We start from the raw sequence: 114205 nt of genomic DNA, 5'->3' as shown, positions 1-114205 counted from the left end.
GTGCGCAAGCAGCGGCCCAAATTCCTGGCCCTGCACGAGATCCGGCTGCCGTTGCCGGGTATCGTATCCATTCTTCATCGGGTCAGCGGGGCGGGGCTGTTCCTGATGATGCCGTTCCTCCTGTACCTGTTCGATCGCAGCCTCGCTTCGCCCGAGTCGTTCGCAGCGTACAAGAGCGTGGTTGGCAACCCGCTCGTCAAGCTCCTTCTGCTGGGCCTGCTCTGGGCCTACCTGCATCACTTCTGTGCGGGCATCCGCTTCCTGCTGCTCGACCTCCACAAGGGCATCGACCTTCAGTCGGCCCGCAACAGCTCGCGCATCGTGCTGGTCGTCAGCATCGCACTGACCGTGATCATCGGAGTGAAGCTATGGTAAATCGTATTGTCGTCGGTGCTCACTACGGCCTGCGCGACTGGATCGCGCAGCGCGCAACCGCGCTGTTCATGGTGATCTTCACCATCCTTTTCGCCGCGGCTGCCCTCGGTCTTCCCGAGATGACCTACCAGACCTGGTCCGGCCTGTTCCGCAACGGCATCGTGCGTTTCTTCGCATTCCTGTTCTTCCTGGCGCTCTTCTATCACGCCTGGATCGGGGTGCGTGACATCTGGATGGATTACATCAAGCCGGTCGGCGTGCGTCTGACCCTGCATCTCGTAACGATTTTCCTGCTCGTCGGCTACGCCGGCTGGGCTGCGCAGATTCTTTGGAGGCTGTGAGCGTGACTGTCGCTAAGCGTACTTTTGACGCAGTTATCGTCGGCGCCGGTGGTGCCGGTCTGCGTGCGGCCCTGCAACTTTCCGAGGCCGGCCTGAAGACCGCCGTGCTCACCAAGGTCTTCCCGACCCGCTCGCACACCGTGGCGGCACAGGGTGGCGTTGCCGCCTCGCTCGGCAACTCGACGGAAGACAACTGGCACTGGCACATGTACGACACCGTTAAGGGGTCGGACTGGCTGGGCGACCAGGACGCCATCGAATTCATGTGCCGCAAGGCCAACGAGGTGGTCGTCGAGCTCGAACACTACGGCATGCCCTTCGACCGTACCGACAACGGCAAGATCTATCAGCGTCCGTTCGGCGGTCATTCGCAGAACTACGGCCAGTCGCCGGTGTCCCGTTCCTGTGCAGCTGCTGACCGTACCGGTCACGCGATGCTGCACGCGCTCTACCAGCGCAACGTGCGTGCGAACACCCAATTCTTCGTGGAATGGATCGCGCTCGACCTGATCCGCGATCAGGATGGCGATGTCGTCGGTGTCACCGCGCTCGAACTCGAAACCGGTGAAGTGTCGATCTTCCACTCGAAGGCGACGATTTTCGCCACCGGTGGTGCCGGCCGCATTTTCTACAGCTCGACCAACGCCTTCATCAATACCGGCGACGGCGTCGGCATGGCCGCACGTGCGGGCATCCCGCTCGAGGACATGGAATTCTGGCAGTTCCACCCGACCGGCGTGGCCGGCGCGGGCGTGCTGATCACCGAGGGCGTGCGCGGCGAAGGCGGCATCCTGCGCAATGCCTCCGGCGAGCGCTTCATGGAGCGCTATGCGCCGAACCTGAAGGATCTGGCTTCGCGCGACGTCGTGTCCCGCTCCATGGTCACCGAGATCAACGAAGGTCGCGGTTGCGGTCCCGACAAGGATCACGTGCTCCTCGACATCACGCACCTGTCGCCCGAGACGATCATGAAGCGTCTCCCGGGCATTCGCGAGATCTCGATCCAGTTCGCCGGCGTCGATCCGATCAAGGCGCCGATTCCGGTCGTCCCGACCTGCCACTACCAGATGGGCGGCATCCCGACGAACTACAAGGGCCAGGTCGTCGTGCCGAAGGACGGCGAACCGAACTCCCCCGTCGTCGGCTTCTATGCTGCCGGCGAATGTGCCTGCGCCTCGGTGCATGGCGCGAACCGTCTTGGCACGAACTCGCTGCTCGACCTTCTCGTCTTCGGCAAGTCGGCCGGCGAATCTGTGGTCGAGGACATCCAGAGCGGCAACCTGTCGCTGAAGCCGCTGCCGGCCGACGCCGCCGATGCTTCGCTGGCGCGGATTTCCCGGCTGGAAAACCAGACCGGTGGCGAGAGCGTTGCGGAAGTGGGGCAGGCGATGCGCCGCACCATGCAGAAGCACGCCGGCGTGTTCCGTTTCGACAAGCTGCTGAAGGAAGGTGTGACCGCCATCCTGGACGTTGCAGAGCGTTCGAAGCGTACCGAGATCAAGGACAAGTCCAAGGTCTGGAACACCGCGCGCATGGAAGCGCTGGAACTCGACAACCTGATCGAAGTCGCGAAGGCGACGATGATTTCGGCCGAGGCCCGCAAGGAGTCGCGTGGCGCTCACGTGCGCGACGACGCGCCGGATACCGCGGAATTCCCGAACGGCCGCAACGACAATGAGTGGCTCAAGCACACGCTGTGGTATCGCGAAGGCAATCGCCTCGAATACAAGCCTGTCACCATGAAGCCGCTGTCGCACGACGTCGAGCCGATCGCGCTCGCCAAGCGCACCTACTAAGTGCGGGAGAGATAGTTAAATGAGCAAGCGTACTGTTCAATTCAAGATGTACCGTTACGATCCGGATCGTGACGAGAAGCCCTACATGCAGGACATCAGCGTCGAACTCGAGGAGTCGGACAAGAAGCTCCTCGACGCGCTGGTACGCCTCAAGGCGAAGGACGATTCGCTGTCGTTCCGCCGCTCGTGCCGCGAAGGCGTGTGCGGTTCGGACGCCATGAACATCAACGGCAAGAACGGCCTGGCCTGCCTGACGGACATCGACAACCTGGCCCAGCCGATCGTGCTGCGTCCGCTGCCGGGCCTGCCGGTCATCCGCGACCTGATCGTGGACATGACCCAGTTCTTCAAGCAGTACCACTCGATCAAGCCCTATCTGGTGAACAACACGCCTGCGCCGGAGCGCGAGCGCCTGCAGTCGCCGGAAGAGCGCGAAGAGCTCAACGGACTGTACGAGTGCATCCTGTGCGCGTGCTGCTCGACGTCCTGCCCGTCGTTCTGGTGGAACCCGGACAAGTTCGTTGGGCCGGCTGGCCTGCTCGCGGCTTACCGCTTCATCGCCGATACGCGCGACGAGGCAACGAGCGAGCGTCTCGACAACCTCGAGGATCCGTATCGGCTGTTCCGCTGCCACACCATCATGAACTGTGTCGACGTGTGTCCGAAGAGCCTGAATCCGACGCGCGCGATCGGCAAGATCAAGGACATGATGGTCAGCCGGGCAGTATGAACATCAACCGGGGACGCGTGCGCTGGCAGTGTCGTCGGGCTCTTCTGGAGCTCGACCTCGTCTTCGCACGCTTTCTGGAAAGGGACTTCGACCGTCTTACGGACGGTCAGTTGGCGGACCTCGAGGATCTGCTCCGCTGCGAGGACCATGAGCTGTGGGCCATGGTCAACGGGAGCAGCCCCTGCGAGGTCGACCGCTGGAAGGAGATGATCGGACTGCTGAGTCAGCGCTGACTCGGCAGGACGGTCGTTACAGGGAGCTAGTAGTTAATACGGGCACGCATAAGGGATGACCTATGAGCACTGAACGCACCGCAACGCTTACCGTCGATGGCAAGACCGTCGAATTCCCGGTGATGACCGGCACCCACGGCAACGATGTCATCGACATCCGCACCCTGGGTGCCAAGACCGGTCTCTTCACCTATGACTCCGGGTTCCTTTCGACCGCGAGCTGCAAGTCCACGATTACCTTCATCGACGGTGACAAGGGCGAGCTGCTGTATCGGGGCTATCCCATCGAGCAACTCGCCGAGAAGTGCAACTTCCTGGAAGTTGCCTATCTGCTCAAGAACGGCGAGCTGCCGAACGCGGCACAAAAGGGTGAGTTCGAGACGACGATCAAGAACCACACGATGCTGCACGACCAGATGACGAAGTTCTATTCGGGCTTCCGTCGTGACGCGCACCCGATGGCGGTCATGGTCGGTGTGGTCGGCGCCCTATCGGCGTTCTACCACGAGGCGATGGATTTCTCGGATGCAGCTCACCGCAACATCTCGATCAACCGTCTGATCGCCAAGCTGCCGACGATCGTCGCGATGGCCTACAAGTACAACATGGGCCAGCCCTTCATGTACCCGCGCAACGACCTCGACTACACGGCGAACTTCATGCACATGATGTTCGGTACGCCGTGCGAGACGTACGAGCCGAACCCGGTGCTGGTGCGCGCACTGGACGTCATCTTTACGCTGCACGCCGACCACGAGCAGAATGCCTCGACCTCGACCGTCCGCCTGGCCGGCTCGTCGGGCGCCAACCCGTTCGCCTGCATCTCGGCCGGTATCGCCTGCCTGTGGGGCCCGGCACACGGCGGCGCGAACGAAGCCTGCCTGAACATGCTGGAAGAGATCGGCGACGTATCGCGCGTCGGCGAGTACATCAAGCGCGCGAAGGACAAGAACGACAGCTTCAAGCTGATGGGCTTCGGTCACCGCGTGTACAAGAACTTCGACCCGCGCGCGAAGCTCATGGGCAAGGTCTGCGCCGACGTCCTGGGCGAACTCGGCCTCGAGAACGACCGCCTGTTCAAGCTGGCGAAGGAACTCGAGCGGATCGCGCTGGAAGACGAGTACTTCGTCGAGAAGAAGCTGTACCCGAACGTCGACTTCTACTCGGGTATCGTGCAGAAGGCGCTGGGCATCCCCACGTCGATGTTCACCTGCATCTTCGCGCTGGCACGTACTGTCGGCTGGATCACCCAGTGGGAAGAGATGATCACCGACCCCGAGTACAAGATCGGTCGTCCGCGCCAGCTCTACATCGGTGCGGCACGCCGGACTGTTCCGGACCTGGCCCAGCGTCCGTAACTGATGATCAAGGGCGGGAGAGAATCCCGGCGATGATCTCCGCGGGATGGTCGTTCGACGCGGCCATCCCGTTTTTGTTGGAGATGCCGGGCATGCAGCGTCGAGTAGCCCAAGCAACGCAATAAGACTACAGGTGGCATAACAAATGACCATTCAGCAACGATCCACTTCTCATTTGTTCGGCAGCAATGCGCCGTTCATCGAGGAGCTTTACGAGAATTACCTGTCCGATCCGGCGTCGGTGCCGGAATCGTGGCGCGCCTATTTCGACAACCTCCAGTCGCAAAGCGGCGCTGCGCTGCGCGACGTGGCACACGGGCCCGTGATCGCGGCGTTCACCGAGATGGCGAAGCGCGGCGCTGTCCGTACCGTCGTCTCCGAAGGTGACGACAAGCGTCAGGTGAGCACGCTGCAGCTCATCAATGCCTACCGCTTCCTCGGCAACCGTTGGGCGAATCTCGACCCGCTGCGTCGCACCGAGCGGCCGCACATCGCCGAGCTCGAACCGTCGTACTACGGCTTTACCGAGGCGGACCTGTCGCGCAGCTTCAATACCGGTTCGTTCCACGGCTTCTCGACCGACCACGCGACGCTGCGCGAGATCCTCGAAGCGGTGCGTCAGACCTACTGCGGCTCGGTCGGCTCCGAATACATGTACATCTCCGACATCTCGCAGAAGCGCTGGATTCAGGCGCGCCTCGAGAGCGTGCGCGCAACGCCGCGCTACGATGCGGCGAAGAAGAAGCGCATCCTCGAGCGCACGACCGCTGCGGAGACGCTCGAGCGCTACCTGCACACGCGATACGTCGGCCAGAAGCGCTTCTCGCTCGAAGGCGGCGAATCCGCTATCGTCGCGATGGACGAGCTGATCAGCGTTGCCGGGTCGCTCGGAGCGCAGGAAGTGGTGATCGGCATGGCCCACCGCGGTCGCCTGAACGTGCTGGTGAATACGCTGGGCAAGTCGCCGTCGATGCTGTTCTCGGAATTCGAGGGCAAGGCTGCTGCGGACCTCACCGCGGGCGACGTGAAATACCACATGGGCTTCTCCAGCGACGTCATGACGTCGGGCGGGCCGATGCACCTCACGCTGGCGTTCAACCCGTCGCACCTCGAGATCATCAACCCGGTGGTCGAAGGTTCGGTGTTCGCACGGCAGGTGCGTCGCAACGACGAGGCCAAGACCCAGGTCATTCCCGTCCTGATCCACGGTGATGCAGCCGTGGCGGGGCAGGGCGTGAACCAGGAGATGCTGAACTTCTCGCAGACCCGCGGTTACGGCACGGGCGGCACGATCCACATCGTCATCAACAACCAGATCGGCTTCACGACCTCCGATCCGCGCGACTACCGCAGCTCGCTGTATTGCACGGACATCTTCAAGATGGTCGAGGCACCGATCTTCCACGTGAATGGCGACGATCCGGAAGCGGTTGCGTTTGCCACCAAGCTCGCCGTCGAATTCCGCCAGGAGTTCAAGAAGGACGTGGTGCTCGACATCATCTGCTTCCGCAAGCTCGGCCACAACGAGCAGGACGAGCCGATGGTGACCCAGCCGCTGATGTATCGCACCATCCAGAAGCACGCCGGTACCCGCAAGCTGTATGCCGACCGCCTCGTCGCCGAGGGAACCTGCGAGGCGGACGAGCCCGATCGCATGATCGCCGAGTACCGCGAACATCTCGATCGCGGCGAACTGTTGTCGAATCCGGTTCTGCCCGGCCACAACCGTCAGTTCTCGGTGGATTGGACCCCGTTCCTCAAGCAACCATATACCGACGCCTGCGACACGGCGATCCCGGTCAGCGAGATCAAGCGCCTGGGCGAGCGGTTGTCGACCGTCCCCGAGACCTTCGCGCTGCACTCGCGCGTGAAGAAGATCATCGATGACCGCGCCGGGATGGCACGGGGCGATCTGCCGCTCGACTGGGGCATGGGCGAAAACCTCGCCTACGCCAGCCTGCTGGCACAGGGCTACCGCGTGCGGATCTCGGGCGAAGACGTCGGGCGCGGAACCTTCTTCCACCGCCATGCCGTGCTGCACGACCAGAAACGCGAGCGCTGGGACGAAGGCATCTACAAGCCGCTGGATCACATCCAGGACGGGCAGGCCGGCTTCCAATGCCACGATTCCGTGCTTTCCGAAGAGGCGGTGCTGGCGTTCGAATACGGCTACTCCACGACCGAACCGAACGAACTGGTGGTCTGGGAAGCCCAGTTCGGCGACTTCGTGAACGGCGCGCAGGTCGTCATCGATCAGTTCATCAGCTCCGGCGAAGCGAAGTGGGGACGCCTGAGCGGCCTCGTGATGATGCTGCCGCACGGCTATGAAGGGCAGGGTCCCGAGCATTCGTCGTGCCGCCCCGAGCGCTTCATGAGCCTCGCAGCCGAGAACAACTGGCAGATCTGCGTCCCGACGACGCCGGCCCAGGTGTTCCATCTGCTGCGCCGCCAGATGCTGCGCAAGGTGCGCAAGCCGCTCATCATCGTCACGCCGAAGTCGCTGCTGCGTCACAAGGAAGCGATCTCGACGATGGACGAACTCGCCACCGGCAGCTTCCAGACCGTGATCCCCGAGGTCGAGAAGCTGGATCCGAAGAAGGTCAAGCGCGTGGTCCTGTGCCAGGGCAAGATCTACTACGAGCTGCTGGCCCATCGTCGCGAGAACAAGATCACCGACACGGCATTGGTTCGTATCGAGCAGATCTATCCGTTCCCGACGGACGCCTTCGCCGCCGCGATCAACCAGTTCCCGAACGCGAAGGAAGTGGTGTGGTGCCAGGAAGAGCCCCGCAACCAGGGTGCGTGGTACTGGCTCGCTTCGCGTCAGCATCTCATCAACGTGCTGGGCACCAAGCGCAAGCTGCTGCTCGTCAGCCGCCCGGCATCGGCTTCGCCTGCCGTGGGCTACTACGCCAAGCACAACGCGCAGCAGAAGGCTGTTCTGGAAAACGCATTCGGTCCCATTCAGGACACGACGCAACAATCGCCCAACTAATAAGCAAGAGCTCGAACTTCGGGAGAAGACTACATGCTGATTGAAGTGAAAGTTCCGCAACTGTCGGAATCGGTTTCGGAAGCCACCCTGGTTTCGTGGCACAAGAAGGAAGGCGACGCGGTGTCGCGTGACGAGAACCTGATCGACATCGAGACCGACAAGGTCGTTCTCGAGACCCCGGCTCCCGCCGATGGCGTGCTGGTCAAGATCATCAAGGCGAACGGCGACAACGTGACCTCGGGCGAGCTGATCGCCCAGATCGACACCGAGGCGAAGGCTTCCGCCGGTGCCGCTGCGCCCGCGGCGGCAGCTGCTCCTGCGGCGGCGCCCGCTGCTGCAGCCCCCTCGGCCGCTGCATCCGGCGCCGCCAGCCCGGCCGCGCGCAAGATTCTCGAGGAGAAGGGAATCGCCGCCGCCGACGTCGCCGGGTCCGGTCGTGGCGGACGCGTCACCAAGGAAGATGCGGTTGCCGCCCAGCCGCGTCCGGCCGCAGCACCCGCCGCAGCACCTGCCTCGCTCACGCTGACCGGCGATCGTCCGGAAGAGCGCGTGCCGATGACCCGCCTGCGTGCACGCATCGCCGAACGCCTGATCCAGTCGAAGAACGAAAACGCGATCCTGACGACGTTCAACGAAGTGAACATGGCCCCGGTCATGGCGCTGCGCAAGCAGTACGGCGACAAGTTCGAGAAGGCGCACGGCGTCCGTCTCGGCTTCATGGGCTTCTTCGTGAAGGCCGCAGTCGCCGCACTGAAGAAATTCCCCATCCTGAACGCGTCGGTCGATGGTACGGACATCATCTACCACGGCTACATCGACATCGGCATCGCGGTCGGTTCGCCGCGCGGCCTGGTGGTGCCCATCCTGCGTGATGCGGACCAGATGTCGATCGCCGACATCGAGAAGAAGATCGCCGAGTTCGGCCAGAAGGCCAAGGACGGCAAGCTGTCGCTCGAGGAACTCTCCGGCGGCACGTTCTCGATCTCCAACGGCGGCGTGTTCGGCTCGATGCTGTCGACGCCGATCATCAACCCGCCGCAGTCGGCCATCCTCGGCATCCATGCGACCAAGGATCGTCCGGTCGTCGAGAACGGCCAGATCGTGATCCGTCCGATCAACTACCTGGCCATGTCGTACGATCACCGCATCATCGACGGCCGCGAAGCGGTCCTCGGCCTGGTGACGATGAAGGAAGCGCTGGAAGATCCGGCTCGCCTGATCCTCGACGTGTAATCGACATGCTGCGTGGCGCTTCGCCGGACCTTTCCGTCCGGCGAAGCGCCACGCTTTTCCTTTTTCGGGAGTGAATGATGGCTGACAAGCAATTCGACGTACTCGTCATCGGCGGCGGCCCTGGCGGGTATGTGGCGGCGATTCGTGCCGCACAACTGGGTTTCAAGACGGCGTGCGCGGAGTCCAACCCGTATGCCGATCCGAAGGGCGAACCGCGTCTTGGCGGCACCTGCCTCAACGTTGGGTGCATCCCGTCGAAGGCACTGCTGCACACCTCGCACCTCTTCGAGGAGGCCGAGCACTCGTTCGAGGGCCAGGGCATCAAGGTGAGCGGTGGCGTGAGCATTGACGTGCCGACGATGATCGGTCGCAAGAACAAGGTCGTCGACCAGCTGACGCAGGGCATCAAGGGCCTGTTCAAGAAGAACAAGGTGACCTTCCTGGCCGGCCATGGCAGCTTCGAAAGCGCTGGTGCGGGCGGTTACGTGGTCAAGGTCGGCAACGAGACGGTCGAAGCCAAGCACGTCATCATTGCGACCGGCTCCAAGCCCCGTCATCTGCCCGGCATTCCGGTCGACAACAAGATCGTCTGCGACAACGTCGGCGCGCTGGACTTCGATTCGGTGCCGAAGAAGCTCGGCGTCATCGGTGCCGGCGTGATCGGCCTGGAAATGGGTTCGGTATGGCGTCGTCTGGGCTCCGAAGTGACCGTGCTGGAAGCGCTGCCCGATTTCATGGGCTTTGCCGACCTCGACGTTGCCAAGGAAGCACTCAAGGTCTTCAAGAAGCAGGGTCTTGCGATCGAGACGGGTGTGACCATCGGCGACACGAAGGTCACCAAGAAGGGCGTGTCCGTCGCCTACACCGACAAGGACGGCAAGGAGGCCAAGCTGGAGTGCGATCGCCTGATCGTTTCCGTCGGCCGCGTCCCGAATACGGACGGTTTGAATGCCGCGGCAATCGGCCTGAACGTGAATGAACGCGGCCAGATCGTCGTCGACGGGCACTGCAAGTCGAATCTGCCGAATGTCTACGCGGTCGGCGACGTCGTCCGCGGTCCGATGCTCGCGCACAAGGCGATGGAAGAGGCCGTCATGGTCGCAGAAATCATCGCGGGGCAGGCCGGGCACTGCAACCTCGACATGGTTCCGGGCGTGATCTACACCTCGCCCGAGATCGCCTGGGTGGGCAAGACGGAACAGCAGCTCAAGGCCGAAGGCGTCGCCTACCGGGCCGGCAAGATCCCGTTCATGGCCAACGGCCGCGCGCTCGGCTCCGGCGACCCCACGGGTTTCGTCAAGATGCTGGCCTGCGCCACGACCGACCGCATCCTCGGCGTGCACATCATCGGCGCCAACGCATCCGAGCTGATCTCGGAAGCCGTCGTCGCGATGGAGTTCGGCGCCGCATCGGAAGACCTGGCTCGCATCTGCCACGCCCACCCGACCCTCTCGGAAGTGGTGCACGAGGCTGCCCTCGCGGTGGATAAGCGTCCGCTGCACTTCTGATCGGCCTTCCGGCTGGTCGCTCGCGGGGTGGTGCGGGATAATCCCGGACCACCCTCGTTTTTTCGCTTTACGGTTTCAAGAAGATTCCATGCCCCATCGCGTCCTGAATGTCCCGCAGTACGGGATGCTCGAGGCCTACGAGGCCCAACTCGCCGCTCGTGGCTACAAGTCGGACCCGGAGCAGCGCTCGGCTGCACAGCGCCTGCAGGCGCTCTATTCGGATCTTCTGGATTTCAAGGCGGCGCGGCGCGGTACCCTGCGCAAGCTCTTCACCCGGCCACAGATGCCCCGCAGCGTGTATTTCTGGGGAGGCGTGGGACGCGGCAAGAGCTTCCTGATGGATTGCTTCTACGACTCGGTTCCGTACCAGCGCAAGCGGCGGGTGCATTTCCATGCCTTCATGCAGGAAGTGCAGAACGATCTGAGGAAGTTCAACAACGAGCCGGATCCCCTGCAACGGGTGGCGGACCGCGTGGCCAAGGAAACGCGGCTGTTGTGCTTCGACGAATTTCACGTGTCCGACATCGCCGATGCGATGATTCTTGGGCGCCTGCTCGAAGCGCTATTCGCACGCGGCGTCATCTTCGTGATGACCTCGAATTACCCGCCCGACGGCTTGTATCCGAACGGGCTGCAGCGTATCAACTTCCTGCCGACGATCGAGATGATCAAGCAGCGCTTTGACGTCTTCGAGGTGGACCACGGCACCGATTACCGCCTGCGGACCTTGGAGCAGATGGAGATCTACCTCGTCCCGGCAGACGGCGCGGCGGAGCGCAAGATGCGCGAGGACTTCTATCACCTGGCAGCAAGCGAACCCGTTGCCGGAGAGATCGACCTGTTCGAACGCAAGCTGCCGGTGCTTGGGCGTGCGACCGGCGTGATCTGGTTCGACTTTGCGACGCTTTGCGGCGGCCCGCGCTCGCAGAACGATTACCTGGAGATCGCGCGGGAGCACCATACCCTGATCCTGTCGGGTATCCCGCGAATGAGCGCGGGTAGCGCCTCTGAGGCGCGCCGGTTCACCTGGCTTGTCGACGTGTTGTACGACCACCGGGTGAAACTCATCGCCAGCGCCGAGGTGGACGCCGCCGAGCTCTACACGCAGGGGCATAACGCACACGAATTCGTCCGCACGGTAAGCCGGCTGATCGAGATGCGCAGCCGGGAATACCTAGCGCAGGGCCACCGCGTAGATTGAGCCCGAGATTGGCCAAGCTGGGAGCCTCGGGTCTGCGATGATCGATCTCGAACAAGCCTTTTCGCCCGAGGGGCCGCTCGCCGAGGCGATACCATCGTTTCGTCCGCGACCGCAGCAACTCGAGATGGCCAGCCTCATTGCCGATGCGCTGCGGGAGAATCGCGTCCTGGTGGCCGAAGCCGGCACGGGTACGGGGAAGACATTTGCCTATCTCGTGCCGGCCCTCCTGTCCGGCGGAAAGGTGATCCTCTCCACGGGGACGAAGACGCTGCAGGACCAGCTGTTCAATCGCGACCTTCCGACCATCCGGGCTGCGCTGAAGATCCCCGTCACGATCGCGCTGCTCAAGGGGCGTGCGAACTACGTGTGTCCCTACCACTTGGCGCGTAACGAGCGCGACGGGCGATTTCTCACTGCGCAGGACGCAGCGGACCTGCGCACCATCGCGCGCTTCGCCAAGATCACGCAAAGCGGCGACAAGGCCGAATGCAGCGAAGTGCGCGAGGATTCGCCCGCCTGGTTTGCCGCCACTTCCACGCGGGACAACTGTCTGGGGCAGGAATGCCCCGATGTGAAGGAATGCTTCGTGCTGGCAGCGCGGCGCGCGGCGATGGATGCCGACGTGGTGGTCGTGAATCACCACCTTTTCTTCGCCGATGTGATGTTGCGCGACGAAGGGATGGGAGAGCTGCTGCCGTCCTGCAACGCAGTGATTTTCGACGAGGCCCACCAGCTTCCCGAAACGGCCAGCCTGTTCTTCGGCGAGAGCGTGTCGACGGCGCAGATACTCGAACTCGCGCGCGACACTCGCTCAGAGACGCTCGCCGGCGCGCGCGACTGCCGGGAACTCATTGACGCCACGCGCGCGCTCGAAAAGGCGGCGCGCGATTTCCGGCTGGCGTTCGGAAGCGAACCCGCACGGCTGTCTGCGGCACAGGCGGCTGCACTGCCGGATTTCGACAAGAGCCTTGACGCGCTTGATGCCGAGATCGATGCCTTCGCGGCAGTGCTCGAAACCCAGGCAGAGCGCAGCGAAGGGCTCGCGAACTGCCTGCGCCGCACGGCCGAGGTCGGCGAGCGGCTGGTCCGCTGGCGCTCGCCGGACGCGGGTGAATTCGTCCGCTGGGTCGAGGTGTTCCAGCAGTCCGCTGCGCTCAATGCGACCCCGCTGCATGTCTCGGGCGTCTTCCGGCGCCAGCTCGAGAGCCATCCGCGGGCGTGGATCTTCACCTCGGCGACGCTGGCTGTGGGGCAGAACTTCACCCACTACTGCAACGAGATGGGCTTGAGCTGGATCGACCCGCCGCCTGTCACGGCCGTTTGGGGGAGCCCCTTCGACTACGCCAAGCAGGCGCTGCTCTATGCGCCGGCCGCGATGCCCGATCCGAACCACCCCGACTATGCCGAGGCCGTCGCGCGCGTCGCATTGCCCCTGATTCGCGCCGCGCGCGGGCGTACTTTCGTGCTTTGCACCTCACTGCGCGCCATGAAACGCATCCACGCGCTGATCTCGGAGGGGCTCCAGCGCGCGGGGGAGGAATTGCCGCTGTTGCTACAGGGGGAAGGATCGCGCTCCGAGCTCCTCGATCGCTTCAGGCGCATGGGGAACGCGGTGCTCGTGGCAAGCCAGAGCTTCTGGGAGGGCGTCGATGTGCCCGGTGACGCCTTGTCGGTGGTGGTCATCGACAAGCTGCCCTTTGCTCCGCCTGACGACCCCGTGCTTGCAGCGAGGGTGGAGCATCTGCAGAAGAGCGGGCACAATCCGTTCATGCACTACCAGTTGCCGCGTGCCGTGATCAACATGAAACAGGGGGCAGGGCGCCTGATCCGCAGCGAGCGCGATCTCGGCGTGCTGTGCATCTGCGATCCGCGGATGATCGAAAAGCAGTACGGCAAGATCGTCTGGCGGAGTTTGCCGCCGATGCGACGCACGCGCGCCGAAGCGGAGGCCATTGCATTCCTGGAGCAACTCCCGCCTCCTCGCGGGGCCTGATTTGCCACTCATCACGGAGCGCCAATGACCGCGCCATCGGCACTTGCAACAGATCCGCTGATCCGGGCGATCGCAGAGGGCGACTGCGAGGACATCGTCGAACGCATGAATCGCGGTTGCCAATGCGTTTCGCTGGATCATGCACGTTTGAAGGCGGAACTCGAACGCGATCCGCGCGACGGCGCATTGCTCGCGACGATCAACGCAACGCGGCCCCACCTGTTCGCGGATTCGGTCGCATTCGTCGCCGAGCGGCACCTCGACGCCGCGGCTGCACTCGTCGAAGCAGTGGATCACGTAGTCAACTCCGCAGGCTGGCAGTCCGCCGCGCTGGCGCACGCACCCGCCAGCGCGCGCATTCCCTGTGCCGCCAGCGGGGTGTTTCTCGGCTTCGATTTCCACCTCGGCACAGACGGCCCGCGCCTCATCGAAATCAACACCAATGCCGGCGGCGGATTGCTCAACGTCGCGCTCGCGCGCGCCCAGCGCGCGTGCTGCGCGGAAGTAGCGCCCCTCGCGGTGCGCAGCCCGGGGGATCCCGAACGAGCCTTTTTCGAGATGTTCGTCTCCGAGTGGAGGTCCGTCCGCGGCGACGCGCCCCTGCGAACCGTCGCGATCGTCGATCGCGAGCCGCAGAGCCAGTATCTCCTGCCCGAGTTCCTGCTCTTCCAGCGATTGTTCGAGCGCCATGGATTGAAGGCGTGGATCTGCGATCCGGCCGCACTGCAGTTCGTCGACGGGCGACTCCTGCTCGACGGCGAAGAAGTGGACCTCGTGTACAACCGACTCACCGACTTCAGCCTCGACGAACCCGAGTCGGCCGCCCTCGCAGCGGCCTGGAAGTCGCAGGCAGCGTTGATCACGCCGCACCCGCGTGCGCACGCCCTGTATGCCGACAAGGGCAATCTGGCGCTGCTGTGCGACGACCAGTTCCTGCAGACGCTGGGTGTCGACGCCGCCACGCGTGGCGTCCTCGTGCAAGGAATCCCGCGCACCGTGCGGGTACGGGCGGAGGATGGCGACTCCTTGTGGAAGAACCGGCGTGACCTGTTCTTCAAGCCGGCAACGGGATACGGGAGCAGGGCCGCATACCGCGGCGACAAGCTGACCCGCAGCGTTTTCGCGAACATCCTCGCAGGCGATTACATCGCCCAGGCGCTGGTTCCCCCGAGCGCACGTCGCCTCTCCGTCGAGGGCGTGGCCACTGACCTCAAGATGGACCTTCGGGTCTATGCCTATCGTGGCGCGGTCCAGTTGGCCGCAGCACGCCTGTACCGAGGGCAGACCACCAACTTCCGTACGCCCGGGGGCGGTTTTGCAACGGTCGTTGCCTTGCCGTGCGTTCAGCGCGGCGCTTGAGTTATTCTTCCCGTTCCCCCATCGAAGACACCAACACGATGATCGTATTCGGTATCGCCGGCTGGTCCGGCTCCGGCAAGACCACCCTGATCGAAAAGCTGATTCCCGGCTTCAACGCACGGGGGCTGTCCGTGTCGGTGATCAAGCACGCCCATCACGGGTTCGATCTCGACAAGCCCGGCAAGGACTCGTATCGTCACCGGGAGGCAGGGGCGAGCCAGGTCCTGATGCTGTCGAACGACCGTTGGGTGTTGATGCATGAGCTCAGAGGGGCGCCAGAGCCGACGCTGGAAGAGCAGCTGCGCGTCTTGTCGCCGTGCGACGTAGTCCTGATAGAGGGCTTCAAGGCTGCGCCGGTGCCGAAGGTCGAGGTCCATCGTCCGGCGCATGGCAAGCCCCCCCTGTGGCAAGAGAATCCACACGTCGTCGCGGTCGCGGCAGACGTCCCGCTGGATAGCCCCTTGCCCCTCCTGCCGCTCAACGAGCCGGACAAGATCGTCCAATTCATCCTCGACTACTCGTCCCGTCATGAATCCTGACATGCTGCCGTTCGACGAAGCGCGTTCGAGCCTGCTGGCCAAAGCCCGGCCAATCCGCGACCTGGAGATGGTCGACACGTTGGTGGCCCACGGGCGCGTGCTTGCGGCCGACGTTCGTTCACCGATCGCGGTGCCCGCGCTCGACACTTCGATGATGGACGGCTACGCGATGCGCACCTGCGACGTGACCGCCGCGGGAACGCGCCTTCCGATATCTCAACGCATACCCGCGGGCAGCGTAGGCACCACGCTGCAGCCCGGCACCGCCGCACGCATCTTTACCGGCGCGCCCTTGCCGCCCGGCGCGGACGCCGTGGTGATGCAGGAGCTGTGCGAGCATGCCGGCGACGAGGTGATCATCAACCATGTCCCGCGCGCCGCAGAGGCCATGCGCGCCGCGGGCAGCGAAATCGCGGCGGGTGACGTGGTCCTGCCTGCGGCGACCCGCATGCGCGCCCAGGAGATCGGACTTGCCGCATCGGTCGGCATCGCCCAGCTGGCCGTCTTGCGCCGGATGCGGGTTGCGCTGTTTTCCACCGGCGACGAGCTCGTCATGCCCGGCGAAGCCTTGCCCCCCGGCGGCGTATACAACTCAAACCGCTTTCAGCTGCGGGTGCTGCTCGAACAGCTGGGTTGCGCCGTGACCGATTTCGGCATCGTTCCCGACCAGCTGGATGCAACGCGTGCCGTGCTGCGCCAGGCTGCGCAAGGGCACGACCTGATCCTCACCAGCGGCGGCGTATCGGTCGGCGAGGAGGATCACGTAAAACCTGCAGTCCAGGCCGAGGGGGCGCTGGAGCTTTGGAAGATAGCGATGAAGCCGGGCAAGCCGCTTGCCTACGGCCACGTGGGCGCCGCGGCCTTCATCGGCCTGCCGGGCAATCCCGTGTCCAGCTTCGTCACCTTCCTGTTGATGGTGCGCCCCTTCGTCCTCGCGACGCAGGGGGCTGCGTCGGTACTTCCCAAGGCACTCACACTGCGCGCCGACTTCGATTGGCCGCGCCCCGACCGGAGACGCGAATTCCTGCGCGCGCGCATCAACGATTCGGGGGGCGTGGAGATCCACGGCAACCAGGGCGCAGCAGCCTTGTCATCCATCGTGTGGGCCGAGGGGCTCGCAGACGTGCCTGCCGAAACGCCCGTCCGAAAAGGTGAGATGATCCGCTTCCTGCCCTACGGCGAACTCCTTTGCTGACACCATGACCGTCAAGATCCTGTATTTCGCATCGCTCAAGGAAGCACTCGGCTGCACCGAGGAGAGCTTCGTCCTCCCGTCCGGCGTATCGACCGTCGGCGAACTGCGCTCCTTTCTCGCCGAGCGCGGCGAAAAGTGGAAGGCCCTGGGCGAAGGGCGCAACGTCCGCGCCGCGCGCAATCAGCGCATGGCGGCACCGGCCGATCCCGTCTTGCCGGGCGACGAGATCGCCTTCTTTCCCCCGGTCACCGGAGGCTGAGTCATGACGGTGAGCGTGCAAGCGGAAGACTTCGACGTCGCGGCGGAGATCGCGGCCCTGTCGGCGGGGCGCAACGAGGTCGGTGCGGTAGCGACCTTCCTTGGCCTGGTGCGTGACGTGAGCGGTGGTTCCAACGTCGCCGCGATGACGCTCGAGCATTATCCGGGAATGACCGAGAAATCCCTGGAGGAGATCGTCGAGCAGGCGTCTGCGCGCTGGTCGCTGTACGGTGTCAGGGTGATCCATCGTTTCGGGCGACTGGAACCCGGCGACCGCATCGTCTTCGTCGGCGTCGCCGGCGCCCACCGCGGCGAGGCCTTCGCAGCATGCGAATTCATCATGGACTACCTGAAGACGCGCGCGCCGTTCTGGAAGCTCGAAGAGACTCCAGAAGGGGCGCGCTGGGTCGACGCCCGTGACAGCGACGACTCCGCCGCCGCGCGCTGGGAGCAGGGCGGCCGCTAGGCGGCCGGCCTCGCCACCCTGAAATGAAAACGGCGCCCTCGGGCGCCGTTCTGCATCAAGCAGGCCGGATTACTTCTTGCCCTTGCCTTGCTGGGTGAACATCTGGAAGGCCTCGGCCGAGGCGCGGCTCATCTGTTCGAAGGCAGCGCGCGTCGTGTCCATCGCATTCTGGATCGCGGACATGGCGTTCTGGTCGGTGATCGGCATGCCCGTGAACATCTTCTGCATCGATTCGAACACATCCTTGCTGCCGGTCGACAGCTGCTCGCCCACCAGTTTGCCGACCTCGGCCTGGGTACGGCTGGCCAGTTCCGCCATTTCGCGGGCGCAGGCGAGCATCTTCTCGGTGGCGCTCTGGGTGTAGTGCGAACGCAGCTCCAGAACTTCCTTGGGATCCTTGGCGGAGGAGAGCGCCTTCGCGTTCTGCACGCCCTCTTCGAAGAGGCTCTTGGCGGTCGCAACCTGCAGCTCCATGATGCGCTGCGAGTTCTCGATCGACATCTGCGCGAGGCGCATGGCCGCTTCGAAGTTCTTCTTTTGGATTTCGTTGAACTGATCCTGCTTGGTCGCCATGTTCTTCCTCCACGTGCGCTGAAAAATTTTCGAGGCTTCGATGCCCCTCATGAATTCTTTCAACATAGCACGTTGGCGAGAGGCCGCTGTACCAGTGAAAGTTTATCGAAGCTATTTGAACATGGATGCTGCAATGCAGCAAGTACAAGGTGCCGAATTTGGGTTCAGGCTCAGCGCCATCGCCCATAATGGGAACGTATCCCGATGGCTTGAAGGTTGAATTGCGTGGTGCGACCCCCATATCACAGGTCAACCCCAATCGGACAAAGGATGGTCGACATGCGCTTCGAAAAGCTCACCACAAAATTCCAGCAGGCCCTCTCCGACGCCCAGAGTATCGCGGTCGGAGGTGACCAGCAGTTCATCGAGCCCGTGCACCTGCTCCTCGCAATGCTGGGTCAGGACGATGGAAGCACCATTTCGCTCCTGCAGCGTGCAGGGGTGAATGTCCCGCCGCTCAAGACGGCGCTGGACAAGTTGCTGAGCCGCCTTCCGAAGGTCGAAGGACATGGAGGCGAGGTACAGATCGGCCGCGATCTTTCCAACCTGCTGAACGTCGCCGACCGCGAGGCGCAGAAGCGCGGCGATCAGTTCATCGCGAGCGAGATGTTCCTCCTCGCCCTGACCGAGGACAAGGGTGAAACGGGGCGCCTGCTCAAGGAGCACGGACTTTCGCGCAAGCCGCTGGAAGCTGCGATCGAGGCGGTACGCGGCGGCGCGTCCGTGGGCAGCCAGGATGCCGAAGGCCAGCGCGAGTCGCTGAAGAAATATTGCCTCGACCTTACCGAACGTGCGCGCGCCGGCAAGCTGGACCCGGTCATCGGCCGCGACGACGAGATCCGGCGCGCGATACAGATCCTGCAGCGGCGCACCAAGAACAACCCCGTGCTGATCGGCGAGCCGGGCGTGGGCAAGACTGCGATCGTCGAGGGGCTCGCCCAGCGCATCGTCAACGATGAGGTGCCGGAAACGCTCAAAGGCAAGCGCGTGCTCTCGCTCGACATGGCCGCACTGCTCGCGGGAGCGAAGTACCGGGGCGAATTCGAAGAGCGCCTCAAGGCGGTACTCAAGGAGATCGCCCAGGAAGAGGGGCGCATCATCGTCTTTATCGACGAAATCCACACCATGGTGGGCGCGGGGAAGGCCGAGGGCGCCATCGATGCTGGCAATATGCTGAAACCGGCCCTCGCACGCGGCGAGCTGCACTGCATCGGCGCCACCACACTCGACGAGTACCGCAAGTACATCGAGAAGGATGCCGCACTCGAGCGCCGCTTCCAGAAGGTGCTCGTCGACGAACCGTCGGTCGAATCCACGATCGCCATCCTGCGCGGACTGCAGGAAAAGTATGAGCTCCACCACGGCGTCGACATCACCGACCCCGCGATCGTCGCGGCGGCCGAACTGTCGCATCGTTACATCACCGACCGCTTCCTGCCCGACAAGGCAATCGACCTTATCGACGAGGCTGCAGCGCGGATCAAGATGGAGATCGACTCCAAGCCGGAAGCGATGGACAAGCTCGAACGCCGTCTCATCCAGCTCAAGATCGAGCAGGAGGCGGTCAAGAAAGAAACCGACGAGGCCTCGCAGAAGCGCCTCCTTCTCATCCGCGACGAGATCGAGAAACTCGAGCGAGAATTCGCCAGCCTCGACGAGATCTGGCGCGCGGAGAAGGCCAGCGTGCAGGGTAGCCAGCACATCAAGGAAGAGATCGAGAAGCTGCGTGCCCAGATGGCCGAGATGCAGCGCAAGGGCCAGTACGACAAGCTCGCCGAACTGCAGTACGGCAAGCTGCCGCAACTGGAGGCACAACTCAAGGCCGCCGAGACGGCAGGCAGCGGAGAGCGCAAGTTCAAGCTGCTGAGGACTCAGGTTGGATCCGAAGAGATCGCCGAAGTCGTATCGCGCGCAACCGGCATTCCGGTGAGCAAGATGATGCAGGGCGAACGCGAAAAGCTGCTGCAAATGGAATCGCGCCTGCACTCGCGGGTGGTCGGCCAGGACGAGGCCGTGCGGCTCGTGTCGGACGCGATCCGCCGTTCGCGTGCCGGCCTGTCGGACGAGAACCGCCCGTACGGCTCCTTCCTCTTCCTCGGCCCCACGGGCGTCGGCAAGACCGAACTCTGCAAAACGCTTGCCGAATTCCTGTTCGACTCGGAGGAGCACCTGATCCGCATCGACATGAGCGAATTCATGGAGAAGCATTCGGTTGCCCGCCTGATCGGCGCGCCTCCGGGCTACGTGGGTTACGAAGAAGGCGGCTACCTGACCGAGCAGGTGCGTCGCAAGCCCTACAGCGTCATTCTCTTCGACGAGGTCGAGAAGGCCCATCCGGACGTCTTCAACGTACTGCTGCAGGTGCTCGACGACGGGCGGATGACCGACGGGCAGGGACGCACGGTAGACTTCAAGAACACCGTGATCGTGATGACCTCCAATCTCGGCAGCCAGATGATCCAGCAGATGTCGGGGGATGACTACCAGGTCATCAAGCTCGCCGTCATGGCCGAGGTCAAGACCTTCTTCCGCCCCGAGTTCGTCAATCGCATTGACGAGGTGGTCGTCTTCCACGCGCTCGACGAAAAGCACATCGCGAGCATCGCCCGCATCCAGCTGCAGTACCTCGAAAAGCGCCTCGCGCGCCTGGATATGGCACTCGAGGTCAGCGACGACGCCCTCGAGGAACTGGCAACGGCCGGGTTCGATCCGATATTCGGAGCGCGACCGCTCAAGCGCGCCATTCAGGAGCGGATCGAGAACCCGCTGGCGCGAGCGATACTGGAAGGGCAGTTTGCCGCGAAGGACAAGATCAAGGTCGAGGGGTACGGCGGGAGCATCACTTTCGCGAAGGCCTGACTCCCTTCTGCATCATCGCTGCGGAAGGGGGACCTCCTTCCGCAGCAACCCCGAACGCACGGCCTCAATACGCGTTGCGGTCACGCACCACCAGCAGCACCGTCTTCACGATGATCCACAGGTCGAGCGACAGCGACCAGGTGCGCAAGTACTCGAGATCGTACTCGATGCGTCCTTCCATCTTTTCTATCGTGTCCGTCTCGCCGCGGTAGCCGCACACCTGCGCCCACCCGGTGATCCCGGGCTTCACCTTGTGGCGCACCATGTAGCCCTTGATGAGCTTGCGGTAAGTCTCGTTGTGCGCCACTGCATGGGGCCGCGGCCCGACGATGCTCATCCGTCCCTGCAGCACATTGATGAATTGCGGCAGTTCATCGAGCGACGTCTTGCGCAGGATCGCGCCAACGCGCGTGATCCGCTGGTCACCGCGCGTGGCCTGCTTCACCTCACTGCCGTCGTCGCAGCTCGTCATCGAGCGAAACTTGTAAACGACAATCTCCTTGCCATCGAGTCCGTAACGCCGTTGCCTGAAGATGATCGGCCCGGGCGAGCTCAGTTTCACCGCGATGGCGACGGCTATCATCACCGGAGCGATCAACGCGAGGATCAGTAGTGACAGGAAAATGTCGGACACGCGCTTCGCGAAGCCGTCGAATCCCGTGAAAGGCGTCTCGCATACGGCCACCACTGGCATGCCGCAAACGTGATCCACACGCCCCTGGATCAGATCCGTCAGGAAGATGTCAGGCGCAAAGTAGATGGACGCTGTGGTGTCCTTCAGGTCATCCAGCAACCGCAGGATGCGCGGCTGGCTCGCCATTGGCAGTGCCACGTAGATATGGTCTACCGCATGCTGCTTCACGAACTGGGCCAGCTCACCGATCCGGCCAAGCAGCGGGCTATCGCCGATTCCATCGAGGCGTTCGCGGCCCCGGTCATCGAAGAAGCCCGCAAATGAAATTCCGTTGAACGGATCGTGCGCAAGCTCCCCTGCCAGACGTAAGCCAGTTTCGTTGCAACCGACAACCACCGCGCGCCGTTGGCGGAGCTCGCTCGACATCATCTGCGACAGCAACAGGCGTGCAGCGCAGCGAGTCACCAGCCACGCCAGCGGGAGGCTGGCCAGCCACACAAAGACGACCTCCTCGGCGAAGTAATGCACGTATCCGCTCGCGTGGCCGAATGCCAACAATACGGCAGCGATCAACAGCCATGAAGTCAAGGTTTTTCGGACCATCCTCCGTGTGGTATCGCGAAGGCAGAAATCGCCTGGGAAGGTCAGCGAGAAGGAAATAAGTCCCACGATCACGTAGGGGGGGCCGAATCGCTCTCCACACACGGTCGCGACGGCAAACAGCAGGGCTGTTGCTGCAACCGGATCGAGAAAGGACTCGATGGCGCGTGCTGCCGATAAACTGCCCCGCCAGAAGGTGCCCTGTTTGTAGCTTGATGCAAACATGATAAAAGGAGCGGCTAAAAGTTTCGACAAGCATACCGCATTGACATTCAACAACCATGCATAACACATCGCGTAGCAGACGTACATGTCGCAACATACCGTCACAAACATGTCTTCAGCATGTTTATGCACCGGCACAATCGAATGCTTATGCGAGGATTTTGTTCAGCTTTCTGGTGATCGCGGGAACAGGAACACTTCCCGTTGCTGCGTCTGAAAATGACCCGCTAACGATCTCCGTCAGCCAGGATCTCGTCTGGGAGGACAACCTCTTCCGCGTGGCGGATGGTGCGCGCCCGGAGATCGAAGGATCGCGTCGTCCACGGGACGACCGGCTCAGCGTCACCACACTCGCTGCACAGCTGGGTCGCACCTACAGCCGGCAACGGCTGACAGCAGACTTTGCCCTGACCCGGAGCGACTATCTCGAGTTCGACCACCTCGATTTCACTGCACACAATTTCGGCGCCGCCTGGCAGTGGATTCTCGGCAACCAGTGGAGCGGCACAATTTCCGCCCGGCAGGACGAACGCTTGCGCAGCTTCTCCGATCGCATCGGCACCGTACGTAGCATCAACACCTTCCGCCAGTACCGCGCCGATGCGCGCTACCTGATGCATCCACAGTGGTCGTTCGGAGCCGGGTGGGCTCGGATGGACAGCCGATTCGACGACCGGGAATCCGCCGGATCCGAGTACATCGAAGATGCCGTCGAAGCCCTCGTGCAGTATCGATCCTTGGCCGGTAGCACGCTGGCGCTGGTAGGCCGCGATGCGGAGGGCCGCTATCCCGAACGCAATGAAACACTCACAACGGTCACAGGCTACACGCAGCGCGACCTGCTCCTGCGCGCCGACTGGGGCGTGACCGGCCATAGTCGGGTGAGCGGTCAAGTCGGCTACACCGCGCGCCAATACCCTCATGCGGGCGACAAGGACTTCAACGGCTTGACCGGTCGCGTCACTTTCGACTGGAACCCGACGGGAAAGCTCGCGCTGGGCATGACCGCGCGCCGCGAGATGGGCGCACGCGAGGATGTGGCCGACAACTTCGTCATCACGCGTGCGGTATCGGTCGACCCCGTATGGCAGATCGGCAACAAGCTACGTCTGCGTGGGCGGCTCGAATGGCTCAAGCGCGATTACGGCGGTGATCCCTTCGGTATTGTCGCGCCGGATCGCGATGACCGCACGCAGGCACGCGCCCTCGCACTGGAATGGTCGCCGGCCAGGAACCTCTCGCTCCAGCTGGGGGCGCGCAACGAACGTCGTTCGTCATCCGATGCGTATCCCGGATACCGTGCTGCCAGTCTATTCATGTCGGCGAAGCTCGCATTCTGAAAACCTATCACTTATGCCAGATGGCCGTTTGTATGCAATATGCAAAAATGCCGAATGGGATGCTGAAGCGTGCGGAACGGTCGCAACAAGCGGGCTCAATCAGTGCCCGCCGGTGCGAGCGCCGCTAGCACCGTCTTCCCATGGATGAGGTTTCACCACGATCAATTCACGCTCATCGAGGCACTCTGCATGACATTGAAACTCAAACTGCTCGCCGCGGCCATCGCGGGAGCCGTTGTATCAGCCAGCGCCGGCGCAGCCACAGTCAGTCTCGTCGGAAACGGCTTTTCTGTTTCGTACGACGACACACTCAACTCGCTCTTCGGCACGCCGACTCTTATCGGCAACCTGTTGTCCTTCAGCCCTTCGGGGTTCTCCGTTGGATCGGGCGGAGGCCGGCCAGCCTTGCTTGACGCTGTCCTGGATTTTCAGGTCGTCGCCGCTGACGGCTACCGGCTCGACTCGGTAAGCCTTTTCGAAGGCGGCAGCTACACCATCGCTGGTTCCGACGCATCCTTTGGCATCGCATCGGTGTTGAACGTTGCCGCGCTCGACAACGGAGGCCTCACAACCCTTGGCGGGGCAGGGAGCTTTGCCGGATCGCCGTTTCTTTCGGCCGGATCCTGGCGCTCCAGCGGCGACGGATTCACTGCCGCGGGCCTGTCGAGCAGTCTCCTTGACATCACCCTGGACTCAACCCTGTTCGCCAACGCGGCGGGCTCCTCGTTCGTGAAGGCCAGTCTCGACACGGCACAGATCACATTCGGCGTCGCGCAAGTCCCGTCGGTACCTGAACCGGAAGCCTATCTCATGCTTCTGACGGGCCTTGGCATGGTAGGGATGGCGGCACGTCGCCGTGCCGCATCCCGCTGATCATGTTCCGCAAGGTCAGGGTCGGACAGGGCGTAGTCCGCTTCGTCCCAGCTGCGTCGAAACTCGCGCGTTTGATCTATGTCATTTCAAAGCATGAAAGTTGCGTAGCGTAAATACATACGCCTAACAAATATGTAAAATCATGTTATCCGGACGGCATCCTTTACGGTGCTGTCCGGATAGCGACGTGGGGGCTTGTCGCATCTCTCGGATGTACGTGATCAGAATGGGGGCATGAATGAAGTTGAAATTCCTGGGAACAGGTCTCGTCGGAATTTGTATGGCCGGAGCGGCCCTGGCGGGGCAGAGCGGAAATCCCAGTGATGCGGGCACATCGTTCAATGCCGTCCTGAATCAAAATGGCGGAGGCATCGTTTCCACCTTTCGTGCTGGCGATGTGGAAGCCCGCGGAGTAGGCGGTCTTGTGAGCGAGCTCGCGCTCGCGAGTGGCGGACAGTTCGTCGCGATAGCGGCCGGCGGAAACCCTCAGTTCGTACCTAGCGTCCCCGAACCCGATGCCGCACTGATGCTTCTAGTCGGCCTTGGCATGGTCGGCGTGGTTGCGCGGCGACGCCTGCGCCGCTAGGCGACCCCGAACGCACCCCTGCGATGTTCCTCGGCGCCTGCCCCCGGTCTCGGGTTGCAGGCGTGTCTTGCTGTTTGTGGAGAGAGTCGGATGCATCGCAAAGACGTGCTGCTGCCGGCCATGCAAGTAACACATTGGCATTGTAGATTTGACTTGTAGTCCTGCAGGATGGATTTTTCATGATGAAACAATTTCGTACATCGCTTGGCATGCCGCTACTCGCCCTCGCTCTGGCAGGCTGCGGCGCCAAGTCCGACACTCCGATCGCGTCACAGGTCGCTGCCCGGGTTGGTTCGTATGAAATCACCGTGCATCAGGTCAACGCGGAGCTCGCACGGCTCGGGGGGATAGCTGGCGAGCAAGTGAAGCAAGCCAGCGGCGCGATCCTCGAACGGCTCATAGATCAGGAACTGCTCGTCGCTCAAGCCGAAGAGCAGAAAATCGATCGTGATCCCACGGTGATGGCCGCACTCGATGCCGCGCGGCGCGAAGTCGTTGCGCGCGCCTACGTCGAGCGCATCGCTGCACAGGTCGCCGAACCGCAGACAAGCGAGGTCGAAGCCTTCTACCGGGACAATCCGGTGCTATTCAGCAAACGTCGCATCTATGCGCTGCGCGAGTTGCGTGTCGCAGTGCCCGCCGGACGCGAAGCGGACCTGCGAGCCGCGGCCGACAAGGCGGCGAGCCTGGACGATATCGTTGCCTGGCTTCGGCGCGAGAATCTGAGCTTCAAGGCCGACTCCGCACTCAAACCGGCCGAGGAACTGCCGCTCGATCTGGTCAAGCAGCTGGCAAAGATGAAAGACGGTGAGATCGGGCTGCTGGCCTCAGCCGGCGTCGTGGCAGTCATCCAGATCGCCGCCTCCCGCGAACAGCCGATCGACGCGGTTGGTGCTGCGCCGTTCATCGAGCGTTACCTCACCAATCTCAAAAAGCAGGCGCTTGCGCGGGAGGAACTCGGTCGTCTGCGGGACCGCACCAGCATCCAGTACGTAGGCGATTTCGCCTCCCCGCTAGCCAATGGCGCAACGGCCGTGGCTGGGCCCGCGATTGCATCGGGCGCCGCCCTCAGCCAGGCCACGCTCGACAAAGGGGCCGGCGGCCTGAAGTGATCCAGCACGCCACATACGCTTTCCCTGCAACACCGAACCGGAATATCCGCAAACGCATGAGCCACCGTTCCTTTACAGCCATTCTCCTGATCATCCTGTCGCTGCTGTTCGCGTTCGGCATTGTTTCGCCGGCGCGGGCCGATGTTGCCGACATCAGCCGCCCGGGGGCGGCGGATTATGTTCTGGGGCCGGGGGATGTGGTCCGCATCACCGTCTATCAGAATCCGGATCTCACGACCGAAGCGCGAATCTCGGAAGGCGGACAAATTACTTTCCCGCTGCTCGGCGGTGTCCCCGTCGGCAGCCAGACCGCGGGCACTGCCGAACGGCTCATCGAACGCCTCCTGCGCGATGGGGGCTTCGTACTGCAACCCCAGGTCAGCATCCTGCCCGTCCAGATGCGCGGCAACCAGGTCTCCGTAATCGGCCTCGTCGGGCGCCCCGGCCGCTATCCGTTGGAAACCTCCAACCTGCGCCTCTCCGACATGCTCGCAAGCGCCGGTGGGATCGCCCCCAACGGCGCGGACACCGTTGTGCTCATCGGCCTACGCGACGGCAAGTCGATACGTCGCGAAATCGATATTCCCGCGCTGTTCCTGAAGGGCACCGAGAACGATATCCCGTTGGCCGGCGGCGACATCCTCTATGTGCATCGTGCGCCCACGTTCTACATCTACGGCGAAGTGCAGCGTCCCGGAGCATTCCGGCTGGAGCGGAACATGAGTGTCATGCAGGCACTCGCCACCGGCGGCGGCATCAATCAGCGCGGCACCGTTCGCGGCCTCCAGATTCAACGGCGCGACACCGAAGGACGGCTGTCCGTCATCGAGCCGGCACTGGAAGATCTCCTTCGCGCCGACGACGTGATTTTTGTGCGCGAAAGCCTTTTCTGACGGGACATCGTCGCTCCCTGACCCCGTTCGCATCACCCCCGCAATTTCCGGAACGCGATGTAATGACCTTCCACCAGTTTCTCCTCATCCTGCGCGCCCGCTGGCTGGTCGTGGCCAGCGTGCTTGGCACGGTGGTCGCAACCACGCTGCTGGTCAGCGTGCTGCTTCCGCACCAATACACCGCCGAGACAGTCCTGGTCATAGATGCCAAGTCGGCCGACCCTATTGCCGGCGCCATCCTGCCCCCGCAAATGATGGCGGGCTATATGGCCACCCAGGTCGACATCATCAATTCCAACCGCGTCGCCGAGCGTGTCGTTGCGCTACTCAAGCTCGATGAAGAGCCCGCCGTGCGCGAGCAATGGCAGGCCGAAGCCGACGGAAAGGGCGAATTGCGCGTCTGGCTGGCCGAGGCTCTGCAAAAGAAGCTCGTCGTCAAGCCCTCACGCGAGAGCAATGTCATCACCATCGCCTTCACGGGCTCCGACCCCCAGTTCGCCGCAGCGGTCGCCAACGCCTTTGCGCAGGCCTACATCGAAGTGAACCTCGAACTCAAGGTCGAACCGGCTCGCCAGTACGCACGCTGGTTCGACGAACAAAGCGTGCCCCTGCGCGAGAAGGTCGAAGCGGCCCAGAAACGTCTTTCCGACTACCAGCTCCAGCACGGCATCGTCCCGAGCGACGGTCGCCTCGACGTGGAAACCACCCGCCTGGCCGAACTCTCCACTCAGCTCGTCGCAGCCGAGGGTCAGCGCATGGAAACGCGCTCCCGCCAGGGGCAGGCCGGTGCGGCCGACACCATGCCGGAAGTCCTACAAAGCGGGCTCATCCAGGGCCTGAAAGCCGAACTCGCGCGCCAGGAAGCCACGCGTGAGCAACTCGCCTCGCGCGTCGGCAAGAACCACCCCGACTACACCCGCATCGAGGCCGAAATCCGCTCCCTGCGGGAGAGGATCGGCGCCGAAACGCAACGCATCGCCAGCTCGATCGGCAGTGCCACCCGCTCCAACCTCGCGCGCGAAGCCGATCTGCGCGCAGCGCTCGATGCCCAAAAGAAACGCGTGCTGCAACTGCGCGAACGGCGTGACCAGATCGCCGTTCTCCAGCGCGACGTCGAATCTGCACAGCGCGCATACGACCTCGTTGCCCAGCGCCTGACGCAGACCAGCCTGGAGAGCCGCACCCAGCAGACCAACATCGCCGTGCTCGCCCCGGCGACGTCGCCCCTGCAGCACTCCAGCCCGCGCACAGCCCTCAATCTTGCTCTCGCCGTCTTCCTTGGCACCTTGCTCGGCCTCGGCTCGGCGCTGCTGCTCGAACTCGTCGACCAGCGCGTACGCGGCGTCGAAGACATCGAACAATGCTCCGCCGCGCCGCTGCTGGGCATCATCCCCTCCCGCGCCTGAGGACATCGCCCATGAACGCCCCCACCAGCACGAAGGAACTCGCCCATGGCGAACGCTCCATCGGCGCCATTCTCATCGACGCCGGACGCCTGAAACCCGAAGACGCAGAGAAGATCCTTCGCCTGCAGCGCGAAGGCAGCCTGCGTTTCGGCGACGCTGCACGCAAGCTCGGTCTCGTCAATGAGGGTGACATCCAGTACGCGCTTTCGCGGCAGTTCGACTATCCGTACCTGCAGCGCGGCCAAAGTGGCGTAGCCGAAGAGGTCGTCGCCGCCTACAATCCTTTCGATCCGCAGGTCGAGGCGCTGCGCGCGCTGCGCAGCCAGCTCATGCTGCGCTGGTTCGACCCCGAAGCCGGTCGGCGTTGCCTCACGGTGGCGAGCCCGGCGCGGGGGGAAGGGCGCTCGTGGGTCGTCGCCAACCTGGGCGTGGTGTTCTCCCAGCTCGGGGAACGCACCCTCATCATCGACGCCAACATGCGCAACCCGCGCCAGCACCTGCTCTTCGGCGTCGACAACCGCATGGGCCTGTCCGCGGCGCTGTCGGGCCGCGGCGGCCCGGACATCGTGCGTCGCGTCTCCGCGCTGGTCGACCTCTCCGTGCTGCCCGCCGGCGCCGTACCGCCCAACCCGCAGGAACTCATCTCCCGCCCGGCCTTCTCGACGCTGCTTAAGGAGTACGCCGAAATCTACGACGTCATCCTCATCGACACCCCCGCCGCAGGCAGCACTGCAGACACATTCACCGTCGCCGCACGTGCGGGCGGCACGCTTCTCGTCGCGCGCCCACACCTCACGCGCACGGCCGCGCTGCGCAAGCTCGCGGGCGAGTTCCACCAGGCCGGCATCACGGTAGTCGGCAGCGTCCTCAACGACGCGGGCTGAGGGCACGCCGATGGCACCGCCGGCGCGCGCCGCAACCATGGAACAACTCGCGCCGGCGCAGGCGGGCGCGCAGGGCGCGGAACCGCTCGCGCCGTGGCTCATCGTGCTGGCGGGCCTGTGCTTCCTCTACGTCCCAAGCTTCATCGACCTCTTCCGCACGATCTGGAGCACCTCCGAACAGGCGCACGGCCCCATCGTGCTCGGCCTGTCGCTGTGGCTGCTGTACCGCCAGTGGCCCGTCATGCTTGCCCGCAGCGCCGGCCGGGCATCGTCAGCCACCGGTTGGCCCGTCCTCATCGTCGGCCTGCTGCTCTTCATGCTCGGCCGCTCGCAAGACATCCTCATCTTCGAGATCGGCTCGCTGGTGTGGGTGCTCATCGCCGTGCTCCTCATCCAGCGGGGAGTCCGGGCAGTCAAAGCCCAGTGGTTCGCGCTTTTCTTCATGATCTTCATGATCCCGCTGCCCGGTGCGGTGGTGGACGCGATCACCATGCCCATGAAGATCGCCGTCTCGGTGGTCGCGGAAAACGTGCTGTATTGGCTCGGCTACCCCATTGCCCGCAGCGGCGTCATCCTCCAGATCGGGCAATACAAGCTCCTCGTCGCCGATGCCTGCGCCGGCCTGCAAACCCTGTTTACGCTCGAAGCGCTCGGGGTGCTGTACCTCAAGCTCACGCATTCGGAATCGGTACTGCGCAACACGATCCTCGCCATTCTGATCGTGCCGATCTCGTTTGTGGCAAACGTGATCCGGGTGATGGTGCTGACTGTGGTCACCTATTACTACGGTGATGCGGCGGGGCAGGGCTTCATGCATGGGTTTGCGGGGATGGTGCTGTTTGCGAGTGCTCTATTGCTCATTATCGGTATGGATACCATCTTGCGCGCTGCACAGTTAGGGCGGAGACGCGTATGACCAGCAATTTCGGCAAAGGGGCAAAATTGCGTCGCAGCAGCATCGTGGCTTGCACGCTAATGTTCTGTGCATCGCTGTCGGCGTGGGCGTTGGCACCGCGGAACCCGATGGCAGCCTTGAACAAAAATATCAGGCTGGAAACCGCAATTCCTGTCTCATTTGGCGACTGGCATTTGGATAGTGGGGGTGTGCAAAGTGTCGTCAATCCCCAGCAGAAAGGCTTGCTGGATGCACTCTATTCGCAGACCCTGACCCGAACATACGTTAATGCGCTGGGGCAGCGCATCATGCTATCGATTGCTTACGGGGAAATGCAGAGTGGTGACATCGAATTACATCGACCCGAAGTGTGCTATGTCGCTCAAGGGTTTTCACTTGAAACCGTCGGCGAGTCATCAATAAAGCTCGAAGAACGCGAAAGCCCATTTCCCATTCAGCGTTTGATCGCGCAGACAAATAGCCGACACGAACCGATCTCCTACTGGATGCGAGTCGGTGACTACGTCGTGGCATCCGGTAACGATCAACGTCTTGCCAGGCTAATGCACGGCTTCAAGGGCTGGATACCCGATGGCATCCTGTTTCGGGTTTCGTCAATATCTGATGACAACGAAGCTGCATACCACCTCCAGGAGCGCTTTGTCGTAGACCTGCTCACAACCGTAGACACGAATACACGTGGGTTCCTGATCGGCCCGGTCAGTCCCGAAGAAGTTGGAAGCAAACGATGATGAATCCGGTCGGGCCAAGCGAGAAAAAAAATCCTGATGTTTCTGTGCTGATCGTCAATTACAACGGCCTCCGTTTTCTTGACGAATGCCTTGAATCCATCAAGACCGCATTCAGCCGTTATTCGTACGAAGTCGTAGTAGTGGATAATGCCTCGAGCGATGGTAGTCAAGCCTTCCTGCAGGCGCGCTCGGACATTCGCTACATCGAGTCGTTGGAAAACACAGGTTTTACCGGGGGCAACAACCTCGCAGCGCGCAGCGCTCGCGGAAAAGTATTGCTGCTGCTCAATAACGACACGCGCATCGAAGGACAACTCGATTCCCTCATCGATCAAGCGCTGGCTGAGCAGGTAGGCGCCGCAGGTTCCCGGCTCGTCTACAGTGACGGGCGAACCCAGTTCTCCGTGGGCTTTCACCATCGCCCGATTCGTCTTGTCCTGTCGTGGTTGGGATTGGAAAAGAAACACCGCTTGCCATCGATCTTCCGGCGAATGGAAACCGATCCGGCGTATTACGAACAGTCGCATACCCCAGTCGACTGGGTTTCAGGAGCCTGCCTCGCCACTCGCCGCGAAATATGGGAGCGCCTTTGCGGCTTCGACGAAGCGTTCTTCATGTACTGCGAGGACGTCGACTACTGTCTGCGTGTTCGCAACGCCGGATTTGGAATTGCCTTTGTTGCAGAGACATTGGTTATCCACTATGAAGGTGCAGGTCGGCCGTGGATCGGAAAAGCTGCATTGCAACGAACCGGTCGCTCCTACTCGATCTACCTAGCAAAACATCACAATGCATTAGTAGCCAGGGCTGCATCACTTGGTCTGGCAGCCGTGTTCTATATGCGGGCTGCAGCCCTTTGTGCGGTCTCCCTGAGCACATCTGCGAATCAGCAGAAGAGGCAAGTGATAAATGACAAAGTGAAAGCCTATCTGATAGTTGGTTGGCAGTTTGCTAGACAGACCCTGCTTGGTGTTTCAGCTGCCTCGGATAAGATCTAAAGGAGTATCTTAGCATTGAATTACCGTCCGCCGATGCGCACCGAGCCGCCAGCCTGGCCGCTGTATTCGCTATTTTTCCTTCTGCTCGGCGGATCGTATCTCCCGATCTCCTTGGTCAGTGGGATGAACGCCTATTTTTTGGTTCTCGCGTTAGTCGTCTGGGGTACGAGGAATAATCCCTTTCCGAAATCTCTATGGGTACTGCTAATCTGTTTTAGCGGAATAATTGCCCTTGGTCTGGCATTTGGGTACGACAATGAACTCTATCCCTATCTAAAAGATGCTTGGTATTTCATCAATCCGGTTGGCGTTATACTCGTCGGGTATTCTTTTGGCGCTCTAACACCAAGGCTATCGCAGGCTTTGCGCCTTTTAGTAATAGCCGGCCTCATTCTCGCTAGCTTGCATCTAGCCAAGTTTGCAATTAACCCGAATCTGCTTAGCTTGCCGGCCACCGAAGTACGAGCCTTGGCAGGAAACGGGAATTTCGTTGTTGGCCTTACGTGCGCATTTCTTATCGCCTCTATTGGGCGTTGGCGTGAAATGTTGGCCATACGCCCGATTTTCGGGTGGATTGTCCTGTTGCTGTGCGGGGCGTCTATAACCTTGGCATATTCGCGTACGCTGGTACTTGTTGTCTTGGTCTTCTGGACTGCACTTAGAGGTCTGATGCTTGGTTCACGTTTCGTCAAACTGGGAGCTGCGGTAATCGTTGGCCTCGCATTGCTCGGCGCGCTGGCTGCTTCGCTGCCACCTGCCAGCGAAGCAGGGAAAAAAACATTCACCGGCAAAATGCTCCGTTCGGCCCAGGAACTAACCATTGCAGACTACCGTGACCAACAGAGCATCAATGATAATTTTCGTGGCTTCGAGACGGCCAGAGCCTACAAAGACTATGTTGATGGCGGAGTGCTACGTTGGTTAGGAGGGCGAGGGTTCGGTCACTTTGTTGACCTCGGGGTATACCTATTTCTCGGTGATGGCCCCATGCGCTACATACCTGTTCTGCATAACGGAATGTTGTATGTTCTGGTAAAGACGGGAGCTTTGGGTTTGATCCTTTACCTCGTCTCGTTCGGCTGGTTGTTTCGTAGGGGGGCGGTCGCCGCGCGCTCGGTTGATCCAGACGAACGATTTGCCGGTCTAATTGTGCAGGGCGCAGTTGCAGTCAGTTTGCTCACGTCGTGGTTGATTGCCGGGCCCTTCAACAAGACTGCGCTGGTATCCGTGCTGCTGCTCCTGGGGTTTTGCCTCTCCATAGTCGAACGCAAAGAGTGGAAGCGATGAAGATTCTGGTTGTCGCACCATTCCTCTCCGGTCTTGATTCAGGCAATGGTGGTGGTGTCGTCACCTTCCGTCAGATTGCCGCTTTGGCGAGTCAGCACGCGGTTTCATTTCTCTCCTTTTCGGGCGTCATGGCCCGCGATATCGAAGAGAAATGTACACAAGCGCTGGCTCAGGTATGCGAAGGGGTCGAGACAGTTCCGCTCATCATCGATCGCATCCGGGTCGCAAAAGCGGCTTTCGGTTCGCTCTCGTTGTCCAAGCCTCACCTCGCGGCATTGTGCTGGCAAGCGTCAATGCAGGGCGCCTTGCGTGAGCATCTTGCCCGCTTGAAACCGGATGTTGTCTGGATTCAGTTTCCCCAGATGGCGCAATACGTGACGCTGTGCGGCGATACGCCGTGCATCATGGACGTGCAGGACGCCTACACGCTATCCGGATTTCGCCAGGCGCGACGCATGCGGGGGATCGGTGGCGTACGGGCTTGGCTCGACTGGGTCTGCTGGGCACGCTATGAAGCAAGGCAATACGCGCGGTTTTCCGCTGTCCTGACCTTATCCGAACAGGATGCGAATGTATTGTGCGCCATGAATCCGCGTAGTCAGACCCTGTCCATGGGTTTGCCGCTGACCGAAGGCGTTCCGCCAGCCAGTGCGCCCGTTCCCATGCGCGTTGGCTTTGCCGGTGCATTTGGGCACCGCCCGAACCGAGAAGGGTTGCAATGGTTTCTCGATCAGGTGTGGCCTCGGGTGTTGGCCCGGGTTCCAAATGCCAGCTTCGTCGTTGCAGGGCGCAATCCGCCGCCGGAGTTCGTTGCCCGAGCCGGCGAGGGCGTCTCATTTTCCGGGTTCGTGCCGGACATTTTTGCGTTCTATGCCAGCAACAGCGTTACGGTTGTGCCGCTGGTCAGTGGCGGTGGCGTGAAAATCAAGACGGTTGAAGCCATGCTGGCCGGTTCGGCCGTCGTGGCGACCCGGATCGGAGCCGAGGGCACCGGGGCAAGGCACGGACAGGAGATGTTGGTGGAGGATGAGCCTGCCGCCTTTGCCGATGCGATCGTGCGCGTCCTGCAGGATGCCAGCCTGCGTGGATACTTGGCCGACGCGGCGCGCAGTCACGCCGGCAGCCGGTTCGCAACTGAAGCCTGGCGTGCGCTCATCGCCGACATTTTTTCCCGGGTTGTGAAATCGCATGGCGAACACTGATTCCGGAAAACGGATTTCCGATGCCGCCGCAACTGTATGGGCCTATGTCCAGAACTGGGCCGCGCGGGGCATCACCCTCATCGTATTTTTTGTTCTGGCGCGCCTGCTCACGCCCGCGGAGTTTGGCGCCTTTGCCGTCGCCATGATCTTTCTGACGTTCGGTGAAATCTTTGTCGAGCAACTCTTCGGGCACGCCATCGTTCAGCGCGACACCCTGACGGAAGCGCACCGCAGCAGCGCCTTCTGGGTCACCTTGATGATCGGTGCGACGCTGGCGCTGGCCACCCTGCTTGCTGCCCCGGCCTTTGCCGCGGCGTTCGACAGCCCGGGCGTCGAGCCAATCATCATGGCCCTGACGCCGGTCTTTGGCTTCATGGCAGTGTCCAGTGTGCCGTCGGCGCTGCTTCGTCGTGCGCTGGATTATCGCACCCTGGCGCGGCGCACAGCCCTGTCCAACCTGCTTAGCGGCATTGTCGCCATCGTTGCCGCCGCAGGCGGGCTTGGCGTTTGGACCTTCGTCGTGCAGCAACTGGTCTTTCAGGCGGTCAGCACCGCCGTATTGTGGCGCCACGAAGCATGGCGACCCCAGCTTGTCTTTGACCGCAAGGCGCTCGGCGAACTGTTCGGCTTTGCATCGCGCATCACGCTGGTCAAGGTGCTTGATCTGGTCGAAACGCGGGTACTCGAACTGGTTATCGCCCGCTATCTTGGTGTTGTTGCACTTGGCCACTACGCCCTGGCGTCAAGGGCGCAACAATCGGCCACCCAACTGCTGGCAGCACCGCTCTGGGAGTCATCGATATCCGTTTTTGCGCGCCGCCAGAATGACCGCAAGTCACTTACGGCAGCATTCGAGGATCGGGTATTGCTGGCTGCTCTACTCATCATGCCCGCCTTCCTGTTGGCTGCCGCCAGTGCCGAGGCACTGGTTCCCGCCGTGTTTGGGGAGCAATGGCATGAGGCGGTCGCGCCGTTTCAGATTCTTTGCGTGTTGGGGGCGCTGCGTTCGATTGCTTTTGTGTTTGGTGCCGCTATGCAGGCGGTTGGTGCGGCAAGCATCTCCGTGTGGATGGCTCTGACAAGAACGGCGGTTATATTGGCGTCTTTGCCATATTTGATTTCTTACGGTGTTGCTGGTGCGGCTATTTGTGTATTTGTCGGCCAACTTGCTGTTATTCCAATCGTAATCGCAAAATTTGCAAGAACTATGGGATTCTCCGGTTTTAAGGTTTTAAAACGTATTTTCACGCCAATTTTTGTATCGATACTTTCCTCCTCATTGTGTTGGTGGATTACGAAAACGTACGTCAATAAGCTGCCTGGCGGTTATGTGGTGTTGATCGCTATATCTTTCAGTACTTTTACTGTTTTAATAATTTACGCAGTTCTTATGCGAAAAACGTTTAATAGATATTTCTGCGACTTAGCGGGGGTTCGACGTCGTGTTCGATTAAGTGGTGCCTTTGGAGAGGCGAATTTTGGCGACGATTTGCTCATGTTGGCTTCGTACCATTATTTTGCTTCTCGACGCGAGGGGCTAACGATTTATGTGACAGTTAGCGATTACAAAACTGCGTCTTATGTAAAAAAACATTTGCCAAAAGCAGTTCTAGAAAAAAGACATAATTCGCTACGTAGCGCGTGGGCGCTTGAAGTAATGGCTGGTGGAACGCAGTTTTTTAGCTTGCCAAAAAATGTAGCCATAAATGATGAGCTGCCGTCAAGATTTAATCTTTTAATTAACAAGTTTAATCCGAGAAGGATTGTTCCTTTTGCGATTAGACGAATTGCGCGGTTGATGCCAGTTAGGCCAGTGCGTGTCGCTGTTGGACTTGGTGTTGGACCATTCCGGGCTGGCAATGAAGAGGCGTCGAAACGAGTTCTTAGTCAAATGTCTCGTATATGGCTCAGAGATACTGAAAGTCGGGAGTTTCCGAACAAGTGGGGGCTTGTAAATGTTGAAGATGGTGCGGATATTTGTTTTGCCAATAATGTAATTGGTGCAAGCGCTACCAAAGTTGACGTTGATCAAAAGCTGATAGGGGTTGTTATTCGCGGTTGGGAATTTGCAATTTATTCGGAAGGTTATCAGGAGTCGCTTCTTTTGACATGTAGAGCGTTGGAAGATAGCGGCTTAAAAGTGAAGTTTTTTTCGTTTTGTGCATCCATAGATCGCGAAGCAATTAAGTATTTCGATAGATCTGGGTTTCAAGTTGAAGTTTGGGATCCTTTCGAAATGGAGGTTTCAGATTACTTGAATTCCCTTGCGCGTTGTGCCTTTTTTATTTCTGCCCGCTTTCATGGGGTCGTGGTTGGGGCTGTGTTAGGCAAGCCATCAATTGGAATTGAACTTGATCCAAAAGTAAGGCAGATATGTGGAAAATTGGGGTTGAGTGATTTCGTTTGGTCATCGCCATTCAACAAAGACAATTTATTTAGTCGCGCAATTTCAATGGCTGAAAATTACGAGTCGGTGGCTGATCGGGTAGCGGTTGGGCGGAAACGTGAAGGTGGAATTGCCGATCAGATGATGTTGAATGCGACGTTTGCGTTGTTTGAATAGAGCAAGTCAATGAGGCGGTTAGCAAGAGGTATTAGCAAGGTTATTATTTTTTCTGGACTAATATTTCCTTATTTACAGAATATAGTCTGTGCTGCTGACTACACAATCGGCGTCTATTACTACCCAGGTTGGTCGCCTTACACCAAGGGATCGCATGAGCCCGATCCGTGGCTTGCGATCAAGGCCTACCCCGAACGCGAGCCGCTGCTCGGCTGGTATAACGATGCGCAGCGCCAGGTTCTTGATACCCAACTCGGCTGGATGGGTGATTACGGCATCGATTTCGTCACCTTCGACTGGTATTGGGAAAAAGGGCGTCCGGCGCCGGAAACTTCTGTTCGCGCTTATCTTCAGTCACCCGAGCGGGCGCGTGTGCGATATGCGCTGCTGTGGGCAAACCATACCAAGGAGCCGCGTACCCTCCAGGAGTGGGATGCACTGGTGGATTACTGGATCGGCCGCCATCTGCAGAACCCGGAGTACGTGAAGATTCAGGGCAAGCCAGTATTGTTTGTTTTTTCGGCGGACGTTATTCGCGACCAGGCGAAAATTATCGGGCTGAAGGTTGCGGAGATGCTTGATCGCGCTCGTGAGAAGGCGAAGGCGGCGGGGCTGCCGGGTATCTATTTTGTGTTGAGTGTGCCGGCCACCGATTATTGGGTCAAAAAGTTTGCGCCCGAGTCCGGGTTTGATGCATTGAGTGCATACAACTACCACTTCGGGCTGGCCGGAAATTCAGACCAGCGTACTCCCGATTCCCATAGTTTCGAGGAACTCGATAGCGCGTATCAGATGCAGTGGAACTGGATTATCAAAAACAGCAATTTGCCATATTTCATCCCGATGACGTCAGGTTGGGATAAGCGGCCCTGGGGTGGGAGCAAGAAGGATCCTCGTCATGATGACTCGATGTCCACCCCGGATAGCTTTGAGCGCCATTTGCTGAAGGCGCGGGCGCTATTGAAGGCTAATCCGTCAAAAACTCAGGGTGTCGGTATGGTCTGCTGCTGGAACGAATATGGCGAAGGATCTTATGTGGAGCCGACAAAGCTATACGGTTTTGAGTATTTGAAGCGCATTAACAAGGTATTCGGAGGTGGCGAGTGATGGCAGCCTTCCCTTGTTCACGATTGCGGGAAGGTGGGTGTCGGCCGCAGGTTGGGGTTGATTTTCATACTTTTGACGGGATCTTTCAGGGCAGCCGCAGCCATGTTCTGGGTATCTTCAGGGAGGCGATACGGCTGGCGCCGGAAATCGACTTCATCCTGTTTCTTGATAATCCTGAGCAGTTGAAGTCGGCCCATCCTGAATTCGGGGCGCCCAATGTGCGCCTGGTTCGCATGCCGCACCGGCCGGGGCCGATTCGTCTTGGACTGCAATTGCCGTGGTTGCAAGTTCGTGAAAAGCTGGATTTGCTGCATACCCAGTACCGCTTGCCGTTTTTTCCGCTCGGGCCTTGTGCGTGCACTATTCATGATGTTTTATTTGAAAGTCATCCTGAATATTTTCCGCGTTTCTTTACGCTGCAGTCGAAGCTGACTTTCCGGCTGGCAGCTCGGGTTGCGCGTTTGTTGTTTAGCGTCAGCGAGTTTTCGCGCAAGGAGATTGCGGCCCGCTTTGGCATTGAAGCTGAGCGCATTCGCGTGTTGTACAACGGCGTCGACAGGGCGAGGTTTTTCCCAGGACGGGAAGGGGTGGAAAAGCTTGCGCCGCTTGGCCTGGATGCGGGTGGCTATTTGTTGACGGTAGGCCGTCTTGAGCCACGAAAGAACCATGCACGGTTGATTGAGGCTTTTGGCCGCCTTGGTGAGGGTGCGCCGCCTCTGGTTTGCGTCGGTCAGCGCGATTTTGGCTATGCAGCGGCGCTTGAAGCGGCAACGCGCTTTGGCGTTCAGGGGCGAGTTCATTTTTTGGAAAATGTTGGGGATGACATGTTGCCGGTGTTGATGCGAAACGCCCGCGCCTTTGTCTTTCCCGCGATTGCGGAGGGGTTCGGCATGCCAGTTGCAGAAGCCCTCGCGAGTGGGGTGCCGGTGGTGACCAGCAACACGACGTCGATGCCGGAAGTGGCTGGCAGGGCTGCGGTGCTGGTTGATCCGCTGGATGTGACGAGTATCGCTCAGGGGCTCGAAAAAGTGCTGGGCGATCCGGAGTTGGCCGCCACGATGGTGACCGAGGGGGCCGAGCAGATTAAAAAATTTGACTGGGCGGAGTCCGCGAGAGCACTGGTTGCTTCCTACCGCGGGTTCTTTGCCGATCGTTATGCCACACAGGGTGCGCCATCGGAGCGGGGCGCGTGAGTTCGCTGCGCGTTTTCGTATTGCTTCCGCGGGCGCTCGATGCGGCGCGCTGGCAGGAGGGATTTGCTCGTGGCGAGGTGCCGGACGTGACCCCGTATGGTTATCACTTCGCGGAGGAGGCGGGAGCCCTGGTCTCCTTCTCGCGGCCGACCGCCACGTCAGGTGGGCTTTTGGGGGTGGCGGACAAGGTTGTCAAACGTTTGCTGGGGTTTGATATTCGGCATGCCTGGAATAATCGCCGGGCCTTGCTGGGCGCCGATTACGATGTAATCTGGACGCACACGGAATATGAGCATCTGGGAATTGCTGCGCTTCGCGCATTGCTCAGAATGGATGGCCCGCCGGTTATCGCGCAGTCGGTTTGGTTGATTGATGTGTGGCCGCGTTTGTCGGATCTGAAGAAATCGCTCTATCGGTATTTGCTGGGGCGATCGGCCGTGGCGACTTTTCACTCCCCCGATAACAAGGCGGTTGCGGACGAATTGGGATTCCAGCTGCCTTGCGAAGTGGTTCTATTCGGCATTTCGCTTGATAGTTTCCCGCTACGGGCACCAAATTTAAAATTTGATGCTTCCCGGCCAGTTCGTGTTCTGGCGCTTGGAAATGATCGCCATCGTGACTGGTCTACCTTGTTTGAGGCAATTGGCGGGCGGCCTGACTTTGAGTTGCGTGTAGGTTCCTCGGTTTGGCCCCGTAGATTCTCCGCAGACAACGTGCATGTTGGAGCCATGACTCAGGATGAGGTGAGGGCGGCCTATGCATGGGCAGACTGCGCAGTAGTGCCCTTGAAGGAAAATCTTCACGCTTCGGGAATTACCGCGATTCTTGAAGCGGTTGCCTTGGGAGTCCCCGTCGTTGCTACCTTGACGGGTGGTTTGCTGGCCTATTTCGCCGCGGATGCTGTGACCTATGTTGATCCGGGAGATGCCCAGTCGCTGCGAGATGCGATCAAGGCGTCGGCAAAAGATCCATCAGGTGCATTGGGGCGCGCGGTTTGCGCGCAGCGACAAATGGCTGATCGTGATCTGACAACGCGCGGATTCGCAATGCGCCATGTGCGATTGTCAGAGCGACTGCGCGCAAATTCCGGTGGCAATTGCGGCAATTGAGTATGAATCGGGTTTCGCATCTATTAATGCAGCGGAATGCCGCATTAATTGTCTGAAGGTGGTTTCCAGTATGTGCAGGGTGTAATAAAAATGAATCGTCGCTGCTTGAGAATTCTTGGGGTCAGAGGGGTTCCCGCTGCTCATGGCGGATTTGAAACCTTCGCCGAATATCTGGCGCTCTTTCTCGTCGACCGTGGATGGCGCGTGGTGGTGTATTGCCAAGAGGATGGCTCCGGCCCGGTATTCAAGGATACGTGGCGTGGTGTCGAGAGGGTGCGTATTCCGGTTGCCCAGAGTGGCCCCAAGGGCACGATTGTGTTCGATTGGAAGGCAACGGCCCATGCGGCGCAGTATGGCGATCTATGTTTGACGCTGGGGTACAACACTGCGGTCTTCGGCGCGGTGTTGCGGGTGAAGGGGATTCGAAATGTGATCAACATGGACGGAATCGAGTGGTCGCGCGCCAAGTGGGGCAAGGTTGCCAAGACATGGTTCTGGTTGAACGATTGGGCGGGTTGCTGGCTGGGGGACCACCTGATCGCAGATCATCCGCAGATCAAGGCGCATCTCGCCACGCGTGTGGCAGCGGACAAGATCACGACGATTGCGTATGGTGCGGAGGAAGTTTCTGCGGCGCCGGTGGAGCCGGTCTTTGCACTTGGCCTTACGCCGGGGCGGTTCCTCACGGTGATTGCGCGGCCGGAGCCGGAGAACTCGCTTCTGGAGATTGTGCGGGGCTTTTCTGCGCGTCCGCGCGGGGTGGATCTCGTGGTGTTGGGTAATTACGACGCGGCGGGCAATGCCTACCATCGGGCGGTGCGCGAGGCGGCGAGCGAGGAAGTGAAGTTTGTTGGGGCGATTTACGAGAAACCCGTTGTGCGTGCCTTGCGCTTCCATAGTCTCGCTTACGTTCATGGTCACCAGGTTGGGGGAACGAACCCGTCGCTTGTTGAGGCGCTGGGCGCAGGTAACGCGGTGATTGCGCACGACAACCGTTTCAACCGCTGGGTGGCCGGGGAAGGTGCAGCTTATTTCGCTGGGGCGGACGAATTTGGCGAGCGCCTTGACGCGTTGTTGGGCGCCGAGGAGCGGCTTGGCGCGATGCGGGCGGCGAGTCGTGCTCGTTTCGCGGAAGCGTTCACCTGGGATCGTATTCTTGGGGAATACGAGCGCTTGCTGGAGGGGTGGCTGGATACGGCGCCCTTGGCAGGGCGCCTTGCGGAAGAGGCGCGCTCGCTGCGATAGACGGCGGGCGTCCCGTGCGTGGATTGGCGGGACGCGCAGCGCGTCTCCCGCCCTGCGGGGGGCTTGGGCTCGTTGGCCGCGAAGGTTTGGCCAGCCGGGCGATGCAATGCGATAATCCCGCCCTTATGTCCGCGGCTTTTGCTGCCTGACCCTTCTTCTGGGATTTCACGGAACTAGACGATGCTCGAATCAGTTCGCAATAACAAACGCGTGGCGCAGATCATCCTTGCGCTGCTGATCGTCCCCTTCGCTTTCTTCGGGCTGGATTCGTATTTCCAGGATGGCCCGGGCGGGACCGATGTCGCTACGGTCGGCAAGTCGAAGATTTCGAGCGCCGAGTTCGATCAGGCGCTGCGCGAGCAGCAGGACCGGCTGCGCGAGTCGATGGGGGGCGAGGTGGATCGGGCGTTGCTCGATTCGGAGCCGATCCGTCGTTCGGTCGTGGAAAACCTCGTGAACCAGCGTCTGCTGGCGCTGCACGCGGCGGAAAACCGGCTCATCGTGGCGCCGCAGCAGTTGCAGCAGGTGATCGCAGGCGTCGATGCGTTCCAGCAGGACGGGCGCTTCTCGATCGAGCGTTACGAGGCAGCGGTGCGGGCTCAGGGCATGACGCCGGCGATGTTCGAATCGCGGCTCGCGCAGGACTTGCGGATGCAGCAGGTGGCGCAGGCCGTCGGCGATTCGGCCTTCACTTCGCGCGAATCGATCAGGCGCTTCCTGATGGCACAGCTCGAGGAGCGTAAGGTCAGCGAACTCCAGTTCCCCGTCAGCAGCTTCGCCGCCGAGGTGAAGCTCGCCGATGACGCTGCCCGGCAATACTACGATGCGAACGGGTCGCGCTTCGAGCGGCCTGCGCGGTTGCGGGCCGAGTATGTCGTCTTCAACCAGGATGCGGTGCTCGGCCAAGTCAGCGTGTCGGACGAAGCGGCGCGCAAGTTTTATGAGGCGAACGCGGAGCGTTTCAGCCAGCCGGAAGAACGCAGTGCGCGCCATATTCTGATTTCGGCGGCTGCAGACGCTTCTGCCGATGAAGTGGCGAAGGCGAAGGAAAAGGCTGACGGGATCCTGAAGCAGTTGCGTGCGGATCCGAAGCGCTTTGCCGAGATTGCCAAGGCGGAGTCGCAGGATCCGGGGTCCGCGTCGCGTGGCGGCGACCTCGGTTTCTTCGGGCGCGGGGCAATGGTGAAGCCGTTCGAGGATGCAGTCTACGGCCTCGGCAAGGGCCAGATCAGCGAGGTGGTGCGCTCGGATTTCGGTTTCCACATCATTGAGGTCACTGACATCAAGGCGGCACACGCGCGCCCGTTCGACGAGGTGAAGGGCGAGATCGTCGAAGAGCTCAAGCGTCAGGAGGCGAGCAAGAAGTTCGCCGAGCAGGCGGAAGTGTTTTCGAACACCGTGTATGAGCAGTCGGACAGCCTGAAGCCGGTCGCGGATGCGCTGAAGCTGGAGATTCGGACCACGGACTGGATCGAACGTGTCGGCGGTGCAGTCGGCGACTACACGAACGAGAAGTTGCTAAACAGCCTGTTCGCGGACGAGGCTGTAACCAAGGGGCGTAACGTCGAGGCCGTCGAGGTGTCGCGCGGTACGCTGGTGTCGGCCCGCGTTGTCGAGCACCAGCCGGCTCAACGGACGCCGTTCGAGCAGGTCAAGGACGCGATCGAACAGCAGCTGAAGACGGAGCAGGCGACGAAGCTTGCAGCAGAGCGCGGCGAAGCTGCGCTTGCCGCGTTGCAGAAGGGGGAGTCGGTGGCGGGTGAATGGAGCGCCGTGCGCACCGTTCAACGGGCCAAGCCCGAGCTGCCTCAGGCGGCGATTTCGGCGGTATTCGGCGCGCCGAGCACGAAGTTGCCGGCCTATGCGGGGGCGCCGACGCAAGGCGGCGGATATTCGGTCTTCCGTATCGAAAGCGTGAATCGTATCGATATCGCGAAGGACGATCCTCGCCTGAAGGCGCTGGAAGGTCAGTACCGGCGTCTGGTCGCCGAACGCGATTTCAACGCCTTCCTCGAGTCCCTGCGCGGGCGTTATGAGGTGCAGATCAATACGGCTGCGGTGCGGCCGCAGCAGCAGTAAGCAGTAAGCGGGTCGAGCGAGGGCACGCTGTTGCGCGCCCATTGATGCACGTACAAAAAAAGAACGCCCGATGCGCAAGCATCGGGCGTTCTTTTTTGACTGACGGCCGCGCGTTGCGCGGTCCGTCACGAGGGATTAGCTCAGGGCTGTTCCGAGTTGCCGAGCGCGGTCGTGTTGAAACCGCCATCGACATACATGATCTCGCCGGTCATGCCGCTTGCAAGGTCGGAACAGAGGAAGGCTGCGGCGTTGCCTACTTCCTCGATGGTGACGTTGCGGCGCAGCGGGGCGTTGTGCTCGTTGAACGACAACAGCTTGCTGAAGCTGCCGATGCCGGACGCGGCCAGCGTCTTGATCGGGCCAGCCGAGATCGCGTTCACACGGGTGCCTTCCGGGCCGAGGCAGACGGCGAGATAGCGCACTGCGCTCTCGAGGCTCGCCTTGGCCAGGCCCATGATGTTGTAGTTGGGCATGGTGCGCACCGCTCCGAGGTAGGACATCGTCAGCAGCGCGCCGCGGCGACCCTTCATCATCGGACGTGCGGCCTTGGCGAGCAGCGGGAAGCTGCCGGCGCTGATTTCCTGGGAAATGCGGAACGCTTCGCGCGAGAAGCCCTCAAGGAAGTCGCCTTCCAGGGCGTCGCCAGGCGCAAAGGCGATTGAATGGACTAGGCCGTCGAGGCCATCCCATTTCTGCGCCAGTTGATCGAACAGCGCCGTGATTTCCTCGTCGTTCTGAACGTCGCACGGGAAGATGAGGTCCGAACCGAACTCGGCAGCCATCTTGGCTACACGGTCCTGAAAGCGTTCGTTCTGGTACGTGAAGGCGAGTTCAGCGCCTTCACGGTGCATGGCTTTGGCGATGCCGTACGAAATCGAGCGATTGCTGAGCAGTCCGGTGATCAGAATGCGTTTTCCGGCGAGAAAGCCCATTTTCGGTAATGCTCCTTCTTGATGGTCGGCGGATTATAGCTGATGGGCGCCGATGGTCGACGTGCGCAATTTCGATCGCATCGCTTTGTGGCACGAAGCGCGCTGGCTTGCAGGTAGAATCGCTCGCCATGTTGCGCCGTTTCCCGCTCCTGCTGGTGTTTTTCGCCTTGCTCGCTGCTTGCGGGCCGGTGTGGAACGACCCCTATCCGGCGTCGGAGCAGGGACGCAATATCATGTACTCGGCATTCACGGACCGTCCCAAGCACCTCGATCCGGTGCAGTCGTACAGTGAAGATGAGGCGACCTTCCTGTATCAGATCTATGAGCCGCCGCTCCAGTATCACTACCTGAAGCGGCCGTACACGCTGGTTCCGGGCAGCGCGGCGACCATGCCGCTCGTGCGGCGCTATGACGAGTCCGGGCGCGAGCTGCCGGAGAACGCCCCTGCGTCGCAGGTTGCCAGGAGCGTGTATGAGATCCGGATCCGGCCGGGCATCCTGTATCAGCCGCACCCGGCGCTTGCCCGCGGGGCCGACGGCGCTCTGCGCTATGCGAGCCTGTCCGCGACCGACCTGGAGGGCGTGCGTAGCGTCGCCGACTTTGCCGAGACCGGCACGCGCGAGCTGGAGGCGGGCGATTTCGTCCATCAGATCAAGCGGCTCGCACATCCGCGCCTGCACTCGCCGATTTTCGAGCTGATCGCCGAGTATCTTCCGGGCCTCAAGACCTTGCAGAAGACGCTGGCCGAAGAGGTATCGCGAAGTTCGGATGCGCTCGATCTGGAACGTCACGCCATCCCCGGCATCGAGATCGTCGATCGCTACACCTACCGGATCACGCTGAAGGGCGCCTATCCGCAGTTTCTGTATTGGCTGTCGATGCCGTTTTTTGCGCCGGTCCCGCCCGAGGCGGATCGTTTCTACGGTCAGCCGGGCATGGCCGAGCGCAATCTGACGCTCGACTGGTGGCCCATCGGGACTGGGCCGTACATGTTGTCGGAGAACAATCCGAACGCGCGCATGGTGCTTGCGCGGAATCCGAACTTCCGCGGCGAGAGCTTCCCGTGCGAGGGCGAACCTGGCGATCGGGAAGCCGGCCTGCTCGCAGATTGCGGCAAGTCTATGCCTTTCATCGACAAGGTCGTGTTCACCCGCGAGCGGGAAGGCATTCCGTACTGGAACAAGTTCCTGCAGGGCTATTACGACGCTTCCGGGGTTTCGTCGGACAACTTCGATCAGGCGGTGACGATGACGAGCCACGGCGAGGTGTCGCTGTCGGACGAGATGCGCGCGCAAGGGATCGAGTTGCTGACGTCGGTGTCGCCTTCGATCTTCTACCTCGGTTTCAACATGCTCGACAGCGTGGTCGGAGGGGGCGCCGATAAGGAGGGACAGGCGCGGGCGCGCAAGTTGCGCCAGGCGATCTCCGTCGCGCTGGACATGGACGAGTTCGTGTCGATCTTCCTGAATGGGCGCGGCGTGACGGCGATGCATCCGATTCCTCCGGGAATTTTCGGCGCACGCGACGGTGAGGCGGGCATCAATCCGGTGGTATACGAATGGCGTGACGGGCGCGCGGTGCGGCGCAGCAAGGAGGTGGCGCGCCGCCTGCTGACCGAGGCGGGCTATCCCGACGGGCGCGATGCGAAGACCGGGGAGCCGCTGATCCTGAATCTGGACACGACGCCGGGCGGCCTGGGCGACAAGTCGCGCTCCGACTGGCTGGCCAAGCAGTTCCGCGAACTCGGTGTCCAGTTCGTGGTGCGCGCGACCGACTATAACCGCTTCCAGGACAAGATCCGCGAGGGCAACGCGCAGCTGTTCTTCTTCGGCTGGAACGCCGACTATCCGGATCCGGAGAACATGCTCTTCCTGTTGCACGGTGCGCAGGCAAAGGTGAAGGAGTCGGGCCAGAACGCGGCCAACTATGTGAATTCCGAGTACGACCGTTTGTTCGAGAGGATGAAGAGCATGCCGGACGGTGCCGAGCGGCAGGTGGTCATCGATCGCATGGTTGCGATTCTGCAGCACGATGCGCCGTGGATTTTCGGCTTCCACCCGAAGGCGTACTCGCTGCAGCACGGCTGGGTGATGAATCGCAAGACGGGGAGCATGGTGCGCAATACGCTGAAGTACCAGCGCATCGACCTCGAGCGGCGCTCGGCCGCACGTGCGGAATGGAATCGGCCGGTGGTGTGGCCCTTGGTGGTGGTCGGCCTGCTCGCGCTTGCCGCGATCGCGCCGGCCTTCGTCCATTACCGACGGCGCGAACGTGCGACGGCATTGGGAGGCGGCCGCTGATGTTCGCTTACGTGCTGCGCCGGCTGCTGTACGCGCTGCCTATCCTGATCGGCGTCAATCTCGTCACCTTCGGGTTGTTCTTCGTCGTCAATTCCCCCGACGACATGGCGCGCATGCAGCTCGGCGTGAAGCGCGTGACGCCGGAGGCCATCGAACGCTGGAAAGCCGAGCGGGGATACGATCGGCCGCTGTTCTTCAATGGCGCGGTGCACGGGAGTGCTCAGGTCATGGACACGATCTTCTTTCAGAAGTCGCTGAAGATGTTCAGCTTCGACTTCGGACGCGCGGACGACGGACGAGACATCGCGCAGGAGATCCGCGACCGCATGGGGCCCTCGCTCGCACTGGCCTTGCCGACCTTCGTGCTGGGCCTGGTCGCGTCGGTCTCGCTGGCGCTGATCCTGGTGTTCTTCCGCGCGAGCTATCTGGATTTCTGGGGCGTCGTGCTGTGTGTGGCGATGATGTCGATCTCGAGCCTTTTTTACATCATCGGCGGACAGTGGCTCGTTTCCAAACTGTGGGCACTGGTGCCGATCTCGGGTTACGCCCCGGGTCTCGACGCCACGCGCTTCCTGGTGCTGCCGGTGGCGATCAGCGTGATCGCCGGGGTGGGGTCGAATGCGCGCTGGTACCGGACGATCTTCCTCGAGGAGATCTCGCGCGACTACGTGCGGACGGCGCGGGCGAAGGGCTTGTCGGAGCGCGTAGTACTGTTCCGGCATGTGCTGAAGAACGCGATGATCCCGATCCTTACCGGCGTCGTCGTGGTGATACCGCTGCTGTTCATGGGCAGCCTGCTGGTGGAGTCGTTTTTCGGCATCCCGGGGCTGGGCAGCTACACCATCGACGCGATCAACGCGCAGGATTTCGCCGTGGTCCGGGCGATGGTGTTCATCGGTTCGATGCTATACATCGTGGGCCTGATCCTGACCGACATTTCCTATACGCTGGTCGATCCGCGCGTGAGGCTGGAGTAGGCGATGGGATTCCTGCCTGTTCTGCTGTGGACCGATGCGCTGTTCTTCCTGCTGCTCGGGATAGGGGTCGTCACGATCGTCCATGTTCGCAGGGAGGCGCCGCTGCGTGCCGCGTGGCGCAGGGTCGGGAGTCGGCCGAGCGGCATGGCTGCTGCGGTGATACTGCTCGCCTTCCTGGCGATCGGGCTCGTCGACAGCCTCCATTTCCGGCAGCAGCTGCCGACGACCGAGGGCGCGCCTGCGAATGCGCCGGTCGCCTATTCGTCGGAGGTTCTGAGCGCCCTGGACGTGCTGCTCGCCCCCTTGCGCACGCGCGTCGAGAAGACCTATTCGGCGCCGTTCGCGACCGAGCTGTATGCGCGCGAGACGGTTGAGCTGCCGGGAGGCGGGCAGGCGCGAATCTACCCGCGACTGGCGTGGGGCGGGGCCCATCTCGGTGAGGACACCGCAAAGCGCGATGCGGATCTCGCAAAACGGCTCGCAACCGGCGTTGCAGGTGCGTTGGAGCTCTGGATCACGGTGGTGGCGATCCTTATCGTGACTCTTGCCCGCCGGCGCGGAAACGGGATGCGCGAAGCTGCACGTGCCGTGTGGCGAGGCGAAACGGTATTGGCGTGGCGATCGGCACTGGTGACGCTCGGCTGCGTCCTGGTCGTGTCGATTCTCGCGATCAAGCTTGCGCCGTATTACCACGTCTTCGGCACCGACAAGGTCGGGCAGGATGTGCTGTACCTGTCGCTCAAGAGCGTACGCACCGCACTGATCATCGGGACGCTGACGACCCTCGTGATGCTGCCGTTCGCGGTCGCACTGGGCATCATGGCGGGGTATCTCGGCGGTTGGGTCGACGATGTGATCCAGTACGTCTATACGGTGCTCAATGCCATTCCCGGCGTGCTGCTGATCGCCGCGGCGGTGCTGATGATGCAGGTGGTGATCGACACCCACCCGCAATGGTTTTCGACTGCCGCCGAGCGTGCCGACGCACGCCTACTGGCCTTGTGCCTGATCCTCGGCATCACGAGCTGGACGGGCTTGTGCCGGCTGCTGCGCGGCGAGACGCTGAAGCTGCGCGAGCTCGAATACGTCCAGGCGGCCCGGGCCTTCGGGGTCGGCACGCCCGCCATCCTGCGACGCCACGTGCTGCCCAACGTGATGCACATCGTGCTGATCGCCCTGGTGATGGATTTTTCCGGTCTCGTGCTGGCCGAAGCGGTTCTTTCCTATGTCGGGATCGGCGTGGATCCGACCACGATAAGCTTCGGTACGATGATCAACATGGCGCGCGCGGAGCTCGCCCGCGAACCCATGGTGTGGTGGTCGCTGATGGCCGCCTTCGCCTTCATGTTCGTGCTCGTGCTGTCGGCTAACCTGTTCGCCGACGTCGTGCGCGATGCCTTCGACCCCCGCGGGTCCTGAACGCGGGGGACAGCGCCCGCGAACCAAAGCGCCGTGACGGCCGTCTCAGATGGGCAGCCCCAACCCCAATCATCACCGCACAATGAAAAAACTCGTTTTCGACAATCGCTTCGTGCGCGAACTGCCGGGCGATCCCGAAGAGTCGCTACATGTCCGTCAGGTGCATGGCGCCTGCTATTCGCGCGTGATGCCGACGCCGGTCACCGCCCCGCGCCTGGTTGCGTGGTCACCCGAGGTTGCGCGGCTGGTCGGATTCGACGAGGCAGACATTCGCTCACCGGAGTTTGCCCAGGTCTTCGCCGGGAACGCCCTCCTTCCCGGAATGGAGCCCTACGCCGCATGCTACGGCGGCCACCAGTTCGGCAACTGGGCGGGGCAGCTGGGTGACGGGCGTGCGATCACGCTCGGAGAAACCGTCAATCCGGACGGGGAGCGATGGGAGCTCCAGCTGAAGGGAGCCGGGCCGACGCCATACTCGCGCCGCGCGGACGGACGTGCGGTGCTGCGTTCATCGATCCGCGAGTTCCTGTGCAGCGAGGCGATGCACCACCTGGGCATCCCCACCACGCGTGCCCTGAGCATCGTTGCCACGGGCGAGGCCGTGATCCGTGACATGTTCTACGACGGACGTCCACAGGCGGAGCCGGGAGCGGTCGTCTGCCGCGTTGCCCCCTCGTTCATCCGCTTCGGGAATTTCGAGATATTTACCGCACGCGGCGATCAGGACGTGCTGCAACAATTGATCGACTTCACGATTGCACGCGATTTTCCCGAGATCACGGGCAACACGGCGGCGCGCCGGGTGGCATGGTTCCACTCGGTGTGCGAGCGCACTGCGCGGCTCGTCGCCCACTGGATGCGAGTGGGGTTCGTGCATGGCGTGATGAACACCGATAACATGTCGATCCTCGGGCTGACGATCGACTACGGGCCCTACGGGTGGATCGACAATTTCGACCCGGCATGGACACCGAACACCACCGATGCGCAGGGGCGCCGATACCGCTTCGGCAACCAGCCCCACGTCGCGCAATGGAACCTGCTCCAGCTGGCAAACGCGCTGTATCCCGCCTTCGGTGCCGTCGAGCCGCTGCAGGACGCCCTGTCACGCTACGCGACCGTGTACGAAACGGAAAGCCGTCGCATGTTGGCCGCGAAGCTGGGCTTCGAGGCGCTGCGTGACGAGGACGACGAGCTCGTCGAAACCCTGCACGAGCTCATGACTGCGGCAGAAGTCGACATGACGATACTGTTCCGCGAACTTGCCCGCATCGATCCGGAGGCGCCGACGATGGAACCGCTGGTTGAAGCCTTCTATTCGGATGACAAGCGCCGCGAACACGAGGCGGCGTTCGCAGCGTGGCTGGGGCGCTACACCGCGCGGCTGCGCGCCGAGGGATTGCCCGCCGAGTTGCGGCAGGCACGCATGAACGCGGTCAACCCGCGCTTCGTGCTGCGCAACTACCTGGCACAGGAAGCGATCGACGCGGCGGAGCAGGGCGACGATTCCCTCGTGTCCGAGTTGCTCGACGTGATGCGCCGCCCCTACGACGAACAGCCCGGTCGCGAGCGTTTCGCGGCGCGCCGCCCGGACTGGGCGCGCAACCGCGCGGGCTGCTCGATGCTTTCCTGCAGCTCGTAGGCCGTTGGCCGTCGCGTCAGACTTTGACCTTCATCAGGCGCGCCTTGTCGCGCTCCCAGTCGCGCTGCTTGGCGTCCTCGCGCTTGTCGTACTGCTTCTTGCCCTTCGCCAGGCCGATGAGCGCCTTGATGCGGCCCTTGGTGTAGTGCAGGTCGAGCGGCACGAGCGCGTAGCCCGCGCGTTCGACCTTGCCGATGAGCTTGGAGATCTCGTTGCCGTGGAGAAGCAGCTTGCGCGTGCGCACCGGGTCCGGTTTGATGTGCGATGACGCAGCGGGGAGCGCCGTGATGTGCATGCCGAGGATGAAGATCTCCCCGTTGCGGATGATCACGTAGGCTTCCTTGATGTTCGCGCGGCCTGCCCGGATCGCCTTGACTTCCCAGCCTTCGAGCACGAGCCCGGCCTCGTACTTCTCTTCGATGAAGTAGTCATGATAGGCCTTGCGATTGTCGATGATGCTCATGGGGTTCCGGGATCCTGTGCCGCGCGGTCGCTTCTCGGGAAGCGGCCGTTGGCGGTGCGTTGCGGTAGAATCGCGCATTTTAGCAGTTCGGCTAAGCGCCGGTCCCACACGCACATGGCAGAAGTCAGAAAGCAGGTTCTGATCGAGTTCACTCCCGCGCAGATGTTCGAGCTCGTCGACCGCTGCGAAGACTATCCGCAATTCCTCCCGTGGTGCGGAGGCGCGGAGGTGCAGGAACGCACCGACAGCAGGACGGTTGCGACGCTGCACATCAGCTATCACGGCATCAAGGCGAATTTCACGACCGAGAACGCGAAGGAATATCCACGGGAGATGAAGATCGGGCTGCGCGAAGGCCCGTTCACGCATCTGGACGGCCTGTGGCGCTTCACCGCCCTCGGCGATACCGCGTGCAAGGTCGAATTCAACCTGCACTACCAGTTTTCCAGCAAGCTGCTCGAGAAGGTGCTCGGCCCGGTGTTCAGCCACATCGCGAACACCTTCGTGGAATCGTTCATCAAGCGCGCGCAGCAGGTGCACCCGAAGGGATGACAATGGCCGCATTCATCGACGTCGAAGTTTCCTACGCACTGCCTTCCAAGCAGGAGCTGATCAAGGTCCGCGTCGCCGAAGGGGCGACGGTGCGCGATGCGATCGAAGCGTCCGGAATCCTCGTGAAGCACCCCGACATCGAGCTCGACGGCCGCAACAAGGTCGGCGTGTTCGCCAAACTCACGCGCCTGGATACGGCGCTGCGCGACCGCGATCGGGTGGAAATCTACCGGCCGCTCATCGCGGATCCGAAAGCGGTGCGAAAGAAGCGCGCCGAGGAAGGCAAGGTAATGAAAAAGGGTGGCGGCCCGGCCGAGGAGTAAGGGCCATGGGCGCCTCCCGGACGCATCCGGGCGCGGCGCTTACTTGCAGTTCTCGTCGATGTAGCGCTGCGAACGCTCGATCTCGGCCGTGCGTGCCGTATCGTCCATCAGCTCGCGCTGGCCTTCGCTGTTGAAGCGCGAGACGCGGCGGCTGTTCTTCAGTCCGGCGATCTGGCTGCGCGCCTGGTCGCAGTAGCGCGCGACTTCCGCAGCCCTCTGGCGATCCTTTTCCGCCTTCGCTTCGGCCTCGGCCGCGGCCACCTTGCGCTGACGGAACTCGGCTTCCTTTTCTGCCATGGTCTTGGGTTTGGACGGATCGGCCTTTTCCTTGGCCTGCTTGCCCGCTTCGCCCGCAGCGCCGTCCGCCGCCGGATTCTGCGACACCCCCTCGCCGGATTCATCCGGCACGGACTCATCGGCCGCAGCCGCTTTGGGGCGGCTGCTCGGCTTGACCGTCTTCGCCGCGCCGGTCGGGGGTGGCGTATCCGAATAGTTGATGCGCCCCTGCGCGTCGCGCCACTGATACACCTGTGCGGTAGCGGGCAGAGCGAGGGTCAGGCTCAGTGCGAGCAGGCTAAGACGACGCATCGAAAGGGCTCCATTGAAAAGCGCCGCTTACCATGAGTGCGCGGCGTCTGTATAATACGGATTTGGCCGAAAGGATAGAAGCCATGCGAGTGATTCAGAAGGCGCTGACGTTCGATGACGTCCTTCTCATCCCCGCCCACTCAACGGTTCTCCCCCGCGATGTCAGCCTGCGGGCACAGCTGACGCGCAACATCAACATCAATATTCCGCTGGTATCCGCCGCGATGGATACGGTGACCGAGTCCCGCCTGGCCATCGCGCTGGCACAGGAAGGCGGCATCGGCATCATCCACAAGAACCTCCCGGTCAAGCAGCAGGCCAGCATGGTCGCGAAGGTCAAGCGGTTCGAATCGGGCGTCCTCAAGGATCCGATCACGATTCCGCCGACGATGAGCGTGCGCGATGTCGTCGCACTGACGCGTCAGCACAAGTTCTCCGGCCTCCCTGTCGTCGAGGGCAAGCGCGTGGTCGGCATCGTCACCAACCGCGACGTGCGCTTCGAGACGAATCTCGATCAGCCTGTTTCGGCGATCATGACGCCGTCCGATCGCCTGGTCACGGTGAAGGAAGGCGACAGCCTCGAGGACGCCCGCCGCCTGATGCACAAGCACCGCCTGGAGCGTGTGCTGGTGCTGAACGACGCCGGCGAACTGCGTGGTCTGATCACCGTGAAGGACATGATGAAGTCCACCGAACACCCGCTGGCCGCCAAGGACGACCTCGGTCGACTGCGTGTCGGTGCAGCGCTCGGCGTCGGTGCCGGTACGGAAGAACGTGCCGAGGCGCTGGTCGAGGCGGGTGTGGACGTCGTCGTCGTCGATACGGCACACGGTCACTCGCAAGGCGTGCTGGACCGCGTGAGCTGGGTAAAGAAGAATTTCCCGCATGTCGAGGTGATCGGCGGCAACATCGCCACCGGTGCGGCGGCTCGCGCGCTGGCCGATGCCGGCGCCGACGCGGTCAAGGTCGGCATCGGACCGGGCTCGATCTGCACGACGCGTATCGTCGCGGGCGTGGGCGTGCCGCAGGTGACGGCCATCGACAATGTGGCGACGGCCCTCGCAGGCACCGGAATCCCGCTGATCGCGGACGGCGGCATCCGTTTCTCGGGCGACATCTCCAAGGCGATCGCCGCAGGCGCGAACGTCGTGATGCTGGGCGGCCTCTTCGCCGGCACCGAGGAAGCTCCCGGCGAAACAGTGCTGTATCAGGGCCGTTCGTACAAGTCCTACCGCGGCATGGGCTCGCTCGGCGCGATGCAGCAGGGCGCAGCGGACCGCTACTTCCAGGAATCCGACGGCAATGCCGACAAGCTCGTGCCCGAGGGCATCGAGGGCCGTGTCCCCTACAAGGGAGCCGTCACGGCGGTGATCCATCAGCTGGTGGGCGGCCTGCGCGCGTCGATGGGCTACCTTGGCTGCGCCACGATCGAAGAGATGCACCGCAAGGCCGAGTTCGTGGAGATCACCTCGGCGGGCGTGCGCGAATCGCATGTTCATGACGTGCAGATCACGAAGGAAGCGCCCAACTACCACGTGGATTGATCCGATCCCGACCCCGAAGGCGGCCCATCCGGGCCGCCTTTCCTTTTTTCGTAGCCCGAGACCGTTGCCATGGCTCACCAGAAAATCCTCATCCTCGATTTCGGTTCCCAGGTCACCCAGCTCATCGCCCGTCGCGTGCGCGAGCAGCAGGTGTATTGCGAACTCCATCCCTTCGACGTTTCCGATGATTTCGTGCGCGAGTTCGCACCGGCCGGCGTCATTCTCTCGGGCGGACCGAACTCGGTGTATGAGGCGCTGGAGTGGAAGGCGCCGCAAGCCGTGTTCGAACTCGGCGTGCCCGTGCTGGGGATCTGTTACGGCATGCAGACCATGGCTCAGCAGCTCGGCGGCAAGGTCGAGAGTTCCGGCAAGCGCGAATTCGGCTACGCCGAGATCCGAGCACGCGGCCATTCCGAGCTGTTCCGCGGCATTCAGGACAGTACCAACGACGAAGGGCACGGGCTCCTGGACGTATGGATGAGCCATGGGGACAAGGTCACCGAACTGCCGCCGGGCTTCAAGGTGATCGCCAGCACCGAGTCCTGCCCGGTCGCAGCGATGGCCGACGAAACGCGCAAGTTCTACGCGGTGCAGTTCCACCCCGAGGTCACGCACACGATCAAGGGCAAGGAGATGATCGCCCGCTTCGTGCACGAGATCTGCGGCTGCGGTCACGACTGGAACATGCCGGACTACGTCAACGAGGCGATCGAAAGGGTGCGCGCCCAGGTGGGCAACGAGGAGGTCATCCTCGGCCTGTCGGGCGGCGTCGATTCGTCCGTCGTCGCCGCGCTGCTGCATCGCGCGATCGGAGATCAGCTTACCTGCGTGTTCGTGGACAACGGCCTGCTGCGCCTGAACGAAGCAGAGCAGGTCATGCAGACTTTCGCCCGCAGCCTCGGCGTGAAAGTCATCCACGTCGATGCGACGGAGCAGTTCATGGGGCATCTCAAGGGCGTCTCCGATCCGGAAGCCAAGCGCAAGATCATCGGTCGCGAGTTCGTCGAGGTCTTCCAGGCCGAGGCGAAGAAGCTGCCCAACGCGAAATGGCTGGCACAGGGCACGATCTATCCCGACGTGATCGAGTCTGCCGGCTCCAAGACGGGCAAGGCACACACCATCAAGAGCCACCACAACGTCGGTGGGCTGCCCGAGACGCTCAAGCTGAAGCTGCTCGAGCCGCTGCGCGAACTGTTCAAGGACGAGGTGCGCGAACTCGGAATCGCCTTGGGGTTGCCGCACGACATGGTATATCGCCATCCTTTCCCCGGCCCGGGGCTCGGCGTGCGCATCCTGGGCGAGGTGAAAAAGGAGTTCGCCGACCTGCTGCGCCGCGCCGATGCGATCTTCATCGACGAGCTGCGTGCGGCCGACTGGTACGACAAGACCAGCCAGGCGTTCGCGGTCTTCCTGCCGGTGAAGAGCGTCGGCGTGATGGGCGATGGCCGGACCTACGAGTACGTGGTTGCGCTGCGCGCCGTGGAGACGCAGGATTTCATGACGGCGCACTGGGCGGAGCTGCCGCACAGCCTGCTCGGCAAGGTGTCGAACCGCATCATCAACGAAGTGCGGGGCATCAACCGCGTGGTCTACGACATCTCGGGGAAGCCGCCGGCAACGATCGAGTGGGAATAAATTATCTTCGTGTCAGGTCGTCCCATGTCGTCCGGTTTTCCGGAGAAAAGCAAGCCCTGACAATTGGTTAGCGTCTCATCTGGTCTCAACTCGCCTCACTAAAGCGCGCCCAAATTGGCGGTATTGGTGACGGTATCGAAGTGCCGGCCTTGAACGACCAAAGTTGATACCGTCAAATGCCCTGACGGTATCAGTTGACGGTATCGGTTCGGGGGATGAGATGCTCACTGACTTGAAGTTGAAGGCGCTGAAGCCCACGGGAAAGATCTACAAGGTTGCTGATCAGCAGGGGCTCTACGTCGCTGTCACGCGGACAGGAGTGGTCAGTTTCCGGTTTGATTACCGGGTGAATGGTCGCCGTGAAACCCTGGTGATAGGCCAGTACGATCCGAATCTCGGGGCCAAGAAGCCGCGTGATCTGGTGGAGCTGGACTACGGGATGTCCTTGAGCCTGGCGGAGGCGCGACTACTGCTGGCGCGGGCGCACCGATCTGTGGAACAAGGCGAGAGCCCTTCGCGTACCAAGGTTGAAAAACGAGTCGAGGCTGCGGACGCGTTAACGTTTGGCAAGTGGGCGGAAAAGTACTTCGCTGAAGCTGACTTGGCTGAGTCCACCCGGTCTATGCGAAAGTCGGTCTATGACCGCAACTTGGCGGAGGAGTTTGGCCGGCTGAAGTTGGAAGAAATCACGCCGGTGCGCCTTATGGCGAGGTGCGAGAAAATCAAGGAACGGGGGGCCGCAGCACCAGCGGTTCAAGCACGCGAAATCGTGCAGCAGGTTTTTCGATTCATCCAGGCGCGCGGACTGAAGATCGAAAACCCAGCGGAGGCGATTCGACCCAGCGCCATCGCCACGTTCAAAGCTCGAGACAGGGCCCTGTCACCGGCCGAGATCCATACATTTTTCAATGCGCTCGACCAGACTGCGACCATGTCCACACTGCGTCTGGCGGTCAAGTTCATGCTGCTCACGCTGGTGCGCAAGTCGGAATTCATCGAGGCGACATGGGATGAGGTGAACTTCGAGACAGCGATATGGACGATCCCGAAGGAGCGCATGAAGGCGGGACGCCCTCACAACGTGTATCTCAGCCAGCAGGCGTTGGATATCCTGGTCGCCTTCAAGACCTGTTTCAGTGCCAGTTCGTATCTGCATCCCGGACGTTACGAGACGGAGCTGCCGATCAGCGCGGCTACGTTGAACCGGGTCATCGATGTCACCGTGAAGTTGATCCGTGACCGCGGTGAAGACTTCGAGCCCTTCACCGTGCATGACTTGCGTCGCACGGCCAGTACATTGCTCCATGAGGCCGGCTTCAACAGCGATTGGATCGAGAAGTGCCTAGCTCATGAGCAGCGCGGCGTGCGTGCGATCTACAACAAGGCCGAGTACGCCGAACAGCGAAGAGAGTTGCTTCAAACCTGGGCCGATATGCTGGATGGTTGGATCAAGAATGGCGCCAATGTGGTGCCCATTCGACGAGGCGTCGGCATCGCTTAACGATGCGTGTGTCAAGCTGGCGCCTTGACCGTCTGCCGCTGGGGTAACGCCTACCTATGGCCATGAAAGCGTCGGTTCGCTGCTTGGCGCGCAGCATCTGTAGCAAGGCGCGCCGGATCAGGCCCAAGGCCGGCAGGGAGGCGACTACTTGCGGTTGTCCGAAATATATCTACAATTTTCGGACATTGCTTCTTGCCGGTTGTCCGAAAAAGTTGTACAAATATCGGACAGGGTGCCCTATGTCCGATCTCAAATCCGCCATCTCCTCGCAGATCAACGCCGCCGGTGCCGGCCATGTCTGGGTGCCGACCGACTTTGCACACCTCGGCAACCGTGATGCGATCGACAAGACGCTCCAGCGCATGGTGCTGGCGGGCGACCTGCGTCGTATCGACCGTGGGTTGTACGACAAACCCACTATCAACCGTCTGACCCAGCGTCCCACCACCCCGGACTATCGTGCAATCGTCGAGGCCATTGCTCGGCGCGACCAACTGCGTCTGTTGGTGGATGGCATGACGGCGGCGAACGATCTTGGCTTGACGGACGCCGTCCCGGCCCGCGTCACCATCCACACCGATGCACGCCGCCGGGCGATCAAACTCGACAAGCTGACCATCGACTTCAAGCAGACCGCACCCAGTCGTCTCTACTGGGCCGGTCGTCCTGCCATGCGGGTCGTCCAAGCACTGCACTGGCTGAAAGATACGTTGATCTCCGACCGCGACCGCATCCTGAGCCGACTGGGCCAACTGCTGGCCGATCCGACCCATGGCACGGCACTCCGCCAGGATCTGCTTGACGGGTTCAATACTTTGCCAGCGTGGATGCAAAGCCTGATCCGTGAGCTGCCCGGATGCGACCCGCTGGCCACCGTGGCCAAGAGTCCGCAACCGCGAAGCAGCGTGAAGCGATCGGCGAGTCCCGGTTCCTTCGGAAGCGCAGGGAGGGCCGGGTGACCCCATCCTTCCGTGAGGTGATCACCGCCGCCGACGCGGACCGGCTCGATCTGTTTCTGGGCGCTGCCGCCCGTCTCGGCACGGCGGTCCAGAACGTCGAAAAGGATTTCTGGGTTTGCTGGACCCTGGACGTATTGTTCAACGGCTTGGCGGCAGGCGGGCCTCGGCTGCTGTTCAAAGGGGGCACTTCCCTATCCAAGGCGTTCGGCCTGATCTCCCGCTTTTCCGAGGACGTTGACATCACGGTCTTCCGTGACGACTTGGGGCAAGCGGCGGACGTGGCGGAACTAGAAGCCTTGAGCGGAAAGAAACGTCGTGCGCGTCTCGAATCCATCCGCTCAGCTTGCCAGGCGTACATCGCCGGGCCTTTGACGGACCAATTTGCTCAGGTCGCCGCGGCCGTCATCCCGCAGGGGCGTTTCCGGTTGGAACTCGACCCAGACGACCAAGACGGCCAGAGCCTGCTGTTCTGGTATCCCGCCGTCACCCCCACGGCCGACAGCTACATCCGCTCAGCCGTCAAGATCGAATCCGGTGCGAAGTCGGCGCTGGACCCGCACATCGCAGCTTCGGTCGTACCGTACGTCGCACAAGATCTGCCCGAGTTGGATCTGGCGGTGGGTAACGTCACCACCGTGAAGCCAGAGCGCACTTTCTGGGACAAGGTCATCATCCTGCACGGCCTGCGGCAGTGGCACGACCGCCGCGGCGAACTGCGGCACGGCGGACAACGCGTCTCGCGCCACTACTACGATGTGCACCGCCTGATGCAGGCATCGGCATCGTCCAAGTGGCAGGCCGATCATGCGCTTGCCGCCGATTGCGCCCAGCACGCAAGGCTGTTCTTCGGCAGTGCCGACCTGGGGCTGGATGCTGCCCAACCCGGTACATTCACGCTCATGCCCAGTCCGGCGATGCGTGAAGCGCTCGCCAAAGACTACGCAGCGATGGCCGGCATGGTCTTCGGCGAAGTTCCACAGCTTGACGCGGTACTTGCCAGCGTCGAACGCTTCGAACAGATCGTCAATGGGACAGCGGTCGCCGCACCGCTCGTGCCGAAGGAATGAGCTTCGTGAACGACTACTTCAGCGACCGGGAAAATGGGCCGCGGGCGCGAACCGAGCAGGTGATTTCACCCCCCGTCTGGGCGGGCTTGGAAGCCCTTGGCGGTGGAAATGCGAATGGGGTAGTGTTCGTGGGCTTGAAGCCTGCACTGTCCGATGTAGGCTGAAAGCCAGGAGGCCGAAATGAGAAAACTCGTTGTCATCGGATTCGTTATAACCGGGGCGGCCATTGGCTTGTTGTCGTCGCTGGGCGAGACGTGGGCACTCAAAGTGTTCATGATGGGGCTTGGCGGCCTTGTCGGTGCAATCGCTGGGGCGGCCCTGTCCAGAATCGGTCAAGGTGGCCGCCCGACGCCTCGTCGGGACGACGCCCTCCGTGGGCTCGGTACCACCTCCGAAGACATCATGGACAACTACTGGCGCGACGAGGGCCATCCGCAATTCATGAAGCCGACATCCGCGGACAGCAAACAGTTCGGCGGAACTGGCGGAATGGCCGATTGATCACTCGTCCTTTCGAAGCAGATCTTTAACCACTTCCTTCGCATTGTCGATCGATGCTGCGCCATCATCGACTACCTGCTTGCCCGATTGCTTGAGCAGGGATTTCTTGGTGGCCAAGGTGCCATCTGCGGTATCGACGATCTCTGCCTTTCGGTCAAAGGTGGATCTGGCCGAAGCGGTTTCATTCCTGATGGCCTTGCCCTCAGTCTGTACGTCGTTTCGCAGCGAAGGCGGGCTCGTGTCCGAGTGAGCGCTCGGCGTGGGTCGGTTAGAGCGCGCAACTGTCGCGCGGTGCTGTTGATCCGAGGCCGAGAGATCGGGCGACAGGGTCGGGTCCGAGGCATGCCGGTCGTGCAGGACGCGCACGTCGTCGAACGAAGTGGGTAGAGCCGTGCCATCGGAAAACACCCGGTTTGGCCGGAGGCCTTGGCGAGCGAGTTCTGCCTCAAACATGGAGAGCGCCGAGGCGCTGTCGCCGCCATACTGCTCGGCGTAGCGCAGGAACATCTCCAGGTTGTGCGGGTCCTGGGCGATATCGATGGAAAGGGACTCTCCGCGGTCCCTGGCCAGCGAGAGACGCTCCGCAAAGGCCGTTCTTTCGGCGAAAGTGGCATCGGTCCGCTCGGCTCGAGACACGGCGCTGGCGAGCCGCGACGACATTTCCTGGGCCTCGCGGGAGTCCTTGGCGAAACTGTTGATGAGGCTCGAATCGCGCGACACCCGATCGCCAAACTGCTTGAACTCCGCAATCTGCTCTTGTGTGAGGCTGTTGACCACCTTCTGCTGGGCAGCCGATAGACCCGACATGTAGTTCTTCCCGGCGCGGGCCTGAAGTTCCGCGCCCGCTACGGGGGTATTGAACCCCAGGTGGCCAGCAGCACCGAAGGCGATCTGCGCCACTTGGCTCTGGGTCAAGCCCGTGCTGTCCGCCACGTTTTTCGAGATCTGATCCAGCCGGTTGAGTGTTTCGCCCATCTGCTCGAAGCTGCTTGAGACCGTGCCGCTGCTGCTGCGTAGGGATCGCAGTTTTGCCAGGCCTTGTGTAAAAGTCTCGGTGAGCGCCGCCGATCGCTCGGTATTTGCGGAGATTGCCTCGCCGCGCGCGGCATCGGCTTGCCGACTGGCCTGCACCACGTCCTGCTCGGACACACGCATCGAGACCATCCGCGACGCAAAGCCTTGGTTGCGCAGCAGGCTGACGGCGGTTCGCCCGGTCAGCACATTCGACGAGAAGGTGTTCCCGCTCAGGTCGTTTTGCCAGCTGTGCATGAAGGCCGAGGTGCGGTTGGGCGCCAGGTGTATCTGGTCCATCCCCACGTTCCCCATGGAGACGTTGCCGACGGTCGCGGCCGAGGTGCCCCCCGAGATCATCGCCTGCAGGCCCGACAGGCCGCCGACCAGCGCCGTCCCAAAATTCTCCATGCGCTTCAAGGCCGCCCAGGCGATGAAGGGGATACTTATCGCCATGTAGCCGACGACGGCTTCGCCCGAGATCGCACGCGAATAGATCGTCGAGGCGGTCTGTAGGGCCAGCGCCTTGGTGCCGGTCCCGAGGTCCGCCGCGGCCGCCAGATCGTAGGCGGCGTAGATCGAGGCCATGTAGTTGAGGATGGCGTAGAGCGGTGGCCACAACTGGATCCAGATCAGCACTGCCGCGTAGCCCTTGAAGGCGATCATGGTCTCGCGGCCGCTGGTGAGCAGGAGGAGCAGGACGAAGAACGGAAACATCGCGTAGGTCACCGCCTCGACCACGTTGCGGAACACCGGCAGGGCCTGCTCGGCCACCTTGCCGAAGTTGAGCCAGGTCGCGTTCTGCTGGGCCACGGCTTGGGCGCGGCCGACCGCCAGCACCATGGCCGCCGGGTCGTTCACCTTCTGGCCGACAATCTTGCTGGTGTCGTCGATCGCATTGAGCATGGCGTTCTGCCGGATGAGATCGGCGGCCGTGGCGGCGGCGGTAGCGATGCTGTTCTTGAGATAGGCCTGCTGGATCTGGCCGGCGATGGCCGCCGCCGCGGCCGCGCCCGGCAAGGTCGGGTTGAGCTTGAAGGCGAGTCGCCCCTCGATACGAGTGATCTGGGCCGGCAGTCGCCCGTTGAGGCTCTGATAGACGTTGGGGCAGGTATCGACGCCGACACTGCCGCCCGCGCTGGTGAGAGTGCTGAAGCGCGCAGGGTTGGGCGAGGCCATCAGCGGCCAGACATCGTCCGACGTGGAGAATGCGGCCGGATTGAGGGTGCCGTCGATGAGGTCGAAGGTCGTGCAGTTGTGGATGAAGTTGATGAGGTCGGTGCGGAACGCCGGGTCCTGGAACACCACGTTGCCGGTCTCGCGGATCAGGCGGTTACCGAACATCAGTCCGTTCTGCTGGTAGGCGAGTTCGGCCGGAAGCGCGCCGATGCCGGGAATGACCTGGAACGCCGTCTCGAAGAGCCCGGTCAGCGTGTGGCCGATGGTGCTCGTGAGGCTACCCAGCAAGGCCACGCCGAAGGGCACGTTGTCGACCACCTTAACGGCGGAGCCGCCCGTCTTGTCCACGATGCCGACGGTGACCTTGGGCACGATCAGCACCGAGAAGACCAGCACTACGGTGGCCAGCCACTTCCAGCCCTGCAATTTTTCGGGGGCGAAGGCGTAGGCGATGAGCGCCGCGACGAAGCCGCAGAAGGCCACGGCCGCCACCGCCGCCGCGTAGTCGCCCGACGCGTGGATGGCCGCTGCCGCGTTGAAGACGCCGAACAGGCTGTCGGCATTCTGGTAGGCGTAGATCTCCCACATGGCCGTCCTTCTCCTCGCGCGATCCCGTCGGCGCTACTGCGACAGATAGGCGGCCTGCTGGCCGAGCATGTCCATGACGTGCTGCGGCATGCTGGAACGCAGCTGGCGTTCGAGCTGTTCCAGGTGGCTGGCCACCGCCCGGAAGGAACCCACCTTCTGGTACAGCAGGTTCTTCTCCTGCGAGATTTGCAGGAGCATCGCCTGGGCGCGCTGGCGGACCTGGTTGGCCTGCTCGCGTTGCGTCTGCTGCAGCGTGTAGTTCTTGTCCAGGGCGGCCATGCCCAGCCGCAGGTTGCGTTCGAGGAAGACGTAGGCGTAGTCGGCGGCGATGACGTCGCGGTACTGGGCGATGAGGCTGTCGGACAGCCCCGACCCCGGGATGCTGGTGCCGATGGACAGCATCTTGTAGACCGGTTCGGTGGTCTGGTTCACGAAGCCGACCTCGGCCGAGTTGTTGGGGATGGCGGTGCGCGAGGCGATCTTCTCCGCGATGGAGCGCATCATGTTCTCGACCTTGGCCGTGAAGGGCGTGTGGGTGTAGGTGGTGTTCAGGCTGACCACGTCGCAGTTGGTATAGTCGTTGCACTTCAGGATGTGCTGGATGACATCCGTGCCGCTCGCTGCGCTCTGGCCGTAGAGCAACTGGCTGATCGACGTGAGCGTCGGCGCGATCGGCTCGGGGTCACGGGACGATTCCTCCGGGTAGTAGATGATCGTGCCGACCATGCTCATGATCAGCTCGCGCTCCTGATCGTCGAGATTGGAACCGGTGTACTGCAGCGCCTTCCACGTGAGGTTGCCGACGAAGGGGGCCTTGTTCTTCACGTTCGGATCGTTGGAGGCCCGCGCCGAGGACAGGATGCTGGGCCGGTCGGTGGCGCAGCGCCGGCGCGCCGCATCGCGGTCGCTCTCCAGACCCATCTCGATGGCGAGGTCGGCGCAGGTTTCCTGCGAGCTGTAGCCGAGCGACTCGGCGGCGGTGCTGACGATGGCCTTGGCGGTTTCGCACGAGTTGATGCGGGCATTGTTGATCCAGGTCTCCAGGCCCTTGGCCCATTTGGTGAGGCCACCCAGCAGCGGCGAGACCGCTTCGAGCGCCAACTGGAAGGCAATGCCGGGCAGGGCGGCGGTGATGTTCCTCAGCATGTTCTTGAATTCCTCGGCCGAGATGTGGCTGAAGCTGCCGCCGAAGACGTCGATGCCGCCGCAGCCCGCCTTGGCGCTGGGGAACTGGATGGCCGCGAGCTGATAAACCTTGTTGGGCGAACGCATCATCAGGTTGCCGCCGGTATAGGTGTTGAAGGTCTGGCCGCGGAAGGCGCCGGGCGCGGTGTAATTGCCGATGGCGCCGAGGTTGTTGAACATGTCGTTGACCTCCGCGTTGAGGTCGCCGGCGTGCAGGGGGGCGGATGTGGCGAGCAGCAGGGCGGCCAGCGCGAACGCGGCCGTCCGGCGCGTGAGGTAGGGGACCGTCGGGCGTGGCAGGGTCGGCATGTTGGTGGACTCCTATCGAAGGTCGATCTGCCGCGTCGCGCTGGGCAGCATCGCCTCGCCCTGCGGAGTCGAGACGATGGCGAGACGCTCCAGCAACTGGGATTCGGAGAGCACGCCGAAGCCGATGGGCGTGATCCTTCCGGTGAAGGGTTGGGCCAGGAAGACGGCGGGCACCTGGGTGACCTTCAGGGTAGTGGCGATGCCGTTGTCCGGGCGCGCCTCGGGGAAGCCCGGCATCGAACCGCCGTCCATGCCGACGGCAACGACCTGGATGCCATGGCGCGCCTGAAAGGCGGCCAGAATCGGCGCGAAGGCATGGCAGTAGGGGCAGTCCGAGCGATAGAAAAAGAACAGCACATGGTCCTTGCCCAGGTCCGCGATCGCGCGCGAACGCCCGGCCTGCCGGGTCTGCTCGAACACCTCCAGCGCCTTGGCGTTGACCGGCCGGCCCTGCAGGGTCGGATCGAGCTCGGGCGTCGCCCAGACCACCCGCTGGGCGACGTCGGCGAAATAGGAGGCACGCGCGACAACCTGGGACTCGAGTTCCATGTAGCGCCGCACGTTTGCCTCGGTCGGCCGCATGATGGCGATGTTGCGGGTGTCCTCCAGGGTTTTCTGCAGACGTTCGAACTCGACCAGTTCCGCGGCTCTCGAGGCCGGGGCCGAGGACACGGCCTGCTCCGACAACGTCGGGCGTTCATGTTCGGCGGCCGGTGGATCCTCATAGAAATGCCAGCCGCGCCAACTGTCAGACCAGTAGCGCGCAGCGGTATCCTGGGCCGACGCCACGCCGGCACCCAGCAGCAAGGCCAGCGCCAGCGGCAAGCGGACGGACGTGCGAAACGCGGAACGTTTCATGCCGGACGGCTACTTCAGGGATTGCGGCGGCCGGCCGTCGAGGCAGTAGTCGATGCCGAAGTCCATCGTCTGCCGGCGTGGGGTCGTGGCGCCGGGCAGGAGGACACCGTCCTGCCAGAACGTGACCTTCAGGCGGCTGCACCCGGCCTGGGCGTAGCGCTTCTCGGTCGCCACGTCGATGTAGATCGGCGAGGTGGCACCGAAGCGCTTGGTGATTGCATCGGCCATCTCCCCGGTGAGGATCCCGTGGGCCTGCCCGTCGGTCGCCTGGAGGGCGGCCAGCATCACCGGACGCGCATCGGGCACCGGCGCGCGGAGCACGTCGTCGGCGAGGACGGGCGACGCGAACGTGGCCAGCGCTGCCGCATAGATGGACTTCATTGGCATTTCCCCTGTCCGTAGTAGCAGGTGGTGAGGCGCGCGGCATTGCTGCCCTGGATCGTTCCGACATTGGGGAGCGTCGGGACGATGGAGGCATAGAATTCCGTGAGGTCCATCGCTGCGAAATCGAGGCGCTGGAGCTGCGCGATGGTGAAGCCCGAGCAGTCGGGCTTCTTGCCGGAGCCCCAGCCCTTGCCCACCTGCACGCGGCCCTGTTCGTTGACGATGCGCGCGAGCTTGCTGTTGAAGCAGCACTTGCCGGTGGTGTGCTCGATGCAGGCGACGCATTTGCCGAAAACGCGGATGCAGGAGGAACACCACGTGCCGACCTTGTGGCATAGCCCGGCCCCTTCCTTCATCGCGAGCTTGCCTTCCTCCTCATTGCAGGACGACATGGACATGACGATGTAGATGACCACGGCGATGGCGAGCGACCACGGATCGAAGGCGATCACCAGGCTATCGCCCGCATAAAGGACCGCCGAGCCGGCGGGCAGGGCGGCGCCGTTGACGGCGACGGTCACGCCGTAGGTGGTGAAGGTGCCGGAAAAGCCGCCGCCGAGCAGCAGGGCCTGCATGCCCTGGTACAGGAACTCGCGGTTGTCGGCGTTCATCAGCACGTCGTAAACCAGGCGCGAGCCGGTGCCGAACAGGCTCTGATTGGTCATGCCGGCGCCGGCCGAGTCGGAATAGCAGCAGTTCTTGAACAACCGGTCGCGGCAGCGATTGCCCTCACCCTTGAAGACCTGCATGTTGTCGGTGTCGAGGTACACGCCCGCTTCGCGTGCGGCCTCCATCAGCGACATCGAACGGGCGAAGTCGGCGTCGTTGGTGTAGCTGGTGTTGAAGCAGTTTCCGCCGAGGCAGAAGACGTTCGCCGGACAGTTCGTTGCCGTGACGGCATTGCCCGGCGGCACCGGGCAGGTGTAGGTGTTCTCGGTGATCTCGCAAATGCCGGTGGCCGCGTTCATCTGCCGGCATACGGTGCCTGCGGGGGCACAACCGGCCGCAACAAGGGGTGCGCACTCGTCGCTCGCGGCGGCTTGCGCGCAGGCGAGTGTCGTCTCGTACTGCCAGCAGTCACGCGATACGGACGCGCCGTTCACCTCCTTGGTGGCCGGGCCGTCGATGCAGCGCGCGGCTCCTGCCACCGTGCAGCGGCCGCTGGCGCTCAGGGCGGGGCACTGGTCGTCCCATCGATCGGTTTCGGTCACCGTGGTGTGGGGCCGTTCGTAGTTCAGGACCATCCGCGGGATTGGCCCATAGGCCGGATTGATCCGCCAGCCGACCACGGGACGTTGCGCGTCCTTGGTCCAGAAGTGGCCGGGCACGGTGCCCGTCACGTCATAGCCGATGAGGCCGGATGCGCTCGCGGAGGGCGCGTAGCAGGCGGACGCCTCGAAGGCGGAGAGTGGGTCGCCCCAACTCCACCAGGGCAGGATGTTGTCGCCACTCTGGGTCCCAGACGGGCAGGCGGCATAGACTTCGAGGAAGGGGCGCTCCAGCGCGCAATCCCCGAGACCCGAGTCGCCACCTCCGTCGCTGCAGACGCGCCGGTATTCCTGGGCGAGCATGGCGGTCAGCCGACAACTGTCGCCGGCGCACTGGTCGTCGGCGACCCACAGGCCGTTCTGACCGCCGCCCCACCACCATGAGCCGCTGCGGGGGAGCGTCGCGACCATGCGGGGAAACGTCAGCGGCGTGGTCATATCGAGGTCGAAGTACGTCAGGGGCGTGCTCCGGTCGGTCACCCGGAAATGCTGTTGGCTGGCCGGCCTGTCCGGTATGCACTGCACATCCAGGCCAGTGCGGCCCGAAGCGGCGTGGGCGAACCAGTTGCCCGGTGTGCAACTGCTGGTGCGCGACACCGATACGCTCAAGGAGCGCGTGCAGGCATACGGGGAGGTGCCGCTGTACTGGCGGCAGACGCGGTGTTCGGTGGTGGGCGTGGCGACGCTATCCACCTGGCAGCCGCTGTAATAGGTGGCGATGTCTTCCAGGGTTGTCGCGGGGTTGGCGGCGATGGCTCGGGCGGCGCTCACGGCCGGGTCGTAGGGTGAGATGGCCTCGCGCGGCGTGTTGGCCGAAGTCATCGCTCCGCGCTGAGCCTCGCAGACAGGATCGCCGGTAGCGGAGGCGCAGGCGGTCAGGCGGGCATTGGCCGGCCCCGCCATGCTGGGCTGGCCGTAATACGTGGTTTCCGGCGGTGCGGTGGTATAGCCCGGGACAGCGCTCGATGCGCTCGGCGCATTGACCGTCCCCCGGATCACCGGGTTGGCCGCCTGACCGGCGGCGGTGCCTTCCTCGAACGGACCGGCCACGGCGGCGGTTTGCGTCGTGACGAAGCAGAAGAGCGTGATCCAGGTGATCCAGCGGCGCATCGTGGCCTCCTATCCCCGAATCCGCTTCAGGAAGATGTCGGCTGCCGGGCCGAACCCGGGTGCCGACCGCTGCATGTATTCCAGCGCGTAGTCCAAGCTCACGTCGCCGGATGTCCGCAGGAAGATCTCGGACGGCGCGCAGCTGCCACCGGCGCAGGGGACCGGTCGGGCGCCATCGCGCACCAGCACGAAGGTCGGGACCCGGGTGACGGCATAGCGGTCGAAGGCCTGCGGATCGATTTGCACCGCCACTTGCCGGTCGCCGATGAGGCGCTGCACCTGGACGACGGTGGTGCGCAGCGACCCGTCGGTGAAGCCCCGGAGGACGATGGAAGCCTGGGCGCGTGCGGCCTGGTCGATGAGGCGCTGCAGCGTAGGCTGCGGCATGGAGAGGCTGACGAACACCAGGAGTCCCGGCCCGGACGCCAGTCCCTCTGCTCGACTCATCTCCTGCGCTTGCGATGCATAGCCCCGCGCGAGGGCTTCGAGGTCGATCGGGGCACGGGCCGCTGGCGTCGGCAGTGCGTCGATGTGGGGTGGGGCCGGCACCGGCGCGGCTTGCAGTTCGGCGTCGCTCAGCATGCGATGTCGCTGCCGCACCTGCTCGATATCCTGATCGGAGATCGTCGGCTGTTCGCGGCGGACCCGTTCGATGTCCGCGTCGGTGACGAGCGGCGGGTTCTGCGCCAGGGTCTGGGCGCTCGCCGCCAGCACAACAGCGAAGGCGAGGGCGGGAAGGACGGGATTAGAAGCCGACACAGCAGTTCCTTTTGCGAAACAACATGAAGGCGAAGTCCTCGCCGCGCACGGGGTATTCCTTGCCGGCACCCCAGAGCACTGTGGTGCGGCCGAAGGGCTGGCAGCAACGGCCGGCCTCCTTCGCAGTGTTGGGGATCGGGTAGGTGAGCTGGGTCTTGTAGGCGGTCTTGTCCATGACCGGCTCGAAGTACGGTCCGCATAGGCCGGGCGTTCCGTGCCAGCCCCAGGCGATCAGTTCGCGGTGCATCTTTGCGGTCAGGCGCTGGGCCATCAGCGCGGCGGTGCGCACGCCCCCCAGGTGGTAGGGCACGTGGCCGTCGAGTGGATAAATGCCACCCTGGCAGCCGGCGCACCAGAAGAGCTCCTTGAGGCCGAAGCCCACCGAGGCGGCGACACAGTCGGCCGCGCAAGCGGCGATGGCGACCGGATTGGCGAAGAGCACGGCGTCCGGGTTGAGGATCAGGGTGAGCTCGTCGTCATTCCACAGCGGGTCGACCTCGGTGAGGTAGGCGAGGTCGAAAGAGCCCTTCTCCAGGCAGGGGAAGTCCGTGACCACTTCTAGCCAGTACATCACCGGGTTCACGTAGAAGTGCGCCTGGTAGAAGCTGCCGCCGTCGCCATCGCCTTCCGGGCGGGTGAAGCGCGCGGCCTCCGGCGCCGGGATGCCCGGGTCGAGATCGACGCCGCCCAAGGAAACGAGGCAGAAGGGCTTGCGCGCCGCTTCGACGTGCCGTGTGGGCTCCCAGAAGCCGATGGAGAGCCCGATGGTCGGATTGACGCCGCAACTGCAGACGGGGCTGGACGGGTTGTCGGTGTCTTCCTGGTCGCCGAAGTTGGCGACGCGTGCGGCGCCGATGCTGATGGGTAGGATGCAGGACCAGCAGATGTCGGTAATGGGATTGGGGAATTTGCCGACGCAGGTGGCCGCGCCGGCGGCCCGGGCTGGCAGGGTGGCGAGGCCGAGGAGCAGCGCGAGGACGAAGGGCAGCATGGGCAGACGTCGCTGAATCATCGCGCGAGCTCCAGTTCGTCGACCCGCAGCCGCAGCCCCTCCTGGGAGACCAGGGCCGGCACCTGGGCGATGCCCAGGCGGCGCGTGAGCAGGCCGTGCTGGTCGTAGTAGATCGGAATGCGCCAGGACTTCATCAGCTCCAGGTACGAACCGCCCACGAGGACCGGCTTGACGCGTCCCCGGTACGACGCCATCAGCTGCCGCGCCCGGCCCACCTGACGCGGGTCGCGGGCGTCGAAGAACAACAGGTGCCGGGACAGCGACACCACCTCCAGCGGGTTCTTGCGCGTACCGGCGGCAAACAGCAGTTCGCCCCGGGGGCCGAGGAGGTTGCGATCGAGGGTGAAGCTCGGATCGATGTAGAAGGTCCGCGCGGTTTCGGTGGCGCGCAGGCCCGCCACCGGCAGCGGATGCTTCACGGTCTCGATGCCCCGGAATCGGGCTTGCTCTTCCTGGCGCTTGAGTTCGCCGCTGCGTTCCATGTCCCGCAGGCGCCGCTCGATCATCTGCAGCAGGTGGGGTTCGCTGATCTCGTAGGTCGGGCCGATGACGCCCAACTCCACGGCGAACGCGGTGGGCGCAAGGAGGTTCAGACCAGCCGCGACGACGAGCATCTTGAGTGCAGTCATGGCGTGCTCCCGCCCGGGCAGCGCACCTGCCGGGCCCATTGGGCTTCTCCCGCCGCATCTCGCAGGTGGTTGGCGCGGATCAGCCCCAGCAGCACCGGGTCGCCGTCGCCCTGGGAAAAGGCGCGGCGCAACTCGCTGATGCGCATCGGGCGGCCGCAACGCCGCTGGAATGCCGCCAGGTAAGCCCGGGCCCCGGCTTCGGCGGCGGGCGCGATCCGCTGCAGCAAGCCCAGGTAGTCGTCGAGCGGCATCTCTTCGCCGTAGGCATTCGAATTCGGCAGCGCGCCGCGTGCCGGACTGGTTTGTCCCCAGACCGGTAGACCGGCGCAGGCGGCCAGGGCCACGGCGACGAGCCTTGGGGCGAGTCGCGACATCGGTGCGGTGCGATGCTTCATGCCCGCCTCCGTCAGAACAGCGGCACCGCGCGGCCGATCACCTGATCGGCGCGAACCAGCCCGCTTGCGGCATAGCGCGAATCGAAGGAATCGGGGCTGGTGCCCTGTACGTAGAAGTAGCCGGGCGGAATGACCGTGGGCGCAATTGGCGCCAGGGGGCGCCGGTCGTGGGCATGGGTCTTGGCGACCCCGACTTGCATCCCGTTGATGGCGACGACCTGGCCGCGCACCGTGACCGCATCGCCGGGCAGTCCGCGGACGATCTTGAAGAAAGGCTGGCCGCGCAAGCCGGGGTAGTCGGCCTGCGCCGCGCCCGCGAAGGCGAACACCACGTAGTCGCCGCGATGCAGTTCACCGGCATCCTCAATCAGCAGCGCGACCCGGTAGGGCAGGCTGGGCGTCCAGTTGAACAGCACGGGCAGCCGCGGCGTCGCATCGATGAAGAGCCGCACATAGGCGAGCCCCCAGATCGCGAAGACCGGCAGATAGAGGTACCAGCGCCGGCGCACGTGGCGCAGGAAGTCGGCGAAGTGGACGACGGCACGCCGCCCGGGGGAGTGGATCGGGACGCGAGGTGCCGTCGGTGGGATCGCTTCTTTCATGGGGTTTCCACCTTTCTGCGCAGTTGGGCGGTCAGGTCGACGGTGTTCGGCGTCGGTCCGGCGACGGCGGTCTTGAGGAGTACGAGGCAGCCGCATTCCCGCGGCAGCTCATCGAGGGCGGCCGGCAGGCGCTGGGCGAAGGTCTTCGCCATGGAGAGGGCCTTCTGCCGGTCCTCCTCCGAGTGGGGCTGACTAAGCGTCTTGGTCAGGATCTGGGTGAACTCGGCTTCCTTGGCGCGGTACACCTCGGCCACATCCACCACGCCGATGACCAGGGCCGGCCGCAACACCCAGCGGTCGTAGGCTGCGAGCGATGCGGCCACCACGAACAGCGTCACCAAGCCGTGGGCGAACCAGTGGAGAACGCTCGCTTTCATACCGCGTGCCCCCGGCGCCGCAACAGTTCGCTGATCGCCTCATCGATCGAGAGGCCCCGGGCACGCAACTCGTCGATGGGGGCGTTGTCCTCGAGCTTGTTGGAGAACAGCAGATGGGTGGCCGGATCGAGGATGGCCCGGGCCACACCTTCGCCCACCGGCGAGGAGATATAGAGCTCGGAGAACACCCCGGCCTCGGTGCGCAGCGAGTTCAGGAGGCGCTTCTTCGGCTCGTCCATGGTCAGCCGTCCCTTGCGGTCGAGCATCTCGATGGACTCGGGCTTCTGGCGCAGCAGGAAGACCCAGTCCGAGCAATTGAAGGCGGCCTCCATCTGGGCCGAACCGTAGAAGTCGTCGGCGCTTTGCGTCGCCGTGCCCAAGGCGCCGCCATACTTGCGGGCGCGCCGGGCCGCTTCCTCGATGACGGCCGCCTTGACCGGGTCGTCGGCGCCGATGTCGCCCAGCTGCTGCTTCAGTTCGTCGACGAAAAGCACCTTGCGCCGGTTGCGGGTGAGGTACATCTCGCCGGTGATCCGGTGCAGCAGGAGGATGTTGACCACCGCATGCAGGTCGGGCCGGCGCTTCAGCTCCTCGTTCTCGATGACGATGAAATCGTTGGTGAAATCGACGTTGTTCTTCCCCTCGAAGAAGCGCTCGTACTGCCCGCCGCGCGCATAGGGGTTGAGCATGATGGCGAGGTCCTTGATGCGCTGATCATTGACCACGCCCAGTTCCTCGATGGTCCCGCCCTTGAAGGCGTCGCGCAGCCCCGTGATGCGCAGCTCGTTGCCGTATTCGCGCCAGAGCTTCAAGACCATCGCCGAGATCGCCTTGTACTGGACCTCTTCGAGCGCGTGTTGCATCGAGCACATCTTGGCGATGCCCGGCACCAGCATGTCGATGTCTTCATTGATGTCGACGATGTGGGTGAACGGGTCGAGGCAGATGTCGACGTCCGGGTGGAACTCGATGTAGGTGCCCTGGGCCTTGCGGCACAGCTTCTCGAAGGAGCGCCCGAGGTCGAGCATCCAGACCTTGGCGCCGATGGCACGGTAGGACCAGGCCATCTCGTTCATCAGTACCGACTTGCCGGAGCCGGGCGCGCCGATGATCGCGAAGTTGTAGTTGCCCAGGTCGTTGTCGAAGATGTCCAGCGTCATCAACTGGCCACGCCGGCCGCCGAAGACCAGGGCCGGAGTGCGCGTGCCGCGCCATTCGGCGATCAGCGGCGCCATGTGGATGGCGTTGGCCATGGTCTTGCGCGTGACCCGGCGCATCTTCGCCAAGTCCTTGTGGAACTTCTCGGTCAGCGTCATGGGGAGGCTCGCCAGCAACGCCTGGCGGTGCATGTAGGCGTCGGCGTTGAGCTGAAAGCCGCGGCCGCGCCAGATGGCATTGGCGGCTTCGTGGGCAGCGACCGCTTTCTCGGGAGAAGTGAAGAGCGCCAGCTGGTGGTAGAGGCTCACGAGGCTGCCGCCGGTGTCGATGGCATCCGCCGCGGCCGTCCAGTCGTCCAGCTTCTTTTTCACGTCGGGCATGACGTCGGCCATCTTGGACTTGGCGTTCTGGGTCGCCCGCACATGGTTGGCGGTCACCACCGACTTGGTGACGTTGGGGTCGAGCACATGCACGCCCAGCGTCAGCAGGAAGGGCGCGCTGTACTGCAGCGCCGGCTGCATCAGGTCGCCGATCAGCGACCCCATCTGCCACAGCGCGAAGCGCTCCGGGAAACTCTTGATCGAGTAGAAGCGCGCTTCCAGCACATCGGAGCTCGCTTCCTTCCACAAGGTGAGGCCGCCCGGGTGCGGGTCCTGGATGGTGTCGAAGTCGACGATCTGGTCGCGCAGCTCGCGCCCGTCGTCGTAGTGCAGGTCCGGAGCGTCGGCCTGCGAAATGCGATCCGGGTTGGTGAAGAGGGCGCACCAGTTGATCAGGTCGGCGGCGTCGCAGACGCGGTTTGGGAGCGACGCCGAACGCAGCGTCGAGCCAAACGAGTCGCGCAGCGCCATCAGTTCGTCGCGCCGGTTGAGATCGGAGGCCGAGCCCGGGAAGGCGACGGAGAGCATCAGGCGGAAGTCCCGGATCGTGTAGTGAAAGCCCGTTGTGAGCGACTTCTGCGCGCCCTGCAGCAGGTGGCCGACACGTTGGCGGGCGAGCTTCCTGAACAGGTTGCCGTTGCGGGCCGGGCGGCCCCAAGCCTTGGCCTGTTCGGCCTGGGTCGCGTCCTCGACCCGCAAGTTGGCGTAGCGGCGCAAGGGCTCGCGCACCTGGGGCGAGGCGAAGAGGTGGAACTGGATGCCAGTGCCGGTCGGGCAGTTGGCGTAGAGCGAGACCAGGACTTCCGCCATGCGCTCGTCGGCGCCGGACTGGGGCATGAGTTCCAGCAGGAAGCCCATGCTGTCGCGGTTCACGAAAATCTTCTCGGCGGCGAGGTAGGCGGAGTAGGGCAGCCAGTTGGCGAACTGCTCGGCCGGCGTCTCCACCGGCTGGCCGAAGGGGAAGCGCGGCGCCTCGGGGCGGCCGCGGGGTGTAGGGGTGTCGAGATGCAGAGTGCTCATGACGTCCTCACTGCGCGCGGCTGGCGCCGGCTCCGGTAAAGGGGGGCCGCTGCAGCAAGCTCGGCGCGGCCGGCGAGTTGCCTCCGGTGTTCGATTCGGTCGCGGTATCCGGAGAGGGCTTGCGCGGCGGCTTCAGTGGCGCATAGGCGTCGCGGATTTGGCGCTGCACGTGGTCGATCAGCCATTGGCCGTTGTCCACCTGCACATACACGTAGCCCTGGTCGTACAGGTCACCGTCCGCGTCTTCCCAGGGCTTGATCCACAGGCGCAGGACGCGGGCCTGCGAGCGCAAGGGGCTGGGCGCCACGTCGGGACCGGTATCGCCGGCGGTTGCGGGAGATGCGGCGCGCGTCGTCGCTTGGGGAGCCCGCTCGCCGGATTCCTCTTGCCGGGCAGCGGAGGTGCGCCGCGCCCGCTGGCTGGGCAGGTTGTGATGAAGGGCGTTGGCATAGGTGCCCGACACCGATTCGCAGGCGACCCCCTCGGGCGCCTTGCAGGCGTACTTCGAGTCGCCGCCCAGTCCCGACATGTTCATGCAGGCGCTCAGAGGGAGGAGCAGGCAGGCCGTGGCAATGCGCAGGACGAGGGCCTTCATGGCTGCCGCTCCGCAACACCGGCCTGGGCGAGTCGTGCCTCCAGTACCGCGCGCGCCACGAAGCCTTCGGTCCGCGTGCCATCCGCCCAGACCAGAGTGGGCGTGCCTTGCACTCCGAGGCGGCGGACCAACTCCAGGTTGCGGGCGATGGGGTGGTCGCAGGTGGCGCGGGTGTCGAGGAGCGTCTCGTCGCCCTGGAGCATCAGGCGCTCCCAGGCCTGCTCACGATCGGCCGCGCACCACACCGCGATCGGTTTGGTCTCGCCCTGGAAGGGCACGAGGAAGGTGTAGACGGTGACGTTGTCGAGGCTCGCGAGCTCCGGCTCCAACTGCCTGCAGTAGGGGCAGTTGGGATCGCTGAAGACGGCGAGCCGGCGCTCGCCCTTGCCGCGCACCGTCTTGATCGCATCGGTTAGCGGCAACTGGTTGAAGGCAACCGGAGGGATGGCCGCCTGCACACTGGCCGATTCTGCCGGGCCGCCGGTGCGCGTGGCCTGCGCCAGCTTCGGGCCGGTGAGGTCCCGCAGGGTCTCGGTGTCGAACAGCCGGCCGAACAGGAAATAGCGCGGGGCGCTGCCCGAGACGTAGGCGACGTTGCCGTCCATCCAGACCTCAAAAAGGCCGGCCACCGGGGAGCGCGTGACCGCGGTGAAGCGCGTGCCGGGATGGGCCTTTTGCAAGGCGGCCAGGAGGCGGGATTCGTCGGACGTCGCGGCGTGCGCCGGCGGGAATGCGCCCGCGAACGCCGTGATCAGCGCCATCGCCGCGAAGCGGCTGCGCACGGCTTCAGTAGTTGCCATCGTCGGAGGTCTCCAGGTAGCGGGTTTCGGGAGAGGCGGGGAAGCGCGCGGCCGGGGCGGTATTCGCGGCCATCGGCACGTCGATGCGCACGCCCTTGGTGATCACCACGTCGATCTCGCGGCCGGCATCGACCTCGATGACCGGGAAGGTGTTCTCGGCGAGCTTGATGTAGTACTGGGCCAGGCGATCCAGCGCCTTGCCGACTCCGCTGCCGAGGCCGGCACGGTAGGCTTCGGCGCCGGTGGCGCTGGCGACAGTGCCGAGGGCTGAGGTGCTGTATTCGGTCGACGAGGTCGCGAGGCCCTGGCCGATGCCGCTCACTACGCCGGCCAGCAGCGCATTGGCGAGCATCTGGCCCTGCTTGGTGACCAGGCGCCCGCGCATGCCGACCTTTCCGTCCTCGCCATAGACGCTGCCCTGGATCTTCACTTCGAGCGTGGCGCCGTCGGCCCGCACGCAGGACAGGTTCTCCGTGCGCAGGTAGGCGCGCTCGGAGCTGATGTCGCCGTAGCCGGCCGCGATCACGAAGCAGTCGCGGTATTCGCCGCGGAAGCGGTTCGGCAGCACGCTGTTGTCCGAGAGGCGGATCAGCACCGGGTGGGGGTTGGCCTGGGACTGGCCCCCGGTGGGTGCATCGAGACCGCCGAGCAAGGTGCCGCGCGTGAAACTCACCGGCAGAAAGGTGGAGACGGTGGGGGACGTCCGGGCATCCGAACCCGATGCCGAGGCAGTTTCCCTATTCGGTGTCCCGCTGGGGCCCGTGCCGGTCCGGGATCGATCGCCGAGGGAGATGCGGGTGATCGTGGGGATGGCCGGCGCGATCGCGGGTGGGGGCAGGTTCCCCGGGGCGCCGGGAGGCATCGCGCCCGCCGATGATGCCTTGGGCGGCGGTGGCGCCGGCGGCAGGGAGGTCGGCGGATCTGCTGGCATGGGTGCAGCGGGTGCCGGTGTGGCGGCGGCCTGTTGGGCCGAGGTGAGCCGCTGTTCCAGCTCCGCGAAGCGCTGCAGGGTCTTCGCCTCGAAGGCCTGGCGGTCCTTGTTGAGCCGCGCTTGCTCCTCGCGCTCGGCTTCGTACTGGGCGAGCTTGCGTCCGGCCGTGCCGACCCATTGGTCCACCGGATTGACTTGGCCGCCGGGTGGCATCACGCCGATGTTGGTGACGGTGCCGGGTTGCCCGGCGGCAGTGCGGGCCTCGCCGTTCCTGGCGCTGGAGCCGGTGAAGGCGAAGATCAGCCAGAGGATGCCGACGCCGCCGGCGACGATGGCCCCCAGCATCGCGTACTGACGCTGCTTGGGCGACAGGCGTTCCTGCAGGGCGCGCAGGGCGTGGGCGGGTTGGCGCGGCACGTTCATCGCCCGCCTCCGCGCCGGATTACGTAGACGCTGGTGCTCTCGCTGGGGCGCAGGTTGTGGTGCTCGATGGCGATGCCGGCGACATCAGCGCCGTCACGGTCGAACTCCTGCTCCGCCACTACCATGGGTTCGGTGCCGACGTTCTGCAGCACGAACTTCTCGCCGATGAGACCGCGCCCCTCGTACTGGCGTACCAGGGAGAAGCGCACCTCGGTCCACAGCTGGATCGTGCGGTGCGCTTCTTCCACCTGAATGTCCGCCGGCACGCGATCCGAGGCCATCGCCACCAGCAGCGCCTTCATCGCCCGGATGGGATTCGGCGATGGCCCGGCCGCCGCTTGAGCGGACCCCATCGACTTGAACGCCTTGGGCGTCTTGTCGCGGATGACGATGGTGTCGGCCGGCGTGTCGGCGCGGCGCAGCAGCAAGGTGTAGGTGGCGCCGGCCGAGGAGACGAACAGGTTGATCGGCTTGGCCGAGTCGCCCACCGGGCGGATATAGACCTCACCCTTGTCGCGGTCGCACTCCAGCACGATCTCGCCGCCCGGATTGATCACCGGCAGGCCGGCCCCGGGCGCCGTGGCGCCGGGGCTCGCGGGCAACGCCGGAGACGGGCCGCAGTTGCTCGACAGGATGTTGCCGAACACGTCGGTGATCGGCTCGTTCTCGATGCGGATGCGGGTCGGCTCCTTGATCGAGAGGATGGCTTCGACCGAGACGCCGTCGCTGGCCTCGACGAGCTGCAGGGCATGCGCGGGCGCCGCCAGGATCACCGCGGCGACCGTGGCCATCGCCGGCAATGCCTGTCCGATGCGCCCCAGCAGCAGCGGGGTTGCGATTGGATTACGTGCTGGTCTAATTGCTCGCATAGGGCACCTCCTTGAAGGCTTTCAGGTGCATGCGCGCGCCGGCATAGCTGAACTCGATCAGGTAGGCCTTGAGTTCGTTGGCCGTCTCGAAGCCATTGACCAGGGTGCGCAGGCGCCCGCGGATGACGACGCTCTGTGCCGCCTCGCTGGGGACGAGTTGCTGGGGCGCGAACACGGTGGCGGCGTTGATGCGCTTGAGGCGCTCGGCTTCCACTTCCTGCCGCGTCTTGAGCGGGCCGTACTGCTCGGGTTCGACGTAGTCCAGGAGGACGTCCTTCTTCCAGTCGATCGACGCCGGCGTCACGTCGAGGATCAGCCAGGCGATGAAACTGCCCATCTGCTCGAGATATTCGTGGCTGGCCTGATCGCGGGTGACCCAGAAGGTCTGGTTGAGGGAAGGCGGCACGACGACCGTGCGCACCGTTCCCAACAGATTGAGGATGACCACCAGGGCGAGGATCTGGCCGGCAGCCAGCACGCCGACCGCCAGGCCGAGCCCGCGATTGCGGCGCCGCATCTCCTTGATGTCGCCGTTGAGCCGTTCGAAGTCCATGGGCGTTCTCCGGGCTCAGCCGACCATGCGGCGCAGGTGCGAAGGCGGGGTGGCCCGCATCGCGGTCAACGGACTGGCGGGGAGATGCCAGTACAGCCAGTGGATGGCGTAGGCCGGGTGCTTGTCCGCCTTCAGCCGCGAGATCCAGCGCGAGAGGAAGATGCCCGTCGCCAGGCAGATGGCGAAGGACATCCTCGTGCCGGACAGGTAACCGACGAAGAACATGAGAGCGACCGGCGCCGCGACATCGACGTCCCAGAAGCCGATCTTCCACTGGTCGTCCAGACGACGGGGAATGTAGGTGTCGGTGCGCATGCCGGTCTCCCGGGGCTAGAGGCCGGCGTCAGACCACCGCGCCCATGATCGCGCCGGCGATCACCAGGCCGACGGCGGCGAAGATGGCGAGGCCGACGTAGAACAGAACGGGACCGAAGTTGCGCAGCGCGGACAGCGAAATCAGCGCGACGACGAAGCCGATGAAACCGACCAGCGCCTTGATCCCCGGCCCCAGATCGGCGAGCTGGGTCAGGGCTGAGGTGAGCGGTCCGGTGATGCCGGTGAAGGCGACCAAGTCCAGGGCGTAGCCGGGGAAGGCGGCGCCGAGGCCGAGCACGATGGACGCGAACAGCATCGCGACGGTCGCCGGCTTGCGCGAAGAAACGCGGGGAGCAATGAGCACTGCAGTGTTCATGAAAACCTCCGGGAATGGATTGAGCGTTGAACGGGGTAGGGAAGACGGGTGGGCGTGTGAGGGCGCCGGCGGGTGGGAGCGCGAGCGCTCGACGGGTGAAGGAGTTCGAGATCGGCGAACGACCGGCACGACGTCATGGCTGGTCCTCCTCGTCCATCTGGAAGACCACCTCGACCCGGCGGTTCTGGGCGCGGCCGGCAAGGGTGTCGTTCGGGGCGATGAAGCAGCACGCGCCACGGGCCTGCAGGGTCAGCGTGGCGGTCAGCGCCGGATGCGTCCTGCGAAGATGGTCGCGAACAGCGAGGGCGCGTGCCAGGGCGAGGTCCTGGTTGAACGCCAGGGGCCCCGTGCTATCGGTACGGCCGATGATCGTGATGCGGCGCGCTCGGAGCAGGTCGCCCATGTTTCCGTCCAATCGGGAGCGCGCGGCGGGGCTCAGCTTCGCGCTGCCCAAGGCGAACTGCACAGTGATCGTGCGGGGGGGCTCGGCCTGCGTCGCCGGGGATGGCGGCACCGAGGCGGGTGCAACGGGTTCGACCGGGGCGCGCAAGGCGACGGGATCGATTGGCTGCCTGGGCGCTTCGCTGGCCAGGGTCTTGGGCGTGCGCGTGGGGCAGGCCGGGGGCACGCACTGCGCGAACACAGCGTCGCGGCCGAAGTCGAGTTGGGCCAGCCGTGTGGGTGCCGTCGAATGCCGTCCGGTTGCGGAATTGGCCGGTACCGATGTGCGGAACAGGCTGCACGACGCTGCGACGGCCGTGCAGCAGCCGACAACCGCAAGCCAACCGGCGCGATGCAGAACGCGAGCCGTCATGGCGAAACCCGCACCGACATCAGGGCGGGGGGCGCCGCCGTCGATACCGTCTGCGAACCCGAGCGTGCGCCGCGTTGCCGAGGCAACTGGCGGTACACCCGCCAGGCGTATTTGGCACGGGCCTCGATGCAGTCCTTGCCCTTGAGTTGCGAGCAGGCCGCGTTGTAGGCGCCGACGGCATCCCACGTCGCGCCTCGCCGCGAAAAACTGTCCGCGAGTAGCCAGGCGCCGACATGGATGTTGGTGCAGGGTTCGTACAGGTCGGATTCGCGGATGCCGTGGCGCGACAGGGTCCGCAGGTGGCCGCTGTTGATCTGCATGAGTCCGATGTCGTAGGACCCGGTGCGTCGGAGGTGCGAGCGGTTGACCGCCCTGGGGTTAAGGTTCGATTCGACCCGGGCAATGGTGTAAAGCAGGTCGGCCGAGATGCCATAGCGCTGGCCAGCCTCCTCCCAGCAGGCCTGCGCCACAGTGGGCGCGATCGCCAAGACGACAGAGGCAGCCAGGGCAGCAAGATGCGGTAGAAGACGCATGGATCACCTCTCCAAACGAAACCGGAACGGCCCGCAGGGAAGCGGGCAGCGAGGTCTGGGCCGTCGGCGATGCCTGGACGGTCAGGGTCGGGTTCGGGTTGGTCCGGCGTCTGGCCGGGCGAGGTGAGCGAGCGAGTCAGGAACGGCCAGGTATGCCGATCAGGGACAACCGTTGAGGCGACGACGGTTTCAGCAGGGCGGCGTGTCCCGCCCGCGATGGGAGCGTTCGGCCACGTTGCGACGTGCCTGTAGCAAGACGGCGGCACCTGACGCGTTCGCCACCCGGGATAGGGCAACGCAAGCCGTTGTCAGCTGGTCGAGTTGAAACTTGGGATGGGGGTGCCGGTTGGCGGGCGAACGTTGCAGGTCCAGCAGCAATTGGTACTGCGGTCGCCACATCGCTTCGCGGCGGCGCGGCGTCTGCGGCGAGCGAAGAACCAACTCGGTGCCGAGAAACTGAAAGATGCGCGCAGGGCCATCGTGATGCTCGAAGACCAACGAGACGCAGGCGCTGATCAGATCGGGGAAGCGGAAGGTCGGCGACACATTGTCTTCGCTGCGCAGGAGGCGGTAGAGCCAGTCGTGCTCCTCAAGCCAGAGGCGCGTCTCGATGACATCGTGAGCTTCGCTCGCCTCTGAGGACAATGTGAGATTGTGCTGGCGAGTCGTTGGTGTGACGATGAACATGGCGCTGACCTCGATTCAGTGCGGGCGTATCGCTCAAACGAGCGCATGACTGAAGGGTAGGCAGTCGGGGCTTTGGCGTCTCTTGGGAAAGGAGATATTTTGGGGTGGATTTCGCTACCAGCGACGAAATCCGATGGCCGCGGCGGTCCACAAGGATGTCTTTCGTCCCGGCTGTCGATCGATTCCCATTGTCGAGGAGACTGTCGGGGAGTGGCGTCGCGGGCAGCGGTAACAACTCGACAGTCGACTTGAGCTTGGTCCGAGACATTCGCGCGGTAATGTCAAGTCGTGCGGAGCACGATCACCTGACCGCGGCGTCGTCGCGACGCCCGTCCACTGGACGATAATGCTGCGCATCACGGGATGCCGATCGGGGGAGGGCGATTCATGCAGGTCATCAGGTTTGTCGGCGCCACGGCCAGGCTCGAGACGTCGGCCGGAGCCGTGCCGATGTGGGTGATCACGCGCGACGGGTCCAATGCGACGGACCGTCGGCCGATCCCGCCGGGTTGGCGCGACGTGCGTGATCGGGCGCGGGAATTGGAGGCCGATCCGAAACGGAGGCAAGGCTTGATCGACGCCCGCAAGCGCTTGGCCCCCGTGCTGTCGGTGCCGGGGACGCTCACCTTCCTGCGGCTCGAGCGCGGGCTGTCGAGGCGCAACCTGGCCACCTTGAGCGCGATCCCCGAAGCGGTCCTGGCGCGCCTCGAGGCCGGGACCGAGGATCCGCGGCTGTCGGTGTGCCGCAGGCTCGCGCAGGCCCTGGATCGTTCGCTCGCGGAGATCGTGGCGGTGATTGCGGCCGGTGGACCATGGGAGCGCGAGCCGGATCGGCCGATTGACAATGAGCCCGCGGCGGCGAGCCGCGCGGACGCCGCGGGCGCCGGCGTGCCACCCGGGAAAAGGCCATGAGCGCCGCGCCGAACGTTTCAGACCTGCCCGTGGAGACGATCATTCGGCTGGCCCGCGCAACGACGCAACGGGCCGCGGGCGACGCGGTCGCCGCAGCGCGCGTGGTCGCCGGCTGGAGGGACGGCCACGTCGAAGACTTCGGTCCGGGAGCGCGGCCGCTCGCGTCCGAGGCCCCCGTTCCGGGGCCGCGCCCGGAGCGCTAACGGCGCCCTGTGCGGCTATGGTGTGGTTCGTTGTGCCGGTCGCGCGGCCGACGCCGGCCGCGACTGCCGGGGTTTCCGCCACGACGGGGTCGTAATGCCTTGTTTATGCGCCATTTGTCCACGACCTACGGCGGGTCTTTTCGCGTACGAGGCGAGCCATCCCCCGACCCGGATCAGCCGCTTGGCACAACGAACCACACAATGCGCGGGATCGCGATGCACACGGGGCACCGGACTCTGGGGGGGAGGACAACGGCGCGTTCGTCATCATCGTGGGCGACCTACGCGTAGGCACCGGATCGCATTTGCGAGAGCAGTCGGTCGAGCACCCGATACCCCTCGAGCGTGTCGGTCAGGGCGGCGGGGCGTTGCCCGCCCAGCGCCGGGCAGGGCGTGGTGAGCCAGTCGCCAAGCCAACGGGCCGCGTCGAAGGTCCGATCGTCGCCGCCGTTCGTCACCATCTCCTCGATCCGCTCGATCAGTCGCAGGAAGGCAAGCACGCGTTCGCTCTGCTCGGTCGTCAGCCGGGCGCCCTTCCGGAACGTGGTGCCCGGCGAGGGATGCATGAGTTGCAATAGGTCGATCAATTCGGGGGGCGAGCGACCGGTCGCGTGAGCGATTGCCACGAGCACGACCGACTCGATGCCGGCACGCAAGACTTGGATCCTGTCCATCGGATCGAGACGCAACAGCGCTCCCGGTTCGAAGGAAGCCGGCGAGCGACGGCGATTCGTGTGTGGCTCAGGGATGACGGACATCGGAGGCAATACAAGGCGGGCCTGCGTTCCAGCCTACATGAACGTTCCCAGCATCGGTGTGGTGCGACAGATTCCGGTGCGCGTCCGCGTCTGCGATGTGGGGCTATTGTGTGGTTGCGTGTGCTGATGGGGCGATCCTTGTGCAGGCAGCGGGGGTGTCGCTGCCTGGCCGCGAGTCGAGACGTTCCGAGATCAAGAATATAAGTTATTGTTTATGTGAAGACATTTGCAATGGTTCGCGCTCTTCCGATGGCCGCTGTCGAGATAAGACACCCGTAACTCGTAGTCTTGCGGGTTCCGCTCGGCTCGCCTTGGCACATACAACCACACAATAGCCGTAGCCAAAGTTCCAGCGGTACAAACATTTCTCCGCGCACCCCCCTGGATCGACGACGCGAAGACGCAAGGTCGCTCGCGCCAAGGGGGGCGCCTGGGGCGAGTCTGCGAGACGATCTCAGGGGATCGTGTCCTGCGACGTGGTGTAAGAAGGGTTCGGCCGGTCATCGGCTCCAGTTTGGCACGAGCGCGTGTCGGGCTGCCACGGCGGACAGACTACGCTGGGATTGTCGCCGACCTCGGCCAGGATTTCCCCCGCCATGGATCGACGTTGCAGCGCCCATTCGTCGTTCTGCTCGAGCAACAAGGCGCCGACCAGCCCGCAGATTGCCGCCTCGGTGGGGAAGATACCCACGACGTCGGTGCAGCGCTTGATTTCGCCGTGCAGGCGCTCGAACGGCTGGGCGGAGTGAATCTTGGTGCGATGCTATTCGGAATGTCGCCGACCGCAAGGAAAACACCCGCTTCCGTGACAATGTAGTACCACAAACAGCGGCAACTGCGGCTATGGTACCGGACCATATCGACCGACCAGAACCGCGTCCGCCTGTTTCCGGATGAGCGCCATGCCCCTCGGCAGCGTGATGCGGCTGCAGCGAGTACGCCCGGGTACCGGCCGTCCGTGCATCAGCCGCTGGGTGCCCACGGCGACAGTGGAGGGGGGCAGAGGAGAGAGTAATGTCGCGCATACTGGCTTTCACGTCGGGACCGCAAGACTGGCAGGCGCTGCTCGCCGATCCCGTGAAGCACTGGCGGTCCGGCTACTCCGCACTCACCCTTGCGCATTGTTGGGAGGCGTCGGACGGCTTCCCGGCTGAGGTTGGCGCGCCGTTTGCCCAATCTGCCGAGCCGTTGCTGGCTGACCTCACTCCGCTCCTTGCCATCCCCGAGTTCAAGGTGCCGCTGCCCGGCGGCCAGCGCGCCTCGCAGAACGACCTCTTCGTCGTGGCGCGTTCGGTGGCCGGGCCGGTGACGATCATGGTGGAGGGCAAGGTGAGCGAGTCGTTCGGCCCCACGCTCGAGGAGTGGCGCCGCGAAGCCTCCGTCGGCAAAGAGGAACGGCTCCGTTTTCTGCTGCGATCGCTCGGCCTTGGCATCGCCCCCGCAGACACGGTCCGCTATCAGCTCTTGCATCGTGCGGCATCGGCCATCATCACAGGCGAACAGTACCGCGCGGCCGCCGTGGTGCTTCTGGTTCATTCGTTCAGCGAAGCGCGCGCCGGCTGGCCGGACTATCAAGCGTTCACCCGTCTGTTCGGGGTCGATGCGGCGGTCGGCACCATCCAGCGTCTCGGCGTGGCTTCGAGCATTCCGCTCTTTGGCGTGTGGGTCGTCGGCAATCCTTCATTCTTGAACAGCTAGCGCATCTTGCCCATGCGACGCGCCTAAGCGGGTCGCTTCGCGCATCGTGCCGAAATCGGAGGAGCACATGAGCGAGTTCAGAACCATCAAAGAACTGGTCATTGCGTGCTGCCAGTCGGAAGGCGGTTTCCCCTCGTACGAAACCCTCACGTCCCTCGTCCGCCGGCACTTTCCATCGAGCAAGTGGCAGAAGACCCATTACGCCTGGTACAAGTCCAAGATCAAGGGCGGTGGAATCGAAGTGCCGGGCCTGACGCTTGATCCGGCGTACGTCGAGGAGAACGAGGATGCGGATACCGAAGCCGAGGAAGTGGTCGAGGCGAGCATCTCGCTCGAGCGGGATCTCCATGGGTACCTGGCGTGCCGACTGCATGAGGTCGAGCACAGACTCGAACTCGTCGCGGGCGGTATCGAGTACCAGACGCCCGCGGGACGGATCGACCTTCTTGCCCGGGACACCGCCGGCGTGCTGGTGGTCATCGAGCTAAAGCCGGGAAGGCGAAAGACGCCGCGCTCGGGCAACTCTTGGGGTACATGGGCGCTTTGTGCGATAGGGAACCGAACGTCCGCGGCATCCTCGTGGCGTCCGACTTCGATCAACGGGTGGTGCTCGCCGCGAAGGGGCTCCCGAACGTCAAACTCGTCAAGTACCAGCTCTTGTTCGCGTTCCGGGACATCGACGCGAGCGGGCGCGGCGCATCGGGGGATCCCGCCTTCGAACTCCCTCAGGAGCAGGTTCGTGCGAAAGAGGGTGCGACGAATGCGTGATCCCCTCGTTGGCTTCGCCTGGGACACGCTGCATGAGCGATACGACACCATGTGTTCGCGCTTCCAGCCGCACTCGCCGCACCTCGAAGGCCTCGGCGCACAGGTCCGTTCGGATCGCGCCCTCTACCATCTCCTCTGTTCCCGCTTCCGGTCAAGCGAACGCCTTGCGGGGATCGAACACTACGAGGCGATGCTGTACTGGAAGCTGTACGCGTTTCCTCAGGCGCTCGGAAACCTGCGCGTGTTTCTCCGCGCAAACCAGGAGCAGCGGACGCAGGCCGCGGGTCGCTTCGCTGCACTCGTTGCCGCAATGCCGTCCGCGATCGAACGAGACGTCGACGAGATCGTCCGGCCGATTGAGTACATCGGCTCCTTTGACCTTCTCGGAATGAAATCGCCGACGGCGCTTCCCATGCGTACGACATTCCTGCATTTCTGTTACCCGACGGTGGTGCCCATCCTCGACAGGATGGTGCTGCAGGCCGTCGGGGGGTGCGAAGACGACGCTAACCACGACATCCGAGTGCTTCGGGAGTACATGCCGTTCGCCTGGGACCTTGCGGAACGCCATATATCCGCACTAAACGGATTTACCGAGAGCCGCGTCCGGCTCATCGACATGGCACTTTGGATCGTCAGAGGCCAGGAGCGTCATCGAACAACGGGCTGCGCGGCATAACGGGGGATGGATGGGGACGGGTAGAAGGAGATGCCGCGATCGAAGTTGAAGGCATGAGGCGATTCCGTTCCCGGAAGATGGATTGCCGTCCTCATCAATCTCGCCGCCTCGTACCGCTGAAGAAAAGCGCCGCGCTATGCTCCCAGCTTGCGGAGGTACGGCAACACGTGCGCTCCGAGGGACTTCGTGAGCGACCACCCCCCTTCGCCGAACGTCTTGAGCTTTTCCAGGTTATCGCAAACCACGGCAGTCTTCTGCATGACGTCGCTGGCTTTGGCGAGTACGCTCTGCGCAGCCTCGGACTTCATCGCCGCGCTTGAAGCGCAGTGCAGGTTGTTCCCGCGGTTTCGCCGCGGGGGCGTTCGTGGTCACACGCTTGCGTCTGGTTGAGCGGAGAGGGCGTCGGGAGCGTACTCGACGGGATTCGGCGCATCGGTCCGCGGGCCCGGTGCCGGCACCGCCTCGCTTGCCGTCGGACGGCTTTCGGCGGGGGCTTTGAGCTTGGCTTGCCGCTTGTCGAATTTCTGCGCGGCGGTGGCGAGCGCGTCCATCGCGCCGCCGTTCGCGAGCCACGCCTCGACCCACTGCGGCCTGCGGCCGCGCCCGGACCAAGCGAGTTCCTTGTTCGAGGGATGCCGATATTTTGCCGGCAAGGGCACTCGTGCGGCAGGAATGGCCTTCGCAGGCGCTTTCGCCGGTTGGGTCTGCGTTGCGCCGGACGTCCCTACGAGCTCGTCGAGCGACAAGCCGTGCTCACGTGCCATCTTCTGTAATTTCTTGAGCATCGACGCCTTCCCTGCCGACTCCTGCTTGGCGATTTCCTTCGCGATGCGGGCGCTGAGTTGCTTGAGCTGCGGGAGGGTGTAGCGGCTGAGATTCTGCGTCATAGTCGTCCGAGATGCTCCGGCTGGTGGGGGTCATGGGAATCCAAATAATGCCACGGGTACGGGAACGGCGGCGCAGCACTTGCAGACAGCGGTCATGTCCGTCACATGGCCGATTTCCGCAGCATGGCGATCGCAGAACGCATATCAATGCGCCGGCGTGGTTCTTCACACGCCAGTCGAGTTTTTTGCGCTGCAACAGGCGCTTGACTTGATCGACGGCGGTCCTATACTGCAGCGCAGTATGACGAACGCACCCGGATTTCCGATGCGGGTGCCATTGACGACTCGACCGCTCTCACCAAGGAAATTGACGATGAACGCCTTTGCCGCCCGCGAGCAGTTCGCCTCCGCCAACCAAGCCGGCGTCGAAATCCTGACGACGCTTGCCAACAAGGCGTTCACCCGGGTCGAGCGCCTGACCGAGCTGAACCTGAACACGGCCCGCTCGGTGCTGGACGACAGCGTTGCCGCCACGAAGACCGTGCTCGCGGTCAAGACCCCGCAGGATCTGCTTGCCTTGCAAGGCACGTTGGCTCAGCCGATGCTGGATAAGGCGGTCGTCTACGGTCGCGGCGTGTATGAAATCGCGACCGAGGGCCAGCAGGAAATCGCGAAGCTTTTCGAAGCGCGAGTGGCTGAGCTGAACAAGACCTTCACCGACGCGCTGGACAAGGCCGCCAAGTCCGCTCCAACGGGTTCCGAGGCCCTGTTCGCTGCCTTCAAGTCGGCCGTCGACGCCGCCAACAACGTGTTCGACGGCGTCAGCAAGGCGACCAAGCAAGCGACCGAGATCGCCGAAGCGACCGTGACGGCAGCGAGCGCTGCGGTCAAGGGGGCGTCGCCCAGGGCGGCGGCGTCCAAGAAGTCTGCCTGATCGCAGACGGCATGGGGTGAGCTGAACAGGCTCGCTCACGCGATACTGCCGCCCTGGCCAACCGGGCGGCATTTTTTTGTCCGCGCATGCGTGCGTGCATTCCCGAGGCTCAACGCGATGGAGGGATGCCAAGCGCGCGTAAGGCAAATCCGTTCCGAGTTTGCCGAAAGGCGGACATGAGGCACTAGGAGGGCTCGAATTTGGCCGCGAAACGGTCAAAATCGACCCCGCCGGCGCCGAGAACTGCCATGCGCTTCGAAAAGCGCGCGCGGACGCCGCTTGCAACGTGCGTCTTTCAACGGCCTGCCAGGTGTCGTGTGCCGGCGGTCTGCACAACGTCTGTCAAAGAGACCTCATCTTCGGCATCACGGCACGGGCGTGCCGCAGCGACTCACACGAACTCCTCGATGTCGTCCTGGGCACTGTGCGTCGCACGATGCGTAGCCGCCGCCGTGCCGGTTCCGGCTGACGGTCGCTTGCCGGTGCCAGCCGCACCTTTGAGCTTGATGCTGGGGCGAAACACCACGACGCGACGCGCGCGGACCACGGCCGTCTCCCCCGTCTTCGGGTTACGCCCCGGGCGCGCGTCTTTTTGGCGCAACTGGAAGCTGCCAAAGCCAGACAGCTTGACCTCCTCTCCGCCCGCGAGCACGGTGGCAATCTCCTCGAAAAAGGCTTCGACCATTTCGGTTGCTTCGCGCTTGTTGAATCCGATGGCGTCGGCGATGCGTTGGGTGAGATCGGCCTTGGTCAGGGTCATGGTGGGGCGGTTCGTGCGGTTTGGAAAGACGGCGAGTGCGCATCAGAGTCGATGCCTGGTCATGGCCGAGTTTACTCCGCGTTGTCGTCGTGGACGCAGCCGCTTTGGGGACGGCATGCGGCCAGCACGAGCGCAGAAGTGTGCACTTCTCGCAAACGATGGTCTGCGAGAAGCCATGCTGAGAAGTCCAACCTGGCGCCGACGTGGCAGGAGTATTCTCGAAAACCGTTCTCGCTGGGCGAAGCGCAGAACGGCGAGTTTCGAGAAAGTCAGGCGGTTCTGACCTCGTTGAGCAGGTCGGGGTGACGATCCAGCACCTTGAGCAGTTTCACCAGGGCCAGCGGCGGCTTGGTCTTGCCGTTTTCGTAGCGCGAGAAGGCATTGATACCGCCGCCGAAGATTTCGGCGGCTTCGCGCTGGTCGAGCGCGAGCTTCTTGCGCACGTTGGCGATGAAGCTAGGATCGACAATGGCCGCATTCACCTGCTTCGAGAAGGCGCGCATTTCGCGCATGACGCGATCCGATTCCGCCACATCCAAAACTGACTCGGCGCAGGCCGGGCAGAAGTCGCCCGTCACCGCCGCAATGGTGGTGGTTTCGCCCTTGTAGGTGTAGGGCAGGTCGCGGGTGTCGTGGATCAGTTCCGCCGCGCCGCACACAGGACATTTCATGTTCATAGCTCCTTGAAGGACACGATCAGCACGTCATCAATGACTGTCAGCTTCAGGTACACGTCGCCCGCCTGCGTGCTTGGGCGGTACACGTCCTGCCAGATCGTATGATCGGCGTGGGTGGTCATGCTCTTGTAGAAGTCCGCTGGCGTGAGTGCCATCACCACGGCCAGCATGTCGGAAAACTCAAGCCCCAACTCGTTTGCGCCAGTTCGCGCCGCGTGGGTCGTGCGCACCATACCCGCCTCGACCAAGGCTTTGACCACTGACAGCTTGCAGTGCGGGGTTCGTTTCTCCATAGGCAAATACTAACCTAGTTGGTTAGCTTTGGCAAGTTGGTTAGCAACGGGAGTTTCGGCGGTTCCCGTCAAGCGTACGATGTTCTCCGTCTTCTGTGACGACCCCAAGAAGCGCGCCGACAAGGGGCTCGGTTTCGGCATCCTCAAGTCGCGCGAGCCGAAGGTCCTGGAACTCGGCTTCCGCAGCCCCTACGGCTACGTCATCGCCGAGCTGATCGTGGAGTTCGACTACTACGTCCGGGTGGTCAAGACGCTCGGCCGCAAGGCCTTGTTCTCCGACAAGGAGGCGCATGACGCCATCCGGCAGTTCACTCGGCCGATGCGTGCCGCATTCGAGGAGTTCATCCGGTTCGAGACCTGGCTCACGAAGCCGGACCTGTTGGCGCTCAGTCGCGCCGACTTCCTGCCCGGCGCCGATGCCAACGCACAGAAGCGTGTCGCAGCCGTCACCGGGATCTTCGGTGCTGTGCCAGCCGGCATCTATGCAGGTCATGCGATCTCGCGCCACTCCCAGCGTCGCATCGCGATTTCGGAGACCGAGAAGGCCATGCTCGAGCGCGTGGCCGCCGACATCGCGGCCATCGATTCGGAGCGTGGCGCAGCAGGCGATGAGGCAACCGATGATGGGCTGGTCGACTGAGGCGCGGGTGAGCGACCTGGCGCAACCCGATCCGCCGGGTGCTGCCGACCCCATCGACCGGCGCTGCGGCAGTCCACCTTGTCAACAGGATGCTGACACAAAGGCCTTTACGGGTAGGGGAGGGGCTCCGGCCGAGGTGCGGCAGGCGCAGACCCGCGTTGACAGGATTCACCGCCAACAGGAGGAGTTGTCGCGGCTCACACGTCGGGTGCGGGGGCGGACCTTCAATCTTGCGGTGCATCGGCGCAAGGACACAGGGCAGGTCCATCTGCGCTGGCGGGCGGCAGGATCCGGGGCACGCGCGGGTCACATCGCGTGGGGCGTGATCCATGCGCATTTTGCCCAGCTCCCCGGGGTGCTGCGTGAGTGGTACGAGCGGATCCACCGGCGCGCGAACGAGCTTAACCGGCGCGAGATCGAGGCGCGGCTCGCGCAGCGGCACGCCTGCGAGCGCAATCCATAGAGTTTCACGCGGTCGCGGCACCGGCGTCGGCCGCCGCCGTGTTCTTACCCGACGCCATGGAGAACATCATGCCGAACGTATTTCGCGGGAAAGGCAATCTCGGCGATACACCGATCCTCAAGCACGTGCCCGTCAATGGCGCGGACGAGGTGGTTGCCGAGATGCGCGTGTTTTTCGACGACTACGCCTACGACCAGGCCAATGACGAGTACCAGCAGGTCGGCGGATTCTGGATGAGCGTGTCGCTGTGGGGCCAGCGCGGGGAAGACGCCGCGCGCGTGTTGCGACGAGGCGCGCGGGTCCAGGTCGAAGGCGTCCTCAAGCAGTTCATGTACTCGCTTGAGGGTGCCGCCGACAAGGTGCCTGGCTTCCAGGTGACCGCCGACGAGGTCACGCTGTGCCTGGGCCGGGTTGCGGGCGTCGAGTACAAGCCCAAGCGGGAGCTGGCGGGATCATCCAGCGAGGCGGCGGCTGCCGCGACCTAGCCATTCCTGCCGTTTCACCCCGTCCGTTCGCGCTGAGGTCGGCCAGTTACAACCGCCGTCGTGCTCAATTTCGTCGTCACAATGGTGTGAGTTCGGTACGCACCTCTCGCGCGGTCAGGAAGCGCCATGGATGCTCGTTCCCTTAACCTGTCCACAAGAGACTTCCCGTCAGCCTCTTCCTTGCGGGCCGGCCGCAGGTCGAACCGACCGTTGATCATGTCCGTCGGTTGGCTACCCCCCAATTACCCGGCGCCAACCGTGTTCGAAGAGATGCTGCTCACGCAGCGAACTGGCGCTTCGGGGAAGATAGCCTTCCGATCCTTCATTACTCCATTCGCCCTCGCGGGTGCTACTACGAAAGTAGGAGTGACCAGAGAAAATTTCTAGTTCCGTCTCATTGATGCGGGTAATTGCTTCATGAAAACATTCAATCCCACACCGGATAAATACCTAATCAAACTCGAGGAGGAAATAGCATGTGGAGAGTCGGAGTAGACGTTGGTGGCACATTTACCGATTTGTTCGCCTGGGAAGAAAGTACGGGCAGGCAAGTGACGTCAAAGGTTCTCACCACCAAACAGGATCGCTCAATTGCGGTTCTGGAAGCCATTCAGAAGGCCGGCATCGATATTGCCGATATCTCGTACCTCATGCACGGAACGACGACTGCGACCAATGCGCTGATCGAGCGAAGCTATCCGGACGCAGCCTTCATCACGACCGAAGGTTTTCGCGACACGCTCGAAATTGGCCGGCAGCACCGCGAGCATCTGTACGACCCTTACCAGAGCAAACCCAAACCCATCATCAAGCGTCGTTATCGTTACACCGTTCCGGAGCGTACCAACGTCCGGGGCGAGACCGAGCGGCCACTGGACATTGCAGCGGCGCACGATGTTGCGCGGAAGATCAAGGCGGCGAGAATCAAGTCCGTGGGCATCGGGTTCATCAATTCCTACGTCTGCGGTGAGCATGAAAAGCAGATGCGCGACATTCTCCTCGAGCATTGCCCCGACGTTCATGTTGTGCTGTCCGCCGAAACCCGCCCGGTGTTTCGTGAGCACGGGCGCTTCATGACCACGGCTGTGCGCGCAGCCTGCATGCCTGTGATGGTCAAATACATGGATGATCTGGAGGCGCGGCTCCGTCAGCACAAATTCGTCGGGAAACTGCTCATCCTGAAGAGCAGCGGCGGTGTGATGTCGGCCGACGTGGCCCGACTCCACCCGGAAGACATGCTGGAGTCCGGGCCGGCGGGTGGCGTCGCCTACGCCGGCTACCTGACCGAGCAGAGCGGTTTCGAACGAATTCTCCACACCGACGTGGGCGGGACGAGTTTCGACGTATCCATCGTCGAGAATGGCAAGGGCCTGATCACCCGTGACCACGAACTCGAATGGGAAGTGCCCATCGTCGTTCCCATGCTCGACATCCACAGCGTGGGCGCCGGCGGCGGCTCGATAGGCTGGGTTGATTCGGGCGGTTCGCTGCGCGTCGGCCCCCAAAGCGCCGGCTCCGAGCCGGGGCCTGTCTGCTACGGTAGGGGCGGCACGCAGCCGACCATCACCGATGCAAATCTCCTGCTGGGACGTCTGGATCCGACGCTCAGCGGGAAGATGGTGCTCGATTTCGCTGCCGCCGAAAAGGCGATGTCGAATCTTGCGAAACAGATCGGGCTCTCCACCCTGGCAACCGCCGAAGGCATGATCCGCATCGGATGCGAATACATGGCGCAGGCCGTCAAGAAGATCCTGGTCTCCCGTGGGCGGGATCCGCGAGATTTCGTGTTCGCCAGCTTCGGCGGTGCGGGTGCGCTGCACGCCTGCTTCGTCGCCAAGTCGATGAACATCCCGAAAGTGATCGTTCCGCCCCACGCCGGTGTGGCATCGGCATTCGGCGCGACGGTGATGGATCTGCGCCAGGACCTGGAGCACTTCTACTACACCCCCGTTCAGGACGCCGACCTGCGCAAGATCAACGGCATCCTCGCGGAGCTGGAGGCAAAGGCCAAGAAGGCACTGAAGGAGCAGGGCTTCGAAAATGAGCATGATATCGAACTGGTTCGTACGGCTCAGATGCGCTATGTGGGGCAATCCTATGAAGTGGAAACCCCCATCCCCAATGGAGTGCTCACGCAGGAATGCATGCCACGCATCGAACAGCAGTTTCATGCCTGCCATTTGAAGGAGTTCGGTGTCAGTTCCGAGGACTTTGCTCCCGCCTTCGTTTCCTTCGGTGTCGCTGCAATCGGCCGTATGGAGGATCCGCCGCCCGTCGAAATTTCTCATATGGCGGGTGGCGACATCATCAAGGGTATGCGTGATGTGTATTTCGAAGGCAAATGGACGTCGTGCCAGGTCTATAAGGGCGAGGCTCTGGGGACCCAGCACAGAATCGAAGGTCCGGCCATCGTTGAATACGAACACGCTTGCACCGTCCTGCCGCCCAACACCCACGCACACGTGAATGCCATGGGTGCGCTCGTGATCGATATCGAAAAGTAAGGAAGGAGACGACAATGAACGATCAAAAGATCATCCATGATGCGGCGGACGAGATCGATCCTATTACCTTCGAGGTGATGCGCAGCATCTTCGAATTTGCCAGCGACCGTATGGCAACGGTGCTGCAGCGTTCGTCCTTCTCGCCGATTCTGGCGGACATGCTGGACTTCTCTAATGCCATTTACGATGCAGACCTGCAACTCCTGAGTCAGGCGGCGAACTGCCCGATACATCTGGCGGCGATGAAGTTCAGTGCCGAGGAAGCTGTCAAGTGCATCGGCAAGGACAACGTGTACGAAGGTGACGTGCTCGTTGTCAATGATCCGTACCGCGGAGGCACGCACATCAATGACATCTCCTTCATCAAGCCATATTTCTATAAAGGTCAGCTGATTGGCTATGGCGTCAGTCGCGGGCACTGGATGGACCTCGGCGGTGGCGGTGCCGGCGGACAAGCCTTCAGTACGCATATTGCCGCAGAAGGCCTGCGCCTGCCTCCGCTGAAGATTTTCTCGGAAGGCAAGATCAATCAAGATCTGCTAGCCATCATCATGAACAACTCCAGGACGCCCCATTTCATCAAGGGCGACCTGCAGGCACACCTCGGCGCACTTCGCGGGGCAGAGCAGGAGTTGCAGCGCGCGTGCGACCGTTACGGAATCGATACGGTCAGCAAGGCCATGAAGAAGATTCAGGCCTATACGGAAAAGATGATCCGCGAGAGCATCAGCAAGATTCCCAACGGCGTGTATGAGGCCGAAGACTATGCCGATACGGACGGGATCAGCAACGAGCGTGTCAAGCTGAAGGTCAGGCTGGAGATCAAGGACACATCAATCAAGGTCGATTTCACCGGAACCGACCCGATCTGCAAGGGGGCGATTAACTCCCCCCGGGCCAACACGATTTCTGCGGCGCTCTACTCGCTTCAGTTCTTCCTCGCGCCGGATGCGCCGCAGAACCAAGGCATGTTCAATCCCATCGAGGTCGTCCTTCCGGAGGACTGCTGGCTCAATGCGAAATGGCCTGCTCCCACGATCGGTTGCACAACGCTCACTTCCTCGAAGATCACCAGTGCCATTTGGCAGGCGCTTGCGAAAGCGATTCCGGAGAAGATCACGGGATCGACATGCTCGGAGTGCAACTGGTTCGTTGCGAGCTGCACGTCGCTGGACGGCAAGACAGATGTCTTTTCCGATCTGCCGGCCGGGGGCTGGGGCGGGACTCCGTACGCGGACGGCATGAGCGTCACGATGGATCCGCTCGGCAACTGCATGAACATGCCTGCCGAAACTGCAGAACTGTTCTTCCCGATCGCCTACGAGGCCTTCGAGCTAAGGAAGGACTCTGCCGGGGCCGGGCAGCACCGCGGCGGTCTCGGTGCGATCTTCAAAGTGCGCTTCCTGGGCGGCGGCGAGTTGGGTATGGAAACTTCGCGCACAATCGAAGGCAGTCCCGGCGCTGCCGGCGGTCTTCCCAGTGCGGTACAGCGTGCGAGCCACATCCATGCCGACGGCACGACGGAGGTGATCGGCGGTGTGGATTCTCGCGGCGCCTGGAGAAACCCGCTGCTGTCGTCGCATAAGTTCGCAAGCGGAGACGTATTCATGTTCGAAAGCACGGGCGGTGGTGGCTGGGGCAAGCCGACCAATCGCTCCGTCAATGACGTGCTCGAGGACGTGCTGGACGAGTACATCTCGATTGAAGCCGCACGCGAGCAATATCGTGTCGTTATCGATCCGGTGACCCTGACTGTGAACGAGGCCGAAACAACGCGTCTTCGCGGCCAGGCGAAGTAAAGCTCATTTTTACGCGGCCCTCAGCCTGCCGCACTTAGCCCGATATCCCTAGGGCGGCTCGATGCCGCCCGGGGATGGCATTTCCTGGCCCCTCAGGAAGCAATATCTCTCCGAACCAACCAACTCCAACCAACGCCGGCGGATGCCCCATTGGGCGAACGGTGTTGCTGCGGAATCACGAAAGAGGTGACAGACCTTCAAACTCCAGATTCTCGAGCAAATAAAACAAATTTGCCGGCGTTCAATATAAAACTCAGCGCATGGCGGTGGATTAAAGGAGACAAATGTGGCGAACAAGATCGAAACGAGCGGGGATGAGGACTTCCTTTCGGTGCCCGTTCCTGAAAACGAAAGGATGGGGCGCTTCGGGCTGACGATGGCTTGGTGGGCATTATGCAGCGCGATGTTCTGGCTGATGGTGCCGGCCACACTGGCCCTCACCCTGGGGGCCAAGAACGTGCTGATCGGACTGGTGCTATCGACGGTAGTCTATGCAATTATCAACGGCGCGATCACCCGTTTCTCGATCAAGACCGGACTGTCCGTCGAACAGTTTTCGGAGTTGCTGTTCGGTAAGGTCGGAGCGCAACTTGCAACACTCATCTTCTGTGCAACGGCAATCTATTACGCAGTCTTCGAGGGCTCGGTCATCGCTGTCGCGATTAATGCATATTTCCCGTCCATAGACCTGAAGTACGCATTTCTCATCGTAATCTGTTACAGCGTTCCGCTCGTTTTTGGTAGCGTCCAGCATTGGCTCGACAAATTCAATGGAGTGCTGCTCCCCTTTTACCTCATCGGTCTTGTCGCGGCAGTCGCAATGACGGTATCCGAGTATGGCTATAGCGACGCATGGTTGCAGCTCGGGCCCGGCAGTGATGTCCCCGAAGACGGCTGGTGGCAGTGTTTCACGTATTTCATGGGTGTCTGGATCATGATGATGTACACGTGGGATTACGCGCGTCTGGGGAGGAAAGAGGATGCCGACTACCACGCACGGTACAACTTCGGCTGGCTCTTCTATGTATTTACCTTCCTGGTCAACGCGATGGTGGGCATCTTCATCGCAGGCACCATTCCGCTGGAGGGTGGGATCAGCGAGGTGTCGGCTGTCCTAGGTCTCCTGAAGCTGATGGGATTGTTCGGTCTTGCCTTCGTCTGGGTGAGTCAGACGCGGATCAACACCGCGAACTTCTATCTTTCGGCGATCAACATGCAGGCCTTCCTGAAGTCCGCGTTCAATGTGCATCTTCCCAAAGTGCTGTGCGTGATTGCGGTCGGATTCATCGTGTATAACCTGATGCTGCAGAACGTCTTCTCTTTCATTCTGAAGGCGCTCGCCTATCAGGGCACCCTCGTGGTGGCGTGGGTCTCGATCGCGTTGGTCTTCATCTACCTGAAGCGGACCGCAGACATGTCTCCGGCCACCTTGGGTGCCCAGCTCAGCCGAACGCCCACCGTTAGATGGGGCGCGCTCAGCGCGTGGATTCTTTCGTCGGTGTTGGGTGCGCTGCTGCTGCAAGCTCCCCAGGGAATCGCCGGCTGGTCCGCCCCGGTCACGGCATTGACTGCCGCGGGGATCTATTTCGTCGTCAAATCCCGCTACATCCGGAATGACCGCGTTTCGGCGTACCAATTAGGCGACTGATCACCGCATTGTATCCGGCGGCCGGACGAGCAACTTCAGGCCGCCTCTTCATGGACTGCAATGCGCTTCCAAGCGCAGTTGTCAGCCGCCGCCAAAACCTGAATGGAAACCCTGCTCCCTTGGGCGCCCTTACGGACCCAAGGAGGGCCTGCTGTTGCCTGCCTACAGGAAAATAACCTCGGCAGTCGCGAGATTTTTTTAACTCGGGCGGGAAATAACGGCAATACAAACAAACGCAAGGAGGAGACACGTAATGAAATACAATCGATGCAAGCACAAATTGGCCAAAGTTATCTTGCTGCTGGGAACGGCAGCGGGACTCGCCGGGACGGCGCAAGCTCAGGTATTGGGGCACCACTATCGCCCGCACTATTGGGATCTGCCGACGGAATTCGAGAACGGTTTCCTGTTCCCGGGGCAGACACTGTATTACAGCTCGTCCGACAAATCATTCGATTCCGACGGGCACAAGACCACGAATCCTGCGGGAAAGACGGACACGTTGTTCGGGTTCACCATTATTCCGTACTTCTTCAAGTTCGAAAAGAACTCGGATTGGGCCTATGCCTTCTCGCTGAATACTTACGAGTTCCGCCTGCGTACGCCCGATTCGGTTGTCGCAAATGGGTTCGGCAGCATCATTCCTGCCTTCACGGGCTGGACCAAGCCGACCGCGAACAGTACGACGGGCTACGACATTCTCGTGGCTACACCATTTGCAATAACTTCCTCGCTCGATTCCAAGGCCTGGGATCTATATTTGCGCGGCTTCTACGACGTAAATATCAACAACTGGAACGTCGACGCGGTCGTGGGTTATCACACGAAGTTCCCGGAGTCGGGTGGGAAACCCAAAGACGAGTATCACTTCAACGGTCGTCTGGGGTACGACATTCAGGGTGTGACGGGCTTGGGATTGCGCGTGACGCCCTATGTTTCGGCTGATTATCAGACCAACGAGGGCAGTAGCGCCTATCTGATGAACATGGGCGGCGGTGTAATGGTGACGCACAGGAATTTCATGAGCTGGTCAATCGGCTACTCGAAATCGACGAAGGGACGGAATATGCCAGAAACCGATGCCGTGCTGGCTCAGATATGGTTCCCGCTGTGATCATCCCCATGTAATTGGAAACGATCTCCTTTTGAAAAGGAGGAGATCGAAGTCGGCGCCGTGTAACGTGGAAGCTGCCAGCAAAAGTGTTCGCCGGCGACATCGCACCTCTTCAAATCGAAAGATTGCGTGCAGCACGGGGCCGCGAGGGCGAATTGCATTCGTGGCGCCGGGTGTCGCGACTTTGGCGACCAGTTGAACCGAATGTGCGTTGCTACGATCGCACTAGGCGGATCCCGATTTTTCTATTTGCGGCGCATTGTTGCGTGTCAGATCGTTCTCCTAAACTTTCCGGGAACGAGGATTGACGGGAAAGGAATGCCATGATGATGAAACTTCATTTGACACAGCCGCTCAAGCGCAGTTACTGGCAGGAGTCGATCTCGCCGGTGGATGCGTGTCCTGTTCTGCAGGGAAGCAAGAATGCGGATGTCGCAATTATCGGGGGCGGATTTGTCGGTCTCTGGACGGCGCTGACCATCAAGCGGCATGAGCCCGACTGCAGCGTCGTGATTCTGGAGCAGAACGTCTGTGGGGGAGGTGCGTCCGGGAGAAACGGCGGGTTTGTGATGTCGTGGTGGCCCAAAATCGGGACTTTGCGTTCCTTCTGCAATCCAGAAGAGGCGCTGTTCCTGGGGCGTAGCGCCGAACAAGCGATTTTCGAACTTGGTGAATTCTGCGCGCAACACGCGATCGACGCGCACTTTGTGCAAAAGGGTTGGCTGTGGACTGCGACAACGCCTGCCCACGTGGACTCGTGGAACACGACCGTACAAGCGTGTGAGCGCCTGGGCGTCCGGCCGTTCGAGCGACTGTCGTCTTCCGAACTCCGTCGGCGTAGCGGTTCTTCTGTGCATCTGGCGGGAGTTTTCGAGGCGTCCAATGCGACCGTACAACCGGCGGCGCTCGTCGAAGGGATGCGCCGGGTGGCCCTCGAGTCGGGTATCAGGATCTACGAGCAGTCGGGCGTAAGCCATGTCGAGCCAGGAAATACAGTTTGCCTGCATACCTCGGGCGGCGAGCTGAAGGCGAAACGGGTCGTGCTGGCGACGAATGCCTGGTCGGCTTCCATTCCGGAACTTTCCCGACTGATCACGCCTGTCAACAGTTCCATCGTGGTCACGCAACCGCTAGGTGAGCAATTCGAGAAAATCGGGTGGACGGGCGGCGAGTCCATCACCGACTCGCAATTGATGGTCGATTATTACCGCACCACGCGCGAGGGGCGGATCGCTTTCGGAAAAGGCACGGGCGCCATTTCCTATGGAGCGCAGATCAATAGTGTATTCAGCGAAGACGCGAACAGCATCGCCCTGACGAACGCCGATCTGTTCAGCACCTACCCGGGACTGGACAGGGCTGCGGTCACTCACGGGTGGTCGGGCCCGATCGATCGAACTTATGACAGCCTGCCGGTATTCGGTAACTTGGCTGGGCAGGCCAACATATTCTACGGGATCGGTTGGAGCGGCAATGGGGTGGGGCCGAGCAGGCTGGGCGGGCGCATTCTGGCGAGCCTCGCATTGGGTCGGAAGGATGAATGGAGCGAATGCCCCCTCGTCGGCAGAAAATGCAAGACCTTTCCGCCAGAGCCGTTCCGCTATTTCGGTGGAACCCTGGTCCGTAATGCGGTGATCCGAAAAGAGCAGGCGGAAATGCGCGGGCATCAGCCCAAAGCGCTGGACCGGCTGCTGGCCAGTCTGGCGCCCGCCGGGCTTGAAGACAAATCCTAAGGAGCTTCCAGATGTTTCCAATCCTCATTCGCGCCGACAGTGAAAGCGACTTCAGCGCTCTTGCGCCTGTCGGTGCGCCAACCAGTGAACAGATCGCGTTCTCCCGTATTGCGGCACATCATGAACTTCCGGCGGGCGGAGCAGGGGTATGGGAATGCTCACCCGGACGTTTTCGCCGCCAGGTACGCCCGGCCGAATACAGCTATTTCATAGCGGGAGAGGGGAGCTTTACACCGGATGGCGGTGTGCCGATCGAATTCCGCTCCGGCGATTCCATCTATTTTTCTCCCGAGACACAAGGCGAGTGGGAGATTCGCACAACCGTTCGCAAGGCATACCTGATTCTCGGCTGAGTAGTAAAGCTGTGGGTTCATTAAATTTCTGACAATGTTGCCAACGTGATCGCTGAACAAGCGTCCTGACCGCTCCTTGACTTCTTCTGCTTGCGCACCGCTACCTCGCAGTCGTTATGATGCTCCTCATGATGGGGGAGCCATGCACGCGCAGGTTTGCATTGTCAAAGGAGATCCACGATGCCACTGAGAATCATCGATATCGTCAATTTGCCGGAATTGCACACACGCTTCCTGAGTGGGGACAGGGGAGGTGAGCGCTCGGTGCGTTGGGCGCACGTCTGCGAATTGCGGGATCCGACGGAATGGCTGGGAGAAGGGGATTTGCTGATGACCACGGGAATGGGGATTCCCCAGGACCCGGATGCACAGCGCCAGTATGTCGAGGCGCTGTCAACGGCGGGATTGGCGGGGCTCATGGTCGGTGAGAACATGCAGGCGCCGGAAGATCTGCTTGCGTTGCAGAGCACCTCAGAGCAACTGGGATTTCCCGTGTTGATGACGCAACGTGAGGTGCCGTTTGCAAGCGTGACCCGCGCCATCATCGACGCAAACCGGAAGGAAGAATTCGAGAGGCGCAATGCCATTACACGGCTGTGCGTGAGCGCGCGCATGGCCATTGAGGGGCTTAGTCTCGACTCGCTTCTCCAGCGCCTGGAGAAGGATGTATTCGCCAAAATGATGCTTTTGGACTCGCAGACGCTGCGGCCCTGGTTGCCAGGGAAGGCCGAATTTCCGGAAGGGCTGGAGGCGGTTCTTCGCCGTCAGCCGCCCGATTTGGCAGCCAACTCCCCGGTTGTGCGACGGTACGTGTTTGCGGACGAAGACGTATTCGCCGTCGGGGTCCCATCGAGCAAGGGCTGCGTGCTGCTGGTTCGAGGAACAGAGAGTCATTTGCTGGACTACAGCCTGTTGCACCATTTAGTCGCGGTCCTGGGCATTGCGCTCGAACGCCTGCATGTGGAAGCGGAGCGTACGCTGAGGATCGGTTCGGAGTTCCTCGATGACTTGTTGAATCATCGGCTTTCTCCCTACCAGGAGAGGAAGAAACTCGAGCAATTCGGCATGGCCGTCGAGTCGGCGCGCCTTGCCGTGGCGCGCCCTGACGGGCAGAAGCTGGTGGAGTGGGTCACGCAGATCCATCGGTCCGACCTATCCGTGCTGCTGCGTCCGCAGGGGGAGGAGCTGATAATGCTGTTGCAGGCGGATGCGGCGCCCGCGGTGCAGGCGATACTGGACATGAGTATCGGTCTGAGCAACCCGATCGGACAGTCGGAGCGCTTGCCCGAGGCACTCCGCGAAGCGCGACTGGCCCTGGTTCATGCAGGATCCGAGCGAGCAGTCATGGCATACGCGCAGATTGCCGACAAGGTGCCTTGGCTTCCGCACAGTCTGGACGAAGCGACGCAGACCTTTCGCCGGGTGCTGGGGCCCTTGGCGGATTATGAGCAAGAGCACGGCACGCCCTTGCTCGCGTCTCTGAAAGTTTTTCTCGAACACAACCGTTCCTGGCTGAGTGCGGCGAAGCAGCTGCACGTGCACAAGACGACCCTTATTTATCGCATACGGCGCATCGAGTCCATGACCGGGCGTTCCCTGGAGCGCACCGAGGACGTTGCGATTCTGTGGATGGCGCTGCAGGCGGCGGAAATTGCCGGCCTGGTCTCGCCGAATGCACGCAAGCAGGACAGGCCGATTGATTATCATTCGGAATTCAAGGAGAAGGAAGATTGAACGATTTGACCTTGTTACGGCAACGCGCCTATGTCGACGGACAATGGGTGTGCGCGCGAAACAACGAGACGCAGTCCATCTGCAATCCGGCCACCGGTGAGCTGATCGGCAATGTGCCCCTGATGGGGGCGCATGAGACGCGGACAGCCATCGACGCAGCCAATCGGGCGCTGCCCGCATGGCGGAGCCTGACGGCCAAGGAACGCGCTGCTCGGCTGCGGGCGTGGTTCGACCTGATGATTGAAAATCAGGATCAACTAGCGCGCTTGATGACAATCGAGCAGGGCAAGCCCCTTGCCGAAGCACGTAACGAAATCCTGTACGCGGCGTCGTTCCTGGAGTGGTTCGCGGAGGAAGGCAAACGGATTTACGGGGACGTGATTCCGGCACCGCAGGCCGATAAGAGGGTGCTGGTGATCAAGCAGCCGATCGGGGTCGCCGCCGCGATCACTCCCTGGAATTTCCCTTCCGCGATGATTACGCGCAAGGTCGGACCGGCGCTGGCCGCAGGCTGCACGATGGTATTGAAGCCTGCACCGCAAACACCGTTCTCGGCGCTGGCCCTGGCGGAACTTGCCGAGCGGGCGGGCATTCCGCCCGGAGTCTTCAACGTCGTGACGGGTTCTGCGGGCGAAATTGGCGCCGAGCTGACGAGCAACCCGATCGTGCGGAAGCTGACCTTCACCGGCTCCACCAATGTCGGTCGCTTGCTGATGGCGGAATGTGCCCGTGACATCAAGAAAGTGTCGCTGGAACTCGGGGGTAATGCGCCATTCATCGTATTCGAAGACGCCGATCTCGATTCGGCAATCGAAGGTGTGCTGGTTGCCAAGTACCGGAACAACGGCCAGACGTGCGTGTGTGCCAACCGCATTTATGTCCATGACAGCGTTTATGATGCGTTCGCCGACAAATTGAAGAAGGCGGTGGAAGCGTTTCAGGTGGGAAATGGGCTGAAAAGCGGCGTCAACATGGGCCCACTGATCAATGAGTCGGCAGTGGAGAAAGTGCAGGCGCATATCGCCGATGCCGTCGGCAAGGGGGCGAGGATCCTTACGGGCGGGAAGGCGCATTCGCTGGGAGGCACCTTTTTCGAGCCGACCGTCCTGACGGAAGTTTCCCACGACTCCCTGGTCGCGAAGGAAGAAACGTTCGGACCCCTGGCGCCGCTGTTTCGTTTCCGGAATGAAGACGATGTGATTGCGTATGCGAACGATACGGAGTACGGCTTGGCTGCATATTTCTATACGCGTGACCTGGCGCGCACCTTCCGTGTAGCGGAAGCATTGGAGTATGGGATGATCGGCATTAATTCCGGAGCGATTTCGACGGAGGTGGCTCCTTTCGGGGGCGTGAAGGCATCCGGCTTGGGGCGTGAGGGCTCGAAATACGGGATCGAGGAGTACGTCGAAATCAAATACTTGAGTATCGGTCTATAGAGCAGTGTTGCATCTCCGTCCACACGATACGCCCGTGGGCGGAGGTGATTCGCGAGGCAGTAGGATTGACATAGATGGAATTCGCTAAGATCTGCATCACCCTTGCAGCACTGATCAATCCCTTCGGCGCGATCCCTGCCTACATGAGCCTCACTGAGGACCAGTCTGACGTGGGGCGTAGGCAGACGATCAGGACGGCTTCCCTCGCTACCTTTCTTGTGATCGCGGTGTCGGCGCTCGGAGGCGAGTTTCTGCTCGCCGGTTTTGGCATAACGATCCCGTCGCTTCAGGTCGGTGGAGGCGTGCTGCTCTTCCTCGTTGCGGTGTCGATGTTCAATGCCCAGCCAACAGCGGGTCGAGCGACGGTGGAAGACCGCGGCGAGGAAAGCCTACGCGCAAACATTGCGGTCGTTCCTCTGACGATTCCGCTGCTGACGGGACCGGGCACCGTCAGCACGGTGATCATCTATGCGAACCAGGCGTCCAGCATCAGCGGCACGCTGAACTTGCTTGCCGCAGGACTGTTGATTGCGGCGAGTGTGTGGCTGGCGTTCAGCCTTGCCGCGCCGATCAGCCGCCTCGCGGGGCGCACGGGGCTCAACATCATGACGCGACTGATGGGTCTTGTGCTTGCTGCTCTTGCGGTCGAGTTCATCGTCGCGGGGGTACGGACTTACGTCTCCGGAACCTGAGGCGGGCAGGGTCGAGGAGCTCTCGCGCGAAGATGTTTGTGCTGCATCGCGACGGGCGGTACTGCGCTAATCCTGCTCGAGGCCGTGTGACTCGCCGTCGAATCCATCGACAATCGCGCCGGGAAGGATAGCATGCTCGCGCGCGTCGTCGCGGTCTTTGGTGCGGGATGTATCGGTACGACCTGGCGCCTTCGGTGGCGCGGAGCGCGGCCTTTTGCCTTTTCGGCGGCATGCATGCGTGTGCGGGAAAACGGGGTGCGGTTAATCAGGCAGAACTCCACGATGCAGTGGTGGCCACAGGACATGGCGCCGGGAGCGGCGTTTGCCATGCCGGCGGCCAGGTAACGCCCAAAGATTGTATTGGTCTTGGGATTAATTCATCAGAGGAGCCGTATGCATTAGTGCCCAATCCCCACCCGGAATCGTTCATGATTGGAGACAATCCATAAGGGACGCAAACTGCAGGAGAGACTCAATGGGTCGCCCACGTCGCTTTGTCTCGAGACTTCTCGCTTTGAGCGCATTCGGTTTTGCCTCCCCGGCCACGTGGGGAGCCGAGGAGGTACTCGTCCGTATCGGTTTGACGAGTCCCCTCACCGGTCCCCAAGCGGCTGCCGGCAAGGACCATGAGAACGCCTTGCGCATGGCGATGGATCGCCTCAACGCGCAAGGGATGCTCGTCGGGGGGAAGAAAGTGCGTTTCGAGCTCATGTCGGAAGACGATGCCGCCGATCCGCGAACCGGGATGACCGTCGCTCAACGTCTTGTCGATGCAGACGTCAAGGCGGTAATCGGCCCTTACAACTCGGGTGTCGCGATTCCGATTTCGAAACTCCTCAACGATGCGGGCATCGTCATGGCGACGGTGGCATCCAACCCGAAAGTCACGCAAGCCGGCTTCCCCTTCGTCTTCAGGATCGGCCCGAATGACATCAGCTCGGCCGCCAGAATGGGAAACTTCGCGGCGAGGAAGCTGAAGGTCAGGAATCTTGCGGTGATCGATGACCGAACGGCTTACGGTCAGGGCGTTGCCGATGAATTCATCAAGGTGGCCAAAGCGAACGGTGTCCAGATCGTCAGCCGCGAATTCACGACCGACAAGGCGACCGATTTCGCGGCGATTCTGACGCGCATCAAGGGGATCAAGCCCGACGGCATCTTCTACGGCGGTTACCACTCCCAAGCTGGGCCGCTACGCCGGCAGATGAAGGTACTGGGGATCGAAGGCTACCTGCTGGGGGGCGAATCAATCTGCAATGAACTCTTGGCCAAACTTGGCGGAGAGGCGGTGGATGCACACGTCTACTGCACGCTGGGGGGGACCATACTCGAGCAGAGCAATGAAGGCCGGCAGTTCAAGACGGAGTACAGGAGACGCTTCGGGGTCGAGCCGCTGACATACGGGCCGCCGATGTACGACGCTCTGTTCATGATCGCGGCCGCTATGCAAAAGGCGAACTCGATTGACCCCAAGCAGTACCGGTCGGCCTTGGCGGACATCACGTACCAGGGCCTGGCGGGAAGCTACCAGTTCGACGAAAAGCGGGACCTCAAGGAGTCGCCGATCACCATTTACTCATTCAGGAACGGTCAGCCCGTCCCGGTGCCCGACAGCGAGTAGCCAGGGATCTTCGATGCGTCAGCTTCGTACATCCCCTTGATGGTCCGCGTGGCTATACTGACTTTAATAGCGCAAGGGGCACGACATGACTGCTCACCATACCGACGTAGACTCCACCTCTGGCTCTACGCCTGCGTTAACGAAGCGGTGGGGTCGTGAGCTGAAGCGACTGACACGTGCCCTGAGGACGCTGAGTGCCGGTAACCGCACGCTCTTGCGCGCTTCGAGCGAGCAAGAGTTGCTTCAAGCTATGTGCGACGTCATTGTCGGTGAGGGGGGGTATCACGGGGCGACAGTGCGATATGCGCGGGAGGACGCGCAAAAGACCCTTGCCCTGGAAGCGTATGCGCTGGCGCCCGGAATCAATGCCGATACGGACGGCTGGACTCACGCCGTTACCTTCAGCTGGGACGATACGGAGTTTGGGCATAATCCGGCCGGAATCGCCTTCCGCACGAGGCGTCCATATGTCTGCCAGAACCTGCTTGAGCCACCTGTGTCGCCGTGGCAAACAGAGGCTGTGCGGCTGGGCTACGCGTCGTCTAGCGCGTTTCCCCTGGTTATCGACGGTGAGGCCATCGGCACCTTGGGGTTGTGCGCTGCGGAGCCTGACGCCTTCGACGAGGATGAAGTCGGGCTTCTAAGCGAACTCGCGGAAGACCTCGCCTACGGCATCGCCAATTTGCGCACACGCCTCAAGCACCGGGAAGCTGAAGCAACCATACAGCGCATGGCTTGTTCCGATGCGCTGACGGGGCTCGCCAACCGCAGCGGTCTGCGTGAGAGGCTGCAGTTCGAAATCGAAAAGGCACGTGAATGGAACGAGCCTGTCGCACTGCTCTTCCTCGACATGATTCGCCTCCAGGACATCAACGATTCGCTTGGTTACCCGAGCGGCGACCTGCTACAGCAGGAGGTTGCTCGCCGCCTGGCTGAGGGGCTTACCCGAGACACGTTGGTCGCGCGGATTGGAGACGGGGAGTTCGCAATCATTCTGCCACGCAGCGATGCGGAGCATGCGATGCACATGGCCCAGCGGCTTTCGTCCCTGTTGAACGAACCGACAGAGATCGGAGGTATGCGACTCGACGGCCGCGCGGCGATTGGTGTTGCGCTATTCCCTGGTCACGGCACCGAACCCGACGCCCTCTTGCGGCGAGCACGTGTCGCGATGGCTGAGGCGAAGCGTTCCGGCCGGAGCCATGCTGTTTATACCGTGAAGATTGACCAGACCTACGCGAGCCGCCTCGCGTTGATGGGCGATCTCCGCCAAGCCATCGAGAAGAACGAACTTTCGCTCTATTGTCAGCCCAAGGTCCACGTAGAGTCGTCTCGCCTGTGCGGCGCAGAGGCGCTCGTACGGTGGCCCCACCCTGAACGGGGAATCTTGTCGACGGGTCAATTCATCGAACTCGCCGAGCATTCGGGTCTGATAACACCCTTGACCCACTGGGTGCTCGAAAGCGCGTTTCGTCACCGCTATGCATGGCAAGCCAAGGGAGTGACACAACCGTTGTCGGTCAATCTGTCGGCGCACGATTTACGTGATCCTGCCTTGGTGGGTTGGATCGAGGGGCTCATGTCGACTTGGGGAGCTGAGCCGGACTGGATCGAATTCGAACTCACTGAAAGTGCGTTGATGCAAGATCCCGTCCGCGCCGTCTCGACGCTTGGCCGTCTCAAGCAGCTTGGCTCGCGGCTTTTCGTAGATGACTTCGGCATCGGCCATTCAAGTCTGAGTTACCTGCAGAAACTTCCCGTCGATGCACTGAAAATCGACCAATCCTTCGTTGCCCCCATTACCGAAGACCGCAGTTCCGCAGCGATTGTGCGGTTGGCAGTGGGTCTCGGGCATGACCTCGGACTCGAGGTAGTTGCGGAGGGTGTCGAAAATCGAGCCCAATGGGATCGCCTCGCCGAACTGGGCTGCGACGTGATTCAAGGCTACTACGTGGGTAACCCGATGCCTGCAGACCAATACGGATGCTGGCAACAATCTTCGCCTTGGCGAGAGCCGTCAGTGAGGACTCCAGGCTAAGAACCGCGGTTGGAGACAGACAGGGTGCCGGTGGGTCACCGCCAACATGAATAAGTGTTGGCGATACTTACTATAAGCAGTGGATCTGTTCGGGCGAGGGGCATCGGGCTCCCGTCACAATGCCGACGCGCATGTACCGTACGCAGACCCGCGGTAATCCCCTGCAAGGCCACTTTGGATTGTCATGAGCGATATTCAATTGTTCGATCTGGAGAAAGGATCCCTTCCGCTCCTTGTCTCCGTTCCCCACTGCGGAACCTTCGTTCCGGAGTCAATCAGAGGTCGGCTCACGCCCAAGGCGCAGCAGCAGCCGGATGCTGACTGGCATCTGGAACGTCTGTATGCCTTCGTTACCAGGATGGGTGGTTCACTGCTGACCGCAACGCATTCGCGCTATGTGATCGACCTGAACAGACCTCCCAATGACGAGAGTCTTTATCCCGGTCAGACGACGACCGGACTGTGCCCTGGCGAGACCTTCCGCGGTGATCCGGTGTACGAGGCCGACGGAGACGTGGATTCACCGGAGAAATCGGAGAGGCGTCGCCTTTATTGGGATCCCTATCACAACGCACTGAAGGACGAACTTGCGCGCCTGAGGCAGCGGTATGAGCATGTTCTTCTCTGGGAGGCCCACTCGATCGCGAGCGTGTTGCCGAGACTGTTCGATGGGCGGCTTCCCGACTTGAATTTTGGAACACAGGAGGGAAAAACATGCTCCCCCGTGGTTCAGGCAGCGATTGAAGAAGCCGTCAAGGATTATGGCTACTCATGGGTCTTTAATGGGCGCTTCAAAGGCGGCTACATTACCCGTCACTATGGGGCTCCCGATAATGGCGTGCACGCGGTGCAGCTGGAAATGTCGCAGGCCGTGTACATGGACGAGAGCTACCCATTCGGATATGAAGATCAGCTCGCTGCCAAAGTAGAGCGCGTGCTGAGCGATCTTCTTGAACGAAGCTTGGGTGCCATCTCTCGCCTTTCATCCGGAGACGAAAGAATATTGCCATGAGGGAAAGGTGCTCGCCGGGAATCCGTGTAACGAGTCGGCGCGCAATCCCGCGATTGAAGTAAATCCCCTCCTACGTGCTCCCTGTGCAGTTCCTCCTCTTCACGTAGGTTCTTGCGGTCACCCGCTACCAGGTGACCGCTTTTTTTTTTGATATCTGCCCCTCAACTTCGCAACCGACCGGGGCAGACCTGTCGAGCCATGAATGCCAATGTGAACACTACTGTAGATGGCTATCAGCACTCCGCGATGAAGACGTTGATCCTTGCGATCGTCTTGACCGCGTTCATCGCGGTGGCCTATGGCTTCGGCGTTTACCTGTTCTCGACGGTAGTGTTGGAAATGAAGCGTGAATTGTCGTTCGGGTATGACACTGTCGGAATAATGGCGGGAGTTGCGCAGGTCGGATTTCTGCTGTGTGCCTTCACGGGCAGCCTGGTGAGTCCGATTGTCGGCGGGGCACGGTTGGCGCTGCTGTCCGTGTCTGTTTGCGCTGTTTGCCTAATTGGGCTTGGTTTTGTCACCAATGCCTGGCAGGCCGGGGTTCTTCTTGCAATTCTTGGTGGATGCGCCGCTTTGGTCTATGTTCCGCTCGCCGAAATTGTGACGCGACACGCGCCCAGTGCGAGCAGCAGCAAGTTGCTCACATTTATTTCAAGCGGGACGAGCTACGGAGTATTTGCCAATGGAATGATTGTCCCATTGGTGGTTTCAGGAGCAGGGTGGCGTCAAGTATGGCTCGTCACAGGAGGTGCTACGATGATCCTGGCGCTGTGCTCCTATTTTGCGTTTACGCACTACCAACTTCTTTCTGACGGAAAATCTACACCAAAAATTGATGGGGGCTGTTCCCGGTATGGTGTACGTTGGATTACGCCGACAGTCGTGAAGATATGGGCGATAAGTTTTCTGACCGGGCTGACGTTGCTTCCGTTTCAGACCTACCTTACACCAATCATCCGTGACGAGCTGAACTATCCTATCGCAACGGCGGGGAAAATATGGGCGTCGATGGGGTTATTCGGCATGGGGTCTGGATTTGTCGTAGGTGCCCTTGCACACTGGATCGGGATACGAAGTACGCTTATTTGGACCCTGCTAAGTGCGACAGCTGCTGCAGCATTGATATGGACGCATGTGGTTCTGTGGAACCTATACCTTTCCGCGGCTTTGTTCGGAATCTCGTTTTACCCCCTTCTTGGGCTGGTGGCGGCATATCTGAGTAAGTTCGTCCAAAGAGAGAATCTTACTAAGACATTTGGCATAGCCAACGTCCTGGTCGGGATCGGCGGGGTTGTGGGGAATTTCTTGGGTGGCTTGATGCAATCGATCTTTGGCACCTTTGTAATTAACTACGCGTCGATCGCAGTGCTTCTCCTTATTGCGTCGATCGTGGCCCTGTTTCTGCGAGACGACCGACATGCAAGGCTATCGAGGGCCTATGCCTGATGCTATAGGTCTTGGGTAAGGCGAAGGCATGGGAAAGGATCTAGGCCCGTTCCCATCATGTTCGCAGAGCGTCTTTAGATGCGCCGGTGGTCTTAGCCACCTCGGAGCTGGATCAGGCGTTGCCGATAGAACCCGGAGTCGCCCCGAATGATCAGGCGCATCTCGGACCACCCGAGTTCGACAGTTCAGGCCCAAAATCGGCATTTTCGCGAAACTCGCCCAGCATGCATGCGGGTTTCAGGCCGTTTTTTCCGAAACTCGTGTGGTGGCACGTTTGTAACAGCTTATACCATTCTTGACGAGGCAAGAGGTGCTTATAAAGTGGCCGCATGTTCGTCAAAATCACCACCTCCGGCGGTCGCCGCTACGTCCAGCTCGTGGAGTCCTACCGGGATGATGCCGGCCGGGTGAAGAAGCGCACCGTCGCAACGCTCGGCCGGCTCGACCAGGTCGGCGGCGAACTCGATTCGGTGATCACCGGCTTCCCAAGGTGTCGGGCCGCGAGCCGCTGGGCGATCGGCCCGCACCCCCTTCGGTGAGGTTCGAGTCGGCCCGTGCACTGGGGGACGTGTGGGCGCTCACAGAACTGCGGAAGGAGCTGGGTTTCGGCGCGCTGCGCCGCGTCTTTCGCCGCACCCGCCACACGACCGACGTCGAGGCGCTCATCCGCGTGATGGTCCTGAATCGCCTGTGCGATCTGGACTCCAACCTCGGCGTGCTGCGCTGGCTGGAGACGGTGGCGCTACCCGAGGTCGACGTCAAGGCGATCACGCACCAGCAGCTCTTGCGCAGCATGGATGCGCTGATGGACCATCAGGGCGCGGTCGATGCGGTGGTGACGGGGCTGCTGCGCCCGCTCGTCGATCAGGACCTGTCGGTCGTCTTCTACGACCTCACCACGATCCGCGCCGAAGGGCTCACCACGGTCGAGGGCGACCTGCGCGCTTTCGGCATGGCCAAGGAGGGGCTGATCGCGCGCCAGTTCATGCTCGGCGTGGTACAGACCGCTGACGGCCTGCCGATCTACCACGAGGTGTTCGCGGGCAACGCAGCCGAGACGGCGACACTCCTGCCCACCCTCGCGACGGTCCTCGAACGCTTCCCCGAAGTGCGCCGGCTCATCCTGGTGGCCGACCGGGGGCTGCTGAGTCTGGTGACAACCTCGAGGCGCTCGAGGCGGTGCGGCTCGCAAGCGGTGAGCCGCTCGAGTTCATCATCGCGGTGCCGGGTCGGCGCTACCACGAGTTCGCCGAGCTGCTCGGCCCCTTCCAGCGCGAACGCTGCGCCCAGGCGCGCACCGAAGTGATCGGCGAACTCACCTGGCAGGGGCTGCGGCTCATCGTCGCCCACGATCCGGCCACCGCAGTCGTGTCAGACCGCGCGGCGCAACGAACAAATTGATGCGCTCGTCCGTCAAGGCGAGCAGTGGGCAGGCAAGCTCGTCGAGCAGGACGGTGGGGTCAGGCACCGCGGGCGCAAGCTCTCGGACAGTGGGGCCAAGGCGCGCTTCTACCATGCGGTGTGCGAGGCGCATCTGTCCAAGATCATCCGCGTCGATCTCAAGGCCGAGCTCTTCAGTTAGGAGATCGACGAGACGGCCCGCGGGCTCGCCGAACTCATGGACGGCAAGCTCCTGCTCGTGACCAACACGAAGGATCTCGCGCCCACCGACGTCGTGGCCCGCTACAAGGCGCTCGCCGACATCGAGCGTGGCTTCAAGGTCCTGAAATCCGAGATCGAGATCGGGCCGGTCTATCACCGGCTGCCCGAGCTCATCCGCGCCCACGCCTCGATCTGCTTCATGGCGCTCATCCTGCACCGGATCATGCGGACGCGGCTGCGCGCCGCACAGACCGGGCTCACGCCCGAGCGGGCGCTCGAACAGTTGCATCGCATCACCGCGTGCGCCTGGGCGGCGCTGAGCCGGTCACGGGCGTCTCTTCCATCAACGCGCACCAGAGCGAGGTCCTCAGTGCCCTTGGGGTGAAAAAACCGGTCGCGCCGCAGCAGCTGACACTGATGTAGGGGCACGTTTGAAAGTCGCTTGTAGCGAAATCAGATAGTTACGAGATTAACTGTCGAACTCGGGGGACCAGGCTTGCCGCAGTCGTGTGACCAAAACATTGATGAGCGTCGCTGCATGTTTTGCACCATCGATACGGCTGTTGCGCAGCACGCAGGCAAGTATGCTCTTACCGGAAAAAACATCGAGCGGCAGATAGCGGTAGTGGCAGGCGTGGAGTTGCATCCGTTTCTGATCACTGCGCAGTGGGATATGGAGGAATCAGTTCTCGCGGGGCCGCCGATTGGGCGGGTAATGAACTGCTCTACCTGCAGGCGGTTGAGGGCGACGATATCGGCGCCGATTGACGCGCAACATTATCGGGCATGGCAGTAGGATTGCTGCCCATTCGTGCTGGTTCCGACGGCCGTTTGCGTCTGCGGATCGCTGCGCAGTGCGGTGTGATCGTTCAGATCCTCGTAGCCCGAGCGCAGTCCATAGGAACGCTGTGCGACCAAGTCGCGCAATGGGTGCGTGATGAGATCGGGATGGAGTAGAGCGCGCAACGCTTTGGTCGCCGCAGCCGACAGGCTGATGCGCCGACAGCGCCCTCAGCCCGCAGTGCGAGCTGAGCCCTCCGCCCTCGAAATTCGTGTCAATCCGACGCCGTTCCGGGCGCCCAAATTCATCCACGGTACACTTTGAATCGGCGGAACTCCTCTATATACGGATTCGACACCTGTATTAGAGCGCCTTCCGGTCGGTTCCGCCGATACCTCCGATGAAATAGCCGGGTTAGAAGTAATACCCGATACTGGCGTTGAACCGGTTTCCGGTAGTGCGACCAGAGCCGCCGGCGGCAAGAGCATCACCGTAGACCGGCGAGAGATAGGGCTGATTCTTGCCATGGGCATAGTCGAGCATGATCCACCAGCCGCCTGTCCCGAATTCGACGCCCGTGACGTTCTGGCTGCTTCGGGCATATCCCGACGCGGACTTTCTCAACTGACTCCAGTCGTTGTACACGCGGAAGTTGCTGAAGGGGCCAATCGAGCCGGGAATCTTGTAGCTCAGGCTCACGATGTCGATATTGCCCTTGGCCGCCATGCGGTTGGTAAAGCCGTAGGAACCGATGATGACGCAATCGTTGTCGCATGCGTTCCACCAGCGGCCATCAACCGAGCCGTTCCCGGAGAATTTGTTGCGGTAGTTGATGGTTTCGAGCTTGACGCCGAAATTGCCGAATTCGCCAGTGTAGTGGATGGCCTGGGCATTGCGTCGGCCGTTCGATAGCGCGGAGTCGGTTGCGGCCAATTCGCCGCTCAGCACCGAAACGCCGATCTCCGACTTGCCGCCGGCGAGTTCGAACCCGTAGGCGAGTCGGCCGACGAAGGTGTTCCGCTCTTCGCGGCCGTATTGCTTCATGAGGTGGTTGCTGTAGCGGATCGAATCCGC

Annotated in this window: 104 protein-coding genes and 2 pseudogenes (2 of these 106 cut by a window edge); 70 read left to right on the top strand and 36 right to left on the bottom strand. The window is 62.5% G+C overall.

Translation table 11 applies throughout. The features are described from left to right. The 16 genes from sdhC to moaE form a co-directional block, all read left to right on the top strand. Positions 1-375, top strand: partial view of a succinate dehydrogenase, cytochrome b556 subunit gene (gene sdhC / locus U5817_RS13865; RefSeq protein ID WP_169127589.1) — the 3' portion only. Its footprint begins 15 nt before the window's first position; 375 of the gene's 390 nt are visible here — the last part of the coding sequence; the start codon falls outside the window, past its left edge; its stop codon occupies positions 373-375. Then, positions 369-716 (top strand): succinate dehydrogenase, hydrophobic membrane anchor protein, encoded by a 348-nt coding sequence (sdhD, locus tag U5817_RS13860; RefSeq protein WP_169127587.1) that lies wholly within the window; start codon positions 369-371, stop codon positions 714-716. The genes sdhC and sdhD overlap by 7 nt, the downstream gene beginning before the upstream one ends. Before the next feature lie 2 nt (positions 717-718). Continuing rightward, on the top strand, positions 719-2512 hold the full coding sequence (gene sdhA / locus U5817_RS13855) for a succinate dehydrogenase flavoprotein subunit (RefSeq protein ID WP_169127585.1): 1794 nt from the start codon (positions 719-721) through the stop codon (positions 2510-2512). A gap of 19 nt (positions 2513-2531) precedes the next feature. Beyond that, positions 2532-3242 carry a succinate dehydrogenase iron-sulfur subunit gene (locus U5817_RS13850; RefSeq protein WP_169127583.1) on the top strand — a complete coding sequence of 237 codons (711 nt, stop codon included), beginning with the start codon at positions 2532-2534 and terminating at the stop codon, positions 3240-3242. Continuing rightward, positions 3239-3475 carry a succinate dehydrogenase assembly factor 2 gene (locus U5817_RS13845; RefSeq protein WP_169127581.1) on the top strand — a complete coding sequence of 79 codons (237 nt, stop codon included), beginning with the start codon at positions 3239-3241 and terminating at the stop codon, positions 3473-3475. Before U5817_RS13850 ends, U5817_RS13845 begins: the two co-directional genes overlap by 4 nt. A gap of 62 nt (positions 3476-3537) precedes the next feature. Then, the gene (gene gltA, locus U5817_RS13840; protein WP_169127579.1) at positions 3538-4833 is read left to right on the top strand and encodes a citrate synthase; all 1296 of its coding nucleotides are present in this window, start codon (positions 3538-3540) and stop codon (positions 4831-4833) included. A 145-nt stretch (positions 4834-4978) separates the two neighbouring features. After that, the gene (locus U5817_RS13835; protein WP_407277721.1) at positions 4979-7828 is read left to right on the top strand and encodes a 2-oxoglutarate dehydrogenase E1 component; all 2850 of its coding nucleotides are present in this window, start codon (positions 4979-4981) and stop codon (positions 7826-7828) included. A gap of 33 nt (positions 7829-7861) precedes the next feature. Beyond that, positions 7862-9061 (top strand): 2-oxoglutarate dehydrogenase complex dihydrolipoyllysine-residue succinyltransferase, encoded by a 1200-nt coding sequence (odhB, locus tag U5817_RS13830; protein ID WP_169127575.1) that lies wholly within the window; start codon positions 7862-7864, stop codon positions 9059-9061. Between the two features lie 77 nt (positions 9062-9138). After that, positions 9139-10569 carry a dihydrolipoyl dehydrogenase gene (gene lpdA, locus U5817_RS13825; protein WP_169127573.1) on the top strand — a complete coding sequence of 477 codons (1431 nt, stop codon included), beginning with the start codon at positions 9139-9141 and terminating at the stop codon, positions 10567-10569. An 88-nt stretch (positions 10570-10657) separates the two neighbouring features. Beyond that, positions 10658-11770 (top strand): cell division protein ZapE, encoded by a 1113-nt coding sequence (zapE, locus tag U5817_RS13820; RefSeq protein ID WP_407277720.1) that lies wholly within the window; start codon positions 10658-10660, stop codon positions 11768-11770. 37 nt (positions 11771-11807) lie between these two features. Then, on the top strand, positions 11808-13763 hold the full coding sequence (locus U5817_RS13815) for an ATP-dependent DNA helicase (protein WP_407277719.1): 1956 nt from the start codon (positions 11808-11810) through the stop codon (positions 13761-13763). Between the two features lie 24 nt (positions 13764-13787). After that, positions 13788-15122: a hypothetical protein gene (locus tag U5817_RS13810; protein WP_407277718.1), complete on the top strand. Its 1335-nt coding sequence runs from the start codon at positions 13788-13790 to the stop codon at positions 15120-15122. Between the two features lie 38 nt (positions 15123-15160). After that, complete coding sequence (gene mobB, locus U5817_RS13805; protein ID WP_407277717.1) at positions 15161-15661, top strand: molybdopterin-guanine dinucleotide biosynthesis protein B; 501 nt, start codon at positions 15161-15163, stop codon at positions 15659-15661. Next, positions 15651-16856: a gephyrin-like molybdotransferase Glp gene (gene glp, locus U5817_RS13800; RefSeq protein WP_169127563.1), complete on the top strand. Its 1206-nt coding sequence runs from the start codon at positions 15651-15653 to the stop codon at positions 16854-16856. Before mobB ends, glp begins: the two co-directional genes overlap by 11 nt. 4 nt (positions 16857-16860) lie before the next feature. Beyond that, complete coding sequence (gene moaD, locus U5817_RS13795) at positions 16861-17115, top strand: molybdopterin converting factor subunit 1 (protein WP_169127561.1); 255 nt, start codon at positions 16861-16863, stop codon at positions 17113-17115. Positions 17116-17118: 3 nt separating this feature from the next. Further along, positions 17119-17580: a molybdopterin synthase catalytic subunit MoaE gene (moaE, locus tag U5817_RS13790; protein WP_169127559.1), complete on the top strand. Its 462-nt coding sequence runs from the start codon at positions 17119-17121 to the stop codon at positions 17578-17580. Positions 17581-17649: 69 nt separating this feature from the next. On the opposite strand, the gene U5817_RS13785 is transcribed toward moaE, so the two are convergent. Beyond that, positions 17650-18153, bottom strand: coding sequence for a phasin family protein (locus U5817_RS13785; RefSeq protein ID WP_169127557.1), 504 nt, complete (start codon positions 18151-18153; stop codon positions 17650-17652). A gap of 279 nt (positions 18154-18432) precedes the next feature. On the opposite strand from U5817_RS13785, the gene clpB reads away from it, so the two are divergent. Next, positions 18433-21012, top strand: coding sequence for an ATP-dependent chaperone ClpB (clpB, locus tag U5817_RS13780; protein WP_407277716.1), 2580 nt, complete (start codon positions 18433-18435; stop codon positions 21010-21012). A 64-nt stretch (positions 21013-21076) separates the two neighbouring features. Here clpB and U5817_RS13775 read toward each other — a convergent pair whose 3' ends face one another. Continuing rightward, positions 21077-22558, bottom strand: a complete 1482-nt coding sequence (locus U5817_RS13775; protein ID WP_407277715.1) for an undecaprenyl-phosphate glucose phosphotransferase — start codon at positions 22556-22558, stop codon at positions 21077-21079. 74 nt (positions 22559-22632) lie between these two features. On the opposite strand from U5817_RS13775, the gene epsL reads away from it, so the two are divergent. The 18 genes from epsL (at position 22633) to U5817_RS13685 (ending at position 43995) form a co-directional block, all read left to right on the top strand. Further along, positions 22633-23811 (top strand): XrtB/PEP-CTERM-associated polysaccharide biosynthesis outer membrane protein EpsL, encoded by a 1179-nt coding sequence (gene epsL, locus U5817_RS13770; RefSeq protein WP_169127553.1) that lies wholly within the window; start codon positions 22633-22635, stop codon positions 23809-23811. Positions 23812-24000: 189 nt separating this feature from the next. Then, on the top strand, positions 24001-24684 hold the full coding sequence (locus tag U5817_RS13765; protein WP_407277714.1) for a PEP-CTERM sorting domain-containing protein: 684 nt from the start codon (positions 24001-24003) through the stop codon (positions 24682-24684). A gap of 238 nt (positions 24685-24922) precedes the next feature. Beyond that, on the top strand, positions 24923-25270 hold the full coding sequence (locus tag U5817_RS13760; RefSeq protein ID WP_169127549.1) for a PEP-CTERM sorting domain-containing protein: 348 nt from the start codon (positions 24923-24925) through the stop codon (positions 25268-25270). A 179-nt stretch (positions 25271-25449) separates the two neighbouring features. Further along, entirely contained in the window at positions 25450-26382 is a 933-nt protein-coding gene (locus tag U5817_RS13755) for an EpsD family peptidyl-prolyl cis-trans isomerase (RefSeq protein WP_407277713.1), read from the top strand. 56 nt (positions 26383-26438) lie between these two features. Beyond that, positions 26439-27275: a polysaccharide export protein EpsE gene (gene epsE / locus U5817_RS13750; protein ID WP_407277712.1), complete on the top strand. Its 837-nt coding sequence runs from the start codon at positions 26439-26441 to the stop codon at positions 27273-27275. A 62-nt stretch (positions 27276-27337) separates the two neighbouring features. Further along, complete coding sequence (epsF, locus tag U5817_RS13745; RefSeq protein WP_407277711.1) at positions 27338-28681, top strand: chain length determinant protein EpsF; 1344 nt, start codon at positions 27338-27340, stop codon at positions 28679-28681. A gap of 11 nt (positions 28682-28692) precedes the next feature. Next, positions 28693-29565, top strand: a complete 873-nt coding sequence (epsG, locus tag U5817_RS13740; RefSeq protein ID WP_407277710.1) for a chain length determinant protein tyrosine kinase EpsG — start codon at positions 28693-28695, stop codon at positions 29563-29565. Between the two features lie 37 nt (positions 29566-29602). Then, positions 29603-30481 carry an exosortase B gene (gene xrtB / locus U5817_RS13735; RefSeq protein ID WP_407277709.1) on the top strand — a complete coding sequence of 293 codons (879 nt, stop codon included), beginning with the start codon at positions 29603-29605 and terminating at the stop codon, positions 30479-30481. Beyond that, entirely contained in the window at positions 30478-31212 is a 735-nt protein-coding gene (gene epsI / locus U5817_RS13730; RefSeq protein WP_407277708.1) for an exosortase-associated protein EpsI, B-type, read from the top strand. Before xrtB ends, epsI begins: the two co-directional genes overlap by 4 nt. Next, positions 31209-32210: a glycosyltransferase family 2 protein gene (locus U5817_RS13725; protein WP_407277707.1), complete on the top strand. Its 1002-nt coding sequence runs from the start codon at positions 31209-31211 to the stop codon at positions 32208-32210. The genes epsI and U5817_RS13725 overlap by 4 nt, the downstream gene beginning before the upstream one ends. 15 nt (positions 32211-32225) lie before the next feature. Continuing rightward, positions 32226-33497 carry a hypothetical protein gene (locus tag U5817_RS13720; protein WP_407277706.1) on the top strand — a complete coding sequence of 424 codons (1272 nt, stop codon included), beginning with the start codon at positions 32226-32228 and terminating at the stop codon, positions 33495-33497. After that, the gene (locus U5817_RS13715) at positions 33494-34699 is read left to right on the top strand and encodes a glycosyltransferase (RefSeq protein WP_407277705.1); all 1206 of its coding nucleotides are present in this window, start codon (positions 33494-33496) and stop codon (positions 34697-34699) included. Before U5817_RS13720 ends, U5817_RS13715 begins: the two co-directional genes overlap by 4 nt. Then, positions 34686-37262: an oligosaccharide flippase family protein gene (locus U5817_RS13710; protein WP_407277704.1), complete on the top strand. Its 2577-nt coding sequence runs from the start codon at positions 34686-34688 to the stop codon at positions 37260-37262. Before U5817_RS13715 ends, U5817_RS13710 begins: the two co-directional genes overlap by 14 nt. Before the next feature lie 9 nt (positions 37263-37271). After that, positions 37272-38369, top strand: a complete 1098-nt coding sequence (locus U5817_RS13705; RefSeq protein WP_407277703.1) for a glycoside hydrolase family 99-like domain-containing protein — start codon at positions 37272-37274, stop codon at positions 38367-38369. Next, positions 38369-39562 carry a glycosyltransferase family 4 protein gene (locus U5817_RS13700; protein ID WP_407281071.1) on the top strand — a complete coding sequence of 398 codons (1194 nt, stop codon included), beginning with the start codon at positions 38369-38371 and terminating at the stop codon, positions 39560-39562. Before U5817_RS13705 ends, U5817_RS13700 begins: the two co-directional genes overlap by 1 nt. Then, positions 39559-40671 carry a glycosyltransferase gene (locus U5817_RS13695; RefSeq protein WP_407277702.1) on the top strand — a complete coding sequence of 371 codons (1113 nt, stop codon included), beginning with the start codon at positions 39559-39561 and terminating at the stop codon, positions 40669-40671. The genes U5817_RS13700 and U5817_RS13695 overlap by 4 nt, the downstream gene beginning before the upstream one ends. A gap of 48 nt (positions 40672-40719) precedes the next feature. Then, the gene (locus U5817_RS13690; RefSeq protein ID WP_407277701.1) at positions 40720-41916 is read left to right on the top strand and encodes a DUF1972 domain-containing protein; all 1197 of its coding nucleotides are present in this window, start codon (positions 40720-40722) and stop codon (positions 41914-41916) included. A gap of 180 nt (positions 41917-42096) precedes the next feature. Beyond that, on the top strand, positions 42097-43995 hold the full coding sequence (locus U5817_RS13685; protein WP_407277700.1) for a SurA N-terminal domain-containing protein: 1899 nt from the start codon (positions 42097-42099) through the stop codon (positions 43993-43995). 140 nt (positions 43996-44135) lie between these two features. Here the strand turns inward: U5817_RS13685 and fabI are convergent, their stop codons facing one another. Next, entirely contained in the window at positions 44136-44927 is a 792-nt protein-coding gene (gene fabI, locus U5817_RS13680; protein ID WP_169127521.1) for an enoyl-ACP reductase FabI, read from the bottom strand. Positions 44928-45055: 128 nt separating this feature from the next. Here fabI and U5817_RS13675 point away from each other — a divergent pair, with 128 nt between their 5' ends. From U5817_RS13675 to U5817_RS13660, 4 genes are all read left to right on the top strand, one after another. Then, positions 45056-47227, top strand: a complete 2172-nt coding sequence (locus tag U5817_RS13675; RefSeq protein ID WP_407281070.1) for an ABC transporter substrate-binding protein — start codon at positions 45056-45058, stop codon at positions 47225-47227. Beyond that, on the top strand, positions 47227-48204 hold the full coding sequence (locus tag U5817_RS13670; protein ID WP_407277699.1) for an ABC transporter permease: 978 nt from the start codon (positions 47227-47229) through the stop codon (positions 48202-48204). Before U5817_RS13675 ends, U5817_RS13670 begins: the two co-directional genes overlap by 1 nt. A 3-nt stretch (positions 48205-48207) precedes the next feature. Next, a complete protein-coding gene (locus U5817_RS13665; protein ID WP_407277698.1) occupies positions 48208-49623 on the top strand; it encodes an ABC transporter permease in 1416 nt (471 codons plus the stop codon). An 82-nt stretch (positions 49624-49705) separates the two neighbouring features. Further along, a complete protein-coding gene (locus tag U5817_RS13660) occupies positions 49706-51265 on the top strand; it encodes a protein adenylyltransferase SelO (protein WP_407277697.1) in 1560 nt (519 codons plus the stop codon). 16 nt (positions 51266-51281) lie between these two features. Here the strand turns inward: U5817_RS13660 and smpB are convergent, their stop codons facing one another. Continuing rightward, positions 51282-51728 carry an SsrA-binding protein SmpB gene (smpB, locus tag U5817_RS13655; RefSeq protein ID WP_169127511.1) on the bottom strand — a complete coding sequence of 149 codons (447 nt, stop codon included), beginning with the start codon at positions 51726-51728 and terminating at the stop codon, positions 51282-51284. A gap of 114 nt (positions 51729-51842) precedes the next feature. Here smpB and U5817_RS13650 point away from each other — a divergent pair, with 114 nt between their 5' ends. Together U5817_RS13650 and U5817_RS13645 are read left to right on the top strand one after the other, a co-directional pair. Continuing rightward, the gene (locus U5817_RS13650) at positions 51843-52280 is read left to right on the top strand and encodes a type II toxin-antitoxin system RatA family toxin (protein WP_169127502.1); all 438 of its coding nucleotides are present in this window, start codon (positions 51843-51845) and stop codon (positions 52278-52280) included. Positions 52281-52282: 2 nt separating this feature from the next. After that, positions 52283-52603, top strand: a complete 321-nt coding sequence (locus U5817_RS13645; RefSeq protein WP_169127500.1) for an RnfH family protein — start codon at positions 52283-52285, stop codon at positions 52601-52603. A gap of 39 nt (positions 52604-52642) precedes the next feature. Here U5817_RS13645 and U5817_RS13640 read toward each other — a convergent pair whose 3' ends face one another. Continuing rightward, positions 52643-53191 carry a DUF4124 domain-containing protein gene (locus tag U5817_RS13640; RefSeq protein WP_407277696.1) on the bottom strand — a complete coding sequence of 183 codons (549 nt, stop codon included), beginning with the start codon at positions 53189-53191 and terminating at the stop codon, positions 52643-52645. 83 nt (positions 53192-53274) lie between these two features. On the opposite strand from U5817_RS13640, the gene guaB reads away from it, so the two are divergent. The 7 genes from guaB (at position 53275) to U5817_RS13605 (ending at position 60398) form a co-directional block, all read left to right on the top strand. Further along, entirely contained in the window at positions 53275-54735 is a 1461-nt protein-coding gene (gene guaB / locus U5817_RS13635; protein WP_169127496.1) for an IMP dehydrogenase, read from the top strand. Positions 54736-54804: 69 nt separating this feature from the next. Further along, positions 54805-56370, top strand: coding sequence for a glutamine-hydrolyzing GMP synthase (gene guaA / locus U5817_RS13630; RefSeq protein WP_169127494.1), 1566 nt, complete (start codon positions 54805-54807; stop codon positions 56368-56370). Between the two features lie 220 nt (positions 56371-56590). Beyond that, positions 56591-57871 (top strand): tyrosine-type recombinase/integrase, encoded by a 1281-nt coding sequence (locus U5817_RS13625; protein WP_407277695.1) that lies wholly within the window; start codon positions 56591-56593, stop codon positions 57869-57871. Positions 57872-58110: 239 nt separating this feature from the next. Then, positions 58111-58830, top strand: a complete 720-nt coding sequence (locus tag U5817_RS13620; RefSeq protein WP_407277694.1) for a DUF6088 family protein — start codon at positions 58111-58113, stop codon at positions 58828-58830. Beyond that, positions 58827-59897, top strand: a complete 1071-nt coding sequence (locus tag U5817_RS13615) for a nucleotidyl transferase AbiEii/AbiGii toxin family protein (protein WP_407277693.1) — start codon at positions 58827-58829, stop codon at positions 59895-59897. The genes U5817_RS13620 and U5817_RS13615 overlap by 4 nt, the downstream gene beginning before the upstream one ends. 5 nt (positions 59898-59902) lie before the next feature. Beyond that, positions 59903-60061, top strand: coding sequence for a hypothetical protein (locus tag U5817_RS13610; RefSeq protein WP_407277692.1), 159 nt, complete (start codon positions 59903-59905; stop codon positions 60059-60061). Positions 60062-60077: 16 nt separating this feature from the next. Next, a complete protein-coding gene (locus tag U5817_RS13605; RefSeq protein WP_407277691.1) occupies positions 60078-60398 on the top strand; it encodes a hypothetical protein in 321 nt (106 codons plus the stop codon). Here the strand turns inward: U5817_RS13605 and U5817_RS13600 are convergent, their stop codons facing one another. From U5817_RS13600 to U5817_RS13495, 22 genes are all read right to left on the bottom strand, one after another. After that, on the bottom strand, positions 60399-63176 hold the full coding sequence (locus tag U5817_RS13600; protein WP_407277690.1) for a conjugal transfer protein TraG N-terminal domain-containing protein: 2778 nt from the start codon (positions 63174-63176) through the stop codon (positions 60399-60401). A 33-nt stretch (positions 63177-63209) separates the two neighbouring features. Continuing rightward, the gene (locus U5817_RS13595; RefSeq protein WP_407277689.1) at positions 63210-64670 is read right to left on the bottom strand and encodes a conjugal transfer protein TraH; all 1461 of its coding nucleotides are present in this window, start codon (positions 64668-64670) and stop codon (positions 63210-63212) included. 12 nt (positions 64671-64682) lie between these two features. Then, entirely contained in the window at positions 64683-65528 is an 846-nt protein-coding gene (traF, locus tag U5817_RS13590; protein WP_407277688.1) for a conjugal transfer protein TraF, read from the bottom strand. Positions 65529-65537: 9 nt separating this feature from the next. After that, positions 65538-65909, bottom strand: coding sequence for a hypothetical protein (locus U5817_RS13585; RefSeq protein WP_407277687.1), 372 nt, complete (start codon positions 65907-65909; stop codon positions 65538-65540). Further along, positions 65906-68290, bottom strand: coding sequence for a type-F conjugative transfer system mating-pair stabilization protein TraN (gene traN, locus U5817_RS13580; protein ID WP_407277685.1), 2385 nt, complete (start codon positions 68288-68290; stop codon positions 65906-65908). Before traN ends, U5817_RS13585 begins: the two co-directional genes overlap by 4 nt. A gap of 9 nt (positions 68291-68299) precedes the next feature. Further along, complete coding sequence (trbC, locus tag U5817_RS13575) at positions 68300-69049, bottom strand: type-F conjugative transfer system pilin assembly protein TrbC (RefSeq protein WP_407277684.1); 750 nt, start codon at positions 69047-69049, stop codon at positions 68300-68302. Continuing rightward, positions 69036-70061: a conjugal transfer pilus assembly protein TraU gene (traU, locus tag U5817_RS13570; RefSeq protein ID WP_407277683.1), complete on the bottom strand. Its 1026-nt coding sequence runs from the start codon at positions 70059-70061 to the stop codon at positions 69036-69038. The genes trbC and traU overlap by 14 nt, the downstream gene beginning before the upstream one ends. Continuing rightward, the gene (traW, locus tag U5817_RS13565) at positions 70058-70690 is read right to left on the bottom strand and encodes a type-F conjugative transfer system protein TraW (protein WP_407277682.1); all 633 of its coding nucleotides are present in this window, start codon (positions 70688-70690) and stop codon (positions 70058-70060) included. Before traW ends, traU begins: the two co-directional genes overlap by 4 nt. Next, entirely contained in the window at positions 70687-71085 is a 399-nt protein-coding gene (locus tag U5817_RS13560; protein WP_407277681.1) for a hypothetical protein, read from the bottom strand. The genes traW and U5817_RS13560 overlap by 4 nt, the downstream gene beginning before the upstream one ends. Positions 71086-71096: 11 nt before the next feature. Next, a complete protein-coding gene (gene traF / locus U5817_RS13555; RefSeq protein ID WP_407277680.1) occupies positions 71097-71687 on the bottom strand; it encodes a conjugative transfer signal peptidase TraF in 591 nt (196 codons plus the stop codon). Continuing rightward, the gene (locus U5817_RS13550; RefSeq protein ID WP_407277679.1) at positions 71684-72064 is read right to left on the bottom strand and encodes a hypothetical protein; all 381 of its coding nucleotides are present in this window, start codon (positions 72062-72064) and stop codon (positions 71684-71686) included. The genes traF (U5817_RS13555) and U5817_RS13550 overlap by 4 nt, the downstream gene beginning before the upstream one ends. After that, a complete protein-coding gene (gene traC / locus U5817_RS13545; RefSeq protein ID WP_407277678.1) occupies positions 72061-74622 on the bottom strand; it encodes a type IV secretion system protein TraC in 2562 nt (853 codons plus the stop codon). The genes U5817_RS13550 and traC overlap by 4 nt, the downstream gene beginning before the upstream one ends. Before the next feature lie 7 nt (positions 74623-74629). Further along, positions 74630-75217 (bottom strand): type IV conjugative transfer system lipoprotein TraV, encoded by a 588-nt coding sequence (traV, locus tag U5817_RS13540; RefSeq protein WP_407277677.1) that lies wholly within the window; start codon positions 75215-75217, stop codon positions 74630-74632. After that, positions 75214-76017 carry a DsbC family protein gene (locus U5817_RS13535; protein ID WP_407277676.1) on the bottom strand — a complete coding sequence of 268 codons (804 nt, stop codon included), beginning with the start codon at positions 76015-76017 and terminating at the stop codon, positions 75214-75216. The genes traV and U5817_RS13535 overlap by 4 nt, the downstream gene beginning before the upstream one ends. Next, positions 76004-77371 (bottom strand): TrbI/VirB10 family protein, encoded by a 1368-nt coding sequence (locus U5817_RS13530; RefSeq protein WP_407277675.1) that lies wholly within the window; start codon positions 77369-77371, stop codon positions 76004-76006. Before U5817_RS13530 ends, U5817_RS13535 begins: the two co-directional genes overlap by 14 nt. Continuing rightward, positions 77368-78240, bottom strand: a complete 873-nt coding sequence (locus U5817_RS13525) for a type-F conjugative transfer system secretin TraK (protein WP_407277674.1) — start codon at positions 78238-78240, stop codon at positions 77368-77370. Before U5817_RS13525 ends, U5817_RS13530 begins: the two co-directional genes overlap by 4 nt. Then, positions 78227-78793, bottom strand: a complete 567-nt coding sequence (gene traE, locus U5817_RS13520) for a type IV conjugative transfer system protein TraE (RefSeq protein WP_407277673.1) — start codon at positions 78791-78793, stop codon at positions 78227-78229. Before traE ends, U5817_RS13525 begins: the two co-directional genes overlap by 14 nt. Before the next feature lie 15 nt (positions 78794-78808). Beyond that, the gene (traL, locus tag U5817_RS13515) at positions 78809-79108 is read right to left on the bottom strand and encodes a type IV conjugative transfer system protein TraL (protein WP_068635444.1); all 300 of its coding nucleotides are present in this window, start codon (positions 79106-79108) and stop codon (positions 78809-78811) included. 28 nt (positions 79109-79136) lie between these two features. Continuing rightward, positions 79137-79484 carry a hypothetical protein gene (locus U5817_RS13510; protein ID WP_323003803.1) on the bottom strand — a complete coding sequence of 116 codons (348 nt, stop codon included), beginning with the start codon at positions 79482-79484 and terminating at the stop codon, positions 79137-79139. A 133-nt stretch (positions 79485-79617) separates the two neighbouring features. After that, on the bottom strand, positions 79618-80298 hold the full coding sequence (locus U5817_RS13505) for an OmpA family protein (protein ID WP_407277671.1): 681 nt from the start codon (positions 80296-80298) through the stop codon (positions 79618-79620). Then, entirely contained in the window at positions 80295-80831 is a 537-nt protein-coding gene (locus U5817_RS13500; RefSeq protein WP_407277670.1) for a lytic transglycosylase domain-containing protein, read from the bottom strand. Before U5817_RS13500 ends, U5817_RS13505 begins: the two co-directional genes overlap by 4 nt. 189 nt (positions 80832-81020) lie before the next feature. Beyond that, entirely contained in the window at positions 81021-81518 is a 498-nt protein-coding gene (locus U5817_RS13495) for a hypothetical protein (RefSeq protein WP_407277669.1), read from the bottom strand. Positions 81519-81905: 387 nt separating this feature from the next. On the opposite strand from U5817_RS13495, the gene U5817_RS13490 reads away from it, so the two are divergent. Together U5817_RS13490 and U5817_RS13485 are read left to right on the top strand one after the other, a co-directional pair. Next, a complete protein-coding gene (locus U5817_RS13490) occupies positions 81906-82430 on the top strand; it encodes a helix-turn-helix domain-containing protein (RefSeq protein WP_407277668.1) in 525 nt (174 codons plus the stop codon). Further along, positions 82427-82633, top strand: coding sequence for a hypothetical protein (locus U5817_RS13485; protein ID WP_407277667.1), 207 nt, complete (start codon positions 82427-82429; stop codon positions 82631-82633). The genes U5817_RS13490 and U5817_RS13485 overlap by 4 nt, the downstream gene beginning before the upstream one ends. A 281-nt stretch (positions 82634-82914) precedes the next feature. Here U5817_RS13485 and U5817_RS13480 read toward each other — a convergent pair whose 3' ends face one another. Further along, positions 82915-83322, bottom strand: a complete 408-nt coding sequence (locus U5817_RS13480; protein WP_407277666.1) for an antitoxin Xre/MbcA/ParS toxin-binding domain-containing protein — start codon at positions 83320-83322, stop codon at positions 82915-82917. 613 nt (positions 83323-83935) lie between these two features. Beyond that, positions 83936-84154 (bottom strand): annotated as a pseudogene (locus U5817_RS13475) (transposase); the annotation flags it as partial. A 251-nt stretch (positions 84155-84405) separates the two neighbouring features. Here U5817_RS13475 and U5817_RS13470 point away from each other — a divergent pair. Continuing rightward, complete coding sequence (locus U5817_RS13470) at positions 84406-85089, top strand: DUF6946 family protein (RefSeq protein WP_407277665.1); 684 nt, start codon at positions 84406-84408, stop codon at positions 85087-85089. Positions 85090-85156: 67 nt separating this feature from the next. Then, entirely contained in the window at positions 85157-86536 is a 1380-nt protein-coding gene (locus U5817_RS13465) for a hypothetical protein (RefSeq protein WP_407277664.1), read from the top strand. A gap of 368 nt (positions 86537-86904) precedes the next feature. Here U5817_RS13465 and U5817_RS13460 read toward each other — a convergent pair whose 3' ends face one another. Beyond that, a complete protein-coding gene (locus tag U5817_RS13460) occupies positions 86905-87423 on the bottom strand; it encodes an H-NS family nucleoid-associated regulatory protein (protein ID WP_407277663.1) in 519 nt (172 codons plus the stop codon). A 313-nt stretch (positions 87424-87736) separates the two neighbouring features. On the opposite strand from U5817_RS13460, the gene U5817_RS13455 reads away from it, so the two are divergent. Beyond that, positions 87737-88297 carry a phasin family protein gene (locus tag U5817_RS13455; protein ID WP_407277662.1) on the top strand — a complete coding sequence of 187 codons (561 nt, stop codon included), beginning with the start codon at positions 87737-87739 and terminating at the stop codon, positions 88295-88297. 391 nt (positions 88298-88688) lie between these two features. Here the strand turns inward: U5817_RS13455 and U5817_RS13450 are convergent, their stop codons facing one another. The 3 genes from U5817_RS13450 to U5817_RS13440 all read right to left on the bottom strand — a co-directional run bounded on the left by U5817_RS13450 (position 88689) and on the right by U5817_RS13440 (position 90027). Next, positions 88689-89057, bottom strand: coding sequence for an integration host factor subunit alpha (locus tag U5817_RS13450; RefSeq protein WP_407277661.1), 369 nt, complete (start codon positions 89055-89057; stop codon positions 88689-88691). Between the two features lie 269 nt (positions 89058-89326). After that, positions 89327-89728, bottom strand: a complete 402-nt coding sequence (locus tag U5817_RS13445) for a type II toxin-antitoxin system MqsA family antitoxin (RefSeq protein ID WP_407277660.1) — start codon at positions 89726-89728, stop codon at positions 89327-89329. 2 nt (positions 89729-89730) lie between these two features. Next, positions 89731-90027, bottom strand: a complete 297-nt coding sequence (locus U5817_RS13440) for a type II toxin-antitoxin system MqsR family toxin (protein ID WP_407277659.1) — start codon at positions 90025-90027, stop codon at positions 89731-89733. A 79-nt stretch (positions 90028-90106) separates the two neighbouring features. Between U5817_RS13440 and U5817_RS13435 the strand changes: the two genes are divergently transcribed. The 17 genes and pseudogenes from U5817_RS13435 (at position 90107) to U5817_RS13355 (ending at position 112773) form a co-directional block, all read left to right on the top strand. Continuing rightward, positions 90107-90667 (top strand): AcaB family transcriptional regulator, encoded by a 561-nt coding sequence (locus U5817_RS13435; protein ID WP_407277658.1) that lies wholly within the window; start codon positions 90107-90109, stop codon positions 90665-90667. Further along, positions 90648-91130, top strand: a complete 483-nt coding sequence (locus U5817_RS13430; RefSeq protein WP_407277657.1) for a hypothetical protein — start codon at positions 90648-90650, stop codon at positions 91128-91130. The genes U5817_RS13435 and U5817_RS13430 overlap by 20 nt, the downstream gene beginning before the upstream one ends. A gap of 68 nt (positions 91131-91198) precedes the next feature. Continuing rightward, positions 91199-91615: a single-stranded DNA-binding protein gene (locus U5817_RS13425; RefSeq protein ID WP_407277656.1), complete on the top strand. Its 417-nt coding sequence runs from the start codon at positions 91199-91201 to the stop codon at positions 91613-91615. A 476-nt stretch (positions 91616-92091) separates the two neighbouring features. After that, positions 92092-94119 carry a hydantoinase/oxoprolinase family protein gene (locus U5817_RS13420; protein WP_407277655.1) on the top strand — a complete coding sequence of 676 codons (2028 nt, stop codon included), beginning with the start codon at positions 92092-92094 and terminating at the stop codon, positions 94117-94119. Between the two features lie 14 nt (positions 94120-94133). Continuing rightward, positions 94134-95918, top strand: coding sequence for a hydantoinase B/oxoprolinase family protein (locus U5817_RS13415; protein WP_407277654.1), 1785 nt, complete (start codon positions 94134-94136; stop codon positions 95916-95918). Positions 95919-96204: 286 nt separating this feature from the next. Next, a complete protein-coding gene (locus U5817_RS13410; RefSeq protein WP_407277653.1) occupies positions 96205-97566 on the top strand; it encodes a purine-cytosine permease family protein in 1362 nt (453 codons plus the stop codon). Between the two features lie 253 nt (positions 97567-97819). Continuing rightward, the gene (locus tag U5817_RS13405; RefSeq protein WP_407277652.1) at positions 97820-98680 is read left to right on the top strand and encodes a hypothetical protein; all 861 of its coding nucleotides are present in this window, start codon (positions 97820-97822) and stop codon (positions 98678-98680) included. Between the two features lie 323 nt (positions 98681-99003). Beyond that, a complete protein-coding gene (locus U5817_RS13400; RefSeq protein WP_407277651.1) occupies positions 99004-100413 on the top strand; it encodes an NAD(P)/FAD-dependent oxidoreductase in 1410 nt (469 codons plus the stop codon). An 11-nt stretch (positions 100414-100424) separates the two neighbouring features. Then, positions 100425-100766, top strand: coding sequence for a cupin domain-containing protein (locus U5817_RS13395; protein WP_407277650.1), 342 nt, complete (start codon positions 100425-100427; stop codon positions 100764-100766). 180 nt (positions 100767-100946) lie between these two features. Continuing rightward, positions 100947-102500 carry a PucR family transcriptional regulator gene (locus U5817_RS13390; protein WP_407277649.1) on the top strand — a complete coding sequence of 518 codons (1554 nt, stop codon included), beginning with the start codon at positions 100947-100949 and terminating at the stop codon, positions 102498-102500. Beyond that, positions 102497-103939: an NADP-dependent succinate-semialdehyde dehydrogenase gene (gene gabD, locus U5817_RS13385; protein ID WP_407277648.1), complete on the top strand. Its 1443-nt coding sequence runs from the start codon at positions 102497-102499 to the stop codon at positions 103937-103939. Before U5817_RS13390 ends, gabD begins: the two co-directional genes overlap by 4 nt. Positions 103940-104013: 74 nt before the next feature. Continuing rightward, on the top strand, positions 104014-104631 hold the full coding sequence (locus U5817_RS13380) for a MarC family protein (protein WP_407277647.1): 618 nt from the start codon (positions 104014-104016) through the stop codon (positions 104629-104631). A 475-nt stretch (positions 104632-105106) separates the two neighbouring features. Beyond that, entirely contained in the window at positions 105107-106252 is a 1146-nt protein-coding gene (locus U5817_RS13375; RefSeq protein WP_407277646.1) for a branched-chain amino acid ABC transporter substrate-binding protein, read from the top strand. An 85-nt stretch (positions 106253-106337) separates the two neighbouring features. Beyond that, positions 106338-108290, top strand: coding sequence for a putative bifunctional diguanylate cyclase/phosphodiesterase (locus U5817_RS13370; protein WP_407277644.1), 1953 nt, complete (start codon positions 106338-106340; stop codon positions 108288-108290). A gap of 184 nt (positions 108291-108474) precedes the next feature. Next, positions 108475-109302 carry an N-formylglutamate deformylase gene (hutG, locus tag U5817_RS13365; RefSeq protein WP_407277643.1) on the top strand — a complete coding sequence of 276 codons (828 nt, stop codon included), beginning with the start codon at positions 108475-108477 and terminating at the stop codon, positions 109300-109302. 246 nt (positions 109303-109548) lie between these two features. Further along, a complete protein-coding gene (locus U5817_RS13360) occupies positions 109549-110748 on the top strand; it encodes a nitrate/nitrite transporter (protein ID WP_407277642.1) in 1200 nt (399 codons plus the stop codon). Positions 110749-111077: 329 nt separating this feature from the next. Continuing rightward, positions 111078-112773 (top strand): annotated as a pseudogene (locus U5817_RS13355) (IS1634 family transposase). A 46-nt stretch (positions 112774-112819) separates the two neighbouring features. Here the strand turns inward: U5817_RS13355 and U5817_RS13350 are convergent. The 3 genes from U5817_RS13350 to U5817_RS13340 all read right to left on the bottom strand — a co-directional run. Then, positions 112820-112996 (bottom strand): hypothetical protein, encoded by a 177-nt coding sequence (locus U5817_RS13350; RefSeq protein ID WP_407277641.1) that lies wholly within the window; start codon positions 112994-112996, stop codon positions 112820-112822. A gap of 131 nt (positions 112997-113127) precedes the next feature. After that, positions 113128-113316: a transposase gene (locus U5817_RS13345; RefSeq protein ID WP_407277640.1), complete on the bottom strand. Its 189-nt coding sequence runs from the start codon at positions 113314-113316 to the stop codon at positions 113128-113130. Positions 113317-113545: 229 nt separating this feature from the next. Then, a protein-coding gene (locus U5817_RS13340) for a hypothetical protein (RefSeq protein WP_407277639.1) crosses the window boundary here: on the bottom strand, positions 113546-114205 show its 3' portion. 564 nt of this gene lie beyond the right edge of the window; the window shows 660 of its 1224 coding nt (coding positions 565-1224); the start codon falls outside the window, past its right edge — the gene reads right to left on this strand; its stop codon occupies positions 113546-113548.

Origin of the sequence: Aromatoleum evansii, from assembly GCF_045689615.1 — a bacterium.
GTDB lineage: Bacteria > Pseudomonadota > Gammaproteobacteria > Burkholderiales > Rhodocyclaceae > Aromatoleum > Aromatoleum evansii.
This window is presented reverse-complemented; position numbering and strand designations above follow the sequence as displayed.

What these genes read in the sequence shown, in the direction of transcription:
- sdhD (WP_169127587.1), top strand. Translation starts at nt 369, where the DNA reads ATGGTAAATCGTATTGTCGTCGGTGCTCACTACGGCCTGCGCGACTGG.
- U5817_RS13850 (WP_169127583.1), top strand. Translation starts at nt 2,532, where the DNA reads ATGAGCAAGCGTACTGTTCAATTCAAGATGTACCGTTACGATCCGGAT.
- U5817_RS13845 (WP_169127581.1), top strand. Translation starts at nt 3,239, where the DNA reads ATGAACATCAACCGGGGACGCGTGCGCTGGCAGTGTCGTCGGGCTCTT.
- gltA (WP_169127579.1), top strand. Translation starts at nt 3,538, where the DNA reads ATGAGCACTGAACGCACCGCAACGCTTACCGTCGATGGCAAGACCGTC.
- U5817_RS13835 (WP_407277721.1), top strand. Translation starts at nt 4,979, where the DNA reads ATGACCATTCAGCAACGATCCACTTCTCATTTGTTCGGCAGCAATGCG.
- odhB (WP_169127575.1), top strand. Translation starts at nt 7,862, where the DNA reads ATGCTGATTGAAGTGAAAGTTCCGCAACTGTCGGAATCGGTTTCGGAA.
- lpdA (WP_169127573.1), top strand. Translation starts at nt 9,139, where the DNA reads ATGGCTGACAAGCAATTCGACGTACTCGTCATCGGCGGCGGCCCTGGC.
- zapE (WP_407277720.1), top strand. Translation starts at nt 10,658, where the DNA reads ATGCCCCATCGCGTCCTGAATGTCCCGCAGTACGGGATGCTCGAGGCC.
- U5817_RS13815 (WP_407277719.1), top strand. Translation starts at nt 11,808, where the DNA reads ATGATCGATCTCGAACAAGCCTTTTCGCCCGAGGGGCCGCTCGCCGAG.
- U5817_RS13810 (WP_407277718.1), top strand. Translation starts at nt 13,788, where the DNA reads ATGACCGCGCCATCGGCACTTGCAACAGATCCGCTGATCCGGGCGATC.
- mobB (WP_407277717.1), top strand. Translation starts at nt 15,161, where the DNA reads ATGATCGTATTCGGTATCGCCGGCTGGTCCGGCTCCGGCAAGACCACC.
- glp (WP_169127563.1), top strand. Translation starts at nt 15,651, where the DNA reads ATGAATCCTGACATGCTGCCGTTCGACGAAGCGCGTTCGAGCCTGCTG.
- moaD (WP_169127561.1), top strand. Translation starts at nt 16,861, where the DNA reads ATGACCGTCAAGATCCTGTATTTCGCATCGCTCAAGGAAGCACTCGGC.
- moaE (WP_169127559.1), top strand. Translation starts at nt 17,119, where the DNA reads ATGACGGTGAGCGTGCAAGCGGAAGACTTCGACGTCGCGGCGGAGATC.
- U5817_RS13785 (WP_169127557.1), bottom strand. Translation starts at nt 18,153, where the DNA reads ATGGCGACCAAGCAGGATCAGTTCAACGAAATCCAAAAGAAGAACTTC.
- clpB (WP_407277716.1), top strand. Translation starts at nt 18,433, where the DNA reads ATGCGCTTCGAAAAGCTCACCACAAAATTCCAGCAGGCCCTCTCCGAC.
- U5817_RS13775 (WP_407277715.1), bottom strand. Translation starts at nt 22,558, where the DNA reads ATGTACGTCTGCTACGCGATGTGTTATGCATGGTTGTTGAATGTCAAT.
- U5817_RS13765 (WP_407277714.1), top strand. Translation starts at nt 24,001, where the DNA reads ATGACATTGAAACTCAAACTGCTCGCCGCGGCCATCGCGGGAGCCGTT.
- U5817_RS13760 (WP_169127549.1), top strand. Translation starts at nt 24,923, where the DNA reads ATGAAGTTGAAATTCCTGGGAACAGGTCTCGTCGGAATTTGTATGGCC.
- U5817_RS13755 (WP_407277713.1), top strand. Translation starts at nt 25,450, where the DNA reads ATGATGAAACAATTTCGTACATCGCTTGGCATGCCGCTACTCGCCCTC.
- epsE (WP_407277712.1), top strand. Translation starts at nt 26,439, where the DNA reads ATGAGCCACCGTTCCTTTACAGCCATTCTCCTGATCATCCTGTCGCTG.
- epsF (WP_407277711.1), top strand. Translation starts at nt 27,338, where the DNA reads ATGACCTTCCACCAGTTTCTCCTCATCCTGCGCGCCCGCTGGCTGGTC.
- epsG (WP_407277710.1), top strand. Translation starts at nt 28,693, where the DNA reads ATGAACGCCCCCACCAGCACGAAGGAACTCGCCCATGGCGAACGCTCC.
- xrtB (WP_407277709.1), top strand. Translation starts at nt 29,603, where the DNA reads ATGGAACAACTCGCGCCGGCGCAGGCGGGCGCGCAGGGCGCGGAACCG.
- epsI (WP_407277708.1), top strand. Translation starts at nt 30,478, where the DNA reads ATGACCAGCAATTTCGGCAAAGGGGCAAAATTGCGTCGCAGCAGCATC.
- U5817_RS13725 (WP_407277707.1), top strand. Translation starts at nt 31,209, where the DNA reads ATGATGAATCCGGTCGGGCCAAGCGAGAAAAAAAATCCTGATGTTTCT.
- U5817_RS13715 (WP_407277705.1), top strand. Translation starts at nt 33,494, where the DNA reads ATGAAGATTCTGGTTGTCGCACCATTCCTCTCCGGTCTTGATTCAGGC.
- U5817_RS13710 (WP_407277704.1), top strand. Translation starts at nt 34,686, where the DNA reads ATGGCGAACACTGATTCCGGAAAACGGATTTCCGATGCCGCCGCAACT.
- U5817_RS13705 (WP_407277703.1), top strand. Translation starts at nt 37,272, where the DNA reads ATGAGGCGGTTAGCAAGAGGTATTAGCAAGGTTATTATTTTTTCTGGA.
- U5817_RS13700 (WP_407281071.1), top strand. Translation starts at nt 38,369, where the DNA reads ATGGCAGCCTTCCCTTGTTCACGATTGCGGGAAGGTGGGTGTCGGCCG.
- U5817_RS13685 (WP_407277700.1), top strand. Translation starts at nt 42,097, where the DNA reads ATGCTCGAATCAGTTCGCAATAACAAACGCGTGGCGCAGATCATCCTT.
- fabI (WP_169127521.1), bottom strand. Translation starts at nt 44,927, where the DNA reads ATGGGCTTTCTCGCCGGAAAACGCATTCTGATCACCGGACTGCTCAGC.
- U5817_RS13675 (WP_407281070.1), top strand. Translation starts at nt 45,056, where the DNA reads ATGTTGCGCCGTTTCCCGCTCCTGCTGGTGTTTTTCGCCTTGCTCGCT.
- U5817_RS13670 (WP_407277699.1), top strand. Translation starts at nt 47,227, where the DNA reads ATGTTCGCTTACGTGCTGCGCCGGCTGCTGTACGCGCTGCCTATCCTG.
- U5817_RS13665 (WP_407277698.1), top strand. Translation starts at nt 48,208, where the DNA reads ATGGGATTCCTGCCTGTTCTGCTGTGGACCGATGCGCTGTTCTTCCTG.
- U5817_RS13660 (WP_407277697.1), top strand. Translation starts at nt 49,706, where the DNA reads ATGAAAAAACTCGTTTTCGACAATCGCTTCGTGCGCGAACTGCCGGGC.
- smpB (WP_169127511.1), bottom strand. Translation starts at nt 51,728, where the DNA reads ATGAGCATCATCGACAATCGCAAGGCCTATCATGACTACTTCATCGAA.
- U5817_RS13650 (WP_169127502.1), top strand. Translation starts at nt 51,843, where the DNA reads ATGGCAGAAGTCAGAAAGCAGGTTCTGATCGAGTTCACTCCCGCGCAG.
- U5817_RS13645 (WP_169127500.1), top strand. Translation starts at nt 52,283, where the DNA reads ATGGCCGCATTCATCGACGTCGAAGTTTCCTACGCACTGCCTTCCAAG.
- U5817_RS13640 (WP_407277696.1), bottom strand. Translation starts at nt 53,191, where the DNA reads ATGCGTCGTCTTAGCCTGCTCGCACTGAGCCTGACCCTCGCTCTGCCC.
- guaB (WP_169127496.1), top strand. Translation starts at nt 53,275, where the DNA reads ATGCGAGTGATTCAGAAGGCGCTGACGTTCGATGACGTCCTTCTCATC.
- guaA (WP_169127494.1), top strand. Translation starts at nt 54,805, where the DNA reads ATGGCTCACCAGAAAATCCTCATCCTCGATTTCGGTTCCCAGGTCACC.
- U5817_RS13625 (WP_407277695.1), top strand. Translation starts at nt 56,591, where the DNA reads ATGCTCACTGACTTGAAGTTGAAGGCGCTGAAGCCCACGGGAAAGATC.
- U5817_RS13620 (WP_407277694.1), top strand. Translation starts at nt 58,111, where the DNA reads ATGTCCGATCTCAAATCCGCCATCTCCTCGCAGATCAACGCCGCCGGT.
- U5817_RS13605 (WP_407277691.1), top strand. Translation starts at nt 60,078, where the DNA reads ATGAGAAAACTCGTTGTCATCGGATTCGTTATAACCGGGGCGGCCATT.
- U5817_RS13600 (WP_407277690.1), bottom strand. Translation starts at nt 63,176, where the DNA reads ATGTGGGAGATCTACGCCTACCAGAATGCCGACAGCCTGTTCGGCGTC.
- U5817_RS13595 (WP_407277689.1), bottom strand. Translation starts at nt 64,670, where the DNA reads ATGCCGACCCTGCCACGCCCGACGGTCCCCTACCTCACGCGCCGGACG.
- traF (WP_407277688.1), bottom strand. Translation starts at nt 65,528, where the DNA reads ATGAAACGTTCCGCGTTTCGCACGTCCGTCCGCTTGCCGCTGGCGCTG.
- U5817_RS13585 (WP_407277687.1), bottom strand. Translation starts at nt 65,909, where the DNA reads ATGAAGTCCATCTATGCGGCAGCGCTGGCCACGTTCGCGTCGCCCGTC.
- traN (WP_407277685.1), bottom strand. Translation starts at nt 68,290, where the DNA reads ATGCGCCGCTGGATCACCTGGATCACGCTCTTCTGCTTCGTCACGACG.
- traU (WP_407277683.1), bottom strand. Translation starts at nt 70,061, where the DNA reads ATGATTCAGCGACGTCTGCCCATGCTGCCCTTCGTCCTCGCGCTGCTC.
- traW (WP_407277682.1), bottom strand. Translation starts at nt 70,690, where the DNA reads ATGACTGCACTCAAGATGCTCGTCGTCGCGGCTGGTCTGAACCTCCTT.
- U5817_RS13560 (WP_407277681.1), bottom strand. Translation starts at nt 71,085, where the DNA reads ATGAAGCATCGCACCGCACCGATGTCGCGACTCGCCCCAAGGCTCGTC.
- traF (WP_407277680.1), bottom strand. Translation starts at nt 71,687, where the DNA reads ATGAAAGAAGCGATCCCACCGACGGCACCTCGCGTCCCGATCCACTCC.
- U5817_RS13550 (WP_407277679.1), bottom strand. Translation starts at nt 72,064, where the DNA reads ATGAAAGCGAGCGTTCTCCACTGGTTCGCCCACGGCTTGGTGACGCTG.
- traC (WP_407277678.1), bottom strand. Translation starts at nt 74,622, where the DNA reads ATGAGCACTCTGCATCTCGACACCCCTACACCCCGCGGCCGCCCCGAG.
- traV (WP_407277677.1), bottom strand. Translation starts at nt 75,217, where the DNA reads ATGAAGGCCCTCGTCCTGCGCATTGCCACGGCCTGCCTGCTCCTCCCT.
- U5817_RS13535 (WP_407277676.1), bottom strand. Translation starts at nt 76,017, where the DNA reads ATGGCAACTACTGAAGCCGTGCGCAGCCGCTTCGCGGCGATGGCGCTG.
- U5817_RS13530 (WP_407277675.1), bottom strand. Translation starts at nt 77,371, where the DNA reads ATGAACGTGCCGCGCCAACCCGCCCACGCCCTGCGCGCCCTGCAGGAA.
- U5817_RS13525 (WP_407277674.1), bottom strand. Translation starts at nt 78,240, where the DNA reads ATGCGAGCAATTAGACCAGCACGTAATCCAATCGCAACCCCGCTGCTG.
- traE (WP_407277673.1), bottom strand. Translation starts at nt 78,793, where the DNA reads ATGGACTTCGAACGGCTCAACGGCGACATCAAGGAGATGCGGCGCCGC.
- traL (WP_068635444.1), bottom strand. Translation starts at nt 79,108, where the DNA reads ATGCGCACCGACACCTACATTCCCCGTCGTCTGGACGACCAGTGGAAG.
- U5817_RS13510 (WP_323003803.1), bottom strand. Translation starts at nt 79,484, where the DNA reads ATGAACACTGCAGTGCTCATTGCTCCCCGCGTTTCTTCGCGCAAGCCG.
- U5817_RS13505 (WP_407277671.1), bottom strand. Translation starts at nt 80,298, where the DNA reads ATGACGGCTCGCGTTCTGCATCGCGCCGGTTGGCTTGCGGTTGTCGGC.
- U5817_RS13500 (WP_407277670.1), bottom strand. Translation starts at nt 80,831, where the DNA reads ATGCGTCTTCTACCGCATCTTGCTGCCCTGGCTGCCTCTGTCGTCTTG.
- U5817_RS13495 (WP_407277669.1), bottom strand. Translation starts at nt 81,518, where the DNA reads ATGTTCATCGTCACACCAACGACTCGCCAGCACAATCTCACATTGTCC.
- U5817_RS13490 (WP_407277668.1), top strand. Translation starts at nt 81,906, where the DNA reads ATGCAGGTCATCAGGTTTGTCGGCGCCACGGCCAGGCTCGAGACGTCG.
- U5817_RS13485 (WP_407277667.1), top strand. Translation starts at nt 82,427, where the DNA reads ATGAGCGCCGCGCCGAACGTTTCAGACCTGCCCGTGGAGACGATCATT.
- U5817_RS13470 (WP_407277665.1), top strand. Translation starts at nt 84,406, where the DNA reads ATGTCGCGCATACTGGCTTTCACGTCGGGACCGCAAGACTGGCAGGCG.
- U5817_RS13465 (WP_407277664.1), top strand. Translation starts at nt 85,157, where the DNA reads ATGAGCGAGTTCAGAACCATCAAAGAACTGGTCATTGCGTGCTGCCAG.
- U5817_RS13460 (WP_407277663.1), bottom strand. Translation starts at nt 87,423, where the DNA reads ATGACGCAGAATCTCAGCCGCTACACCCTCCCGCAGCTCAAGCAACTC.
- U5817_RS13455 (WP_407277662.1), top strand. Translation starts at nt 87,737, where the DNA reads ATGAACGCCTTTGCCGCCCGCGAGCAGTTCGCCTCCGCCAACCAAGCC.
- U5817_RS13450 (WP_407277661.1), bottom strand. Translation starts at nt 89,057, where the DNA reads ATGACCCTGACCAAGGCCGATCTCACCCAACGCATCGCCGACGCCATC.
- U5817_RS13445 (WP_407277660.1), bottom strand. Translation starts at nt 89,728, where the DNA reads ATGAAATGTCCTGTGTGCGGCGCGGCGGAACTGATCCACGACACCCGC.
- U5817_RS13440 (WP_407277659.1), bottom strand. Translation starts at nt 90,027, where the DNA reads ATGGAGAAACGAACCCCGCACTGCAAGCTGTCAGTGGTCAAAGCCTTG.
- U5817_RS13435 (WP_407277658.1), top strand. Translation starts at nt 90,107, where the DNA reads ATGTTCTCCGTCTTCTGTGACGACCCCAAGAAGCGCGCCGACAAGGGG.
- U5817_RS13430 (WP_407277657.1), top strand. Translation starts at nt 90,648, where the DNA reads ATGATGGGCTGGTCGACTGAGGCGCGGGTGAGCGACCTGGCGCAACCC.
- U5817_RS13425 (WP_407277656.1), top strand. Translation starts at nt 91,199, where the DNA reads ATGCCGAACGTATTTCGCGGGAAAGGCAATCTCGGCGATACACCGATC.
- U5817_RS13420 (WP_407277655.1), top strand. Translation starts at nt 92,092, where the DNA reads ATGTGGAGAGTCGGAGTAGACGTTGGTGGCACATTTACCGATTTGTTC.
- U5817_RS13415 (WP_407277654.1), top strand. Translation starts at nt 94,134, where the DNA reads ATGAACGATCAAAAGATCATCCATGATGCGGCGGACGAGATCGATCCT.
- U5817_RS13405 (WP_407277652.1), top strand. Translation starts at nt 97,820, where the DNA reads ATGAAATACAATCGATGCAAGCACAAATTGGCCAAAGTTATCTTGCTG.
- U5817_RS13400 (WP_407277651.1), top strand. Translation starts at nt 99,004, where the DNA reads ATGATGATGAAACTTCATTTGACACAGCCGCTCAAGCGCAGTTACTGG.
- U5817_RS13395 (WP_407277650.1), top strand. Translation starts at nt 100,425, where the DNA reads ATGTTTCCAATCCTCATTCGCGCCGACAGTGAAAGCGACTTCAGCGCT.
- U5817_RS13390 (WP_407277649.1), top strand. Translation starts at nt 100,947, where the DNA reads ATGCCACTGAGAATCATCGATATCGTCAATTTGCCGGAATTGCACACA.
- U5817_RS13380 (WP_407277647.1), top strand. Translation starts at nt 104,014, where the DNA reads ATGGAATTCGCTAAGATCTGCATCACCCTTGCAGCACTGATCAATCCC.
- U5817_RS13375 (WP_407277646.1), top strand. Translation starts at nt 105,107, where the DNA reads ATGGGTCGCCCACGTCGCTTTGTCTCGAGACTTCTCGCTTTGAGCGCA.
- U5817_RS13370 (WP_407277644.1), top strand. Translation starts at nt 106,338, where the DNA reads ATGACTGCTCACCATACCGACGTAGACTCCACCTCTGGCTCTACGCCT.
- hutG (WP_407277643.1), top strand. Translation starts at nt 108,475, where the DNA reads ATGAGCGATATTCAATTGTTCGATCTGGAGAAAGGATCCCTTCCGCTC.
- U5817_RS13360 (WP_407277642.1), top strand. Translation starts at nt 109,549, where the DNA reads ATGAAGACGTTGATCCTTGCGATCGTCTTGACCGCGTTCATCGCGGTG.
- U5817_RS13350 (WP_407277641.1), bottom strand. Translation starts at nt 112,996, where the DNA reads ATGCAACTCCACGCCTGCCACTACCGCTATCTGCCGCTCGATGTTTTT.